We start from the raw sequence: 115343 nt of genomic DNA on the forward strand, positions 1-115343 counted from the left end.
GATACAGAGATTTGGGAAATTTCGAACGAAGGCATGGGGATGATGGGAAACAATATGGGGATGGCCCACCCATTCCACGGGCACGGAACACAATTCCTGATTCTCGACCGCGATGGCAACCCTCCGCCTGCAAACGAACGCGGGTGGAAGGATACGATTCTGGTTGAGCCAGGTGAAAAAGTCCGGGCAATCGCGACATTTGATCACAAAGGATTGTTCATGTACCACTGCCACATCCTCGAGCATGAGGATGCCGGAATGATGGGACAGTTTAATGTAGAATAGATGGCATTTAGGCTCCGGTTTTGTACCGGAGCTTTTTTTCACACAAAAAAGCATAAGCCTGGCTGGCCTATGCCTCAACTTTTCGTTAACCTGCGCCCAATTGAATTTAGCTGAACTTTTTATTGATTGGCTATTACTTCAATAGTCCAACTAACTCGTCTTTTCCTATGCGGTTGATGAATTTATGCATTTGCTCACGCTTTTTTCCTTGCTCACTATATATTTCTATAAGCCTGTCAACCTTCTGATACAGTTCACCTGGAGTAAGCTGTTCGAATAACAAAGTGCCAGCCGCAGCGTCCTGTCCCTTTGATTTGCCGCCTGCATACAGGCTGTAGCTGTCTTTCACTTTCATGATGCCAATGTCGTTTATGAGCGGTTCGCCACAGCCAACAGGGCAGCCAGTATAGGCTGGTTTCAGGGTAAACGGAACAGGTTTGCCGGCGATCCTTTTGTTGAGTTCAATTGCAACCGGCATCCCTTCCTCCTCCGCCCCTTTGCAGAAATTGCATGTGCGCAGGCTTTTCACAAAGCTACCGACCGGGTAACAACTGAGTCCCGCCTGTTCAAACTCTGCGATTGCCTCATCTTTACGGCTTTCCGGGATTTCAATATACAGCTGCTGGAACGTTGTCAGCTCCAGTTCCTGATCATCTTCAAGATATTTTGCCAGAACGAGCAGCTGCCTGGCATTCATCCTTGAGCCAAAATTTATGCCGCCATTAACGGCAAGCTTTATGGTTTTTTCTGTCGCTTCCAATTACATTCTCCCCCTTCACCTTATTTTCTGAAAATTACTTCTATCATACCGTGAAAAAGTGGAGAATGTATGGATTTTTTAAGAGACGATCAATTTCGTTAGTCCATTATCGTAATTCCATTAGGTATTTCCCCTACGTCAATCGTTTCTACTTGCTTGCTGTCAAGATCGATGATGCTGACTGTGTTCTCAAACATATTGGTTACATAGGCGAATTTCCCATCACTGCTTACTGTTACACCATGTGCCCCATTCCCTGTCTTGATTTCATCGACAACCGCCTTAGTCTCAAGATCTACTATTGACATTGAATTTGATGGTGACTCCTCGGTGCCCTGGTTAGCGACATACGCATATTTTCCGTCCGGCCCTATATAAACCTGTGCAGGACCTGTACCAACTTCTACCTTGACCACTTGCTTCGTTTCTAAATCAACTATGGCCAATGCATTTTCCGCGAAAAGTGTTGCCATTAGGGTTTTCCCGTCCTTAGTCACTCCTGTTGTTACCGGTGTATTACCTGTTTTAATTCTTTCTTCTTCAAATGTCTCCAGATTAATCGCACTTACCGTGTCCTCACCCATATTGGCGATATAGGCAAATTTGCTGTCCGCGGTAATTCTGAATCCATGAGGGCCATTGCCTGTTGGAATGATTTTGACAACTTCATATGTTGCGGCATCAATTACCGAAACCGTGTCATCTTCGTTGTTTGTAACCAGTACGTACTTCCCATTCCCTGAATACACAACATGCGCAGGGTGATTCCCTACTTCCACTTCTTTTAAAAGCTCATTTGTATAGGCATCATAGAATAATACTTTTCCAGGAGATTCGTCTCCGTGACCGCTATGACCGCCCTCCGTGTGCGGAACTAGAGTTGCACCAACAACTTTGCCGTCAGGTGATAGCTGGATATTATGCACCACACCATCAGCCGTGATCGTATCAGTCACTTTATTATCCTTTACATTGACCTTACTGATTGTACCGCCTTCATTCGCGGTAAAATAATATTTTTCTAGAACTTGTTCCTGTTTGACCGTATTTGCTGCAGGCTTTTCCTGAACTTTAGTAGTGTCATCCGAGCCACACCCCGCCAGAACTATGCCAACAGATGCAATGATACTCATCATTTTTACGTTTAAACGACTCATTTATGAGCCCTCCTTTATCAATTTCTACCATTATGATAATCCGCCTAAATCGGCTGAAAATGTTAAGTTCATCACAAAATGAAGTATTTCGATGAAAGGTTTAACAACTTTATGAAATTGATAAAATCTGCAATGTTCTGATGTAGAATTCACGTTTTATTTTTGCAGAGTTTCCCTCTTCTATGGCAAAACTAGAAGTAAAATAGTTGAATTATCTTTCAGATACGTTAAAATGATATCGGGTTTCGTTATTGGATTCCGATATCAAGGAAAGAAGGAATTTTTCATGGAGGATAAAGTTCTCAGGAAACTTTTTCTCGGATTCATCCAGATTCATATTTTGCATCACGCAAAAGAACAGCCGATTTTTGGGCTGTGGATGTTAGAAGAGCTTAAAGAGCATGGCTATAGTTTGAGCGCCGGCACTCTATATCCGATTCTGCACAGTATGGAATCAGACGGGCTGCTTTTAAAAGAAGAAAAAAATGTCGAGGGCAAAATTCGCAAATACTATCGGACAACGGACAAAGGGGATAGCGTGCTTGTAGAAGCCCAACAGAAGGCGTATGAACTTTTCAAAGAAATCAAAGATTGATTGGAGGAAAAGCATGTTTGAACTGAAGAATGTCAGAGTCAACGGTATTTTACAAATCGAGCAGCTGACGATTCCCGAAAATCAGTTTACCTGTATCCTTGGACCGAGTGGAAGCGGCAAGTCGACACTGTTGAGGCTTTTGAATGATCTGACCAGTCCTGACGAAGGGGAGATTTTATTTAAAAACAAACCCGTCAGTGAAATCGGTCCGTTACAGCTAAGAAGAACGGTTGTGATGGTGTCACAGGCACCAGTCATCTTTGAGGGCAGCATTGAAGATAATTTGCAGATTGGCCTTACTTTTTCCGAAAAAGAAGCAGCTGATGTGCCTGAAATGGAAACGATGTTAAAGCTGTTCATGCTGGATAAAAAGCTCAGAGATAAAGCGGAACACCTTTCCGGAGGCGAAAAACAGCGGCTTTCCTGGGCAAGAGCGATGCTGCTTGATCCCGAAGTGTTTTTGCTGGATGAGCCGACCTCCGCATTGGATGAGGAGACAGCCAGGACTGTGTTAACAAGGTTTTATGAATATGCAAAGAAGAATGCGAAAACGGTCATCATAATCACCCATTCGAAGGAACTGGCAGAGCTAGTAGCAGAGCTGACGATCGATATGTCGAAATACTCCATTGAAAGCGGGGTGAGCTGATGGATGATGTGATGGATCTTTCCTTTCTGCAGCTTGCTGCTGCATATATCTTCATCCTGATTTTAATCGTCATTGTCAGGGTTCGAGGGATTCCACGGGAAAAAGAAATCCTGCTGGCTACTGTGCGTATGTCCCTCCAGCTGGTCCTGGTCGGGTACCTGCTTGTCTATCTTTTTGATAATCCGAATCCCTTTTATACATTAGCGATCATTGCCATCATGCAAGTATTTGCGATTTATAATGTCTACAAACGGACGAAGCATCCGCTAGGCATCGGGATGAAAAAGCACATCGCTTATGCAATGGCGTTTGGCATCCTGACAAGCTTGTTCTTTTTCATTCTGGTTGTCCTCGATGTTACACCGTGGTATGAACCTAGATATTTTATCCCGATTGCCGGGATGATTATCGGGAATTCGATGACTGGTGTTTCGCTCGGAGTGAATAATTTAATCTCGGGATTTACATCGCGCAGGGCCGAGATCGAGGGAGCACTGATGCTTGGCGCCACTCCAAAGGTTGCCGCCAGGAAGGTCGTCAACGAGGCGTTTGATTCTGCGATGCTGCCAACGATCAATTCGATGGTCGGAATGGGAATCATCTTCTTGCCTGGAATGATGACGGGACAAATTTTATCCGGAACTTCCCCCATCGTTGCCGTAGAATACCAGATTGCCATCATGCTTGGAATTGTCGGTAGCGTTTCATTGACGGTGATTTTATATTTACAAATGGCCTATAAATCTTTTTTCAATGACCGTTTTCAATTAGTTATGAAGGAGTTAAAAAAATGACAGAGAAAAAAAGCGTTACGTTCCAGTCGCTGCTGGAGATATTAATGGTTTCCACCAGGCTCGGCCTGACATCGTTTGGCGGCCCTGTCGCCCATCTTGGCTATTTTCATGAGGAATATGTCCGCCGCAGAAAGTGGATGGATGAAGAAAGCTATGCAGATTTAGTCGCATTATGCCAGTTCCTGCCAGGACCCGCAAGCAGCCAAGTGGGTATCGGCGTAGGGTTGATGAGGGGCGGTTTGCTGGGTGGACTGTTTGCATTCCTTGGGTTTACCTTGCCTTCTGTTTTAGCACTTATCATTTTTGCAATCATCCTGCAGGGATTTGATATTGGGGACGCTGGGTGGATTCACGGGCTAAAAATTGTCGCTGTCGCGGTTGTTGCCCATGCCATTTTAGGAATGGCACAAAAGCTGACTCCTGATTTGCCAAGGAAGACGATCGCTTTGTTCGCGCTGGCAGTGACTTTACTGTGGCAGACTGCTTTCACACAAATCGGCGTCATTATCGTCGCTGGAATTTTAGGATACGTTTTATTCAAGTCCCATGCTGCTGTCGATGCTAAAAGGATGAGTTTCTCGATTTCCAAAGGTGTAGGATATGCTAGCCTCGGGCTTTTTTTTGGATTGCTCATCCTCCTGCCTATTTTACGAGAAGCGACTTCATTGAACTGGGTCGCGATGTTCGACAGCTTTTACCGCTCAGGTTCGCTCGTTTTCGGCGGCGGCCACGTTGTCCTGCCTTTGCTCGAGCGTGAATTCGTGCCTACAGGCTGGTTGAGTGAAGAAGCGTTCCTTGCGGGTTATGGTGCTGCCCAGGCGGTTCCTGGTCCATTGTTCACGTTCGCAGCTTATATCGGAGCAATCATCAACGGCTGGCAAGGCGGCTTGCTCGCGACAGCGGCCATATTTTTGCCGGCATTCCTGTTGATCCTCGGGACGCTGCCATTCTGGGATGCGTTAAGGAGAAACAGTAAGATCAGCCGTGCATTGATGGGCGTTAACGCAGCAGTTGTAGGAATCCTGATTGCAGCATTCTACCACCCTATCTGGACAAGTTCGATTCTCGAGCCGATTGATTTCGTGTTCGCGGCTGTTTTGTTCAGTATGCTTGTGTATTGGAAGCTTGCACCATGGATTGTCGTAGTTACGGGGGCTGTTGGTGGATTGATTTTGTATATGATTTTTTGAATTTCTTTAAAAGAATTAAACCGGGAGGTCATACTTCCCGGTTTTTTGTTATTTTCAGTGTGATAGACGAGAACTGCAAGGATAATCTTTCGAAGAATGGCATTATTCTCTCTAAAATCGCAAATAATCTCTTACTCAAACGTATTATTCTCTCAAAAAGTAATGATAATCTCTCAATAAAGCCTAATAATCTCTCACTTATCCATAAAAAGGGAAAACTCCCAACCCTCACAGCGGCCAGGAGTTTTACAATGTTATTCGAATGCCCCTATCACCAACGGAACTCTATTTTCAACCATCACCTTGCCCATTGCGATGACCGTATCAATTTCAAGGTTCTGATCGAGCAGGACAAGATCGGCGTCTCGTCCTGTTTCAATCCGCCCTTTTTGTGAAAGCTTTAAAATCGTCGCAGGATTCGAAGTGATGACACGGATGGCCGCTTCGAGGGGAATTCCCTCATTTAAAACAGCATCCTTTACCGCCTCAAACAAAGAGGAAACCTGTCCGATCTGCAAGCCGATTAATTCTCCATTCCCATCAAAGTCAGGCAAGCTTGCCTGTCCATCGGATGTGAAAGTGATTTGGCCGATATCCACTCCTGCTTCTAACATACGTTTTAGGGCGACGCTGCACTTTACTTCCCCTTCCTCAAGAAACTTCGGTATGGAACTGGTTGTGAAATCAATCCATCCGCCTTTCTTCGCATATTCGATACCTGCTTCGAACAAATGCGGATTGCGGTTCATATGCGTCGGGTAAAATTGCCTGATTGGGATATCGGTATTTTCAATTACCTGCTCAATCACCTTCAAGTGGTCGTGACTGTCGCCAACATGAACATTGACGATGCCGCTTTTACCAGAAAGCATCCCGCCAATCCTTGCTGCAGAAGCAATCTTCGCCAACTCCTCAAAAGTCGGCTGAGATGAGCGGTGATCGGCAATCGCGATTTCCCCTGCACCGATGACTTTATCGATTAAAATGATATCGTCCTCGATTTTCCCCGTCAGTGTTTTGACCGGGACTTGGTAGGAGCCTGTCTGCACATAGGTGGTAATCCCTTCTTCCTCAAGCGCGCGGGCTTTGGCAATCAAGCTTGGCATCGTCCGCGTCGTTCCGTCGGTGCCGAGAACACCGACCAGAGTAGTAATCCCAGCAGTTGTTGCCTGGGTTAGCTGAATCTCCGGCGTCCTCGTGCGAAACCCACCTTCCCCTCCTCCGCCAATCAAATGGACATGGGAATCAATGAATCCCGGTACGACCTTCTTGCCTGTCGCATCAATGACCTTCACTTCTACGAACTTTTCAGGAACCTCAATTTCATCTTGGATAAACCCAATTTTACGATCAACAAGCAATATATCTTTTTTACCAAGATAATCGGGGGCAAAAACCTCTCCATTTTTTATCAGCGTGAGCATTTGAATTCCTCCAATTTTTTCTGAACTATGTACCTTATTATAAATGTAAAAAGACAGAATAACTTGACACTTTATTATTATCATACTATAATTCCTACAAACATTTTAATAAGTTGAAGCGTTGAAGAGAGTCTATTAAGCCGGTCTCCCTGTTAAATAGAGAATCAGTGGTTGGTGGAAACTGATACAAAGTCCTGGTGAATTTCGTTCTTGGAGCTTTTCCTTTTAAAAAGGAACGGGTTTGGCCGTTATCCAGTAACTTGAGCGGGAAGCAGCATGCTTCCAAATAGGGTGGTACCGCGTGTTCAGCCACGTCCCTATCCAGATTGATGGATAGAGGCGTGGCTTTTTATTTTGCCGTGACATCAATCATCCAGCTGAAAATAGAGAGAAAAAGGGAGAAATCAACATGGAGAAAGAACAATGGTCATCGAAAATTGGATTCATCCTGGCCGCTGCCGGTTCGGCAATCGGGATCGGGGCAATCTGGAAGCTGCCGTATGTAACGGGAGTCAGCGGCGGCGGGGCATTTTTCCTGATGTTTATCTTATTTTCTTTATTCATCGGACTGCCGCTATTGCTCGCGGAGTTTGTCATCGGCCGCAGTACCGGCAAGGAAGCGATCCGCGCCTATTTGGAAATTGCACCAAAAAGCAAATGGTATTTGATCGGGATACTCGGGGTCGTCACCAGCTTTGTGCTGCTCAGTTTTTACAGTGTTGTCGGCGGGTGGATCAGCCTTTATTTTGTAAAAGGGCTGGCTGGCGGAGTGATTGAAGAAGGAGCTGATTATGGAGGCTTGTTCGGACAGACGATCAGCAGTGCATGGAGCGTGCTCGCTGCTCAGGCTGCCTTCTTATTGATCACGATTATGGTCGTAGCCAAAGGAGTCCAATCCGGGATTGAAAAAGCGAGCAAGATCCTGATGCCGGCATTGTTCGTGCTGTTCATCATCTTGATCATCCGCTCATTGACGCTTGAACATGCACTTGATGGTGTGAAGTTTTTCCTCGCGCCTGACTTTTCTAGCATTACTTCGGAAAGCATCTTGTTCGCGATGGGACAATCGTTTTTCTCCCTGAGCGTCGGCGTTTCAGTGATGGTGACATACAGCTCATACCTGCCGAAAAAAGGCAGCATCGTCCAGCCTGCCCTGTCTGTTGTCGGGATGAATCTTTTTATCGCACTGCTTGCCGGTCTGGCGATATTCCCAGCTGTTTTCTCACTCGGATTTGAACCGGCGGAAGGACCGGGACTGCTATTCGTCGTCCTTCCTGCTGTCTTTGAAAAAATGGTATTCGGCGAACTGTTCCTGCTCCTATTCCTAGCCTTGTTCCTGTTCGCAACACTGACTTCGGCGTTCTCGATGCTTGAGATTGTCGTCGCCACACTTGCAAAAGGCAATCAGAAAAAGCGGGCAAAATTTGCTTGGATTGCCGGCGGATTGATTTTCCTGCTTGGCATCCCTTCTGCCCTGTCATTCGGAACAATGGCAGAAGTGACGATTCTCGGGAAAAATATCTTCGACACAGCTGATTTCCTTGTAAGCAATGTCCTGATGCCGCTCGGGGTACTATTGATTTCAATCTTCGTCCCTTTAAAAATCAAAAAGGAAGTACTGCGTCAAGAGCTGCTGCAGCACTCAAAAGGCGGAAGCCTGCTCTTCAACCTTTGGTACAATGTGATGAGATTCATCATCCCTGTGGTGATTATCATTGTATTCCTTGATTCACTTGGAGTTTTTTCCTAGGAAGCTGACAAAACGTCAGCTTCTTTTTTCATGCAATCATTAAAACTATCAGCAGTATAATTTTTCCCTTTAATGCAAAACCTTTTGTGTAGGTGATTGCATCGGAGGGATTTTTTTATGTTCTTCAAGAATAAGAAAGCCATAGTCGACAACAAAGTAAATCAAGAAAACCTCGACGATAAGGAATTAATCCCTGTAGATAAAGCCGATTTCATTCAAAAAATGAAGGAACGCCTTCATGATAGTGCGGATTTAAATATCAAGGAACTTACAAATGGCTTTACACTGATATTCTTTGATACTTTGACAGATAAAAAGATGCTGAATGAAAATGTACTAGCTCGGCTCGAAGATGCGCAGGCAACTCCAAACGAAGCGCTTAAGCATATTACAGTATCAAGTACTTCTAAACATAAATATATCGAAGATGTGGTTGATTCGATTTTACATGGAGCAGTTGTAGTTCATTCGCCTGGCCACCCTGTCATTATCAGTGCAATTGTCGGAACCCAGGAAAACCGGTCATTGACCCGCCCGGAAAATGAGTCACAGGTTTTAGGGCCGCAAATCGCCTTTAATGAAAGTCTTGCTACCAATATATCTTTGATTCGCCGTTTTCTTACCAACCCAAACTTATGCAATGAGAGTTTCACCTTAGGAAAACAAACGAAATCAGGGGTTTCGCTTCTCTATTTGAAAGGGATTGCGGACGATGAGATGATCGAACGCATGCGCGAACGAATAAAATCAATTGACGTTGATAGCATCCTCGACAGTTCAATTTTGGTACAGTTTATTGAAGATAATTCATTTGCGATTTTTCCGCAGTTGCTGCTGACAGAAAGGCCGGACCGGGCCTGTGCCTGGCTGTTGAATGGAAAGATGGTTGTCCTTGTCGATGGCAGTGTACAGGTAATAGGTGCACCACAAACCTTCATCGAATTTTTCCAGAGCATGGAGGATGAAAGCGTCAGATGGCAAATCGCGAGCTTTCTTAGAGTATTGAGGGTTTTCTCTATGGTTGTATCGATTTTTTTCACGGCGATCTACGTGGCAGCATTGACCTTCCATTACGAGATCATTCCGCAAACACTATTGATTCCTCTTGGGGAGTCAAGATCACGCGTACCTTTCCCGCCTATTATCGAAGCATTATTGCTGGAAGTAATGATCGAGCTCTTGCGGGAAGCCGGAGCCCGGCTGCCAACGAAGGTTGGCCAGACGATGGGTATCGTTGGCGGTATTGTCGTCGGAACAGCTGCAGTTGAAGCGGGATTCACAAGCAATATCCTGATCATCATTATCGCCGTAAGCGCACTCGCTTCGTTCACGACGCCAAACTATATGATGGGCAATGTCATCAGGGTCCTGCGTTTTCCATTAATCATCATGGCCGGATTTTGGGGATTTTATGGACTGATGGTCGGCTTTTGCTTCCTGTTGATCCATCTCCTCCGTCAAACCAGCTTGGGAACACCGTTTTTGGCGCCATTTTATCCGCCAAGATTTGAAGACTGGCGTGACAGCATTGTTCGACTCCCTATTGGGTGGACCAACAAGCGCCCATTACAGACAAGGCCATTGGATAGATTGAAATACAAAGAACGAAAAACCAATGAATAAGTTGTGGTGTTAACTATGAAAATACACATCGAGCCTAAGCCCCATCACATGGTCAATACTTTCCTGCTCATCTTCGTAATCCATTCTATGCAGGTGGGCGTTGGGATCCAGGGATTTCAAAGGATCATCTACCTGGAAACAAGGCATGATGCCTGGATCTCCGTGATTATCAGCGGGGGTGCAACTGCCATCATAGGGTTTATTATGGTAAAAACATTAAGTATGTATGAGAATTCAGATTTATATGGAATCCAATACGATGTGCTTGGAAAGTGGCTCGGAAACCTGATTAATATCATTTTCATTCTCTACTTTCTTGGAGGCTTCCACATCATCGTCAGGAATTATATCGAAGTCATCCAGGCTTGGGTCTTCCCTGAAATCCCGAACTGGCTGCTCTCCCTGACTCTAGTTTACCTTGTTTACTATGGCTTGAATGGCGGGCTGCGGACAGTTGTCGGCGTCAGCTTCTTTAGTGTCGTTTTATCCCTGTGGCTGATCCTCATGCTCGCCTATCCCTTTCAGTTTGCTAACTGGGATTACTTATTCCCGATGTTCGAAGCGCGTATAACTGAAATACTAAGAGGAGCAAAGCAAATGACCTTCACTGTCATCGGCTTTGAAATCATCTATGTCATCTATCCCTTTTTAAAAGAAAAGGAGCGGGTTCATAAATATATGCAATTTGGGCTCGCATTCACAACCATCCTGTACCTTGCACTGATGGTTGTCTCCCTTGCCTATTTCAGCGGCGGCCAGCTTGAACGGACGGTTTGGGGTACGCTATCCCTTTTTAAAATCGTACGCTTCCCGTTCATTGAAAGATTTGAGTATGTCGCCATCACTTTTTGGGTCCTGCTGATTCTGCCAAACCTGATGCTCTATATGTGGGCAGCCACTCGGGGAATATCAAGGATTTTCAATAAAAAAGAACAGAAGGTCAGCTGGATTCTTATTGCATTTATCTTTCTGACGCTGCTTTACCCGCTCACCCGAGTTCAAATCAATATGTTCAACGACTATTTTGCAAGGGGCGCTCTTTATATTGTCTTTGTCTACCCATTGCTTCTATTCGGTGCTGTCCTGATTAAAAAGAAATTTTTCTCGAAAAAGGATGAGGCCAATGCGAAACAAAGTAAATAAGCTCTTGATTGTCTTGCTTGTGCTTTTCCTTTCTGGCTGCGCAGAAGAGAAAACTCTAGAGAAGATGGGACTAATAACAACAGTGGGTTATGATCTCACAGAGGATAACCAGATCCTGGCGACAATGGTCCTTCTCCAAATCGACCCGGAGGCTCCGCAAAGTTCCCTCATCCTGTCCGCAAAGTCGGCAACCAGTAAAGGAGCGAGAAATGAGGCCGATTTAAAAAGCCCTAAAAAGTTACAATCAGGTCAGCTGCGGGTAGCGCTATTTAGCGAAGAAGTTGTCCGTGCGGGTCTTATCAACCTGGCAGATACACTTGCCCGTGACCCCTCAATCAGTGATCTTACCTATTTGGCGGTTGTTGAAGGAAATACAAATAAGCTCCTTAACCAAAGAAATGACCAATTTTCCGATATCAGCCAGCTCATCTATAAGGAACTGGACCAAAACATAAAGGGAGAAAAGATCCCTTCTTCCACCCTGCAGGAAGTATTGCATGATTTTTACGCACCAGGAATTGACCCAATCATGCCCACTTTAAAAAATGTTAATGGCTTAGTTAAAATTACAGGTATGGCTCTGATAAAAGATGATAAGATGGTCGGTAAAATCAATCCAAAAGAAGCCTTTTATCTAAAGCTTATCAATGATCGCTATAAGACGGGAGCGATAGAATTGGAGGTCAACAAAGAAGGGTTTGATCTGCCCGAGACTACTGACGGTCCCGATAAGCTAGCAGTGGTTCTTGACACGATCCAAAGCAAAAGTGACATGAACCTGATCAGCAAGGAAAATCTCCATTTCGATCTGAAAATCACTTTAAAAACAAGATTGCTCGAAATCAACCAGGCATTGGACTTAAAAAACCCGGAAAACGTGAAGCAGCTGGAAACGAAGCTTGATGAAAAAATCACATCCGATATTGCAAATTTGATAAAGAAAGCACAGGATTTAGGGGCCGATCCATTCGGAATTGGAGAAATCTATCGAAAGAGTGTAAGACAGGCCAACTTGACCACTGAAAAGTGGCATGGCATGTACCCGGAGAGCAAAGTTGATGTGAAGATTGAGTTTGAGATTTTGAGGACTGGGGTGGTTGAGTAAAATATGAAAGCCCATTGGTCATATTGAATTTTGTTCTGGAGGCAAGGCGCCGTCGACCTAGCTGATACAAATAAAGCGGGAGCCTGGTGATGACGGCTCCCGCTTTGTTATGGTGTTCAGGAATCTTAAATAACAGCACTATCCCACTTTTTCTCATCCAGGACAAAAAGGATGCCGAGTTCGTGGTGATCGCCTTCATACAGCGCCCTTTGCACGAAGCGGATCTGCCCGTTTGTATCAAGGACTTCCAGCTTGCAATGCGCCCTGTTTCGTGACAGAGCTTCGTAGAATGTTTGTTCATCACGGACAGTTGTGCCGTTGACCTTTGTGACAAGCTCGCCCACACCGAGCGCCATTTTATCGGCCGGAGATTCAGGCAGAACGCCGAGAATCATCACGCCATGGTTCTTTTTCGAAAAATAGAACGGCATGTTCTCCTCTTGCATCCGCTGTGCCAGTGTCAAGGCTTCTCGGCCGATCATCGCAATCGCTACAGCAGCAACGGAAGCAATTGGGTACCAGTATCCGGCCGCGGCAATCAGCGTGATCAGGATTCCAAGACCAACTACTCTGTTGCCGAGCTGACTGACAGCTTCTTTTGGCAGCATTCCCTGGACTTGCTGATGCAAACCAATCGCAAATGGAACAAGAATTAGTGAATATGTATTGTCTCCAAGTGTGAACACAGGCCACCACTCGAATGGCATTGACAGAATGTTGCCCGGAATGAGCATGAATGCCGGAACAATCCAGAGGCGTTTTACCTCGTGGACACCAACCGTCTGGCCACGCTTACTCTTGATCAATTTAGGAGAAGTTCCCTTTTTTCCATTTCTTAAAATAAGGAAGCCCTCGCCAATCGTTATAAATGCTAACAAAATCGCAATCGATGGATAGATTTTTTCATCAAGACTTGAAAATAAGTCTCCGACTAACGGAAGGTCTATTTCTTTTCCCGAAAGGAAGATCAACGCGAAAAATGCAGCGCCGATTGTATATGCAGGCGTCAGCAGCCTGACTTTTGTTAATAAACTCAATAGCAGCGTTGCCGTGGCAACTAAAACAATTGCACCGAATGGAATCGCGATGCCCGCCGCAATGGTTATGACTGAGATGATTAGACCGAGAAGACCACCCAGCGGGAACACCTGTCTGAGCTCAAAATACGCATCCTTCGCCCTCACCGTAAAGTTCTTCCGCTCCCGCTTCACGCGCGAAACACCAAGGACCGCCGCCAAAAATATAGAATAATAGAACACAGGGTGAAGCAGAAGCCTGCCCATCCCTTTCAAAAGTTCAATGAACCAATCCTGTGCCACCCCTATGTCACCAGCCTTCATAGATTACATGATATTAAGCTTATTCTATCAAATCTACAGGGTAAAACCTATTAATAGTTGTGGAAACTTGATGGGATTTTTTTCTTGTGTAAGAGTAGAACATTAAATACTTAGTGAAATTCGAAAATGAAGCATCAATAGAACTCTTTATTCTTCTTTTATACTGATCAGAATCCAAATCAGTACGGAATTACCAAAAATAACCACTTTTTTTGTAAGTAATCACTACGATATCTCGAATAATCACTACGATTTTCCAACTAATCGCTACGGAATCTCAAATAATCACTACGATTTTCCAACTAATCACTACGGTTTTTGCTGTAATCACTACCTTTTTCCAAATCAATGTAAAAAATAACGCCGTACCAAGTTTTGGTACGGCGGATTAGGTATCTATTTCGCCAGCAGCCTCAACGCGGTCTGCAGCTGAAGGTCGTTTTCTTCTTGTTTCATTGCTTCTCTTGCTGCATCCTCGAGTGCGGTGGCTGTTTTTGCGTCAATCACACCTGTAACGGTCATGTCGTTTTTCCGCTGGAATGCTTTGACGGCAATTTCAGTCATTCCGCTGAAGTAGCCATCCGTACGCCCCGGCTCAAAACCGAGTCCAGCGAGGATTTCCTGGGCATTTTTCACTTGCTCGTTATTCATATCCAGCTTGAGGGGCGTTTCCGCCTGGATTGGATGGGTATCATAGAGCGCCGGCTGATTGACTTCAACGGTTGGCTCGATGCCCTTTTTATGGATCCAGTTGCCGTCAGGCGTCAGCCATTTGAACAGTGTCAGCTTGATATTGCTGCCATCTCCCATTGGCACAGCCTGCTGGACTGTCCCCTTGCCGAAGGTCTTTTCGCCAATGACCGGATAGCCTCCTGCTTCTTTCAAGGCACCGGCCAAAATTTCAGAGGCTGATGCACTGCCATCGTCTGTCATCACAGCGATCGGATAATTTTTAGCTTTTTCCAGATTGGAGAAATAACGAGTCTTATCGCCGTTGCGCTCTTCAATTTGATAGAGCGGCTTCTCTTTTGAAACCAATTCTCGCAAGATTTCTTCTACACTAGAGAGCAGCCCGCCAGGATTGCCGCGCACATCAATCAGCAGCGCATCCATTCCTTCTTTTTCAAAAGCCTTAAGCTCCTTGTTGAACTCTTTGGAGGTATCTTCTGAGAACGAGGTAATCTCCATGTAACCAACCTTTTCGCCGTTCACCTTTTTCATGTCAGCATGGACGGTAATCTGCGGAATCTCATCGCGAATCACTTTCACCTTCAGCGGATCCTTCAAGCCCTTGCGCTCGATTTCAAGAACAACGGGTGTCCCTTTTTTGCCGCGAATCTTCAAAGTCGCTTCATATAAATCCAGTCCCTCAATACTCTCGCCATCGACCTTCACAATCTGATCATTCGGCTTCAAACCCGCTTTTTCCGCAGGAGAATTTTTAAAAGGAGAAACAATCACGATTTTCCCATCAACCGTACTGACCTCGGCACCAATTCCTTCAAAAGATGACTCCAGCGTCTCATTGAACTGTTTGGCCGTCTCCTTGTCCATATAGACAGAATACGGATCCTCCAGGGTCGAGAGCATTCCCTGGATCGCCCCTTCAATCAACTCTTCTTCTTCAACCTTTTCTACGTAACTATTAAAAATCAAACTGTATGCCTGCTCGACCTTTTCGAGACTGCTCGCATCGCCAGCCTGTGCACCCGCATGATCCTTAAGGGGCACAATCTGGCGTTCCAGAACACCCGCCTTGCTTTCGTACCATTGCATGCCAGCGTATGTACTCCCCGCACCTGTAAGCAGCGAGCCCGCCATCAAAAAGGCAATCCACTTGCGTTCCATTGCCAAACTCCTCCCTGTTTACCGCATCAACTGCTCCTCTGCCGTAAAATTTTCTATGATTCCAATTATATGACGAGGAGGGACAGGGTATGAAGGATTAATTTTGGAGCCACGAATCAACTGGTTATATTTCACAAGTTTGTAATGCTATTAATCGGGAAAATGAAAAAGGAAGAGACGTGTGTCTCTTCCAGAATTATTTTACCAATATGCCGCTGGATTAACAGCGTTCGATTTAGATGCATTCCATGAACCTTTGTGAAGTTCAAAGTGCAAATGCTGTCCATATGATTGTCCAGTGTTGCCCATTGTGCCGATTCTTTGTCCTCTGGAAACAACTGCGCCGCTCCCAACCGATCGATTGCTCATATGCGCGTAAACTGTTGTCCAAGTTTGACCGTTGATTGAGTGCGCGACAAAAATTGCATTACCGTAGCTGGATGAATAATAGGAACGGATGACAACTCCGTCTGCTGCTGCATAAATCGGAACATTTCCTCCACGATTGGCAATATCCACTCCCGCATGGAAAGTACCCCAGCGCTGGCCTAAACCTGAAGTGACGCGACCGCTTGCCGGCATGATAATCATCCCACCTGAGGAAGGTGGTTCAGATACAACTGGTTCAGGAGCTGGAGTTGAACTGCCTCCGCCACTGCTCTTAGCTGCTGCCGCCGCTGCTGCCGCTTTTCTTTGTCTTTCAAGTTCAGCCTGTCTTGCTCTTTCGGCTTGACGCTTTTGCTCCAATTCAATCGCCTGTACAAATGCAGCTTCCTGTGCCGCCACGACTTCTGCAGCTTCCGCTAGATCTAGCTTTTCTGCATGCATTTGCTCTTCTTCATGCTTAAGAGTGCTCATAAGCTCATTCTTTTCTTTGATTTGTGCATTCAGCTTAACCGTTAACGCCTCAAGCTCTTTCTTCATTTCTTGAAGGTTATTAAGCTTATCTTCCACTTGCTGTTGCTTCGTCTCAAGGTCTTGTTTATCCTGTTTGTGCTGTTCAAGGATATTCTTATCTGCATTTACAATTGTTGTAACCGCACTGACTCGGTCTACGAAGTCGCTGAAGCTTTGTGCTCCAAGCAAGACATCAATATAGTTTACTGTTCCTCCGTTTTCCTGGAAAGAACGCGCCTTGTCTTTAAGCAATTCATTGCGTTTTTCAATTCGCTTCTTCAATTCTGTAATTTCTACTTCTAATACTTCAATCTCTTCAGTTGTTTGTGAAATTTCCTTGTTCTTTGCTTCGATTTTCTGTTCGGCATCACTTACTGCAAAATCAAGCTTCTTGATTTGGTCATTCAATACCTGCTGCTCGTTTTTGAGCTCACCGATCTTAGAATCCTTCTCATTTATTTCAGAATTAATGCCAGAACGTTTTTGTTCCAGCTCTTTTTTCTGTTTTTGCATTTCCGAAATGCTGGCTGCTGTTACTTGATCTAAAGTTAATGGGCTTAGCAAAGAACCCAGGCTTAAAGTACTGACTATTGCTAGTGAGAGTATCTGCTTTTTCACTAGATCTGTTCCCCTCTCTTACTCATGATAGTTTCGTAACTTTGTCTTTCTATCTATCGTCTATTGGCTATGTAGTGTTTAGGGGAATTCCAGGTGAGACCCGGAATTCTATCCTTTACACCTTCAAGAATTTACGGACGGACATGAGACTTCCCCAGATTCCAATAGCAGCTCCCATAATGATCAGGATGGCTGATAATTGGTAAACAAACGGATTGAATTCAAGCAATTTGATAAAATGATCTTTCAGCTTATCGTTTAAATAATCATAAGCATAATAATAGGCTGCGGATACGACTGCAATTGGCACAATCGCTCCCAGGATTCCTAACCAGAGACCTTCAAGGAAGAACGGCCATCTGATGAAACCGTTCGTAGCGCCTACAAGTCTCATAATTTCAATCTCTCGTTTACGTGCCATAATCGTAATTTTAATAGTGTTGGAGATTAAGAACATTGCTGTAAAAAGAAGTCCGACAATTAATATGAGTCCGACATTGCGGCTTACTTTTATAAAACTGAATAGTTTTTCGACCTTGCCTTGTCCATACTTTACAGTAGAGACATAATTGAGTTTCTCAATTTGCTTGGCAACTCTCATTGTATCAGTAGGATTTTTCGTCTTTACGACGAAGACATCATTTAAAGGATTGTCTTGCTCAAACAACTGAAAGGCTTCCCCTTCATCTCCCAGGCTTTTTATCAAGCTCTCAAGTTCTTGTTCCTTGGAAGAATAGGTCACATTTTTTATGCCGGAAACCTGGTTGATTTGCTGCTCCAAGACCTCTTTATCTTTGTCATTCGCTGCTACATCCACATGGACTCGGATTTCTACATCTTCCTCAATCGTGGTTGCGACTTTATTTAAATTCATCATAATGACGAAAAAGATACCGACCAAAAGCAAGGTAACTGTTACGGCACTTACGGATGCAAACGTCATCCAGCCGTTTCGACCTAAGCTTTTAAAGCTCTCGCGTACGTGGCGGCGGAATGTTCTAGCTTTCATATCCGTAATCACCTTTCACTTCGTCACGGGCAATCCTGCCGTTCTCGATCGCAATGACTCGATGCTTGATTGTGTTGACGATTTCTTTGTTGTGGGTTGCCATGACGATCGTGGTTCCCCTTAAGTTAATTTCCTCGAAAATGTTCATGATTTCCCATGATGTATCAGGGTCAAGGTTTCCCGTAGGCTCATCGGCAATCACTACTTTTGGTGCGTTCACAATTGAACGAGCGATGGCAACACGCTGCTGCTCCCCGCCCGAAAGCTCAGTAGGAAGCGCTCTTGCTTTATGCTTGAGTCCTACAAGTTCCAGCGTTTCCATGACGCGCTTCTTGATATATTGCGGCTGTTCCTCAATTACTTCCATCGCAAAAGCGACATTTTCATAGACTGAAAGAGTATTCAGCAATTTGAAGTCTTGGAACACGACGCCAATATTCCGGCGCAGCAATGGTACTTTGCTGTCTTTTAGCTTTGCTAGATTGACACCATTTATAATGATCGAACCTTTAGAAGGCTTAACTTCACGGTACATCATCTTTATAAAAGTAGATTTTCCAGCACCGCTGGGTCCTACTACGTATAAAAATTCACCTGCATCTATATGAACATTGATCCCGTTAGCGGCAGTTATGCCGTTTCGGTATGTTTTGTAAACATCCTGCATATCTATCATTTTTGTATCACCTTAGATAGTTAGTCTTATCACACGGCTAAACTTCGACAATTTGTAACAAACCTATTATAGCATCTCCCTCTATCAAAAAAACCCTTTTAAATATTACAGTTTCTTTTCAAATTGCGATTAAAATTCCACTAAATTCCTATAGAGGTTATTCTAACTAATATGATAATTGTCGAACTTAGCTACTTACCTAGTAAAATCCATCTGTTGTCGAGTTTCTTATTTAGTAGAATTTTTAGTTTTATTACCGTGGTGTAACAAGATTTTGTCATAACTTGTATGTACAAAGTGTGAAGCTTGCTGAATTGCTAAATAATTTGGCGATTTTACGAAAATGTATAAAGACAGCATTTCTACTACTTATAGATTGGAAAAAACGGCACAAAAAAAACGCCCTGACGATAATTCAGGACGTTTCCTAATCACCCTTACTTTTTGTTTGCCAGCCATTCAGCTACTGCAGAAGCGTCTTCACCTTCAAGTAGTTTTGGAGGCATTGAGCCCTGACCGTTTGCAATAACACTTTCAATATCTTCCTGTGATAAACGTGAACCTATATCGCTTAGTTTAGGTCCTACGCCGCCTTCCAGGTTGCCGCCATGGCAGCTAGAGCATTTTTGATTATAAAGCTTTTCTGGATCTGCACCAGCTGTGTCTCCGCCGCCAGCTTCATCGCCGCCGCCACCGCAAGCTGCCAGTGCCAAGGAGGTTCCCATTAATAGAGCCAATAATTTCTTCTTCAACTTAACTCCCCCTAAGAAAATTTTACATACACGACTATTTTATACCAATACTAAGCCCTTTTAAAACCCTCGCCCAACACCTCTGAAGCATCCATTACAATGACAAATGCAGCAGGGTCAATGGATTGAACCAATTGTTTCAATTTTGTGAACTCCGTCTGGTCCACAACACACATGATAATTGGCCGTTCCTGGTCCGTATAGCCGCCGTATGCTGATAGTTTTGTCACTCCACGGTCTATTTTATTCAAAATCGCTTCGCGAACTTCATCCTGGCGGTTTGTAATGACCATCGCCATCTTCGAGCGCCCGATGCCAACCTGCACCAAGTCAATCGTTTTACTAGTAACATAAAGCCCAATCAAAGCATAAAGACCACGTTCAATATCGAATACAATCGCTGCAGATAATACAATCAGTCCGTCGATCAGGGCCACGCAGGTACCAAGCGAGAGACCTGTGTATTTGTGGATGATCTGCGCCGCCAAGTCTGTACCGCCAGTTGACGCATTTCCTCTAAATACAATACCTAGACCCAGGCCGACACCAATACCTCCGAACAATGATCCAAGCAAAGGATCTAGAGTCCACGGCTTCACGTCATTGGTCAAGAACACTACAAATGGAAGGAAAATGGTTCCTGCAAGGGTTTTATACCCATATTGCCTTCCAAGTAAAACAACCCCTGCAATAAACAACGGTATGTTAAAAGCCCACTGCACGTATGCCGGCTCCCAGCCAAGCGTCGCGTCTATAATCGTACTGATCCCGCTTACCCCGCCAGAAGCAACACGGTTCGGCAGCAAGAAAACATTGAACGAGATGGCGACAATCCCCGATCCTACCAGTACATATAAATATTCAAAAAGCTTTTCTAAAGTTGGATTTAATGTATGATTACGCCTTTTCTTCAAAGTCCTATCCCCTTTTTCCTTTAATGCCGTCAGTGAGTATAGCACGTGTCGAATTTTCTGTAAACGCTAATAGTGCGCCGTGTTAAAGGGCAAAAGTTGCAGTCCTGTATTTTTTGATTATCCGTACTTAAAAAGAAACTTACCCAATTCAAACTCTGGATATTATAATTGGATGTTCTCGATGAGCCTATATTATAGAAACAATTAGTCCCACTTTTTTTGCAAGCAATATTTTACCCTGACACATTAAGTTTGTGAAATTATGAACACTTTTTGACGATTCATCAAATACCCTTACCCCTAGTAGTACTTTGTGATATATTTCACGTATAAGGAGGCGGTCGTATTGATTAGTCTTTCCTGTAGAAAAGAAAAATACATTTTTTAATACCTTGCATGCTCACCATTACACAATATCCGAGTCCAGCATCTGGCCAGACTGTAGATTACGGCTTGTAATGGAAAAGTAAATTAGTAATTAACTAAAATCAAATCGATACTATATAAATTTTTCAGAAAGAGGGTAATGAATATGGCTAAAAAAGTGGTAATCGTAGGTGGAGTTGCAGGCGGAGCTACAACGGCTGCGCGTTTAAGAAGATTGGATGAACAAACAGAAATCGTGATGATCGAACGCGGTGAATATATCTCCTTCGCAAACTGCGGACTTCCTTATTATATTGGCGGTGCGATCCAGGAGCGCGACGCATTGCTTGTTCAGACTGTTGAAGGCATGTCCAAGAAATTCAACATGGACATCCGCAACCTGAGCGAAGTAACACGCATCGATCGCGAGCGCAAAGTGGTTGAGATCAAGAACCTGAAAACTGGCGAAACTTATGAAGAGAACTACGATGTACTAGTATTATCACCAGGAGCAAGCCCAATCAAGCCTCCTATCCCGGGCATTAATGAAGCTGAAGCACTGTTCACGCTTCGCAACATTCCTGACACTGATAAAATCAAAGCATATGTTGATGAGCAGCAGCCGAAGAAGGCGACAGTCATCGGTGGTGGATTCATTGGTGTTGAAATGGCCGAAAACCTTTGGGAACGCAGTGTTGAAGTAACACTCGTCGAAATGGCTGATCAGATCATGGCGCCAATCGACTTTGAAATGGCTTCTATTTTACATCAGCATCTTCGTGAAAAAGGCGTGAATCTTGTTCTTGAAGATGGTGTTAAATCTTTTGAGAAGAACGGTAAGCTGATCAACCTGAACAGCGGCAAGCAAATTGATACTGACTTGATCATCCTTGCGATTGGCGTTGCTCCTGAAAATAAATTGGCTAAGGAATCTGGCCTTGAGCTTGGACTTCGCGGTGCAATCCGTGTCAACGAACGCCTGCAAACGGCTGACGAAAGCATCTACGCCATCGGTGACGCGATTGAAGTAAAAGACTACATCAACGGACAGGCTACTCATATTCCGCTTGCATGGCCGGCTAACCGCCAGGGACGGATCGTCGCTGACCATATCAACGGCATCAATTCCAAGTACCAGGGCACGCTTGGCACATCAATTGCTAAGGTATTCGACATGACCGTTGCGGCAACAGGAAATAACGAAAAGACATTGAAGCGTCTTGGCATCTCTTATGATGTTGTGCACGTACACCCAAGCTCTCACGCTGGCTACTATCCTGGCGCATTCCCAATCGCGCTAAAACTGATCTTTGACCGCGAGACAGGAAAAATCTTCGGTGCACAGGCTGTATCTTATGATGGTGCAGACAAACGCATCGACGTTTTAGCAACAGCTATCAAGGGCGGCATGACAATTTTTGACCTACCAGATCTTGAACTGGCATATGCACCGCCATACTCTTCTGCAAAAGACCCGGTCAACATGGCTGGCTATGCAGCGAAAAACCTTGCTGAAGGTCTAGTAGAAACTGTTCAATGGCATGAAATCAACGACATCCTTGCTGATGGAGGCTACCTGATCGACGTCCGCGAGCCAATCGAGCGCGACATGGGCATGATCGAAGGCTCTGTAAACATCCCGCTTGGAGACCTTCGCGAACGTCTTGGCGAAATCCCTACCAAAGAAGTGTACGTCTACTGCCAAGTCGGCCTTCGCGGTTACCTTGCTACTCGTATCCTGATGCAGGCTGGATTCAAGGTGAAGAACCTGGATGGCGGCTACAAGACTTACTCTTGCGTGTATGAGCCAGATGCAAGCGAGAACTGTGGTACACCGATCAGCGACAACGGCGTTGCACAGCATAATGCTGCGATGGAAGAAATCGCTGCTGGTGCTGCCCAGTCTAGCGTTGGATTGGCTGTCGAGGCTGCTCCTGTTACTCATGCACCTACTGCTCCAGTTGCACCACCTATTGTAAAAACGACCCTTGACGCTTGCGGCCTGTCTTGCCCAGGTCCAATCATGAAGGTGTATAAAACAATTGACGACATGCAGGACGGCGAGGTTATGGAAGTACACGCAACAGACCCAGGCTTCGCAAAAGACATCAAAGCATGGTGTGAGAAGACTGGCAACAAGCTGATCAGCAACAAGTTTGAAGATAAGAAGTTCAAGGCTCAAATCATGAAAGGCAACGTAGTGGTGCCTTTGAATACGATGGCAGCTCCTGCGGAGATTCCTACTGGCGTACCAACAGCTGCTCCTGCTAAAAATGGTGCTACGATGGTCGTGTTCAGCGGTGACCTTGATAAGGCAATTGCAACCTTCATCATCGCATCCGGTGCGGCGGCGATGGGCAAAGAAGTTACCTTGTTCTTCACCTTCTGGGGACTAAACATCCTGAAGCGCAGCGACGCACCGTCAACCGAGAAAGACATGATGGCGAAGATGTTTAGCATGATGATGCCGAAGGGTGCAAACGACCTGCCATTGTCCAAAATGAACATGGGCGGCATGGGCTCCAAGATGATCAAGACAGTCATGGCCAACAAAAACGTCGACAGTCTTGAGACTCTGATGAAAAACGCCATGGACGCCGGCGTCAAGCTAGTGGCCTGCGGCATGAGCATGGACATCATGGGCATCGCAAAAGAAGAACTCATCGACGGAGTCGAAATCGGTGGCGTAGCAGCCTACCTCGGCGATGCTGAGGATTCTGGATTGAATTTGTTTATCTAATATTGATTGGAGAGCGGCCTTCTCGTGGGAGGCCGCTTTTTTATGTAGACAGCATGTTGCTGGGCGTGTGGGGTTGCTGAAAAAAAGGTAATTGGCCCTTGGGTTTTCCTTATCCAGGTAAAATGAGAGATTAGGTCTCTTATTCGAGAGATTATTACAATTACCCGAGAAATTATTTAATGAAGTTAAGAGATTTTAGCTATTCATCGAGAGATTATCCTAATTTAGCGAGAGATTCTTTTTCCAGAACCACGTAATTGCACCTCCTCCTCTCATAAAGAAGGATTTTTATATACAGGAGTCGAATATAACCAACAAAATAATAAGGAGTGATCATATTTTGATTGTCAAAAAAAGAACAATACCTTTACGTATCTTGATTGATGAAGCTATACTACGGCGCATTTCGCTCAATAACCCAAAAAGGAACGAAATTCTACAAGATCTCTTGATACGAAGAGCAGGTTTCAAAGGTGAACAGGACATGGACTACTACTTAAGCCTTCTGAATGATTCCGATTTCTATATTCTCCAAGATCTTCGTATTCCCTTAGGCAAGAATCACTTCCAAATCGATTTCCTCATTCTATCAACATATTTCATCCTTTTAATCGAAAATAAAAATATGCCAGGCACCATTGAATTCGACCCCGATTTTAACCAAGTCATTCGAACACATAATGATAAAGTGGAAATATACGATGATCCAGTCATGCAAGTAAAAAGGCAATTAATCCAACTTGTGCATTGGCTAAAACTTAATCACTTCACTATCCCTCCCATAGAATTCCTCGTCACATACAGCAATCAAGGCTCTATTCTTAAAAATCCAACTAAAAATGAAGAAATCTTTAAAAGAGTTTGTAAGGGCGGATCAGTAGTAATGAAAGTGGAAGAGTTCAAGAGTAGGCACAAGAGCGAAATCTTTTCGCAAAAAGAAATAAAAAAGCTGATTAAACTTTTAATAAAAAGTCATGAGCCCGAAGGATCCCATATAAGTAAATTTAAACTTCTCCCCTCCGATTTTCTCCAAGGTGTCCAATGTCCATCTTGCAGCCAATTCTATATGGAGCGAATTTCAGGGAGCTGGCATTGTACAAGTTGTGGTGCCAGGTCAGATGACGCACATGTACAAGCAGTAACGGACTACTTTTTGATCGGCAACCCCTCCATTACAAACAAGCAACTTAGATTACTATTACGGCTTACTTCAGATAAAACTGCCACTAGAATACTTCTTAAAATGAATCTCCCATTTTCCGGAACTACGAAAGACAGAGTGTATTATCCAAAATGAAGAAATCCCCTGCCTTTAATTTGGCAGGGGATTTTATGTTTTCCCTTAAATTGGATAAATGAGAGAATCTTTAATATAGGAGAGAGATTTTGGTTCATAGGTGAGAGATTATCATATACAGGAGAGAGATTATGAGCATATGCAGAGAGATTGTGGCTGTTTGCCGAGAGATTCCGTCTAAAAGTACTTAAAAATCCCCCGCCAACCCAGCGGGGGATCACAAAACTCATATGAAGTTGAGTTTACTCTCCCAAACTCAACTTAGACCTCAAATAAGCATCAATAAACATATCAATATCCCCGTCCATGACTGCCTGCACGTTTCCGGATTCGGCGCTGGTGCGGTGGTCTTTTACCATGGAGTACGGGTGGAAAACGTAAGATCGGATCTGGCTGCCCCAGCCGATTTCTTTTTGCTCACCGCGGATTTCGTCCAACTCGGCTTGCTGCTGTTCGATTTCGCGCTGGTACAGCTTGGCTTTCAGCATCTTCATCGACGTTTCACGGTTCTTGATCTGTGAGCGTTCTGCCTGGGATGATACAACGACGCCAGTTGGCAAGTGCGTAATTCGGACGGCTGAGTCAGTTGTGTTGATGTGCTGACCGCCCGCGCCGCTTGCACGGTACGTATCGATTTTCAGGTCTTCCGTACGGATTTCAATTTCGATTTCATTGTTGAATTCCGGCATCACTTCGCAGGAAACGAATGAAGTATGACGGCGGCCTGAAGAGTCAAACGGTGAAATACGGACCAGACGGTGTACCCCTTTTTCCGCTTTCAAATAACCGTAGGCATTGTGCCCTTTAATCGCAAGCGTTACACTCTTGATTCCCGCTTCGTCCCCTGGCAGATAATCCAGCGTCTCCACCTTGAACCCGCGCTTTTCAGCCCAGCGCGTGTACATACGCAATAGCATGGAACCCCAGTCCTGAGATTCCGTTCCACCAGCACCCGGGTGAAGCTCAAGAATCGCATTGTTTTTATCATGCTCCTCACTCAACAACAATTGAAGTTCAAACTCGCTCATGCGCTCTTTGAATTCGATAAGCTCCTTCTCCAAGTCTTCCCGAAGGTCCGCATCGTCCTCTTCCTTTACAAGCTCATAAGTCAAATCGAGATTTTCGTATGACTCGTTCAGCTCATTAAAAACATTAACCTGTTCCTTAAGCGCATTCGCTTCGTTGATGACGACCTGTGCCTTCTGCTGGTCATCCCAGAAATCCGGCGCAAGCATGCCATCCTCTAGCTCAGCGATCCGCGCTTCTTTATTTTCGAGGTCAAAGAGACCCCCTGAAGCCCGCTAATTTCTTAGCTGTTTTCTCAAGTTCATTCCTGATATCTGCTAATTCCATATCGTTCACCTCATAGTTAAGTTACTTTCCATTATACCGTATTGTATGTTCCAAGGAAAAAGAGAGCCGAAGATCCGGCCCTCTTGATTGTAAAAAAATATTTCACTTTAACGCTGCACCGCACCAGGGGTCTGACCCCCGGTGCGGTAGTGCGTTGAAGCAATTCTTATTCCGCCTTGCCGCAGCAGTTCTTGTATTTCTTGCCGCTGCCGCAGATGCATGGGTCATTACGGCCGACATCCATCGTTTTGACGACTGGCTTCTTCTTCACTTTGCCGCCTTCGCCTTCTTTCGGATTCACCGCGTGGCCTTTCGCTACTTCCTGCCGCTCAAGGTTGCTGCGGATTTCAGCTTTCATGATATATTTCGCAACATCGTCTTCGATGGAAAGAATCATATTCTCAAACATCGCGAAGCCTTCATGCTGGTACTCGCGCAGTGGATCGATCTGCCCATATGCACGCAAGTGGATACCCTGGCGAAGCTGGTCCATCTGGTCGATATGGTCCATCCACTTTGAGTCAACCGAACGAAGCACGATAACTTTTTCAAACTCACGCATTTGCTCGTCTGTCAGCATTTCTTCTTTTTCATCATAGCGCTGTTTCACCTTCGCCATGATGGCTTCGATGATTTCATCCTGCTCTTTGCCGCGAAGGTTTTCAGCAGTGATGTCGCCTTCGTGAAGCAGGTTGCCGTTCACGTAGTCGATGATACTGTTCAGATCCCATTTTTCCATATCCTCGCCTGCTGGCGTATGGGCAGAGACATTTCGCTGCAATGCAGACCTGATCATTTTTTCAACGATATCACGGAGGTTGTCAGACTCAAGAACCTCGTCACGCTGCTTGTAGATGATTTCGCGCTGCTGGCGAAGAACATCATCGTACTGAAGCAACTGCTTACGGGCATCGAAGTTGTTGCCCTCAACGCGTTTTTGCGCAGATTCAACGGCTCTTGAGACCATCTTGCTCTGGATCGGCTGGGTATCATCCATGCCAAGGCGCTCCATCATCGTTTTCATATTATCGGAGCCGAAGCGGCGCATCAGTTCGTCTTCCATAGAGAGATAGAACTGCGTCACACCAGGGTCTCCCTGACGTCCGGAACGTCCGCGGAGCTGGTTATCGATACGACGGCTCTCGTGACGCTCTGTACCAATTACCGCAAGACCGCCAACTTCTTTAACGCCCTCGCCAAGCTTGATATCCGTACCACGGCCCGCCATGTTCGTCGCGATCGTAACCGATCCCTTATAGCCAGCTTCAGCGATAATTTCCGCTTCACGCTCATGGTTTTTCGCATTTAGGACATTATGCTTGATGCCTTTTTTCGATAAAAAGGCAGAAATGATTTCAGACGTTTCAATTGCAACCGTACCAACAAGAACTGGTTGTCCAGCCTGATGGCGTTCGGCGATATCATCAGCGACTGCCTTGAACTTCCCTTGCATTGTTGCATAAATCAAATCCGCACGGTCATCACGCGCAATCGGACGATTCGTCGGAATAACGACAACGTTCATATTGTAAATATTGCGGAATTCCTCTTCCTCAGTCTTCGCCGTACCGGTCATACCGGAAAGCTTTTCGTACATACGGAAGTAGTTCTGGAATGTGATTGTCGCAAGCGTCATGCTTTCATTCTGGATCTCAAGGCCTTCTTTTGCCTCGATTGCCTGGTGCAAGCCTTCGCTGTAACGGCGGCCCTTCATCAGACGGCCAGTGAACTGGTCAACGATGACGATTTCGCCGTCCTGGACGACGTAATCCACGTCCTTGTGCATGCTCGCCTGAGCTTTCATCGCCTGGTTGATGTGGTGAAGCAATGTCACATGCTTGATGTCAAAAAGGTTCTCGATACCAAATGCTTTTTCGGACTTCGTAATCCCATCCTCAGTCAGCTGGACACCCTTCGTTTTTTCATCATATGTGTAGTCTTCTTCGCGCTTCAATGTGCGAACAAATGCGTTTGCCTGCATGTAAAGCGCGGCAGATTTTTGCGCAGAGCCGGAAATGATCAACGGTGTACGCGCTTCATCGATCAAGATGGAGTCAACTTCATCGATAACACAGAAATGCAGCGGACGCTGAACTTTCTGTTCTGAGTAAAGCACCATGTTGTCGCGCAGATAGTCAAAGCCGAACTCGTTGTTCGTACCGTAAGTGATGTCGGCACGGTATGCTTCTTGCTTTTCTTCCTTCGTCATGCTGTTCAGATTCAAGCCAACAGAAAGGCCTAGGAATTCATACAGCTTGCCCATTTCAACGGCGTCACGGCTTGCCAGGTATTCGTTGACCGTAATAACGTGTACGCCACGGCCAGTGATAGCGTTCAGGTAAACCGGCATTGTAGCCGTCAGGGTTTTACCTTCACCAGTCTTCATTTCAGAGATATTCCCTTCATGGAGAGAAATACCACCCATCAGCTGAACTTTATAAGGATACAAACCAAGGACACGCTTCGCACCTTCACGGACAACCGCGAACGCTTCCATCAGCAGGTCATCAGTAGACGCGCCGTTCTGGTAACGGGATTTGAACTCCTCCGTTTTTTCCCTAAGCTGATCGTCTGACAGCTTTTCCATATCGCCTGCAAGCGCATCGATTTGATCCGCCATTTTCGTCAATCTTTTGATATCGCGTTTATTCTGGTCGAAAATTTTCGTTAAAATCCCCATACAGACGCTCCTTTTATCTATTGAATCTCGTTGTATTTATAAGTTGATTGTCGTAAAAATTGTCCTAAAGAAAAAAGATTCGCTGTAAACGCTCCGAATCCCTTTTAGAAAAATTCGATTTATTGCTAAATACTATCTTACCATTTACTGCAAGGGGTGACAACCAATCGAGGTATGCGAAAAGTCCCCCTGCCGGTTGACAGAGGGACGAAGGATTTATTGGTTTTTCATAAAATCCAGAACTTCTAAATCAATCTTTCCTTTCTCCTGCTCTCGTTCCTCGAAGTTTTCGGTATGAATGTAGGAAGTGAGCGCTTTGTGGAGTTCTTCTCCGTCAGAAGGATCGGCATTAAGGTAATCCAGGCGCTTAAGGTGCTCGACGACTGCGTTCTTTACCTCCCCTTCGATGGCGACCACATTCTCCGGCTTTGATTTTGCAAAATAAAGCTGCTGAAGGCCGTAGATGCGGATGAGTTCCGTGATTGGTTCCGGATGGTCATCGACACGAAGATCGATATAACGGTCATTGTAACCACCATAGCCGCCCTTATCCTTCACGACAAGGAGTGCCGCCGACTGTTGACCTCTGCTATCCCCTCCAGCTTTCTGACCAGCGTTTAGAGCCTGCAGCAAACGGTGAGCGAGCGAACCTTCTGTCAATTCAAACGTTTCAGCCATTGCTTTTACAGTATTCTCATCTACTAAAATATTACCCTGAGCCGCAAAATGCTTTCCAGTCACTCCTCCTGCCCAGTCATAGCAGTATGTACCGGTAAATGTTGCTGAGTTTCCTTCGGCGTCAATCAAGCCGACCTGGCGCATTTCCTTATCAGGGTCGTCCTTCGTGATTAATTCCATGGCTTCCTCAGCTGATTTCCCCTGAGCCATCAACTCCAGCGCCTGCGGGCCATATGCCGTATTCGCATATGATTGGGTAGCAACAGCCCCCACTCCCGCCTTGGCAAAAGGAACAACCGCACCAACTCCAAGAAATTTCGACTGAACTGCAATTCCCCATTCTTTTTCCTGAGGATCATAACCTACGATTGAAAATGTCAATATGTATCGCCTCCTATAAAAATTATTTCGGCACTCGGTATAAAATTCCCTTCCTATGAACAAATTAAAACCCACAGCCAATTTCTGACTGTGGGTAGAGTTTAAGATTATTAAACTTTATTGTGCTTCAATCAAACCATAGCGGCCGTCGTTACGCTTGTAGACAACATTTGTTTGATTTGTTTCAGCATTTGTGAACACGTAGAAGCTGTGGCCCAGCATGTTCATCTGCAGGATCGCTTCCTCGCTGTCCATCGGCTTCAGGTCAAAGCTCTTTGTACGGACAACTTCAAGGTCTTCATCTTCTTCAACCTGTTCAACTTCTGTGAAAATCGGAACGAAATCCTTCAGGCTTTCCTTATCACGGAATTTGCGGTTGACTTTTGTCTTATGCTTGCGGATTTGACGCTCCAATTTATCAGTGATCAAATCGATTGCCGCATACATATCTTCATGAAGCTCCTCAGCGCGAAGCACAAGGTCCTTCATCGGAATTGTAATTTCAACTTTTGATTTTTTATCCTGGTAAACTTTCAGGTTGACGTTCACATTGGCATTGGGTGACTCGGTAAAATACCGGTCAAGCTTCGCAACCTTCTTCTCAACATACTCTCTGATTGCTGGCGTTACCTCAATGTTTTCTCCACGAATGTTGTAGTTCATAGTGGACTCCTCCTTTGGGATATGACTATGTATTACTAATTCTATTTTACCCCAAAGAACTCCTGCAAAAACAGTCTGAAGATTTGACATTTTTATGTCTGTTTTTACTGTCGGAATAGTGAAAAATTTGCAAGTGGTTGTCCTAATAAGAAAAAACCGCCCGATTAAAGGCGGTTATACTTGTATATATGGTCTTAACTCCTGCCCTACAGAAAGCTTCCACGCAAAGTATGCAGGATATAAATGTTCCAGAATGATTTTTTGGCTGGCCGTTTGATCAGCAAATTTCCCATCAAGCATTTCCGCTTTAACGACCACCACTTCAAAAAGCGCTAGACTTTTTAATACTGCCGGTCGTTCCTTGAAATTTTCTGCTAAGACAAAATTTGTATGAACGATTTGGAAAAACGCATGGAATATATCGTTCAAAAGTCTGTCCCCCTCAGTATACGAAAGGTTTTTGAAGCTCTCCATAATATATTCAAGTGCCTCTTCGACTGTTTCGAGCAAATCAACATATTGCTTAACCAAAATGTATTGTTCTTCGCTTGTGGCATTCAACCCATTCACCTATTTTCTTTTATCGTAAAACATGCCGTCCGTTGCAAGGCTTTGGTATGGGTTGACATATTTTGTATTGGTGTCTTTCTTAATTTGCAGTTCTTTCATGTCCCTTTGAATTGAAGCTTTCTCATCTTTCAGCAATATTGCAAGCTTTGTGTTTAATTTTACGATTTCCTTGCCAAGTTCAATATCTTCAGACGTATACGGAGGAACGATTTCCTTGATAAGGTTCTCTCGCTGATTTAAAAGTTCCTCTGCATGCGTAATTTTTTCTTCCCGTTCCCCCAGAGGCTTTTCTAGAATCTGCATGAGTTCAATTGTTAACAGGTAAAATTTTTTAACAGCACTCACTATGCCATTCCATCCTGGTTATGCTGCTTCTGGCGATTCAATTGAACGACCTGTTTCCAGGTATCGCGGAAGTCTGTCACTAGTGCTTCCACTTCCTCCAGTATCATTGGGTCATTTTTAACATTTGCCTCTATTAGCCGGCGGTTTATATAGTCATATAAGGACATCATATTCTCCGAGACTTCAAGGTCCATATTTAAAGTAACCATCAGTTCATGAACTATTTTCTGGGCCTTCTGGATATTCGTGTTTTTTGTTTGAATATCATTTAGTTTTATTGCGTTTTTTGCTAGGTTGATAAATTTTAAGCATCCGTTATATAGCATCAATGTCAACTCGCCTGGTGAAGCGGTATTGACCGAGTTTTGCTGATAAGACTGGTACGGATTATTTACTGCCATTATTTAATCTCCTTTTTTAAAGGGAATATTGTTACATCCCGCCACCGAATTGCTGCATTAAGTACATCGACTGGCTGTTTGAACGCTGGATCGCTTTTTCCATTGCAGTGAATTGGCGCCAGTAGCGATCTTCTACTTGAATTAAGCGATTCTGGAAGCGATCAATTTGATTATCTAAGCTTTCTAAGTTTCTTCCTAGTGTAAAGGAGTTATTAATACTAGATACCTTACCTGCACGTTTTTCAATATTCAACATCGTTGTTTTTATCGTTTCCCTGAGCCTGCGTGCCAGACCTTGGCTATCTCCTGTTCCTTCTTTTGAAAATAACTCATACACCCCAGTTGGATTTTCAGAAATAGCTGCTTTAAGTTTATCTGTATCGATGACCAGCTTTCCGCCATCCAAGTAATTGCTGGAAGTGGTGATTCCTATTCTAGAAAGCTGATTGGCTCCTGTGAGCCCCGAAACGGATGAGTAAAGATCAATTCGCATTTTATTCAATGTCCCTGACAAAATCGAGTCACCTCTAAGGGTTCCGCTCCTCGCCTTTTCCTCCCAGCGCTCGATATCCTTTTCGTTCATTGCCTCTTTTTGCTCATTTGTCAGTGGCTGGTAGTCACGATATCGTTTTTCTCCTAGCTCACCTTTCACTTTTTCTATTAAAGAATTATATTTTTCAACAAAACCGACGATTGTTTCAAGAATAGCCTCTGTATCGGTTGCTGACGAGTAAGTAACCGGCCCCGACGTAAGGTCTTTTAATGAAATTTCAGCTCCATTAATAACAAAAGTGTTACTTGACCTTTCAATCGGCATACCGTTATAGGTTAATGATGCGTTAGACCCTGATGCTCCAAAGCCTGCAGTCTTGGCTGCTTCATTATCCGCAGCCATATTCAACGCTGACCAGAAGTTTCCATCGCTTAAAAGGGATATCTCTGGGCCGCCAGCAACATTGCCTGTGTTCTTTGCAATAATTGACATGGTTCCTTTATCTTTATCAAAATATGCGGAGACATCTGTTAGGCTGTTTATCTTCGCTACAACTGTATCCATCGTATCGACCGCTGGGTCAATTGAGACTTCCTTTATAGCACCGGGATTACCATCCTTGTCAATAGCTTGAATTTCCAAGGTCTGAGCAGTAATTCCATAACTACTTAATTTGGTAGTCGGAACTATAGTTGCTGAAGCGGTTGAATACATACTTCCAGCTTTGGCAAGGCTCCCCACTTCAATCGTCCCTGAAAAATCAGTTGTCGAATTAATATTTTTAATAGATACTGCATCCGGATTTGAGATTGCAATAGATTTTTTTATGTAAGAGCCTTGTTTCATTATGCCATCAAAGATAAGCCTGTCCATCTCCAGCAGCGACTTATTCATCTCCCTGTAATCATCACGCTGCCATTCCAAATACTGCTTCTTTTGCGCAAGCTTATCCAGCGGTATACGCTCTGCTTTCATCAAGTCACCTACGAGCTGGTCAATGTCCATCCCGCTGGCTAAACCGCCAATCCTTAAATTTGCCATATTGTCATCACCTTCAAATCTTTTTATCCACTAAAATCCCAAGAAACTCTGTCATAGCTGCATAGAAATCCAGCATTTTTTTTTGCGGTATCTCCCTTACAACTTCATGTGTAACATCATCAACAATCGTAACGTAATATTCATTCAGTTTTTCATGATATTCAAATTTAAGCGAGGTAGGTGATTCCTGGATAAAAAGATTGAGATTTTTAACCATTTCTTCTACCTTTTCTTTAGGAAAAACAAAAGTATCTGCCTTCCCTTCTTTTATCACTTGTGGTAAATATTCTTTTTCTATTCCCTTTACTAAGTCGGTTTCACCATTTTGGGCGATTCTTGGCTGTGAGGAATGTAAGTTTGATGATATCGCATCCATCATCATTTGCTCCCCCTGAATTAATAATCTTTTAATACTATTATCGTCAGGAAAACTGTTTTGTTTAATTCTATAAATCTTGTCATGAAAAAAGGAATCTTCCAAGAAGATTCCTTCTAATTATTTACTTAGGAACAGTTACTGTTGTTGCGCCGCCTTTACCTCCATAGGATCCACGAATATAAACCGTTCCCCCCGCAGAAACAGGTAAAATATTAATCAATCCATTAGCATCCACGGTTGCTAAATTAGCATTACTTGTACCGAATAAAGTAAAGTCTGTTACATCCTGGTTGCTGCCGTCCGAATAATTGGCAATCACCTGTACGTGATAAGAACTCCCCTTTAACAGAGTTATGGATGAAGGTTTAAATGTCAGGCTCTGTACTGTTGGTTTAGCAGGTATTGTGATTGTTGCAGAGCTGCCTTTTCCTTTAAAGCTTCCGCGTATATAGACTGTTCCAGGTGTTGCTGTTGACAGCACTGTTATTAGGCCGGCTGAGTCCACTGTTGCAAGGGAAGGATTGCTGCTAGTAAATGAGACTCTTGATGTAACGTCCTCTGAAGTCCCATCGGAATATTCCGCGACAACATTCAACTGTAGCATTTCACCATTCTTTAAAGTTGCGCTTGGAGGAGTAAACTTTAAATTCGTTATTGATGCTGGTGGTGCAATTGTTATTGTTGAAGCAGCTCCTTTTCCCCCAAAAGAACCCCGTATATAAAGGGAACCGCCCGTTGTTGGAGAGACAGCAGTTACTAATCCTTCTGTATCCACTGTTGCAAGATTTGCGTTGCTGGTAGAAAAAGCAGTTTGAGATGTAACATCCTGTACAGAACCATCGGAATAGATTGCAGATACCACTATTTGGATAGTTTCACCTGCTTTTAATGTTGCTTTATCGGGATTAAGGGATACACCAACAATATACGGCGTGCTTACTGTCAGTGAAGTTGAACCGCCTTTCCCTCCAAGCGATCCTTGGATATTAACAATACCATTCGGAGCATTCGGTGGTATGCTCACCAAACCTGTCGCCTTATCGACCAAAGCAAGATTAACATTTGAACTGGTCAGAGATGCTTGATCGGTAACATCTATACTCGTTCCATCTGTATAATTCGCCATGACATTAATCTGCACAGAGTCCCCTGGTTTCACAACTTTTGTGGCAGGTGAGAAGGTCAGGCTCGATACAGTAGGTGCAGCAGGTATTGTAAAAGAAGCTGCTCCTCCCTTTCCGCCATAGCTTCCGCGGATGTAAACCGTCCCTCCAGTTGCAGTATCGAGGACAGTGACCTGTCCAGTAGCAGGGTCAACATATGCTTGTCCAGGAAGACTGCTTGTCAGTCCTGCCTTGGCAGTAACATCTTCACTTGTACCATCTGAATATTTAGCGAAAACTGTTACCTGTGCGTTCTCACCTTTAAGTAAGGTCAGTTTATCAATAGCAAAGTTCAGTTCATTTACTGTTGGCGGATTTGGAACTGTTACAGTAGCAGCTGTTCCTTTGCCTCCAAACGAACCTCTAATATATAAGGATCCGCCTGAGGCATCTCCGGCTACCGTTACTAAACCTGAAGCACTTACTGCGGCAAGGCTCTCATTGGTGCTCTGGTACGCAACTTGTGAGGTTACATCAGCACTTGTACCATCTGAGTATTCAGCGATTACATGGAATTGCTGAGTCTCGTTTCTTTTTAATGTCACTGTGGCAGGGGTCATTTTTAATGTATTCAATACTGGCAGGGCCGGTACGGTTACTACAGAAGAAACTGTTTGGCCATTATAAACTCCAGTTATTGTCACTGTTCCTCCTGTAGAGGATGATGGGATTGTAACGACTCCATGATGATCGACCTCCGCTATATTGACATTTCCGCTTTTATAGGCTATAGCACTTGTAACATCTTCCGTTGTCCCATCAGAATAATTCGCAATGACTTTTAGCGCCTGACTGCTGCCCTGCTTTAATGTTATTTGTTCAGGTAAAATTTGAATGCCGGTAAATTCCCTGATTGAAGTTACATCAATAATAGTTTCAGATGATATGCCTGCATACTTGATATTGATTGATACCTGGCCATCCCGTGCCGTCTTGGGGATTGTAATGAGGCCGCTGTTGCTTACAATTGCCAGGCTTGTGCTTCCACTTATATAGGAAGCACTCTTTGTCACGTCTTTTTTTGATCCATCAGCAAATACGGCTGAAATGGTCAATTGCTGTGACTCTCCACTTTTTAACTGGATTGTCTGTGGATTGACGAGAAGTAATACAGGAGGCTCGCTGATCTTAACATTTACAACAGCTGATTTATCCTGGTTCTTGACATTAATAGGAACAATTCCTCCTGGCAATGCTGTTTCATTGACCGAGATCATGCCATTAGGGCTTACAAAAACTGATTCAGGATCACTGCTCTCATATGTGGTGCCCATTGAAGCATAAGTAACATCCTTTTTAGTACCATCAGAGTAAAGAGCACTCACTGACAATTGATGTTTCTCACCGGCCCCCAGCAGAACTTCTATTCCTGCATTCAGCTGTAATAGCTCAACTGCATTGACTGGCTTGTCCACTTTAACGTTAACTGTTGTGGTGTACGTATGGTTTGTTACTGTTATAAGAGCTGTGTCACCAGGCTGTGCTACGGGTTGCAATGAAATAACCCCGTCCTGATTTACCAGGACATTATCTGAATTGCTGCTATAAATCGTACCTGAAGAAGAACTTGATACATCGGATATTGATATACCATCATCCAAAGTAATCTTAAGAGGGAGACTTTGTCCCTGAGCTATGGAAACAGTACTAGGAGTTGCCGTTAATTTTGAGGGTACACTTATATCCAATCCACCTATAACCGCAGGATTCCCTGAAGGAGATGTAGCTAAAACAGATAAAAAATCCGGATATGAATTATATTCATCATGCCAGCAGCATATATCCAAATCGTCTGTTATACCGATAGCCTGCCCATCTGCATTAGGAGTAACATTCGAATAGCTCAGATTAATATTGGCTGAAATATTCCCTACGGCACCAAGATAGGCATAAGGATTAATAAAATCCGATGCAAAACCAATCAATCCCCCGCCATTATTAATGAATGAGGCAATATCGTTCTGACGGACGACAAGCTTATTATGCTGTGCCTGTGTAAGTCCACCATAGGTATTGTGCTCATCACTGGAAACCGCTAGCATTGCATAACCGTTGAAACTTTGGGTGTCAATCGATGCTTCATCAACAAATTGGACTGTTTGGCCAGTTCCATTTCCTATTGCATTCCAAAAATCTGTAACATATTGTGAATTCGCACCAAAAACGAGAATACCAAATCCTCCATTGGTTACTTTCGCAAGAATAGAGTTAATAATATTTTGATAGACTGAGATAGGTCCGTGCCCGCCTGGACCGCCATCTTCTGCATCAATCCCCATTAGGATAATCGGTCCACCTGAGGACTGAACCCCTGCTTGAGCCTTGGCTGGGATATTAGTAATACTGATCGAAAGCAATAAGAGAATGCTTAGCAAAACCGATAAGTTTTTTCTTAATTTGCCATTCATGCTGTTTTCCCCCTTTATATCAATAAAATAATTATATCAAATTACCTATATTTTAGTAGTATTTTCCATAAAAATCGTTAAAAAAGACCTACCTTTGCCCGTTAAGGCAATGATAGGTCACCCACAAACTTTTATTTTACTAGAACTTTTACATACGTACTTCCTTTAACAAGCTTTCCATCTACCAAGGCCCTAAATTCAACAAACACATAGTCTTGATTCCAATCAAAATCTGGACGATCAAATTTAAATTGGCCCTGCTTAGCTTGTTGGAACAGTCCCTTTTGATCACTAAGAGCAGGGACTCCATTTAAAGTTGCAGTCAAAAGATCAAAGTGACCCTTCATTCCGTGAGGGAATGATGCTTTAACAGTAAAGGTTCCCTTGTTGCCTAGCATGACTCTAGGTAAAACTTCGAGATTGACCGGAATATAAACCTCTACAGTTTTTTTCACGGTTGTAGACCATCCTGCGTTATCAGTTACGATAATCTGGATTTCGTGTTTTCCGGCTTGGTCAAAAGTCAGAGTATCTCCCTTACTGAATGGCATACCGTTAACAATAACCTCTTCTGAAGCAATACCAGACAGGTTATCCAGAGCCTGATAATCAAAGATGATAGAATCACCTAGCTTGTATTCATCACTAGATTCAAAATTTACAGTTGGAGCTGTTTTATCAATCGAAACTTCTTCAGCTATGACCGCTTCCTTATTTCCAGCCTTATCCACACTATAGTAAGATACTTCATGGATTCCTTCTTCAGTAAGTTCAAACAATGTTCCTTCCTGATACTCAGATCCATTGACAGAGTAGAAGGTATTTTCAACACCGCTCAGGTTGTCAGTTACAGAAAGACTTACCTCAACTTCGCCCTTATGCCATTTATCCTCAATGTCGGATTTTGTTTTAGGTGCTTCCGTATCAATCCTGACAGTTCCGGTTTTCACCTCTTCAACATTTCCTGCATTGTCTACGCTATAGTGCGAAACTTCATAAACGCCTTGATCAGATAACTCGAAGCTGGTCCCCTCAGTAAATGTCGAGCCATCAACAGAGTAATAAGTCTTTGAAACACCAGACAAATTATCCGTTGCACTTAAGGTAACAGTTACTTGGTCCTGATACCAGCTATCCGTAATATCAGATATTGTTACAGGTGCAGTTTTGTCAACCAGAACAGTTTTGATTTTTGCTTCTTCAATGTTCCCGGCATTATCTACACTATAGTAACGGATTAAATGTAAACCTTCGTTTTTCAGCTGGAAGTCATTGCCCTCGAAATAGCTGCTTCCATTGACAGAGTAAAAGGTTTTGCCAACACCGCTAAGATTGTCATCAGCGTTTAACTCTACTGTAAAATCAGCCTCATTAACTGCTGCCTCAGTTTCTGGAGCAGTAGTATCCAACTTTACTAATGCCGTTTTAATTTCCTCTTCATTCCCAGCTTTATCAATGCTGTAGAAAGAGATCTCATGGATTCCTTCTGCTGATAGAGAAACACTTTCTCCCTCTATAAAATCTGATCCATTAATGGAATAGAAGGTTTTTTCAACTCCGCAAAGATCGTCACTGGAAGTTAGGTTTATAACCGTTTCTTTATTTGTCCATTTACCAGTTGAGTTTGACACTGTTTCAGGAGCTGTTTTATCGATATGAACTTCCTGGGTGACTGCTTCTTCAATATTTCCGGCTTTATCTGTACTGTAAAAAGAAACAAGATGGTTCCCTTCTTCAGTCAAGACAATGATTGACCCCTCAATATAATCAGATCCATTGATTGAATAATAGGTTTTATCCACTCCAGAATCAGCGTCAGCAGCAGTCAGTGTCAGGGTAACTGCTTCTCTCGAACATGTCTCTGCAAAATTAGAAACTGTAACAGGTGCAGTAGTATCTGTCTCCTCAACGACAACCTTAACCGAAGTGTATGCATCTCCTTCGGTGCCTGATTCTGATACTGGGACGATCCAATATTCATGTTCTCCTGGTTGAGGGTTGTTTATCGTAACAGTGTTGTCCGAGGTATTGCCTATAAATACGGGCTCCCCATTTACGATTTCATAGAGATTGTAGGAATCACCATTTGAAACAGGATCCCAGCTGATTGTTACATTATCCTTTGTTTGTGCCGGATTGTTCACAACTGGCGCAGTCAATTCAGGCTCAATGTAAAGAGAAACCTGGTTTGAATATCCTGATTCGCCAAAACGGGAATTATACGATGTTACCTCATACACATGCTGGCCTGGGTTAGCGTTAAATTTAAACTGCAGGCTTGTTGTAGTTCCTATGAATTTTCTAACACCATCAACTAATTCGTAAACTCTGTAACCGGAAACATACTCTTGCTTTGTCCAATCGAGAATGACAACATTTCGATTTTCAACTGTTCCAGTCAGAGTTGGCGCTTTTAACTCTGGAAAACCCAATATATATTCAAGTCTGTCTGCATCCTGTGACTCGCCGAATCGGTCACTATAAGATGTAACTTCATAAATATACTCACCCTCTGGCATATTATAGAAAGTTGCTGCATTGCCAGTCTTAGTGCTTACGAGCTTCCGTTCTCCGTCCTTAATTTGATAAATCTTGTATGCAGTTGCATGCTCAACTGCGTCCCACCGAAGCACAAAATCACTGCCGTTCTGCACAGTTAGATTCAGATTCTCCGGTGCTTTCATCAGCGGGTGCACAAGATCAAACTCTATTCTGGACACTGAAGCGGATTCTCCAAACCGGTCAGATACAGTTGACAATTCATAGATATAATGGCCCTCTGGCATGTTTCTGTATGTCGTATTCAAGGCAGAGGTTGACAGAATTAATTTTTTCTCGCCGTCAATAATCTGGTAAAGCTTATATGAGTTCGCAAACTCTGCTTGCGACCACCTCAAATTAATGTCATTTACATTTGTAAAAGAGTAGGTGAAGTTTGCTGGGGACTTCATTTCTGGATGAACCATATTTAGTTCTATACGGAATGGAACTTCTGATTCACCAAAACGGTCGCTTTGGGCTGTAACTTCATATACATGTCTGCCTTGTGACACATTTGAAATTAATTGGGTGGCAAGTTTAGTAGTTGCTAGCAACTCACGCTGTCCATTGATAACTTCATAGACTTTATAGTTCGTTGCATAAGGAACTTTTACCCAGGAAAACACCAGGTCGTTTCCGTTTTGTACTGAATAATTGACAATAGGCGACTGCATCTTAGGGTGTACAACATTGAAATCCAGTCTTGTTCCCTCGACAGATTCCCCGAACCTTGCAACATAGGAAGTGATCTCATAGGTGTAACTACCTTCAGGGTGGTTCACTAGTGTGTAAGTCAGGTTCTTGGTTGTCCCAACTAGTTCTCTATTCCCTTCACTTACACGATAAATATTATAGTCTGTTGCATAAACTGCCTTGTCCCAAGTTAATACATAGTCGTTACCATTGGTAATAGAGTATTTTTGATTTAAAGGCTTCTGCATTTCAGGATAAATGACTTCTACAGTAACCGTATTTGACAGTGACGTTTCCTGGGTCTGCCTGAATGCTGTCACCGCATAGGTAAATTTACCTTCTGGCACATTAAAAACAGTCGTTTCTGTATCCGTATAACTTACCTGTTTCACGAAGGTCTGCTGGCCGTTGCTTACTTCATAGATCTTATAACCGCTCGCACCAGTTACCTTATCCCATGCAAGGATGATGTTTCCTGGATATGCCTGGTTTTCCCTTAGGTTTGTTGGAGTCAATATATCATATGCAAATATATTAGCTAAGGGGGAAAGTAGATTAAAAGTCATAATAAATATCATGACCACTGATAGTTTTTTTATCATATTTTTCTCCTTTTTCTAATGAAAAAGGCCATCCGAAAATTCAAGTTGAAAATTCAAGTGGTATCCGGCTGCCATCCAATTTTTCATTGGTTCAGGCCCATGGCTTTGCGTCTCATAGTTTCCTATGATTTGCCTTTTTCACAATTCAATAGTTATTTAATACGGCATCGAAAGTCCTATATAGAGATAGTAAAGAGAGAGACCTTATAAATAAGATCTCTCTTTATGTCATGCTGATTAACGAAGAAGCTGAAGTACGCCTTGTGGCTGCTGGTTTGCTTGAGCAAGCATTGCTTGTGCAGCTTGAGAAAGGATAGAGTTCTTAGTCTGTTCCATCATTTCCTTAGCCATGTCAACGTCACGGATACGAGACTCAGCAGCTGTCAGGTTTTCTTGAGATGTTCCAAGGTTATTGATTGTGTGCTCTAAGCGGTTTTGGAATGCACCAAGCTTAGAACGCTGAGCAGATACATCTTCGATCGCTTTGTTGATTGCAGAGATAGAAGATTCAGCAGTTGCTGCTGAAGAAACATCAATGTTGTCAACGTGAAGGGCAGAAGCTCTCATGTCGTTGATATCAACGTTCATAGTTTGTGAAGAGTTAGCTCCGATTTGGAAGCTCAAAGTGTTGTTCTTGTATTCTTCAACAGATGCACGGGATGTAAAAGTAGATTCCTTACCGATATCTTCAACGCCTACTGCTCCTAGAGTTACTACATATGAACCACCAGAAGTTGCGATAGTCTGGTCTCCACCAGCAGCTGCAACACCAGTAATAGTGTTTGTCTGTCCATCTTGTGCAGTCCACTCTAAAGAATAAGTGTCAGCCGCAGCATCGTAATCAGTGATCTTAACATTGATTGTTTCATCTGCTTCTGTACCTGGAGTTCCAGCTACTGCAGCAGTAGTAGCTTTAACAGCTGTGAATAATGCAGTTTCACCTTGGTTGTCAAAATTTACATTTCCAAGCTGTTCTGTAACACCGCTCTTGGAACCGTCGATAAGCTTCTTCGTGTTAAACTCAGTATTGTTACCGATACGGTCGACTTCTTCGATTAGCTGATCCATTTCTTTTTGAAGCTCAGTACGGTCAGCATCTGTGTTTGAATCGTTAGAAGATTGAACAGCTAGTTCACGCATACGCTGAAGGATAGAGTGAGTTTCGTTTAGTGCGCCTTCAGCAGTCTGGATTAGAGAAATGCCGTCTTGAGCATTCTTTGCTCCCATTTCAAGACCACGAATTTGGCCGCGCATTTTTTCAGAGATTGCTAGACCTGCTGCATCATCACCAGCACGGTTGATACGAAGACCTGAAGATAATTTTTCCATTGATTTGCTCTGTGCATTAGCAGCACCAGAGAATTGACGGTAAGTGTTCAAAGCAGCGATATTGTGATTAATTCTCATTTTGAATTTCCTCCTTGAAATTAGAGTCCACATCCATGTGAACATTAGTTTGAAAGAATAGGTCGGCCGCACCATTCTTCTTACACTTAATTTATCGTCTGTAAAAAAACTCTTTTAATAGTTTTTATGAAAAAATATAATATTTTTTAGTCTTTTTTCAAAAAATTAATCATGCTGCCAATATCCTTAGTTGCTTTCTCATTTTCTACCTCGATTTGGTCAAGGACTTCTTTTCTGAAAATATCAATATTCTCTGGGGCCTTTATTCCGATTTTAACTTTATCGTTTTTCGCAGAAATAATGGTAATCTCAATATCATCACCGATTTTAATTGATTCCCCATCTTTTCGAGTCAGTACAAGCATGATATCACCCCTTTTCACTTAACATTTTCAGGAAAAATTCGATGTTTTGTATGATATTTTGAGTCATTCAAAATAACCTGTTTCCCTTTGTTATTTTCTCTGTTAATGATCAACGGGGCCTGCAGGTTGGCAGTTGTTTTATTAAAGGGCTCCTCTACTGTAAGGATGACGTAAACAGAAACATCTTCGGCTGTAACCAGTCCAAGTCCTTTTTGGACAGAATCCTCCAGCATGAAATCATAATCCTTGAAAAAATTGAATGGATTAGCAACTACAAAAGCAATTGAAGATGAAATAGCTGATTGTAAAATTAAAAAAACACTGTCCTCAGACAAGGGCAAAACATAGAATCTTTTCTCTTCCGGAAATCCAGGAATACCTCTTTCGAAGTAAAGAGCTTCTGATTCTTGGACGTCTACTTCTCCGTGGTACTTAGTTTGTATTATCATTTTTATTCATTCCCTTAAATAGTTTGTTCGTAATTGATTCCGACAAAACGGAGATTATCAAAATCTATTTTTAATGAAGGCGGCTGTTGCATAAAGATTCTTGTTTTATCTGGCGTATAATTGATCATCGGTTTATTGATTTTAACGTCTATATTGGGTTTATGGGTTTGCCATTGGATATTTACTTCACTTGGATCATAGGAGATTTCCACACTTCCAGGTGATGGTATCCAGCCAATATTAAAGTCATAGATTGGCGGTTCACTGTTTCTCTTGGCTAAATCCGGAATAGCATTAAAGCCATTTTCTATTTTCATCAATTCATCACCATCCTGGGACATCCTCCCAAGTCCGTCGAGCCAATCCTGATAGCCTTGTTCTGCAAATTCTTCTATACGCTTAGAAATATTCTTTAGATCCATGTCTTCTCTCGCCTTTGTCTGATCAATGGTCAACCTGGCTGACTTTCTCTCAATAACCATTTCTGCTTTTGGCTGCTGAATGCTAAGTTCCGCCGGTTCCTGCTTAATTTCAAGCTTTCCCCTTTCAGTTTCCATCCCTATCTTAGCCATCCTGGATTCGATGCGTATTTGCGGAAGCTCCATTGTTACCACACTCCCAAAGTATTTTTATCTATAAAAAAAGCTATTCTTTAACAGAATAGCTTTATCTTAAAAAGTCTAATAGAGTAGGCTGAATAATTCTAGCACCAACTCCAAGCGCAGCCCGATGAACACTTTCCTGCGTCTTCAAATCAGTTATAACTCTTTCAATATCAGCATCTTCATTATCAGACAGAACCCTTGTTGCCAAAACTTCCTGCTGTCCAATCCGTGAATCGAGCATTTCAAGACGGTTGTAACGGGCACCCAGATCCGAGCGTTCTCCAGATACTGTTTCCATTACAGAATCCAACTGCAGCAACAGGTCATCCAGGCTGGCGTTTGATGTACCCTCCAGGCTTTCTTGTATCGAATTAACGACATTAAAGAGGTCCTGGCTGAATACATTTGCAGGATTAACATTCGCCTTCATCGAAACTCCTCTGGAAACCTCTACTCTGTAATTATCTATAGACGGGTCTGTCATATTGCCTGCAACTACAGGCGGATTTCCATCGGAGACAGGCGGGTTTGTTACATCAGTTCCATGGAAAATATACCTTCCAGCAACCTTAGTGTTAGCAGTTTCAACAAGGCCTTCTTTTAATTGTGCAACTTCACGGGCAATAGCCCTTTTATCTTCATCACTGTTCGTTCCATTTTTTCCTTGAAGAGTGAGTTCTCTTAACCTCTGCATGGCATTGTTCGCCTGCTCAATGCCCGCCTCCGAGTTTTCCAGCCAAACATAAAGTTCGGATAGATTCCGCTTATATTGCTCAACCTCTGTCAGGTTAGAACGATAAAACATCCCTTTCATGGCCACTACGGGATCATCTGATGGCTTTGTTATCTTTTTCCCTGTTGAAAGCATATCCTGGGACTTTCCCATCTTCCGATAGCTTTCACTTAAGTTTCTCAAAGAATTAGCTGAGATCATCGATTGTGTTACACGCATTTACATTCACCTACCTGCCAACGACGCCCATGCCGTTTATTATTTTATCTAATATCTCATCAGTAACAGTGATCATCCTGGCTGAAGCATTATAGGCATGCTGAAACTGAATCATATTGCTCATTTCTTCATCCAGTGATACGGAATGAACAGACTGTCTCTTATTTTCCACAGCCTGCCTTAACGTCGAGCTGTTCTGCACAAAGCGTACTGCTTCCTGTGACAATACAGCCATTCCGCCTATAACACCTTCATAATAGTTACGGAAATCAGACTGTTCATTTTTAAGTCCAAAATCAAATTTCTGATTAATGACATTCGCAAGCTTCAACGCATTGGTCGAATCACCAACCGTTGCTTTCGAAGGGTCCAATCCATCAGCAGTCGCGATGTTATCAAAGCTTTCACGGATTTCCGCTGAGATATCAATTCTCCCGGCAAATCCTTTCCGACTGGATATCGTAGTCAATTCCGCGTCACTAAAAAATGAAATTTGCAAATCGGTTCCATTTTTTATTTCATTCGGGCTCATTCCTGCTTCGTGAACCTTATTGAATTCCACAGCAAAAGTGTATGCAAGATTATCTAGTTCAGCTAACATATTAGGGTATATACCCTTAACAGTGCCGCCCTCTTCATAACCATATGAATCAATAAGGCTTCTAATTTTCCCGTTTGATTTAAACTCTGAGACATCAATCGCTGTCTTCCCGACCGAGAGGGCCTTAACAGACTGATTTGCACCATCAAATTTAATCGAAACTTCACTGTATCCGCCTAAGCTCAGCAAATGAGCCATTTCCTTGCCTGAATCATTAATAAGCTTTACTGTTACCTTTCCCTCTGAAATAGGGAGAGCATTTCCTCCAGAAGGGACATAATCAGTTTTGATGTTAGCTAAAGTTGACAATTCATCAAGCAGTCTGTCTCTTTCGTCATATAAATCATTAGGCAGATATCCGTTCGGTTCAACCCTGCCTATTTGATTGTTTACTTCATTCAACTGACTTAACAAGGAGTTAATTTGTTTCTCGCCAACAGAGACTTCATTTTGCAAATCCTTCTGGACGGATGACAGGGAATTATGGAGGTAGTTAAATGTCTCGGCAACCGCAATTCCCCTCTGTCGAACTACCGCTCGTGCCCCAGCATTCATTGGGTTAACTGCAAGGTCTTGCATGGACTGCCAGAATTGATCCATGGTATTAGCCAGGCCTTCCTCGGAAGGCTCGTTTAATATTTCTTCCATCTTCCTGAGAGCTTCCGCACGATTTTCCCAATAACCCAGTTTGTTGTTTTCATTTCGATATTGTGTATCCAGGAAACCCTCTCTTACCCTTTGAACGGACTCTGCTTTCACACCTGTTCCAACTTGACCAGGGATGAGCGGCCGATTTAAAGAAGCAGAAGGATATGGCTCAGTTTGAGCGAAATTAATACGCTGGCGTGAAAAGCCTGGAGTATTGGCATTGGCAATATTATGTCCTGTTGTATGTAAAGCGCTCTGCTGCGTAAACATTCCGCGGCGCGCTGTTTCTAATCCCATAAAGGTTGAACGCATTTTTCGTTCCTCCAAATATTATGCTTTTGAGTTGAACATTCCCGGCGATTGACCAGGCTTTGCTTTCTTGCCGGCAGGAGGTCCGTAATTGAACTCCTTCTCCTGCGGCATCACAAGGCTCTTTGAAAAATTGATGAATTGCAGTGATTGATGGATTAATTGCTGATTCAGTTCATTTAGGGCCTTTATTTCTGAAATGACTTCTACCAGTGCTTCTTTGATTGTCAAAAGCTGATCTTTCTCTGCTGGATTTGCCTCTGCTATTTCCTGCAATGATGCAGCAGGGATTATTGCACTTGAAATTGCCAGCCGCTCTTGCTCCAGCTTATTGATTGCAACTACATGCGCCTGTTCATCCTTCAAAAGCTGGTCGAGGGCAGCCGTGTCTCCTTTTTTCACGATATCCGTTTTCTTCACGGTCAGTTCGTAAAGGCTTTTATGCAATTTGAACATTTTATTCATGATACCAACAAGTGATTCAGCAGACATGAACTGCCCTCCTTCTAGGCATAAAGAAACACTCGCCAGAAAGACGAGTATTCACCCTATTTATTATGATAAAAATTAATGATGCTTTTAGCTGTTTCTTTAGGATTCAATTTATAAGTACCGTTTTCAACCTGAAGCTTCAGCTCTTCTACCTTTTGCTGGCGCTGAACGGATACTTGTGAAAGCTGCTGCATTTCCTTTGCAGTTGAAGAAATCTCCACTTTATCAGCTTTCTTGTTTTGCATACTTGCTGCTGCATCTAGTTTGTTCATCTGGCGTTTATATGGATTGATCCCTGATGGGCCTATATTGTTTATTTTCATGTCTAACCCTCGCTTTCAGAACGATTCTATTAGTAATATCGGCAAGCCAAAAGAGATATTTAATAAATCTTTCTGCCTAATCTCTATGGGTGAAAAAAGTCGCAGGTCGGTTGGCAATTTCTTTTTTACGCTGCTCTTCATGTTCATGGATCTGCAAGTCAGACTTTATTGCCTCGGCACAAGATCCACACAGTCTGCCAGTACGTATAATCGACCCGCATTTATCACAAGGATATCCAAAGTTCGGGAATTGAGCGATCTGCAGCTTGCCATTTTTAATGAACTTTAAGATTAATTTTTCCGAAACTCCAGTTGCATCTACAACCTGAAGCATGGTCGCAGTACGGTTTTCCCTTTTTTTCATGAACTTCGAAACAGTATCATATGCGTTCTGCTCTGCTTTCCAGCATTTTTCACAGGTATCTCTAAATTTATTTTTAACGAAGATTTCTCCGCAATCAGGACAATTCACGAGTTCCAATGTCCTTCCTCCTCTATTCTTATCATATCTGCTCAACGTGCCAAAGTTAGCGAGTACACCTTGTCTGCTCCATTTTCCTTCAACAGCCTGGCCGCATGTCGGAGTGTTGAGCCTGTAGTATATATATCGTCAACAATCAAGATTTTTTTACCCCTTAAATCATGAACCAAATCCACTCTGAAAACCTGATCAAGATGAATCCTCTCTACTCTTGATTTCTTCGATTGTTTTTCAGTATGAACCCTCGACAATAAGTGTGTTGGTTCTAGACCTGCCGCCCTAATAATTGCCTCGGATTGGTTGAAGCCACGTTCATAAAGTCGTTCTTCACTTAAAGGTATTGGAACGATGTAATCATATTGGAAAGCTTGCATTGCTTTTAAGAAATCCTCAGCAAAAATCTCTGCTAGAACATAGTCCCCTCGGAATTTAAATCTAGCAATGACTTCTTTGTTAAAACTAGAGTAGCTATACAACGATCGGTTCTGATCCAAACTCCCGTTCCAGAACTCGTCTTCCTCCCAGCGTCTGCAATCCAGGCATAATTCCTCGCTCCGATACTCCGCATCCAATAAAACAAAGGGTCTTCCACAAATATCGCATGTCTCACCACTAATGCGCTCAAACCTTTCAGCGCATTGCTGACAGAGCCTATCATGCACGTCGTGAGTAAATAAACTTTTCCAAGTAAACTCTGATTCTATTTTTCCATCACACAATAGACAATGATTGCCACTCAAAAGTTTCATACATCAATCAACCCTTTCCTTATCCCTTCCTTATTCATCTTGATGATTTGGTTTCTCGCTTTTACCATAGCTTCTGTTTTTCCATAGTGAAAAAAAGTGACATCACCTGTAGGAAACCCAGAGCTTCTTCCAGCACGTCCGGCAATTTGAACGAGGGCACTCTCAGTAAACACTCTATCCTCTGAACCAATCACGGCTACATCGATATTCGGAATGGTTACACCACGTTCGAGTATGGTTGTTGTAAGCAGAACCGGGATTTCTCTTTGGCGCATTTTCATTACTTTTTCTTTTCGCTCAGGATCTTCAGCATGGACTGATTCGATGAGGGGGTGTAGCATTCGAAGTAGAGGAAGAATTTTTTCCATAGAGGATATTTTTGGAACAAATACCAATGCTGGTTTACCACTCACAAGGCGAGCTTCAACCCATTTAATGAAATTCACCGACAGTTTTCCTTTAGAAAGCTTTTTCTCCCAGTTCCCAATCCATTCAAACTTAGGGACTGATAATGGATGACGGTGAAATCGGGCTGGTATAGTAACATACTCTCTTTTTCCAAAACGGCATTCTCGCTGCCATTTCTGGCTTGGTGTTGCTGTAAGGTAGATGAGTGTGGATTGTAGTTTTCTCGATTGTTCAACTGCGTATTGAAGGGTTTCATCAACGGAGTAAGGAAAGGCATCCACTTCATCAATAATGATTACATCGAATGCCTTGTAAAAGCGGAGTAACTGGTGGGTGGTTGTGATCGTTAGTTGAGCATATTCATGACGGTCGTCACTTCCACCGTACAATGCGGCAATTTTCACCTTCGGAAAGACCTTTCCCAAACGTGGGGCGAGTTCCAAAACAACATCAGTCCGAGGAGTAGCCAGGCACACTCGCTTTCCTGTGGATAAAGCCCTCTCTATTCCAGCGAATAATACTTCAGTCTTGCCGGCACCTGCCACCGCCCAAACAAGCAGCTCTGAAAAGTTTTCAACAGCGTCAACCACTCGACCGGAGGCTATCTTTTGTCCTTCTGATAACTGGCCATCCCAGTCCAGCAAAGATGCTAGGACAGTAAACTCAGGAGCAGGCCCTACCCCACTAATCAGTGGTGTACAGCCACTCACCCTGCCCATCATTACACACTTCCTGCAGTACACATCTATTTCGCCACAACGTGAACAAGGATATTCAGCAAAAGAAGCTTGGTCTGTAATTCCGCACCTTTCACACTTCAGCTTTTTATCATTTATCTCCAGCCCTTTACGGTAAACTAAATACCCATGCTCATAATGTTGATGAATTTCCTTCAAAGAAAACGGCAGCTCATCGACCAGAAGCTGCTTCCCTGCCAGCATCTTTTGCAAATCAGGATTAGCAATAAACGATAGATTCCTCGGGACTGATGGAATGTCAGGAAGCTTGGATATAACATATGACTTGCCATTGAACTTCATCGTGGGGATAATTTTGCCGTCTTCCAATAAAAATTTCATGATTAATCACAGCCTTTGTGGATTATTATGTGGATAATGTGGAATTATTGTTGATAATGTGGGTTAGCTTGTTGATAAGTATTTATAAATTGAGGAAAAGGAAATTGATACCGCTTTTATCTGTGGGTAAGTTAGTGATGAGGTTATTTCCGCTGTTAGTAACTTGGGAGTTTTGTTGATAAGTGGATGATTTTGTGGATAATATAAAAACGCCATTCCAAATATGCCTCGGAATGACGTCAACCTCTGATGTAATAACTCTCCGCAATTACTTCTTGTACCAGCCCATACCTAGAGCACCTTCACCTAAATGGGTGCCAATAACAGGTCCGAAGTAGCTAAACATAAATTCAACATTAGGAAACTGAGCCTCAAGCTCACTTTTCCATTCAAGCGCTTCACTCTCGCGATTAGCATGAATGATGACCGCACGATATTCGCCGCCCTTGCCCGCATCTTCTGCAAGTAAATCGACGACTCGATTCAAAGCTTTTTTCTTCGTGCGAACCTTTTCAAACGGAACAATCATCTTATCCACAAAGTGCAGCAACGGTTTAACCTGCAATAGACTGCCTATCAATGCTTGGGCACTGGACAATCGACCCCCACGCTGCAAGTGGCTTAAATCGTCAACCATGAAATAAGCTCGAGCTGACTTCTTTACTTCCTTTAGTCGCTCAATAATTTTTTCAGGCGTCTTACCTTGTTCAGCCATTTCAGCAGCTTCCAGGGCATAAAAACCCTGAACCATCGCACTGACTTCCGAATCAAAGGAAAACACCTTTATACCCTCCACCATTTCACCAGCAGAAACCGCTCCCTGATAAGTACCGCTTATCCCACTGGATAAATGAATGGTGATAACAGAGTCGTAATCGCTAGCCAAACCTTCAAAAAGCTTTACGAACTCACCGATCGGCGGCATGGAAGTAGTCGGAAGCTCGCGATGCTTTACTTCCTCGTAAAACTCTTCTGCCGTAATATCTATTTCTTCCCTATATGTTTCAGTATCAAAAATCACGCTTAACGGAATCATGTGGATATTCCATTTCTCCCGCAATTCCTTCGGGATGTACGCAGTACTATCCGTTACAACTGCCGTTTTCATTGTTAGATTACCATCCTTATGTTTTTCTCTACATTTGTACAATCCCCATTTTATATGAACTTCATCTAAAATGCATTCTTTCAGGAAAACTATTTTGATAAAGAGTTTTGGAAATGCGTAAACTGGTTCGATAGGGTGGTTTCTAAGTCTCATTTCGCTTCTATGTGACCTTTTTTGGATTTACACCGTGTTTCGGGCTTATAGGACTTTTCTTTATGACCTTTTTTAGTTCTGCACCTCATTTCGGGCTTATAGAACTTTTCTATACGACCTTTTTCGGTTCTACACCTCAATTTGGGCTTATAGAATTTTCCTATATGACCTTTTATAGATCTACACCACATTTTGGGCTTTTAGAACTTTTCTATGGGACCTTTTTGGAATCCACACCTCATTTCGGGCCTATGGAACCTTCCTATGTGAACTTTTACCGATCAAGCACCATATATCGGCCCCGGGGAAAATAAAAAAACGCTGGCAATCGATTGCGCAGCGTGTCAAATTTAAGAAACATAAGAATGGATTTTACTCTCAAGCCCTCTGGTATCTATTTCTTCTATTAGCATTTCAATAAAGTTTGCATCTAAATTCAACAGAGTAGCCTGTTGGTATGCTTCGATTAATTTTTCATCTGAGAGTTCCCAAAGTAAAGAAATTGTGACCACCCTTTCTTTATTCGTTTCCCTAATTATATCGGATATTATTAAGTTTTTGTAAAAGTCTAGGGGATTTTCTGTCGTATTATTCCAACAGATTCATACAGTAATCGACAAAAAACCACATCTGTCGATTCGACAAATGTGGTTTCCATAAGATTATCTCACTTCAACCCAGCCGTTCTTGATCGCTACGACTACTGCCTGGGTACGGTCGTTTACATTCATTTTTTGCAGGATGTTGCTTACATGGTTCTTAACCGTCTTCTCACTGATGAATAGCGCTTCTCCAATGCCTCTGTTGCTCTTGCCATCTGCAAGAAGCTGAAGGACTTCACATTCACGGCGTGTCAGCAAGTGAAGCGGCCTGCGAATTTCAACCGGGGATATGTACTTATCTGATCCGTCTGCATCAGCAGATAATCGACGGTATTCTTTTACCAGATTGTGCGTAACTCGTGGATGCAGGTAAGATCCGCCATCTGCAACGACTTTAACCGCTTCAACCAGTGCATCGGCATCCATTTCTTTCAATAGATAACCTGTTGCTCCTGTTTTAAGTGCGTGTGTTACATAGTTTTCATCATCGTGAATGGATAGGATAATGACCTTCGATTCAGGATACTGTTCTATCAATTGAGAAGTTGCTTCCACACCGTTTGTGTTAGGCATATTGATGTCCATGATGACTACGTCTGGTTGGTGCTGTTCTACTAGCGAGACAGCTTCACTGCCATCATCACCTTCTGCCACTACTTCGAATGATGGTTCAAAATCAAGGATCCGTTTTACCCCTTCTCTGAAAAGTTGATGGTCGTCTATAATGACAATCTTTGTTGTCATAGCATTCGCCTCCCTTACGGCTTCTATCTCTTTTTATCTATCTATTTTTTATATTTCTATAAATTCATCGGTATTTGGATGATGACCAGCGTTCCAGTGCCCATTTTTGAATGGATCGTCAGTTCACCTTCCAGCAGTTCGACTCTTTCCCTAATTCCAAGAAGACCGAAAGATTCTGGTTTGCTTTCATTAATATCAAAGCCTTTGCCATCATCCTTAATTACAGCCATAATATGGTCCCTCTTAATTTCAAGCTTCACCTGTACCGTCATGGCGTCCGCATGCTTCAGCGCATTCTGTACCGACTCCTGGATGATCCGGAACAAGGCAACTTCATAGTTGGATGGCAGCCTTTTATCCTCTCCGATATTAGTAAACTGAATTCTAGTAGTCCTATGATACTCTTCGATTGTCTGCAAATACTTTTTGAGGGTAGGAACCAAACCGAGATCGTCAAGAGCCATTGGCCTCAAATCATATATGATTCTTCTTACCTCATAGAGAGCTGATCGGACCATCTTTTTCATACTCTTAATTTCACTGATTGCTTCGGCAGCTCCTCGTTCCTTATAAACCCTTTCAATTAAATCAGAGCGCATCATGACGTTCGCCATCATCTGGGCCGGGCCATCATGAATTTCACGGGACAGCCTTTTTCGCTCATCTTCCTGGGCTTCGATGATTTTCAGCCCGAAATCCTGCTTTTGCTTGGCTGTCTCAAGCGCTTCACCCATTTGGCGGATATCGCTCATCATATAGTTCATCACTACTGAAATTTGCGATACAAGATGTTCGGCGCGTTCAATTGTTTCATTTAGCCCTACAAGCCTTCGCTCAAGGTCATCACGCTTTTCACGCAGCTGCTTTTCTGTTTGCCTATTCATCGTAAGATCCATTTGGAGCTTGTGAGCCACTTCATACGCCTCGCGAACCTGGGCTTCTGAATAATCCTTGAAGTGCTTGCTTACTTCGGAAAGCCGTACCCTGGCTGCCCTTACCTGGGCATCCAACTTGTCGCCATCATTAATGATTTGCGCAACCTTCCTCTTAATATCCTCTAATTCGTCGGTGATAGACTCATAGTCCGTTCGGCATTGCTCACCTATTCGGAAGATTTCGTCTTTACTGTTTCCAACGGTTTCGATCATTTTTTCTAAAATTAGATCGAGGGCTTTTGTGTCGAATTTTTTTATCGCCATGTAAAATTCCCCCACGGGCGGCACTAGAAATATTTTAACTTGAAAACTATCTCGTTACTAATTTCAACAAGAAAATCATGCCAATTTTGCTAAAAATCGATATAAAGACTCAGAAGGCATTTCCTATTCTAAGGCTAATATCCTATAATTTTAGGAGATAAACTCTTTTTTAAAAATAAAAACATTTTTCCAAAATATTTTTATACCTGTCAGACCACTAATTATTATAACATCCAAAGCTATTTACAGTATTAAAGTTATATTACAATCATGAGACATCATTGTTCCCCGATTGCCGTCAACTTATAATGAATTGTAGCACTAAGTACCAATGTCGAACATAAAAACCATGTCGAAGAATCAATATATAAGGTTGGGAAATTTTTCGTCCGAGAGGAGAGACAGAATTGTTACCGAGTTACTATACAGTCAAAGGGTACGGCGAACATGAAATCGAGATACAAAAATCACGTTTCATCGCATATGTGCAGAGAGCGGAATCTGAGGAAGAAGCTCAGGATTTCATTCAAACAATAAAAAAGAAACACTGGAATGCAAATCATAATTGTTCAGCATACATCATAGGAGAGCACGACCAAATCCAAAAAGCAAATGATGATGGTGAACCGAGCGGTACAGCAGGAGTTCCGATCCTGGAGGTTTTAAAAAAGAAACAACTAAAAGATACTGTAGTTGTCATAACTCGTTACTTCGGAGGAATTAAACTGGGTGCCGGCGGACTCATTAGGGCATACGGTAAGGCAACCACAGAGGGCCTGGCAGCAACGGGCATAGTTGAACGTAAACTAATGAGAATAATCCATACGACCATAGATTACACCTGGCTGGGAAAAATCGAAAGTGAATTAAGATCTTCAGAATATCAGATTAAAGACATTCACTATCTTGATAATGTAAAAATTGAAACGTATGTGGATGAAGCTAAGACAGACGACTTTACGCAGTGGATGGTGGACTTAACGAATGGACAGGCTTCCTTCCATTCCGGCAAGAATTTATATCTTGAATCTGAATATACATCCTAAAGTTACTTAAAATGGAATTGCTCTATTTTCAGTAAGGCGATATAATTGCTTATTGAGCATTTACTTAAAATCTGGGAGGAAACAAGAGTATGGATCGCTCTACCCTAAAAAAGAGAAAAAAGAAACGAAGTATATTAAAGAAAATCGTCCTAATGTTTATTAGCATGTTAATCATAATTGGATCATATTTCGGATTTGTAGCTTACAAAGCATATGATGCAGCCTCTTCATCCTTTAACCAGCTGGAGCGTGGCAGCAAATCAAAACTCAGGGCCAAAGAAATCACTGTAATGGAAGATCCCTTTTCCGTCCTTTTAATGGGAATTGAAACTTATTCCAGCGGAGGAAAAGGCGGTCGTGCTGATTCATTAATTGTAGCAACTATTAATCCCGGAAATAAATCTATTAAACTATTGAGCATCCCACGGGATTCATTGGTAATGGTTCCAAACAAGGGTTCACAGGATAAGATCAATCACTCCTATAACTATGGTGGAAAAGAATCTACAATTGATACGGTTGAAACGCTGTTGGATATACCTATTGACTATTATGCGACGGTTAATTTCAAAGGTTTTAAACAAATTATTGACGAAATTGGCGGAGTAGATGTCAATGTTCCGTTTGATTTTTGGGAAAAAAGTGACGTAGGCGGTAAAAAGCTTTATTTCTATGAAGGCCCAATGCACCTTAACGGTGATGAAGCTCTTGCGTATGCAAGAATGAGAAAACAGGATCCAAGAGGCGACTTTGGAAGAAATGACAGGCAGAAGGAAATCATTGAAGCATCTGTAAAGGAAATGGTATCTGTGAAGAACCTTCTAAGTTTGGATGATATTGCTGAACATGTTGGCAATAACATTGAAACGAACTTGAAGATTTCTGAAGCATTAGGTGTACAAAAAGCCTTTATTGGGTTCGATACATCAAACATTGAAAAAATGGCCCTTAAAGGAACCGACGCCTACTATGATAACGTTTATTATTTCGAACTAGATGAAATCGAGTTGGAAAATATTAAGGAGCAACTTCAAGCTCATCTTAACCATACTAATTAGTACAACCTAGAGGGGGTCAAAATTTTGAAGGACCCAAATAATATTATTATTTATCGTGATTCGTTATTGCCAAGATCTGAAACATTTGTCATAAATCAAGCTTTGTCTCTGCAAAGTTTCAACCCCTATTTTTTAGGATATAAAAAAGTAGAAGGAGGCATTGATCTCCCTGAAGAGAAAACATGTCTCTACAGTCAAAAAATATCTTCCAGAAACAATCCTGACGAAATACTATGGAAAAAGCTTGGAACAAATCCAAAATTCAACCGTTTTATCAGGGATGTCAATCCGGATTTGATTCACGCGCATTTCGGACCAGATGGCTTAATTGCCCAGCCATATGCAAAGCGCCATAACAAACCGCTATTGGTTACCTTCCATGGTTATGACGTAACAGTTAAAGACGAATACCTTTTAAAACAGTCTTACAATATAAGGCAGTATGCAAAGAATCAGCAGTTGCTAAAAAATGACCCAAATGCATCCTTTGTAGCTGTATCATCTTTTATAAGAAAAAAACTTATAGATAAAGGTTTTCCCGAAGAGAGGATTTTTACGCATTATATCGGAGTGGATTTGCAAAAACTCCAAATTTCTCAAAGCGTTAAACGAGAAAATGCTGTATTATTTGTAGGCAGGCTAATTGAAAATAAAGGATGCGAATTTTTATTAGAGGCATTCAAAGAGATTTCAGCCCATTCCCCTGAAACAGAGTTGTGGATTGTAGGCGATGGCCCTGAAAAAAAGGCACTTGAAGAAAAGGCAAGAGCCATTTCCAGCAAAATAACTTTTTTTGGTGTGAAACCTTATGAAGAAGTAATACGTCTAATGAATCGTGCAAAGATTTTTTCAGTGCCTAGTGTGGAAATTGATACTGGCGCTTCAGAAGGTTTAGGGATGGTTTTTGTAGAGGCACATGCAATGGGACTCCCGGTTGTTAGCTTTAAAACCGGCGGGATTCCTGAAGCAGTGATCAATAACGAAACAGGCCTTTTAGTTAACCAAAGAGACGTTAAAGAACTTGCTGATTCTTTATTAAGTTTATTACAGAACCCGGCTCTCATTGAAAAAATGTCACATAAGGCTATAGACCATGCAAGAAAAAACTTTGATATTGAAAGGCAGACACACAAATTAGAGGATATCTACAGATCAGTAATTAAACAAGATACGACAAAAAATTGATTGCTTTTTTCTATTGATTTGATATCCTAACAACAGATGCATGTCTTGAGGTGAATTTATGTATACAATAATTGATTATATTATAGCATTTGTCCTTTCTCTTGTTGTTTCAATTGCAATAACACCATTTACAATTAAATTTGCCAAGAAATTTGGCTTTGTAGATAAACCTGATCACAGGAAAGTGCATAAAGAACTGATGCCCCGGATTGGCGGCTTATCAATTCTAATTGGCGCTACAGCAGGACTGCTCTATCTTAATAAATTGATTCCACTGCTTTGGCCCGTTCTCCTCGGAGGGGCAGTGATAATAATTATTGGTATTTTTGACGATAAATATACATTATCTGCAAAAGTAAAGTTTTTAGGCCAGATTGTTGCTGCGTCAATTGTAGTCGCATTTGACTTTAATATCGATTTCATTACGCTTCCATTCATGGATGAAAGGATTTACCTGGGGCCATTCAGCTATATCATTGGTGTCTTCTGGATCGTGGCGATTACAAATGCAATCAACTTGATTGATGGCCTTGATGGACTCGCATCTGGCGTTTCAGTTATTGCCATGACATCAATCATGTCACTGGCAGCATTAAATGGACACTTTATAGTTGTTTCTCTTACTGTCATCCTGATCGGAAGTACCATTGGTTTCATGTTCTTCAACTTCCATCCAGCAAAAATTTTCATGGGTGACACAGGAGCATTGTTCCTGGGTTATTGTATCTCGATTATTTCATTGATGGGGCTATATAAAAGTGTTACGATCTTTAGCTTGATCGTTCCAATCATCATCCTTGCAGTCCCAATTTTCGATACACTGTTCGCGATAATCAGACGATTACTCAACAAACAAAAGATTTCAGCACCGGATAAATCCCACCTTCACCACTGTCTGATTTCAATGGGATTTTCACATCGGGAAACTGTATTAACAATATATGCAATTAGCGCCTTTTTCGGACTTGCGGCGATTATTTTCACAAGATCAACATTATGGGGATCGATTGCGGTCATTACAGTAGTATTGCTCCTGATTCAGGTGATAGCAGAACTGGTTGGCCTGATCGGAAGCCATAAACCATTGTTAAATGCTTATAAGAAGATGCGAGCTAATATGAACCAAAGCTATAAATAGAAAGAACCCTGTATCCTTAATCAGATACAGGGTTCTTTTTTTTGTTTATGCGTTTTTAGCTTTACGTTTTAATACCGTACTCAACACTTTATTGAAAAGATTTTTATCAAATTGTGCTGCCAGGATTACGTAAGCAAGGACCCCTATCAGGACTAAAACAATCAGCAGTATCCAACTAGGCTGCAGTCCAATTTGAACTGATAACAGCACAAGCAGGTAAACAATTACGGCCATCAAAATGGAGATAATGGACGGGACCTTCAATGAGCGGAAATAATCCCCTGCTTTTAGCTTCGTTACATAATGGAGGAGTTTTCTGCCCAATATAAAATTAATGAAACTTACCGCTACATAAGCGATTGCTACCGCTAAAACGCCCTGGTTGACGACCATGTAGATGGCAAGGCCATTAATGATCGCTACACCCAAGTCCCACATAAAACCAAGGTCAGCTCTTCCCTTTGCCAACAATACCGACCCATTAGGATTCATTAGAACCCTTAGTAAGCCTAATACAGCTAAAATTTGAATGACTGGAACAGCATCAACCCACTTAGCTCCAAACACTACTGGGACAAGAATATCAGAAACGGCAATCAATCCGATTAATATTGGGAACGTCACAAATGACAGCATTTTGGTCATTTGAATGAAACCTTGATTTATGACCTCGTCATTTTTCTGGTTTAATGAGAAGACCGGGAAAGCTACTTTCGTAATAACAGGATTAATTTTGGTCACTGGTATGACAATAAGCTGGTAGGCCAAGCTGTATATACCAAGTGCTTCTGTCCCTAAAAATCTCCCGATAAGGATGTAATCGATATTAGAGGCAAAATAGTTAACCGAGCGTGACCCCATTTGATACGCACCAAAGCTGATATATCCCTTTAAATCCTCTGTTTTAAACCTGAGAGCTGGTCTCCATGTCCTCCAACCATAGATCATTAACAGCAATGACTTTACCGAATTAGTAATGATTTGCCCCCATACCAATGACCAAACTCCATAGTCAAGAACCGCCAGGAGAACGGCAGAAGTACTGCCAAGTAAAACCGATACAATTTCAATTTTGGCTAGACTGTTGAACTTAAGTTCTTTTTGCATCAAAAATTGAAATTGCTGTCCTAATGGCGTGATCAAAAAGATAAAAGCTATATAAAATAAAAGTTCTTTTAGTTTGGGCTCATTATAAAAATCTGCAATATAAGGGATTATGAGCAGTAATATTGCAAAGACTGCTATTCCCGCCAATATATTCAGCCAGTAAAGACTGGACAGGTGTTTTTTATTCAAATCCTGGCGATGGACTATGGCGCTGCTGATCCCCATATCTGTAAAAACCTGCGAAAAAACAATAACGACCATGATCATACCCATCAAACCAAAGTCTTCTTTAGATAATAGTCTCGCAAGCAAGGCAAATTGCAGTAATTGGACGACTGTAACCACGATCGTAGATAGACCAGTCCATTTCATGCCACCCAAAAAGAGTTTTGTTACATTATTCATTGTCATTTACACCGTCCAATATGAAATTAACGACAGTTGTCTCCCATTCATCCCAATAAAAAACAACAGAAAAGCCCCCTAAAACGGCATCCATTGTTTTAGAGGGGCAGTACCTATCGTGAAGTAGGTTTCCATGTTGCTTGCCTCTTGCCGGTCATAGCTCTCATTGTACCCAACAAGGCAGCATAGTTAACTAAACAGAAATAGTACGGAATATAGGTGATCTTGTGTTTCACCCAAATTCCTAGTACGGCCAATCCATAGAAAAGAAGCTGAGCAGCAAAGACCCATTTGTATAATTCATGTTCAAGTAAAAAAAGATTCATAATAAATACGGCAATCATGTAATAAGGCACTAACCATCTCAAGAATTTATGAGACATATACTTATAAAAGAAATCAAAGTTTTTAAATGGATTAAGCACTTTTTTATAGGCCATTATTCCAGTAAAACTTCTAGTGACAATCCTTACTTTACGTCCGAATTCTTCTTTTTCTTTAGTCGATGTTTCTTCTTTTGTAATAGCATTGGGCTCATAGACGAATCTTTTTCCCTGGCTAATGATGATTAATGGATTTTGCATGTCATCCCCAACATTAGGGTTCATCTCTTTAAATAACTCTCTCCTGATCGCATAGATTGAACCATTAGCGACAATGCTTGTCCCGGTTTGGGTTTCTAACGTTTTAAGGAGTTTTTCATACTTCCAATAAGCACCTTCAGATTCACCTATAGATGAATTTGTAGAATTAAGAAGTTTTAGTTCACCACATACACCGCCAATAGATGGCTCGCTAAAATGCTTTACCAGATACAACAGCGCATCCTTTTCATACATTGAATTCGCATCCGAGAAGACTAATACATCCCCTTTTGCTAAAGGAACAGACTTATTAAGCGCCTCCGTCTTTCCTTTACGCCCCTTGACAACATTCAAGGTGATAAAAGGATACTTCGCTGAGTATTCCTCGACAATTTCATTTGTCCTGTCTGATGAGTCATCAGATACGACAATTATTTCTAATAATTCCTTGGGATAGTTTAAATCCGCTGCGTTTTGGAGTTTCTCCCCAATTACTTTCTCTTCATTATATGCAGCGATAAAGAATGTAACTTTTGGCTTGTAGGCCTGGTCTTCGTTTAAAGGAACTTTTTTGAACGAAGAAATAATTTTGAGCAAAACCGGATACCCAAAATAAATATATACTATTAAAAAAATCAAAAACCAAAAAGCGACTTGCAATACCATCATTATCTTCTTCCTTTCAGTAAAAAAGGATGAAAACCTTGCCTGTCAGACAAGGTTTATCATTACTAATATTATTTATTATCCATTTACCAACGGAATTTTATTATTCCCTGCCGTCAACTAGCGGGCGACCAATAGAGGAGTAATAGTAACCTAATTCCTTCATTGTTTCAGGTTCAAACATATTCCGCCCGTCAATGATGATTGGCTGGTTAATTGTTTCTTTTAGCTGGACCAAATCCATCTCTTTGAATTCCGGCCAATCCGTTAAAATGACTACCGCATCAGCATGATTAACTGCTTTTTGCAGGTCTTCCACCGCATTCAAACCTGGAATTACCTTTTGAGCATTTTCAGAAGCTACAGGATCAAATGCGAAAACGTCTGCTCCCTTTTCCTGCAGCAGTGGAATCAAATCAATGGATGGAGCATCTCTCATGTCATCTGTATTTGGTTTAAAGGCCAATCCGAGGACAGCAATTTTACGGCCAGAGAGATCATTGTTAAATACAGTCTCTAGCTTATCGATGATCTTGAATCTCTGGTTCTGGTTGACTTCCTCGACATTTCGTACAATCTTGAAATCATAGCCTGCTTTGCCAGCAATCTGAACAAGAGCACTTGTATCTTTAGGGAAGCAAGAACCGCCATAACCGATTCCGGCTTGCAAGAATGCTTTACCGATCCGATTATCAAATCCCATACCTTCCGCTACCTTGGTGACATCAGCACCAACTAGTTCACAAACATTCGCTACTTCATTTATGAAGCTGATTTTAGTAGCCAAAAATGCGTTAGAAGCATACTTGATCATTTCTGCAGTCTCAACGTCTGTTAAGACAATATTGGTATTAAATGGCTTATGAAGCTCCGTTAGTACCTCGCCTGCCTTCTCGCTTTCAACACCGATGACCGCTCTTTCCATGTTCATCGTATCATGGATCGCAGAACCTTCACGCAAGAATTCAGGATTCGAAGCAATATCGAAATTTGTGTGGCCCGAAACAGCAGCGATAATTTCTTTAACTCGCTTCCCGGTTCCAACTGGGACCGTACTCTTGGTAACAATTACTTTATAGCTATCCAGATGCTCACCGATAGACTTTGCAACAGCTTCTACATATTGCAAGTCTGCCTCGCCATTCTCTTTTGGCGGAGTACCGACAGCAATAAATACAACATCAGCATCTTTCAATCCTTCCGCCAAATCTGTCGAAAAGGAAAGTCGGTTTTCATTTATATTCTTTAAGACAAGATCTGATAGACCTGGTTCATAAATGGGAATAATCCCTTGTTTTAGCTTATCAATTTTAGCATGATCTAAATCGATACATGTAACTTTGTTACCAATATCACTAAAACAAACTCCCGATACCAATCCCACATAGCCTGTACCTACAACACATACATTCATGATGTTTCTCCTTTATTGTTACTTAATAATTTCTTTTAACCAATTCTTTAAAGGATCCTTCAAATCGTCCCTCATCAGGGCGAATTCTACTGTAGCTTGTACAAATCCATATTTATCGCCGATATCATATCTTCTGCCGCTAAATAAGTACCCATACATATCTTGCTTTTCTGTTAACGCTTGAAGCGCATCAGTAAGCTGTATTTCATTTCCTCTGCCTGGTTCTGTATTTTCTAAGATATCCAATATTTCTGGTGTTAACACATATCGGCCCATAATCGCCAAGTTAGACGGAGCTTCTTCCTTTGCAGGCTTTTCAACCAGGTTCCTGATTTTATATAAATCACCATCAGTTTCATTGGAGATAGGGTCAATAACACCATACTTAGAAATGTCATTCTCCTCGACCTCTTGTACACCAATGATGGAAGCATTTTTCTCTTCAAATTGATCGATAAGCTGTTTGAGGCATGGTGTCTCAGACACCACAATGTCATCACCCAACATAACAGCAAACGGGTCATTGCCGATGAACTTCCTTGCACACCAAATAGCATGCCCTAGTCCCATTGGTTCTTTTTGGCGGATATAATGGATATCTGCCAAGTTCGAGATTTGTTTAATCTTCTCGAGCTCTTCATACTTGCCTTTGGCTGCAAGTGATTCTTCAAGTTCCATTGCTTTATCAAAATGATCTTCTATCGCTCTTTTTCCTCGACCTGTTACAATCAGAATATCTTCGATTCCAGAAGAAACGGCTTCTTCAATAATATATTGAATAGTAGGTGTGTCAACGATAGGAAGCATCTCTTTAGGCTGAGCTTTTGTGGCAGGTAAGAATCTTGTTCCCAGGCCAGCCGCAGGGATGATTGCTTTTTTAACTTTTACCATTTTTACACTCCTCAATTAACTTTTTTAACATGTGTATTATATCATAAGCACATAAAAAAAAGCTTTTGGTATAACTATACACTAGAATACCATAAATGTTATTCCTTAAAAGCTGGTGACCTAAACATTTAACACAATTGAAAAAAATGAAAGAGACGAGGGAATACCCCGTCTCTCTCATCTTGTTATTTGGTAATCACTGAACCCGGATAATAATGGCCTAGTATTTCCTGGTATGGTTTTCCTAGTTCCGCCATTTTCTTGGCTCCATACTGGCTCATGCCGACTCCATGACCGAATCCTTTACCGTTTATAGCAAACTGTGTTGATGTTTCATTAACATTGTCAATATGGTAGCTCTTAAATAAAGTACCACCCATCATCGCCCTAAGGACTCCAATGCCTACATTGTCTTTTTTCAAGACATGGACCTTGATATCCCCAATTAGAGCATTTTTAATTTCTTGTCTTGCTGTTTCAGAAATAGCCGCTTCACTGCCTAAATAAACAACACTCGGTCTAATACCCAGGCTCTTGATCCACTTCTCCGCATCATATGACAACGAATCCTTTTCGGTCAAGATGACTGGTGCATTGGATTTTGATGCTAATACAGCACCAGGAAGAGCATCGATGAAGGTCTGACCTTGTGCAAAATAAAGGGTATTTGTATCAAATGAAAGTTTTTTGGCAATTTCAATACTTGTATGGTAGCGTGATGGTCCTTCTATTCGGCTGACATCACCAATTCCCGATGACTTCAATTGATTTACAATCCCTGTTGAAACCGCGCTCTCACCGCCAATAATGGTGACTTTGTTTACTTGATGCTTTTTCAATGTATCTAACGTGCTTTGGAGGAGCTTGTCCTGTGCAGTAAGGATAATAGGAATTTGCTTGCTTGCTGCATAGGATGCAATAGACAAAGCATCCGGTGAATTTTGGTCACCACTTGTAATGAATACTTCTGAGAATGTTCCAATTTGATCTGCGATTTTCAAAGCAGTATGGTATCGAGAAGCTCCATTAATTCGCTGCACGTTGTAACCCATTGTCTTTAGCTGATCTTCTGAAGAACGATCGATTGCTGATTCTCCACCAAGCAGGTAAACCGTACTTGGCTGCAGCTCCTTAATTCGTTCTAGAACTACAGATGGGATTTCATCAGATTTTGTCAAAAGTAAAGGAGAATTTAGCTTTTTGGCAAGCACCGTTCCTGTAATGGCATCCACATGGATGTCACCTCTTCCCAGAACCACTGCAGAAGCAGTACTTGGCCATCCCTTTTCAGAAATATCAACACTAGTATGATACCTTGAAGGCCCTCCAAGTGTTGTAGAATAATTATCAGGAAGGTTGCCTGCAAGATCTCTTACATAATCTCCATTAGAATCTTTCACAATATACTCTACATGTAAAGTTCCCGTTGTTCTTTTTCCAGTTGTACTGCCGCTGTCGGATAAAGTATATCCATTCCCGACACCCACCTTTGGAATGCCAACAACTTTAATTTCCGAATTGCGGTGATAGTTATTGCGAATATAGCTTTTAATATAATTTAAACTTTGCAATTCTTTATCTTTGGCTTTTTCTGTTACCTGTCCCCACCACAATTGAGGCTGACTCAAATCCAGGCTCGATAAACTGATTTGCTCTTTATTCAATGTAATGTTCCATTCAATTTTAGGATCATATGGGTCCGGCTTGGCTGGGAGATAAGCTAACTTTGGAGAACCCCAATAATTTGAATTGGATTCTGTATGTCCTCCATTGCTTGATGAATAAACAGCTGAAATCAATCCGCCATTATGAGTGAGAACTTGTCCCTTAGTGTCTTCAACTGCTTGATTTGTCTTAGCATATAAAGAGCTGTTCCACATATAGCCAGAATATGCTTGATACGAAACCGTATCATCAATTACTTTAGAAATTCTTGCCTTTATATAAGTTCTTGCTGCGATAGTCTGTGCCTTTAATGCTTCCAGCGACCATGATGCAGGCATTTCAGCTGGTACAACACCTTTTAAATAATCCTCCATCGGAAGTTCGTTTACAGGACGAACATAACTCCCATCCTTAGTAAACCTCATAGTACCAAGATAGTTTTTTCCATTTATATTGGCATAATTGGTTTGCCCATACTCTTTTGGAGTAATCGTCAATGGCAGGTCCGAGCTTTTCAATAACTTGGAACCATGATAGATTGCTATCTTTCCATTTTCATTTTTTACATAATATTGATTGCCAGAGGTTAGAGATGTTCCATCAAGCAAGTATTCCCCAGTTATTTTTAATGGAATACTAGTTTTGTTCCCTAAATAGTTTACTAGTTTAACTTTCACAATTGGTTCTGAATTGGCTAAAGCGCTTTTACCCGAAAACGTACTTGCAAGCAAAAAGACAGCTATAAGCAAAATCAATTGCTTGTATATTTGTTTCATTTAGATATTCCCCCGTAAATGTTTTTCACATGACCAGATCAACAGTCGACTTATAGCCACCTTCTCCAGTAACCTCAACTTCTTCCCTTACCATTCCATGTTCAGGTGCGTAATAACGTGTTTTAATCGTTTCTGACCCAACTACTTCTTCCGTCACTAGCTTAATGGCATAGACATCTTGAAGAACTTGATTCCCAATCTTGACCGTAGTTTCTCTTGCTATCAATTCCCAGTCACTATCGCTACCCAGCAATACCTCTGGGCCCACTTCCGACTGAAATGTGTCAAGGATACTAGCATTATGATCATCCAGACTAGTATTCTGGTAGACTAAAGCGACCTGATCCTTGGTCCAGAGATAAACCTCTGTAGTAACAGATGAGCCGAGAGTAACTTTCATTTGCAGGTACTGGTCATTTTGATCAACCACTTCTTCTGTAAAAAGCACGGCACCTTTTTCCACAAACTCCCTTACTTCTCCAGTACTAGGCCTATACTTCACATAACCACTATCTTCGGATATATCATCACCGTTTTCTTCTTTATTACTATCGGCATTTTGGCCTTCATCTTTAGACGCTTCATCATTTTGTTCAGACAATCCTTGATCATGTTCTTCTGTTTTTTCATCATCTTGTTTAGGCTTGCTTTCTTCATTCGAACAAGCGAAAAGTAATGAGAGTATTAAAAAGAAAGGAATTAGTAATCTCTTAAACATAAACTTCCTCCATAAAATGAAAGACTCGGCAGAACCGAGTCTTATTTAACTTTATTAGTCACTTCCGTAACGGCATCCTTACTTAAAGTTCCACCGATGATCAATACTTCTTTAATAGATTGGTTTTCACCATGCTCAAGCAAGAAAGATTCGAGATTAACCTTTACTGATCCATTGATAAGTATCAGTGGAGCTGGATTGTTTACAGCAAGAGGTGCAGCTGCAAGAGCATCTGGAAAATTCTCACCTGTCGTTAGTAAAACAGTTTGAGACTCAAGCTTGTCGCCAAATGCCCACAATACTTTAGCTAATGTATCGTATCGATTAGAACCAGCAAGACGGACTAAATTGCTAGTCTTCTCTTTAATCTTAGCTTCAACTGCAGAACTAACAACTTTGTCTCCTCCAACAATTCTTACTGGTTTTCCTGCCATTACATTAAGTGACACATCTGACACCTTATCCAAATCAGTCAGAACAATGCCCCAATTTTGTGATGCTGCAATCGGCGCAACTGCTAATGCATCTGCATATTGCTTGCCTGATGCAACAAAATAGCCATTTACATTGCCAAGTTTGGACAGGATCTTCCTGTTGGTATCATAACGGTTGCTTCCATTGATTCTATCAACCTGAATACCAAGGCTTTTAATTTGATTTTCAACAACAGTATCTATCGCGGCTGGACCACCAATGATGACAACCTTGGAGGCTTTTAATCGTTTTAACTCTGTCTTTACACTTTCAACAAGAACATCAGCTTCTGACAGTATGATTGGTGCTTTTCCATACAAACCGGATAGCGGACCAGCAGATAATGCATCTGCAGGATCAGCACCTGTTGTAAGAAGGACAGTCTTTTCTGCCTTATCCGCAGCAAATCCATTAGGGTACATTTTCTTGGAAATTTCAATTGATGTTTGAATTCTTCCAGATCCGGCTATATATGTAGGAGATGCAGATCGCTCTACTTTAACAGCATCAGATTTTGACCAGATAACCTCTCCAGTGTCATTGCGGACAATATAGCTATTTTCCAGTTTGCTTGCTTTTTCGACTGCTTGGGAGTAGTCAAACAACACTTCCTTTACAGTTTCACTTTGTTTGACAGCATACTTTTTCGTTAGGTAGTTGGACCAAACAGTCCATCTGTTGTACTTATCATAAATTCTTGTTTCTCCATTATTGCTGGCAAATTTAATTGCTTCATCAATAGAGTAGAATTCTTTTAGATAGCCATTTTCTTTGTGAACGACGATAAATTTACCATTTTCAAAAACAAACTTTTGTTGAGTTTTGTCAAAAACTTTCGCCAACTTTGTTTGCTTTGATACATAGGTTTTAGCTTCTTCTAATGTTGTAAAAGTTGCAAGTCGCTTATTATTTTCATCGAACACTTCAAAGACCTTATAATAGTTTTCTACACCCTCAGCTACAGCTTTTGCTGCCGCCCACTGATAGCTGCTAGTCTTAATCCGGCCTTCTTCTTCTCTATTCGTCATAAACCCAAGTTCAAGTAATACAGCCGGCATCTTCGCATTTCTGATGACATAAAAGCTTTGATTGTTACGAACTCCTCTATCAAGGGTCCCTAGACTAGGTATTAGTTTAGAATGTATTTTCTCAGCTAGGCGTTTGTTGTCTGCCAGGTATTTAATCTGAAGTGGGTCATGTGGGTATTCAGACTGGTAATGATTCACTCCATCATAATAATATGTTTCGATTCCTTTTACGTAAGGATCTCGTGGGTGTGCATTATGATGAATGGAAATAAAAACAGTGTTATCATTATTATTCGTTGCAAAGCCATTGGCTACCTGAGTTCTTTTATCCAGGTCTCCGCCTTCCCCACTTAAATATGTCGAAAAGTGTCTGTCATCGGAGCGCGTCATTTTCACTGTGATTCCACGGCTCTCCAATAAAGACTTCAACTTCAATGCCACGTTAAGATTATTAGTTTCTTCACAGATCCCTGTACTACTTCCAGTAAGTCCACAAGTACCTGAAAATCTCCCTCCGTGTCCCGGGTCAATTACCACTACCTTCTCCGCACCAGCGAAAGACGGTGCTGCAAATAGAAAAATACCTATTAACGCAGCCATAAATCCATACAGTTTGATCCTCATTGTTGCCCTCCCTAGAATATTGTCAAATTTTCTGTATCTGTGTAGTATTATAGCAATCTATTTAGCTATAAAAAATAAAAAATTGGAAAATAGTCCAAATTAGGTGTTGGTACTTTTATCCAATAGGTAAAATTGGATGCAAATTATTTGACATAGTTGATTCCATTTTTCCACAAAAAAAGGTTAAAGCTAGATTAGCTTTAACCTTTAAACTATTAAAACACTCTTTTTGCACCGAGGTATCTAGGTTTGAAGTAAACATTGTCCAAACTTGTGATCGTTACACCGTAGGATGAACTCGCATGAATGAAAGAATTATTCCCGATATAAATCCCAGCATGCGAAGGTCCAGGCTGATAGGTTTCGAAAAAGACAATATCTCCCACTTCCGGTTTGTCCACTTTTATACCGTTATTCCAAATATCGGCAGTAGTCCGAGGAAGATTGATACCATGTGCGTCATAAACATAATTCAGATATCCACTGCAATCAAACCCCTGAGTCGTTGTTCCACCCCAGACATATTTGATGCCTTGTAGGGATTTTGCTGTTTCTATTATTTCATCAACATTTAAATTCAATTTACTAAGTGCGGCATCAGATACCACACCTGCTCCTCCAATTACCGTAAGCCTTTGAACATTTTTCTTTTGTATCAGGTCATACGCTGAAGAAGATAAATTAGATGAACGCGTCAGAATCATTGGCCGATTATATTTAGCGGCCAACACAGATCCTGTCAAAGCATCAGCAAAGCTTTCGCCTGTTGCCATGAATGATTTCTCTAAAGTCGGTTCAAATAAAGATTCAACAATTTTCGCAGCAGTATCATATCGGTCTGCGCCGGAAATTCTTTCAGGGTTCGGCAAATCTCCAAGGACTTTGTCCTGCACTACCGCACTTCCGCCAATAACCAGCGTATCCTTAAAGTTTCCTATTACTTCTTTTGTTTCTTCTGGCAAATTATCTTTATTCGTTAACAAAATCGGGATTTGATTATTTGCTGCATAGGAAGCAATCGCAAGGCTATCAGGAAAAGAATATCCATTTGCTATTACAGCCTTTCCATTGCCTACTTCCTTAGCTATTTGAGCAGCTGTTTCGAAGCGATTTTTCCCCGCATAACGAATGACTGAAAGTCCAAGAGCATCAAGTTCTGCCTCAACCTTGGAAGAAATGACCTGGGATCCACCAAGTAAAATTGCCTTCTTAGCGTTTAATCGCCCAATTTCTTTTTTTACACTGACAGGCAAGTAATCTTTATCCGTCAGCAACATCGGAGCGTTTAACTTATGTGCAAGCGGAACTCCTGCAAGAGCATCCGGAAAGTTATTTCCTACAGCAAAAATGACTGTCTCTGCTCCTTCAGGCCAGCCTTTCTGTGATATATGTATAGAAGTTTCATATCTGTTTTGTCCATAAATCCTATCTATTTCGACAGCATGTCCACGGTCAGTATCCAAAAACACAAATCCTAGTGTAACAAGAAAGGTCAAAAACCCTAATTGTAAGCCCTTACGCATAAATTTTAAAGTCATTAGTGGGACTCCCTTCGATGTTTCTTTCGTCCATTCTATCATTTATACCCTTCCTACAATTTTACAAAAATATTACATTTACGACATTAAACCTCTTTTTATTTGTTAATTATTAGCAAAATATTATAAATCATTTCATTAAATGTTAAATAGTAGTATACTTGCCAAGGAAATTCAGTCGAAAGGTGAAACATAAGCTATGAAAAAATTTTCGCTAATTCTGTTACTTTTGCCATTAGTATTCGCTACATATTCAGATAATGATAGATTTGCTTTAGCCGAGGAATTCCTAATTCCCGACCCAAATTTAAGATTGACTCTTGCTGAAATAAATGGACGCAACGCTGATATTACAGCCGATTGGATTGGTAAGCTGACAGACCTCGATGCCAGCTGGATGGGGGTTTCCAATATCGCCGGGCTTGAAAATCTGTTAACGGCCACTGAACTATATCTCTCAGATAATTTCATAACGGACCTTGCCCCTATTAGCAATCTCAATCAGATAGAAATTCTAGATCTATCCCGTAATTCCATACAGGATTTAAGATCACTGGGCAACTTGAAGAATATCCAAGATTTAAGACTTAACCAAAATCAAATTAATGATATTTCACCTCTTCAAAGCATGAGGTTTAATTGTCAATCGTGCAATCTTAACTTGAGCAACAACAAAATACAAAGCATTCTTTCCCTTTCAAATGTGGAAATTACAGAAATAAACAACAGCTTTTCTGTGGATATTAGCAATAATCTAGTAAACTCCCTAAAGGGTCTCGAATCTATTAGTAAATTGTCGACACTCGAGGCCGAAAATAACACAATCGGAAGTCTTGCACCTTTATCAGGACTAACGAACTTAAGAAAGTTGAACATTAACAATAATAAGGTTTCAAGCCTTTCATCACTTGCACAGTTAAACCAGTTAACCGATATAGAAGCGAGCAATAATTTAATTTCATCTTTGAATGGATTAAATTTGAACCCAGAGGATGTTCATTATTTAAATTTGATGAACAATAGAATTATCGATATTAACGCACTATCTAATGTAACCGGAGGATACATAGACTTAAGCAATAATAAGATTACAGATATAAGAGCATTAAGGAACATACAGCACGGATCAGTAAATCTGAAGGGAAATCCACTGTTCCCTGATGCCCTCGATACTATTAATCTTCTGGAATCTCGAGGAGTTGAAGTTCAGTACGATGAGATTTCATACCTTACTTTTGACGAAAATAGAATAGCAGGAAATAGCAGATATCATACAGCAGTCGAAATATCCCGTTCAGGATGGTCCCAGGCTAATACGGTGTTTATCGCTAAAGGCGATTCATTTCCGGATGCATTAGCAGGAGTACCACTTGCATACAAGATGGGGTCGCCTATTCTTTTAACCGAGAAAGAAAAGTTAACTCCAATTACAAAAGAAGAGATTGTGAGGCTGGGGGCAAAAAAAGTAGTAATCCTTGGAGGATCTGGGGCAATCTCTCCTCAGGTAGAGCAATCGCTCAAAGAAGTGGTTGAAAGTGTTGAACGTATAGCCGGTAACAGCCGTTTTGAAACGGCATATAAAATCTCTGAAAAAATTACAGGCAATCCCGAAAAAGCGATCATAGCATTTGCACATAACTTTCCAGATGCGCTATCAATCGCATCCTATGCCGCTCAAAAAGGCTACCCTATTCTGCTGACAGAAAAGGAAAGTCTGCCCTTCTATACTAAAAAAGGATTAGAGGGGAAGACAGAGACTTTGGTGATTGGCGGAGAATCCGTTATCGGGAAGGATGTGTTTTCGGAGCTCAACAGGTACAGTCCTGTCAGAATTGGCGGGAATAACCGTTTCGATACCGCAGCAAAAATCGTCTCCACGCTAAAGTTAAATACGGAAAATGTATATGTTGCAAACGGATTTGGGTTTGCTGATGCTTTAACAGGATCAGTGCTCGCGGCCAAGCAAGGTTCGCCTCTGCTGTTAGTAGGACCGGATAAAGTTCCGTCCGAAACCGGGAGGGCTTTTGAAAACTATCCAATCAACAACTTCACAGTGTTCGGCGGAAGTGCAGTAGTGAATGATTCTGTTATTTATAATCTAAATGAGTATTTAAAATAATGAGGTAGTTAAAATGTTAATAAAAAACAAGCTAATGATTGTTAGTATGTTGCTGCTCTGTTTTTTACCAAACCAAGCAGCACTCTCTGAAGAAATAAATGAGAGTAAAACTGTTATTTTCTATGTCTCTCACCAGGATGATGAGCTTCTGACAATGGGGAGCTCCATCGTTCACTATGTACAGAGAGGGTATGATGTCCACCTTGTTCTCTTAACAGACGGGGCGTCATCAAAAGCTATTAACACTGTTAATAACCGGTTGAATGAAGAAGCATATTCACCATTAACGGTAAAAGATTTTTCCAGGGCTCGTTTCCGTGAATTTGTAGAGTCCGCTAAAGCCCTGGGCATTAAACGAAGAAATATGCATTTTGAATATATGCTTGATGGAGCCACCAATGCAGAAGATATTGAAAAAGTCATTCGCCGCTTTAAGGCCGAATTCCCATCCGCTGAACATACAGCCTTTAGCTATCATGACGACCACATTGACCACCGGAATTCTGGTCTTGCGCTACTTAACTTGTATAACCTCGGTATGCTGAGCGAGACAAAGTTCTATATACAAAATGTTGAACGTCATTTGTGGCCAGGTGAATATGAGGATTATCACTCTAGTTACGATACTTTTATCGAACGAGCTATATTGGCATATTCTTTATGGGATCCCGAATATAAAAGGTATGCTATCGGCAATACATCAGTAAGCTATGATTTCAAAAAACTGCTAGAAGATCCAAGAGGTAAATACCACTATCCCAACCAGTAAAATATTAAATCACCCGGTCAATTAACAGATCTTTTATGTTGATTGGCCGGGTGTTTTTATGGGAATTTATGATATAGCAAGACAGGGATTTTTATAAAGAATTGTAGTTAGGTTAATTTCTCTTTACAAATTACTTAAAAACGAATCATAAACAATAAGTATGTTATAATACTTTTTGTTTCAAATTAAGATATCTAGGTATTTAATTAAAATAAAAAACAGGGTGATTTTTAATGATAAGTGTAATTGTTCCCACTTTAGGGACACGCCAAATGGAACTCATACGCCTTTTCGATAGTCTGGAAAATCAATCAAATAGTGATTTCGAGGTTATTCTTGTGTCTCAGGACAACGAAGAGAAAATAAAGAATCTCCTTTCTAACTATAACTTTTCACATAAGCATATTCACATTAATAAAAAGGGCTTATCACATGCACGAAACGTTGGCTTGAACTATATTTCCGGCGATATCGTCACTTTTTCAGATGATGATTGTTGGTATTTGAATGACAGTTTTGAAAAAGTGCATTCTTATTTTAAAAGAACCACTGCAGGAGTTACTTGTTTTCAAATGTTTGATCCTGATAAAAATGAATATCTAAAGAATTACCCTGCTGAAGTCCAGCCAACAGTTTCCAAAAGAGGACTGTGGTCCAAGTCATCAATTGAAATTTTCATTGACTTAAAAAAAGTGAAGAAAGAACATCTACGTTTTGATGAGGAGTTTGGTCTAGGCGCGAAGTATCCGTCAGGAGAGGAAAACATTCTCTTGTTTGATTTATATTCTTTAGGGTATCAAATTGCTTATGAACCAGAGTTGATTGTATACCACGAGAAGAAAGATATCGTTACAAGATTGAATACAAAAACGGTTCTGGGTAAGGGACCTATGTTTAAACGGATGTACAATACACCGGTATCCCTGGCACTAATTACATTGTTCTTCTTCAAAAAGTACAACTTAATCCAAGGGGAAAATAAGGCCAAGCTTTTAATATCCTCATTAAATGAAACGATTCGTTATAATAAAAGTTAATTTTATCTGCGCTTTAATAAGATTACAAAACCGAAACAGTATGAACTGTAACAAATAAAAATTAATTTAATAGGGAGAATAACATGCAGACTAATGAGTTAACAAAAAAACACAAATTGATTTTCCTTGTTTTGATTGCTTTACTGATGTTTAAACCGGCACCAGGCATATTATTCGGTTCTTTCTCAGTTAAGATCATTCCAATCGTTATCTTACTAATCAGCTTCTTCGTTTTGCTCATCATGACAAAAGACTGGTTCTTGAAAAATCCAAAAAACCTCTATTATTTAGATGAAAAACCAGATTATGTAACAATCTTTCTATCACTAGGAGCCCTTTCACTCATTATTTCCACTGTGTATGGAATTATAGCATTACCGAAGGCGGGGCTGGGTGACTTTATTGAACTATATCGATATACCTTTTATATTTCATTTTATTTAATCGCAAGAGAAGTCAGAGTTCCATCAATTAAACAACTTATCTTTCCGATTTTCCTTTTTATCTTAGCGATTGAGATATTCGGTATACTGCAATTCTTTAATATCTTTAATATTAATAATCATATCGGTTTATTATATACACAAAGTGAAAGCTTATATAAGATGATTGACCATCAGCATAGGGTGACAAGTACATTCCAGAATCCGAATATGTATGGATCTTTCCTGATCATTGTTGTCGCATTAGTTCTATCATATATGACAATTTACAAAACGAATCCGATTATTGGATATGGCTTTATTACTTTAAGCTTGCTAAGTGTATTCTTCACTACTTCTAGAACAGCTGTCATTATTACAGCCGGTGTTATTATCTACTGGCTACTGTTGAGACTCGTTTTAAGAAAAGGTACTTTTATCAAGTCCCTATCTCAAGGTCTAATCGTACTTGGCATTTTTGCAATGCTTGCACTCGTAGTCATCCCTAAAGTTCCATACCTTGACTATGCTGCAGATCAAATCATGTCCGGACTTTCCGCAAATGCTCCAAGTGAAGGTGGAGAAGATTCAGAAGGCGAAGATGGTGACAACGCTAATTCCGAAGACGATGAGCGACTTAAGAGAAGTGTTGAATCGGTGAGTTCTTTTAAAAACAGATATTACTATTGGAATTTAAACCTTGAGAAGTTCAAGGAGTCCCCTTTCATTGGCTCAGGTCCAATGAAAGAAGGATTTGTCCGTTTTGCAGATAATTCATATCTTTATACTCTAGCGAGATATGGTATTTTAGGCCTTTTAGTTTTAGCCGGCTTGTACCTATACATTTATGCAAGGACTTTTTACTCCATCATTAAAGGGAATAAGTCAAAACAATTTCTTGGGTTGGCTATAAACCTTACAATCGTCGGTTATGCAGTAATGGGCATGGTTGCTGAGGTTTGGTACAATCTACAATCAATCACCATTTTGTTTATCATTATCGGGCTAATGTTCAATAAATTTATTAGCGATGAGGAAGAAAGTATATGAAAATAATCTATCTTTCCTGGTTTTCATCAGGAGAAGGTTCACAAGTACACGCAAGTGAATTTATAGAAGCAATGGAACAGCTGGGACATGAAGTCATCCCTGTTGAATTGTCATTGCGCAAGCAAAATCAAGCCTCCAATATCCAGCGGACAAAGGAGCTTCAACAAAAGAGCAATAAGCTCAAACTAATCTTAAGGGAAGCAAGGTCAGTTGCAATGAATATCCCCAGGGTATTGCGACTGATCAAGCTTATTAAGGAACACAAACCCGATTGTGTTATTAACCGGTATTCCCCTTATGATCTATCAGCCATTATAGCTGGCAAACTAATGAATGTTCCTGTGATTTATGAAGTGAATGCTTCTGTTGTATTTGAAAGAGATCTTGAGAAGCGTTTCTATATTAAAGGTTTGTTGAATTGGTTTGAAAAGAAAGTGTTCAAAAGTTCTGATGCTGTGACTGTCGTATCTAATGAACTGAAAAGATACTTTGCGGAAAATAGTTATGATGTATCGAAAACTATTGTTGTCCCAAATGGTGTTGATATTGATAAATTCAGTCTGGATGCTCCTGCTCCTGATTTTCTAGTCCCGCTAAAGCAAAAATGGGACAAAGACGTGGTCATTGGCTTCCTAGGAAGTTTGAAATCATGGCACGGAGTTGAAAGAGGAATCGATATCCTTCCAGATTTGCTGAAGGTAATGCCGAATCTCCGCTTCTTGATAATAGGAGACGGCAATGAACGAGAGCGACTAGAGAAAAAGATAAATGAGCTATCACTTTCTGAATATGTTGAAATAACGGGATTTCTTGACCATAAAGAGATTCCAGGTGCTCTTAACCTTATGGATATTGCAATTGCACCATATAAGGATATTGAGTTCTTTCACTTCTCTCCACTTAAAATCTTTGAATATATGGCAATGGGTAAGCCGGTAGTAGCTCCTGCCCTCGGTCAATGCAAGAAGTTAATTGAAACAGGCTACAACGGAATACTCCTAGAAGAGAACACGAACGAGCACCTATCTGAAGCAATTAAAAAGATTGCTGATAATGATGAGCTTCGTGCCCAGATGGCCTTCAACGCAAGGGATTTTATTGAAAAGCACTACACCTGGAAGGCAAATGCCAAAAAGTATGAAACAGCTATCCTTGAAATAAAAAGTGAAAAAAGGAAATAGAAGAAACCCTTGCGAAATGCAAGGGTTTCTTCTATTTATTTTGCTATTTTCAATCCCAGATGAGTTAATTGCCCACCAGGCAAAGCCTTTTCTCCTCCAAGAGCATACATGGGATATGATCGACTCAATACATATGATTTCGTAACATTTTCTACTTTTAATGGATTCACCAGAACAATTGCGCCATTCCTTCGATGTGCAAGCCCTGAGGCCGCAACGGCATCTGGATAATCCTCGTAATCTGTTTTCACGGAGGTGCCTCTCACAAGGATTAATGTATCTGGATTTGTAAGCTTCTTTATCGCATTAATATTTGTATCATAGCGGCTATGTCCAGCTATTCTGACAACCTCAATTCCCTTTCGCTTCAAGTCCATTTCCACCTGATTACTGATTGCAGCTAGCCCTCCAAGAACATATACTTTCTTAATAGCCTCTGGCAGCTGCATTGGCATTCTTTCCTTTTGGGATAGGTAAATCGGAATACGTTTACTCACCGAAATACTGGAAGCCGACAGAGCATCAGCAACTGTGACCCCATTGGCGATGATCGCTTCATTTTGATTGGTTAACCCTGCAGTCTTGCCAATATTAATGGACGTTTCAAATCTATCTTTTCCATCTACACGTTGAACAGTATAACCTTTGTTCTTAAGCAATTTTTCTACAGAACCATCAATGGCATTCTTACCGCCTAATAGATAGATTTTTTTCGGTTTAAGTCTCGATATTTCACCAAGTGTATCGGAATCAATCCGTTCAGGGAAAGTGAGTAAAATTGGGCTATCCTTCATGGCTGCAATCCCTGCAGCAGACAGTGCATCTGCCGGGTGATCTGCTCTTGCCAGAATGATCGCTCTATCTTGATGTGTTAATCCACTTGGCCAGCCTTTTTTGGAAATATTAACAGCTGTTTGAGTCCGGCTGCTCCCTTCAATCCGATAATAACTGTTCGAAGATACTTTAAGCTTGTACCTGTTCTTTGACCATCTGTAATTAAAATCGCTGATTCCAATATAATAAGTACCCGGATTAACCCTCAATGATAATTTTTCTGTTCCACCGATACCCAGGTTATCCACTATTTCTTCCCATTCTGTATGCCCATTGGATACTTTTTTTATTGTGACTGTAAGGTCGTGGGCAAGTGGACTAGTGATTTGAAAAGATAAATCACTGACTTCATTATTTATAAACTTGTAGTAGTCCACATCATCTGGAACTTGGATGCTTTCCTCGTATGTATGTCCTACCTTTATCAATCTGGCCTGACTCACTGAATTTCCTGCATCGTCATGTAATGAGGGGTTAGGCATTAGAAGTGCTTTAACAGCATCAATTTGTCCGAAGCCCTTGGTTTCAGTCCAACTACGCTCCGTTGAATTCTCTAATTTCCACTCTATTTCCGATGGAGATAATTTTGGGTCTTGGCTCAGCAACATGGAAGCAATACCAGATACGATTGGCGCTGAAAAAGACGTACCATTCACAAACTCATACTCTTCACGGAGACCAGTCGATACAATTTCTTCTCCTGGAGCTACAAGATCCAATGAATCACCGTAGTTAGAAAAGGCTGAGAGTTTTCCCTCTTGGTCTACACTTCCCACACCGATAACAAATGGATATGCTGCTGGAAAGGATACTGGTGCACCATAATCATTACCAGTAGCAGCTATCAAAGTAATCCCCTTTGTATAAGCTTCCTTGAGAGCATCGTATTCCATATGGTTCCCCTCTTCAGAACCATAGCTCATATTAATGATCTGAGCTCCGTTATCAATCGCATAGTAAATGCCTTCTATAACATCAGTCAACTGAATCGTTGTTTGATCAGTAATTTTTACAGGAAGGATTTCTACATTTTCATTAATCCCAGCTATACCAATTCCATTATTTTTTATTCCGGCAATGATTCCTGCAATGTTTGTACCATGGCCGATTAGATCAGTCTGAAAGGGAGTATTCGCTGGAATGTCATAACCAGGAAGCACCTTTCCGGCAAGGTCAGAATGTGGATCTACTCCAGAATCGAGCACTGCGACCCTAACCGTGTGAGGGTTTTGTATATATCCCCAAGCATTTTGAATATTTAAAGCCGGTATATGCCATTGATATGTATAAAAAGGATCATCTGGTACATTCAAATGCTCATATAGATAGTTGGGTTCTACATATTCAATTCCAGGGTTTTGTGCTAACTTCTCCAACATTTTTTGATAACTAAAGTGAACTGGAACTTCTACAATGACTATGCCTCTGCTATCAAGAGCCCTCGGTGATTCCTTCTCTATTAAACCAAGACTCTCAAGATTAACATTCCTATTTTTTAACTTTATTAAAATCTGTCGATCATGAATATTATTTGTGATTTCCTTCGTAGAATTTAACTTTTTAAATGATTGCTTCGAAAATTTCTCCTCAGCAAAAACTTCATGATTGGAATAAAATGAAAAAGCCAGGATAAATAAAGTAACGATGAATACAGCATATTTCCTGTTCCACTTCATAGGACAATCCCCTTTATTAGAAAGTAATAGTTTAAAGTTTATCATTCTACTTTAATTCTATATATGCACATCTCATATAAAATAGTATTTCCAGTTAATTCTATCACACTTTTAAAGTTTACTCTTATACCCTCCTAAAGGAAATGGAAAAAGAGGAGACCAATAAAAGGTCTCCTCTTTCAAAGTTATTCCATTAGCAACCTGACTACTTGACGGTCAATAACACGTTCTCCACCTAAAACATTGAAGTGCTGTAATCCATTTTCTTTTAACACCGCATCCACTTCCGATGGAACTTTGTTATCTTGCACGAGAAGTAAATTATTGTTTTGTTTAGCGGCTAGCACTGCCCCTGATAGTGCATCGGGGAAACTTGTTCCATTAGCCACCATTGCCTCTGTTGAGGAAAGATTGAATGTATTGAACAGCTTGACGGCTGTTTCATATCTATTCGCTCCGGCAATTCTCTCCGAATCCGGAATCACTGATAATATTCTTTCATCGATGACCGCCTTCCCACCAACTACATAGGCTCCAGTACTCTTATCTAAAACTTGGGCTGTATGAAAAGGGATCCGCTCTTTTTCAACTAGAAGGACGGGATATCCTTTTTGGGCTGCTATAGCTCCAGCAGCAAGTGCATCTGGAAAGTCATGTCCATTAACGACAAAAGCTTTACCCGAAGGATTATCTATTAACCTCGAGATTTTCGCGGCTGTTTCAAACCTGTTCCCCCCGGCTATTCGTTCCACCTTTAGTCCTAATGAAATCAATTTATCTTGAACTGCTTTTTCAATTGCCGAATTCCCACCCAAAATCACTGCCTTTTCGGCATTTAGTCGAGAAATCTCGGCAATCGTAGCACTCGGCAAGGAATCTTTTTCTGACAGTAGCAAAGGAGCATTCAGCTGATAAGCTAACGGAGTACCCGACAGCGCATCCGGAAAGTTGTCTCCTCTGGCAATAAGAACTGTATCTGCGTGTGCCCAGCCTGTAGAAGAGATTTCAGCTGCGGTTTCGTATCTTCCAGCGCCTGCTACCCGGGTATAGGTAGGTCCGAATGATGCATTCGTCTGGTCGAATTGCCCACTATGGCCGACCCATTTGGCAATCCATGCCCAGGCAGCATGATGGGCGACCCATTCTTCTCTTCCTCGATAAGTATCTTCCTCATGAGCGGCATAAGTTCGGCTATCATGATGGCGGTTTTGCATATCAAGGACTTTCTGGGCATGGAGCGGCTCCCAGTAATCGCCTTTCCTGCTCGCCAGCCCATCGAAACCAAACTCGTTCGCAAAGATATCCAGTGTTGCAAATTGCATTCTCCGATCATTACCCCAATCATTTCCCTCAGGGTAATAAATGTCGGAAGAACCCTCTTTATATATAGTCCCGCCTGGCGGTAGATAATCTTGTGAATCGAATGGTAGATCTACCAGGCTTTTATAAACGATATCCGAATTAAAGAATGCCGCTTCGGGTGTTGGCATACCAGCCAGTGTATAATGCAAAGCAGAAGTATTATTGAACGCAATAAATTCCATATAATCGGGATGAATAAATCCATGGTTTATGACGGTTCCATCTTGATTGATGTTGGTCCCACTAATCCAATTCTTTATTGGCTTTCCATTCACTACAGTTTCATTCTTTAAGTCAGATGGCATAGCAGCAGATGATATCATCAATTCTAGATTTTTTGACATCCATAGTTTCCAATTGATATGATTAGGCATCATGGCTGTAGCCAACTGTAGAATCTGGGAGTTCCAAGCATTTTCTTCTGCTTTTGTATCACCATTATAAATGGTGTCTCCTTCTGGGTTCTTCCAGTAAGGAACCTTGTAAAGAATCAAGCGGTTAGCTTCATACTCAACCATCTTCCTGACATATTCCCTCTCTGCGGCAGAAAGTTTGTCCCATAACAGCCATCCCGCAAAACCTGAAAAATTCGCCCAATGTGCTGATTGCCAGTGGCTTCCCCAGCCACCAGGAGAATTTGCTTTATGTCTATAAGAAAGAGAACTTACTAGCTTGACAGTTTTCTTTACGGCTTCTTCTTTTGCTACACCTGTAACCTCCGGGTCATAAAGCCCAAACGCAAGTGATGCGGCTAGTCCCAATGACATAGCAGAAGGATGCCGAATTTCATGTTCTAGAACACCGCCAAACTGTAAGTAGCTGCTGCTTTGGCTATCAAAATTCCGGACTTCATTCCACCATGTAGATAGTCCATATTTATTAGTATTAAGGAGAATTTCTTTTATTCTAAGAGCTTCTGAATCATTTGGATTCCCATTGTTGAATGAGGACCATTGTATCGGACTCACAGCATTTGTTTCAGCTCCAACAACATTTTGCGGAAATACTGGCATGAGCATGATCAAAACAATCAAATATACTATTGCTTTCCACCTATTCATCTAGTTCACTCCGATCGTGGTAGTCTAGTATTCATTCTAGAGAATTCAATCTGAGTGAACAATCGGACCAAGCAACCATGTCATTTGACCTATAATATAAAAAGCCAGGATCCGCAATGACGATATCGGTTCCTGGCTTCCAGTCTCATTATGATTTGATTTTTAGTAGTAGCTTATTGCCTGCTTTCCATACTGCTCCCAACCCTGGATAAAGCTCTTTAACGGTTTTCTTTTATTGATATACGTATCAAGCGGATCATTGAAATATACATAGTGACTATCGTATCCTGTTATAAGGACGGAATGTTCTTTCATTGTAATCCGCATAGGACCATTAGGTGTATACCACGTTTCCCAATAGCGGTCGGGAACATAGCTGAACCAGCTAGTAGTGATCACCCAGACTGGATGTCCAGCTGCTACATAATCCAGTACTTGATCGAAAGAACCTCCCGATAAATTCACGACCCTGCCAGGGAGATATTTATTCGCCAGCTCTTCGATCGGTTTATTGAAAACACCAAACCCCGGCTTACTGAAGGAATACATATCACCTACAAATCCCTCATTCGGGTCGCCAAAATGCTTTTTCCCATTAATCCACCTTAAAGGGGTCGGCGACTTCCTTACTTCTCTTGCTAGCTTCATCTTATCTGCCTTAACTCCTGTATATTGAAGCAGCATTGACAAACTAGTAACCTCGCAGCCTCTTGGAAGCTCAGGCATTTGTTTTACCAGTGGCGCATACAGCATCTTTTTAGAAGGATTACTTTGAGCTTTAACTTGTACATTTACAGTTTCACTCTTATTCCCTTCACCATCCAATATGAAGAAACTGAACATCGTACCGCTTTTTTGAAGAGGAATCGATATAGAAAACTTCCCGTTAGCTGGGACATTAACAACTTTGAAATCTTTATTATTCCTTCTGATGGTTAGTTTGGTGTTAGCTGTTGCACTTCCACTAATTTTAAACATATTATCAGTTATTGTGTTGACCTTAGGATTATCAAGGATAAGTGGTTCTCCATCAATCATTCTTCTCACATTTTCATGGACTGCTCCTTGTCCACCTAAGATCTTAATCTCCTTGAATTCTGGTAACAAGGCACGCGTAGGAGTTGGGATCACACTAGTCTTGGTCAATAATATTGGGGCATTAGTCCGAGCTGCCAGAACGGATCCGGCCAAAGCATCTGCAAAATTTTCTCCCGTTGCCAAATACGCCGTCTCATTTGAAAGCCGAAGCTCGTTCATGATTTTTCTCCCGGTATCAAATCGATCAGAGCCACCAATACGAACAGGATTATGTTTGGCAAGCTGTGAAACAACTGCCTTTTCCACCACTTTCTCTCCACCGATGACCAAAGTGTTTATCTTATCCTGTAACGCTTTCTCAGTATGTATAGGCAAACGATCCTTCTCGGTTAAAAGAATCGGTATATTGTTCCTGGCAGCATATGAGCCTATAGATAAAACATCCGGATAGTTGCGACCATTTGAAATAATAGCCTGATTTGAAGGGATTAATTGTGAAATTAACGCTGCTGTCTCAAACCTGTCTCTTCCTCCGACTCTCTGAACCGTTAATCCCAAATCTATCAATCTATTAGAAATTTCACTTGATACTGCGCTCTCGCTGCCTATAATAATAATAGTTTTTGTATGTAATCTTTTAATTTCCTTTTCCGTGACATAAGGCAGCCTGTACGAATCCGTTAATAAGATGGGAGCATCATTATAAAACGCAAGCGGTCCACCGGCCAGTGCATCTGGAAAATCCGTCCCCTTTGCAAGAACAACAATATCGGATCCCTCCCAGCCTGCCTTCGAAATTTCCACTGCTGTTTGATATCGATCATTTCCTTGAATTCGTTCTGTTGCTGCATAAGCACTTGTTGTGAACATTAATAATAAAATAAACAAAGCAAAGCTAGTCTTTTTAATCATCATACTTCCTTCCCGTCCTATAACCTTTAAATAATATTAAATTGCCTAGTGGTTCTAATTCCAAATACCCAATTATACCCCCCTAACTAATTTACCATTTCTACCTATTTGTTTCCATATTTTTATTTTAAAATAATTGCGTATTTCTATATCATTTAGCATTATTGATGTTCAAGGAATTTCCACTTAGTCATTTACTTATTTCACAAAAATAAAAACCGGCAGTTAGCCGGTTTTCAGAGTTATTCTTATTCATAACCATTCAAATTATTGGACTGCCATTTCCAGGAATCTTTACACATTTCCTCAATTCCCTTTTCTGCTTTCCAACCTAGTTCTCCAGCTGCCTTGTCAGGATTTGCATAACACTCTGCAATATCACCAGGACGTCGCTCCACTACTTTATAGGGAATCTTCTTTCCTGACGCTTTTTCAAAAGCATTCACTACTTCAAGAACACTATAACCTGTTCCTGTTCCTAAGTTATAGGCTTCTGCCCCTGAGGCTGACAATACTTTCTCCACGGCTTTTAAGTGGCCTTTGGCAAGATCGACAACATGAATGTAGTCACGGACACCAGTACCATCGACGGTTGGATAATCGCTTCCGAACACCTTCAGCTTATCCAGCTTACCAACTGCGACCTGCGTAATGAAAGGCATCAGATTATTCGGGATTCCATTTGGGTCTTCCCCGATCCTACCACTCTCATGTGCGCCTATCGGATTAAAGTAACGAAGCAGGGCTATACTCCAGCTATCGTCGGAAACATAAAGATCCCTTAAAATCTCCTCGATCATAAGCTTAGTGCGTCCGTATGGGTTTGTGGCACTTAAAGGGAAGCTTTCGGAAATCGGAACTTCCTCAGGCATTCCATAAACAGTTGCCGATGAGCTGAATACCAGCTTCTTTACATTGAACTCTTGCATGACCTCGCATAAAACAAGCGTTCCTGTAATGTTATTGTGATAGTACCTTAGTGGAATAGAAACGGATTCTCCCACTGCCTTTAATCCAGCAAAATGAATAACCGCATCGATGTCATTCTCTGCAAAAACTTTTCGCAAGCCTTCACGATCCAATAAATCAACTTCATAAAATTTAAAATCCTGTCCCGTTATCTCTTTAACTCTTTTTAAAGCTTCAGGTTTACTATTATCAAAATTGTCAACCACGATAATTTCATGATTCTCATTAAGCAGCTCTACACAAGTATGGGTACCAATGTAGCCTGCTCCGCCAGTTACTAGGATTGCCAATGTCGTTCCTCCTAATGATTAAATATTATATAGTATTATACCATCATATATGGAAAATTGAATCCACCTCAATTCAAAGGAGCTGTATAAATAGTAAAAAATTAGAAAGAACCGTTGAATGAATCAACGGTTCCCTCTTTTTACGTATTACTTAAGAAGATTCTTAAGCTTAGCAACAATCGAGTCACTTACGACTCCACTTCCACCAAGAACTGTGACTTTATCAAGGTTTTTGCCATTGATAAACTTCTCAGTTTCAGCAGAAAGGTTTTCGTCAGTAAGCAATACTCCAGTACCATCCTTAGCAGCTAATGCAGCTCCAGATAGAGCATCAGCAAATCCTTTGCCAGTAGCTAGATAATAATGGTTTGAATCTTTGTGGAAGTATTCTGCAACCTTAGCGGCTGTGTCATAACGGTTTTGTCCTCCAAGACGGTAACCATATGGAAGCTCACCCTTTACACCATTTGATACAACACTTGTACCACCGACGACCAATGACTTGGAAGCTTTAAGGTCACGGATTGTCTTAGCTGTTACACCTGGAAGTGAGTCAGCTTGTGTCAACAGGATTGGCATTCCCTTAGCTGCTGCAAATGATGCAACAGACAATGCATCAGGGAAGTCATTTCCGTTCACAACTACTACTTCTTCTACTCCTTCTGGAGCAACATGCTTCGCGATTTTAGCAGCTGTATCATAACGGTCAGAACCGGAGACACGAACAACTTTGATTCCCTTAGCCTCAAGAGCTTCTTCAGTAGCTTCATTTACCGCTCCTGTTCCGCCAAGGATGTATACAGTTTTAGCTCCTAAGCGGTTAATTTCATCACTTGCTTGCTTCGTGAACTTATTTGGTTCAGTAAGCAATAATGGTGCATTGAACTTTTTAGCCAATGGAACACCAGCTAGTGCATCTGCATAGTTATCTCCACGAGCAAGGACAACAGTCTCAGCCCCAGACTCCCAGCCCTTCTTGCTGACTTCAACAGCTGTCTTATAGCGGCCGTCACCTGCAAGGCGATTAACGCGTGAAGCATCTGTGTTACGGTGAATCTTCACTTGTTCTACTACTTCATTTCCAGCAATATCGGTAACCTTCACTGTGAAGACATTGTCGCCTTCTTTCAGAGAAAGAGGAACAGCCACTGTTCTGGTTCCCTCATTTACAACGGAAACTGGATTTTCGATAGATTGATCATATAAATGATTGTCATCCACGTATAGTGAGAAGTAATCAAAGTTATCCTTCATTTCAACGTTGACTTTCACTTCTCCAACAGAATTGTCAACAAATGCTGGTGCGTCTGTTGTTACAGTTGGCTTCGTTGTATCCACGAAGACCTTTCTGGAGATAGAATATTCATTTCCAGATACATCTGTTGCGGTGATGATTACATCGTACTTACCGTCTTTATCAAACTTTGCTACTCCATTGAAGTAGTAGGCTTCCTCTTCTTCATCATAAGAAACATTAGCTGGCTCACCGTTAATTGTTACCTTGGCCACCTTAACATTCTCAAGGACATATCCTTCTACCGGAACTTCCTTAGTGTTATATGCACCATAAGGTTCTGGTGAATCAACTAAAAGAAGCGGACTTTCAGTATCGCCATTCGCAACTTCGTCATAACCAACATTGTATGCATGGTCAACAGCGTGAACCTGTAACAAAGTTCCTTCTGGAAGATTGTCAAATGTATGAGAAGTAACATCTGCGCCAAGTTCTTGTACTACTTCGCCATTTGCAACAACTACATAACCTGCAATTCCTACACCTTCATCTTTAGCTTCCCACTTAAGCTCTCCTGTCTTTTCGTCGAAAGTTACAGCAACGGCAGGAGCTGTTGTATCTACGTATACTGGAATCTTCTTGGATTGCCAATCTGCTCCAGTATAATCAACAACGGATTTAACTTCATAATAGTAAAGTCCATCTTCTACCTTTTCCGACTTTACTGTTCCATCCCAAATAGCGTTTGAATCGTAAGTATATCCTGGGTTTTGACCGCCATTGATATAAGTCTTACGGACGTTATTTTGCATGAACACTCTTCTTAACAAGCTGTCTTTCTCATCGAGAATGTTGTACTGAACTTCTTTGGCATTACGTAACACACCAAGGAATGGATTCATGTTATCCAAAACGCCGTCCCCATTAGGAGATAGTGCATAGTAGCCTTTTTCAGGAACTGGTGAATTAAAGTATTCTTCGTTATCAACCAGGACATCATCTACACCATAGTCGAAATACTTTACTTCATCATTAACTCTGAATCCATCCAAGATATCCGGACGATCCCATTCTCCATAGAAACCAAGGAAAGGAACGTTAAGTTTGGCTTCTGCAAGGGTAGGATCTGTGAACTGTACGAAGCCTTCAACGAAGATGTCTTCAACCAAGTCCTTACTAGTTGCTTTTCCATCTTTGTCGATTCCAGGAATCTTAGCACCTGTTAAGTCAAAAGATACTGTAAAGTCAACAGATTCACCTGCAGGAACTGTTACTGTTTTAGGAGCAACCACTTTTGCACCCTGAATGTCACCAGCAATCAATGCGTTTTGGTCAGGAGCACCTTCAACCTCTTGATACGTATCTGTTAGCAGACGCGTATTCACATTGTAAGTAACTTCCTTATCAGAAACGTTCGTAGCAGTAAGTGTGAAGCTTTGAGACTTAGCTTTGAAATCCTTCAATTCGACTTTTGCTTCTCCAGTATTCTTGTTAACGACAAATACAGGAGTATCAACTGCAGCAAATGTCTGCATCATTCCAGCACCCTGTCTTCTAGGAGAGAAAGGCTGGCCATTCAGATCTTCAATCACTTTTGCTGAGTTCATCAGCAAGATTTTTGCCAGTCTAGTATACTCAGAAGCTTCTAAATCCTCAAAGCGCTCATCAGTCTTCAAGTATTGCTGGATAAGAGCTGATCCGCCGGCAACATGAGGAGCCGCCATGGATGTACCACTCATAAGACCATAAGAATCATTTTGGAATGTTGATAAAATGTTTCCTCCAGGAGCAGTGATTTCAGGCTTCAGTTCAAGACTTGGAGTTGTTCCCCAAGATGTAAAATCTGTCATTCTACCCATTTCTGGATCTTCATTCTTATTCAATTGTTCTGTTCCAAGAGTCTTAAGGTTTTGTTCTTCAACTACTTTACGAAGAGCTTCTCCATCCGCATTAGTAATCTTTGTGAATGGAATGTCCCAGCCACCCTGGTCTTTATAGAACATTCCTCCAGCAGCACTGTTATAAACAATAATTCCGGCAGCGCCTGCTGCAGCAGCATTTTGAGTTTTATCATAGAAAGTCAGGGCTCCACGCTGGACTAAAACAACCTTGCCCTCTACATCAAGGCCTGCATAGTCTCCTGGGTGTCCAAGCTTACCTTCAAGGCTGACGATTTCCTTGTCAGCAAGATCCGCCCAACTGTCGCGCCCATAACCAACTGCACTGAAACCGGACTCATCAACAGTTAATTTAGTCTCATAAAGATATCCTTCGTTTCCGGAAGCTGCTACTTGCAATGTATCCGGGTTAAGTCCTGGAGCTCCTACTACACCGATATCCGGGTTTTCGTAGTTAGGGTTGTCCCAGCCGTAACCAACATGACCGGAGTTACCAGCAGAAACAGCAGCTAAAACACCATTGTCTACTGCTCTAGTAATCGCCAAGTCTTCAACACTCTCAGGCTCGTAGAAAGAAGCTGTGCTTCCCAAGCTCATGTTCAGCACATCGGCGCCCAATTTAATCGCATCATCAATTGCAGCCAAATATACATCCGACCATGTTGATGGGTAAAGTGGATCGTTTGAGAAAACCTTCATCGCCAATACTTGTGATTCAGGTGCAACCCCCTGGATGCCGCCATTTTCCACATCACCGTTCGCTGCCACTGTACCTGCAACGTGCATACCGTGCATGGAAGCACCCGGTCCAAGGTCAAGGATTGTATCGTTCATATCATAGTAGTTGAAGCCATAAGGAACTTTTTCAGTAAAGTACTTACCTTTAAGGCCTGCTTCTTCTACTAATTCTTTAACTTCACTTTCCTCTAAATCACCTTTTACTCCTTCACTAAGAACAAAGTCCTTGTGAGATGGGTCTACGCCTGTATCAATTACGGCTACAACCTGACCTTCCCCTTTGAACTTTGCATCTCCCCAGGTTTGGTAGGACTGGATGAACTGATGGCTTTTATCCATGTTTGGCTGGACTTCAGGACGATTATATTCATTGCTCAAGTATACATTTTTAACTCCAGCTGTGTTTTCAATCTTAGCGATATCACCATATGTAACCTCTCCGCTAAAGCCATTGAAGACAGTAGAGAAATTGCCTTTGTACTTAACTTTGATACCTTTTGTTGCCAAGGCTTTTTTCACATTTTGTTGCTGCTTTTCAACTTTAGCAGCAAGATCTTGTTTTGTTTTTTCAGGCAGCTCCTTGAACAGCTTTTTATTTTTGGTTGCATATTCAATCGGAGTTTCCCCATCAACTTCAACAATCACACGAACCTTGTCCGAGACCTTGAAGTCAGCTTTTGATTGTAGCTTTGACTTATCAAATGCCTTTCTGCCATCTAATTGTTTCGTAATTACAGACTTTGATGGCTTCGAATTATTCATTGTTTCCGCTAATGCGAAGTTCACATTAGAGAACAACAATGAACCAGCCAACAGATACGTAAACGGCTTTCTAAGTTTCAATCCTTTTTCCTCCCTAGTAATATATTGAAAAAATGAAATGACTGTGAAAAAAGACCCCCATTTCTTATAATATTTAGAAAATACAGTTTAATTCTACGAGATATTTCCAATTGAGTCAATTTAAACTAGGCAAATTCTATTATATTTTTATATTATTTTAAACATTTACTATATATTGAATATACCAACATATATAAATACTACCTTATCTATAATGCGTCAAAAAAAGAAGAGTGCTGAATTCAGCACTCTTCTCTATCAATCTTCTTACTTTTTAATATTCAATACACGGCCTTCGATCTTAGGATCTACAGTGCCTTTTGCCTTGATGTAATTTACCAATGCATCGAGATCAACTACATCGATTGTCTTATCAGTAATAGTAGCTAGAATCGCATAACCGTCTCCACCGCCAGCCATATAGTTATTGACAGTAATGGAATATGTTTGATCCATCGCCACATCGGTTCCGTCATTCTTCTTGATTGATACAATGCGGTCTCCTGCAGCTCTAGAATCATCATATTCAACCTTCAAACCAGAGATTGGCATGATACGGACTTTACTTCCCCATTGCTGCTCAAGCAATGTTTTAATCTGCTCGCCAGTTACATTCATTTTTACAAGATCATTACCAAAAGGCTGGACCGTGAATGCTTCCTTCCAGGTAATAGGGCCTGCATCAATATCCCCACGGACTCCACCTGAGTTCATGAAAGCAAAATCAGTCTTTGTCTGCTCGCGCATTGAATCGGCAATTAGGTTGCCCATTGCAGACTCACCAAAAGCGTTTGCCTCACGGCTAATATAGTTTGGAGTTTCTCCAATCACTTCGTTCAAAATTGGAGCTACGTCCTCTAAATACTCATCAAGGATCGCTTTGATTTTAGCATCTGGTGTGATTTTATCACGGTAAGTCGTTACAATCTCAGCTTTGCCTGAAACAATATCCTTTGTTTTAGGGTCGATCAAAAGATCTACATCTGAGAACGCGGTTCCTGAAGAATACGATTGTACAACGATTTTGCCATCAACAGTTGTGTTTGTGAAAGCGTGATTGTGTCCTCCGAAAAGAACGTCAACTTCATCATCAACATTTTTAGCAATATCTACAAGTTCTTCGCCTGCTCCAGATCCATCAAAATTTGAGTAAGATGGATTATGTGCTAAAACTACAATTGCTTCAACGCCTTTTGCTTTTAGTTCAGCAGCGTATTTGTTGATTGCAGCAGTTTCATCTGTGAACTCAATGTCCGCTACTGCACTTGGGATTACAATGTTAGGTGTATCTGATAGAGCAACACCAATGAAGCCGATAGGTACTCCGTTTACTTCTTCAATATGATAAGGTTCAAGAATCAATTCTTTTGAAGTTTTATCTACAATATTAGCTGCTACATAAGGGAAGTCAGCTCCACCAAAAACTCCATATTTTTCTTTTGTCTTATCATGTTCTCCACCATCGATGAGACGCATCATTTCTTCAACGCCTTCATCAAATTCGTGGTTTCCAACAGTTCCTACATCAAAACCAATCTCATTTAAAATATTGATCGTTGGCTCATCCTGAAGTAAAGCTGACACTGGTGAACTTGCACCAACAGCATCACCTGCATGGACCATTAGGGTATAAGGGTTTTCTGCTTCGCGTTCTTTCAGGTATGCAGCCAGGTATTCCACTCCACCAGCGTTAATCTTTGAATTGTAAGTATCTAGCTGGCCGTGGAAGTCATTTATTCCAAGTAGTTGAACCTCAAAAGGTTTCATCATATCCAGCTGGTATTTTGCGAAACCATTTGCACCATTACCAACATACTTGATGTTTTCAGAGCTATCCGCAAAAGCTTTAGCTGCTGGTGAAGATTCAAATGTAACATTTACATTCGTGTTGATTGGCGCCAGGCTCCAGTTCTGGTCTGCAGATGGGTTGATTGTCTTATTCTTGATGATGTAGTTCATGACTACTTGTCTGTTTTCATCTGGTGATGCATAAATGACTCGCTGTCCGTCTGGATTTGCAAGCTTAGTGAATGAAGCACGGTAGTTGTTTGTAGCGATGACAAACTGCTGGTCATCTGCAACAGGCTTTCCTTCATAAGAAAGGTTCTTAATTCTGCTTGCACCTTCGTTAACTACTTTTCCATCTTTATCATACTTAGCTGGCTGAGTTACATCGATTTCATACGTAACTCCATCAAGAGTATCGAAGTTATATACAGGGAAGTCACTGTTAATCAACGATTGTTCAGTTGTTACATTAGGATCGATTTGATTAAAGTTTGCTGCTGTCCACTCTAGATATTCTTTGACTTGAGCTCCAGAAAGTTTAAGTGCAGACACAGTATTATTATACTTATATAAATCTGAAACGTTCTTAACAGAAATATCACCCGATGGGAAATAAGTATATTCATCTGCTCCGTTTCTTCCTGCCTTGAATGGTGCTGCAGAAGAAAGAACCGGTAGATCTTCATACTCTGTACCCTTTAGTACATCTTCAATGTATTCTTTTTGAGCATTGCTCACGATTTGTACAGATGGGTCATCTTGTACTCGTGCAAAGTAGCTATAAATTGGTGCAGTAGTTTTACCAATCGGCTGGTTGATATAGTCAACTGTTGCCTCATGGGATGGTTTCATGACATCAACAATCTTTTTATCAACTGCTGCGTCTTTCGCAGAAAGAACCTCTGACTTGGATCCCTTTACGCCCCATTTGCCATCTACTTTTTCCAAAGTAAGATCGATGACACCAAGGTGGCTTCCATCAACGACTGACTGAACAGCTGCAACGCCATTAATTGTTCCATTAACACTATCGACACCAGCAATACCATCGTAGTCCTTAGATGGGAACGCTTTGTGTGTATGTCCAAACAGGATTGCATCGATTCCTTCGACTTCACTTAAAGCAAAAACTGTATTTTCTTTATTGCTCTTATCCTCATCGAATCCAGTATGTGCTAAAGTTACAACAATTTCAGCGCCATCCTTCTTCATTTGTGGAACCCACTTCTTAGCAGAAGCGACTACATCTTCAGTTACCACCTTGCCTTCAAGGTTCGCTTTGTCCCACTGCATGATTTGCGGTGCAACGAAACCGATAACCCCAACCTTAACAATATGCTTCTTGCCTGCTTCGTCTACCACTTCTTTGTCAATGATCTGATAAGGCTTTACAAAGTTCTTATCGTTAGTAGGATCATTATCATGGTCATCTTCGTATACGTTAGCAGAAACAAATGGGAATTCTGCAGTTCTCATACTGCCTTCAAGGAAATCAAGACCATAGTTGAATTCATGGTTTCCAAGTGTTGCAGCGTCATAATTCAGTTCATTCATAGCTTCATAGATTGGATGATCTTCATTCTTGATCAAAGAACCGGAAACTACAGCATCGCCACCAAGTATCGTAACAGACTTGCCATCAACAAGCTCTGCTACTTTCTTCAGCATAGAGTCCTTATCTACAAGAACGACTGGAGCATCTTCTTTTGCTGCTAGAACAGAACCTGCCAATGCATCAGCAAACCCACGTCCTGTTGCAACGAATACTCTTGTTTTAACAGTATCGAGTTCAGTTGCTACCTTATAGGAAGTATCGAAACGGCTATTTCCACCGAAACGGCTCGCGCCTTTAACAGACTCTTCAACTTTGTCGCTGATAACGCTCGTGCCACCGACTAAAATAGTCTCAGTTACCCCATTTAAAGCTGCCTTCGTTTCAGCTGGAAGTGCTGTTGCGTCTGTCAATAAAATCGGAAGGCCATTCTTAGCTGCATATGGAGCTACAGAAATCGCATCCGGATAGTTGTGGCCATTTACCAATATCGCTTTCTTGCTGTTGCCTAGTTCTTCTGCTACAAGAGCAGCTGTGTCAAAACGGTTTTCTCCGCCAAGACGCTTAACCCAAAGCTTCATTTTGTGTGACAGTGTAGATTGGATATCTGCGGATACAGCTCCTGTACCACCTACAATTACTACACGTTTTGCGCCAAGGCGTTTGATCTCGGCTTTAGTATCTGCATTTAATTGATCAGGTTGTGTCAATAGAATCGGTGCGTTGTATTTATAAGCTAGTGGTGCTGCTGCCAAAGCATCAGCAAATTGATCAGACCTTACAAGAACGACTGTCTCTGCTGAATCCCAGCCTTCTTTTGAGATATCAATAGCAGTTTCAAAACGGCCAAAGCCAGCCAGACGGTCGACAAAAGTCAAAGGATTAACTTTTGCAACATAGTCAGTGAATGGGTTACCCTGAAGCATGTCCCCATTATCCAATAATAGGTTGTTAGCGTTTTCACTTCTTTCCGCCTTAATTAAGGTAGAAACCTTCGCTAACCCTTTTGTGGCTTCTGTATCAGTAAAATAGTCATGATTCATGATGCTGCCATGAACGTCAGTTGTCTCCATGATTTTCAGCTTCACAAGTGCCTCGCTTGACATAACCTTTGTCGGCGTGCCCTCAGCAAACACTGATGAACCATACATTGGAGAAGCCAGTAAACCAACAGTTAAAGCAGATACAGCTAGTCCATTTAATTTCTTTTTGAACTCTTTCTTCACCCTATTCCCACCTCTCTAGTAAGTAACAGCAAATCTATTATATATGCAAAACTAGTAAGAATATATCATTTTTTGTAAAAAAAGTGTGAAATTTTTATTAATTTGGTTTATTGTTTTTTTTTACAAATATATTCTTTTAAAAAACCTCGACTCAAATTGAAAATCAAGAAACAAATAAATGTTGTTGAAAAAATTTTGCGTTATTAAATCCTTTATCGCTCATTTGATATACCCCCTTCCATACGGAATAAATTTTAACTATCCGGAATATCGAGAGGAAGAGCAGCCAAAATAATACAAGACAATTTTCCATTTTCAAAAATAAGGATATTCAAGGACGTTATTTTTTGGTATTCTATTTGTCAGAAGAAAAGATTTTTTGTCAGACTATGGGGGTCAATTAATGAGAGCCGAAAAACATACAGGAAAGAAGAAACGAACATGGCTCCGTGTCATTGGAGTCATTTTTCTTTTATTGATTTTAGGTGTCGGAGCTTATGTATATAGTGTCTATTCCTCACTAACAAAAGCAGTAGACACTATGCATCAGCCGATTAAGCGAGATAAGTCAGAAAAAAGGCTTGAAGATATTACGCTTGATAAGAAGGAACCTTTTTCAGTATTGATGCTTGGCGTCGATGAGCGTGAGGGTGACCGTGGAAGATCTGATACGATGATCGTCTTGACGGTAAATCCCGAAGAGAAATCTACCAAAATGCTGAGCATACCTCGTGATACAAGAACCGAAATCATCGGAAAAGGCTATGACGACAAAATCAATCACGCGTACGCATTTGGCGGCGTTGAGATGTCTATGGATACAGTCGAAAACTTCCTGGATATCCCGATCGATTATTACATGCAAATCAATATGGAAAGCTTCCAAGACATTGTCGATGCAGTCGGAGGAGTTACCGTTAATAACACGCTAGATTTCAAAGAAGGAGGAGTTCATTTTCCAAAAGGTGAACTTGTCCTCGATGGTGAAAAAGCCTTGTTATATTCAAGGATGCGTTACCAGGATCCAAGGGGCGACTTCGGACGGCAGACAAGACAAAGACAAATTATCCAGGGTGTAATCAACAAAGGCGCAAGCTTCTCATCATTAACTAAATTCGATGATATCTTTGCAGCTCTAGGTAAAAACGTAAAGACAAACATGACCTTCGATGAGATGGTTGATATTCAAAAGAACTATAAAGCAGCCGGCAAGGACATTGAACAAATGGAAATTAAGGGGTCTGGAACAAAAATAGACAAAATCTATTATTTAATGGTTCCGGAAAGTGAAAAACAAAGAGTCCAAGATGAACTAAAAAGCCATTTGAAGCTTAAATAGGAAAAAGGAGGGTGACGGATTCGTCAGCCTCCTTTTTGTTTCATCTTATGTGTTGCTATATCCTTTTACCAATTAAAACAAATCAAACAGTAAAAAAGTTTGCTTCCATTCTTTACAGACCTCCATAACCCTTACGCCAATCTATCATTATCTTTAACATATATTGGACTACTTCAACCCTTACTTTAAAGTTTACTCATTTCAGAAAAAAACCAAATATCGATATCATATGTGTTGTGATGGTTCTTTACTCCACCTCAGGTTATATATTCTCCAATTCTGCTAATTGTTCTTGGATAACCTCCACAAATTGACCAATTCCTTTTACTAGATTTACTTCACTTAAATACTTTACTTCCGCATCTTTGCCATAATCTTCATAGCTCCAGTAGGAAAGAGCTTGGATGGAAGTTGAAATGTTATAACCTATTTCTTGCGTAGGGAATGGAATTTGCCTTAATTCAGGATATTTATTGATTACTTCATTTCCAACCTCTGCCCGAGCGGTAAAAAACTCTTCAGTTGATCCTGAATTTGCAGCGCTGTTTAATTTTTCATACCAGGCTTGTATATCTTCAAGATACGCCCTTGATATTTGAAGACCAGCCTCTTCGTTTGCATCTATTTGCTCAGGAACAATTTGATTTACCATAATTGAACCATAAATAAAATTCGAGTTTAGGAGACTTGTATGGACTAATTCCTTTGCTCTAGAGTAATTAATCGCTTCTTCAAGTGGAAGGTAGTCATCACCATCTTCATTTATCTGGTAATGCTCTAAATAGGGATCCTCCATATTAGCAGTGTACATATACTTAGGGTTGTTCTCTCCACCTTCATAATTCACAAGTGTAAGAACTCCTTCATCTATAGAGCGTTTTATCGAGTCGGAAGATCCTAAATCAATTGTTCCGATAATGATTTTATCGTTTAGCAAGGTCTGGTCCATATAATATATATACGTTCTCATATCAGAGGATTCTGGATCCTTTTCAAGCACAATCTGTCCCTCTAAGCGATCATCAAGCTGGATAGTATATGTATTATCAGAAGGCTGAGAAGCTTCTTCTTCCTCTGTTGGAACCTCTTCGCTTTCTGGTTGATTAGGATCTGCGTCACTAGTATCTTGTTTTTCTACAACGACTTCTTTTTCTTCCACCTGACTCTTATCTTTTTGCTTTTCTTGACTGCATCCTGATAACACGAACAGGATGGCAAGCAAGGATACAATGATTTTTTTCATTCTATTTTTCCTTTCTCAGTTAATTGGTTTTCATGACACCCAACGAGTAAGACATCTCGAATATAGAAAATATAGAGATGTTCCTATGGAACAGTTAAGGGAAGTACTTTGTTGTACTTCCCTTCGCATTTCAATATTCGTAGGGACATGGTGATAGGAACTTACTTCCAATTGTATAATAGGATGTAGTTCGTCTCACTTCCACTTTTCTTAACAGTACTTTTCTGTAATAATATTTTTTATTCCCGACCTTAAACAGTTGGGTGATGAATCGCTTGGCTTCCGTGCTTAGCCATAAATTCTTCATTCAATCTATTCGCTGTTTTATTCGCGTCAATCATACCCCAGATCCACACTGCTGGATATGTAATGAACCCAATGATAACAAACATTAGCAGAACATTTAGGACTTGAAGAGCAATCATTCCTAACCCTTTTCCGATTTGACCATTATAAATCTGTCCAACCCCAGTCCAAAAGAATGATAACACCGTCGCTAAACCTGAACTTTTCATATGAATCCCCCTAAAACTAGTATATTTTACCTATGGACTTTCTATCGGCAATATCCCGTAGAAGTTTAGGTTTTTTCCCAACACTATTTCCATATTCCTTTTTATACTATTATCTTCAGTAACTGTTATTCGTTAAAGGGACTAGATTAGATAATAGAAAAGTCAAAATTATCCTTAAAGTTACTACCAGGGGTATGCTATAGTTAAATAGTACTACTCTAAAACAGAAAGGAGAAAGGCATGAAATTAAAAGCAGTAATTATTGGGTTTTTATTTTTCATTTTAACAACGATATTTCCCTCTCATGGTGAGGCTGCGGAAAGAATCAATGGGGCAGATCGTTTCAAAACGGCTGTAGAGATTTCCAAGAAAGGCTGGCACAGTGCTGAAAACATTGTTTTGGCAAATGGCTTGAATTTTCCGGACGCATTGTCAGGAGCACCTTTAGCCTATGCACTTGATGCACCAATCCTACTAGTCACTAAAGATACTATTCCACAAGCAACTTTAGATGAGATTATCAAATTGAAACCCAAAAATATTTACCTGTTAGGCGGTACAAGTGTAATCAGCCAAAATATAGCAAACCGTCTAGGAAAGGATTACAATGTTATCCGAGTGTCGGGCAGCAGCCGATATTCAACTGCGGCGGAAATAGGAAAGGAACTTAGGAAGAAAAGCACCCAGGATACTGCAGTGGTGGTATATGGACAGAATTATCCTGACGCTTTGGGCATAGGCGGGATTGCCTCTGAAAATGGATGGCCGATTCTTTTCACTGATTCAAATACTTTACATAATGATACAAAAAAGAGCCTTGCTGATTGGGGAATAAAAAAGGTCTTAGTTATTGGCGGAACAGGAGTTATAAAAAATACCGTCGCTGAAGAAATAGACAATATGGATATTTCAGTTGAGAGAATAGCAGGGTCAAACAGGATAGAAACTTCTATTAAAGTAGCAAAGAAGTTTTATCCTGCAACAAAAGGAGTAATCATATCTACAGGGTTTAATTTTCCTGATGCACTTTCAGGAGGACCTCTTGCGGGGAAACTTTGGCGCCCTATTATCCTTGTTAACCCTACTACTGCCTCAAAAGATGTACTGGGTTATCTAGAATCAAGCGGAGCAGAAGATGTAGCGATCCTCGGAGGGACCAATGCCGTTAAGGATAGTGTCAGGGACGAAATCTCATCTGTTATTAATCAAGAACCACAGCAGGATTCTACAAAGACGGGTTGAACACCTATGATCTATTTCAAATGCACACAGCTAGTGACTTAACCGCGGAACAACGTTTAAAAGCACATGAGGACTCAATGGCGCTTTATGAAAACAAGTATTATATTTTGCAATTAAACAGAGAGTTCGATAAGTATATCCAGGGAACATTTAGCTGGGATTACAGGAACAAAGATAACAGAAGTAACTTCCTGGCTTTCAGAAAGTCAAAATATTGGTACGATAATGCTTCTTTAACTAATGATAAGATTTATGACGTAATGCACCAAAAGGTTAAAGAACATCAATTAATCATTACCCCTTCCTTCAACTATAATATTGAGGATATTTTCATCCACCCAACACGTGGAGGATACGTCGTAAGCCAAATATTAAGTTTAAAGTATACTAGCGCCAATGGTTCCAGAATTGCTGGTTGGGAACCTGACACTTGGTATAGCGTCCGATATGAAGTGGAGTTTGATTATCCCGGCACCAGACCTAGTTGGCCGCTTTGGAATTACGGGGATTATGGGTGGTTAGCAGCTGGAAAGGGATATAGAATAGGAACTTTTAAATAATGTGTTTAACATTAAAAAAGTGCATCTGAAGTTAGATGCACTTTTTTAAAATTAAACAGCAGGAAGATTTGTAATATCACGCTTATTTGCTTGCTTCTTTATTTTAAATAGCGAATTCTAGCTTTATTCAAATAGTAAAGTTGATTGTTCTATGAATTGGACTATTTTTAGAAACTCATCAGGATTAGTATCAAACCATTCCTTACCTATTGCTGAATGTACCTTTTTATTTCTATAGATAAGTATATTATGGACAGCTTGCTCTAGAGCATGTGGGTTATGGGTTCTAATTATTACTGCAACTTTCGGTTTCTCTGGCAAGGCAGTGGATGCTTGTGAAATAATCCTTTGTAAAGGATCACTATTTGACTTTCCAATTTTACACGGCCAAGTAGCTTTTTCACGATTTTTTTGGTAACTTGGTAGGAAATATAAATAAACAGAACCATTTCCTTGTCCTAAGACAACTTCTGCATCATATTCTTCTTTATTCTCTTCTACCAAATCTACTTTATCATCTATCTCTTCAGGAACGATTGACGTGTCAATTACAATTGGCTGTCGTTCATCCTCAATTTGCCAATATCCCCTGATTGGATTATTTGCTAACCCATCTTTTTGTAGTTTCTCTAACGCCTTTTTTACCATTCTTGGTTTATCTAAAGCATTGGGTTCTCTCCCTCCTCTTTCAAGATGAACCTTTGTTATCTCATCTACTATCGTCTGCCTTGTTTCTAATTTCCCATTAAATAATTCTATTATAAGTTCCGTGCAAATATTCGGTGTAAGGGGCAACTTTTTATATTTATAATTTGTAGATTTCAAAATTATCCTCCAAAAATGTTTAATAGTGAATTTTAATATATAATTATATCCTTTTCTCTTCACAATTTTCTATTGTTATTATATGTCTTAATATATTCCAAGAATATAAATAGAGAAAAGGAACCTACACGCAGCTTAAAGTATGGAGTAATGAATTATTTTATAAGGGCACCGAAAAAACTGAGTGGTACAAAGAAAGGCTAGTCAGGTTAATATCATACCCTTGTAGATTATCAAATGAGGTTTATGTGACGCAATAACAATGTTAAATATTGTTAATATGACCATTTTGTTATAATATTTTGATATGTGCCTACTCCAAAATCTACAGGGGTTTGAAATTGAATGGTGACAGCAAAGGAGGCGGTTGTCTGGAATGATTAAAATAAATATAGACAGAGTTAGGAATGCCAGTTCGAGTCTTCATACAATTTCCTCGAAATTAGATCTACTTGAATCACAGCTGCTTTCTTTGAATAATGCTGTGGATCCTAGGATTAAAGCTCGTAAGGGTATTAGCTCTTCTATGTCGTTATCCAAACGAAGGGTGCTGGAATTGGAAACGCATGTGAGAGCACTTAAATCCTTTATTAACCTTTCGACGCAACAATACGAAAATGCAGAGAAAAATGTTGAGAAGCGAGCTCAACACATATTAAAAATCGACAGCGAAAGAGCTCGATCATCAGAATTTCACAAGATACCTGGTAATAAAAAAACTCCTGATAAGGTCAAATCCACCAATGCTGCTCGATGGGATCAAGGGTTAGCTGACTTTTTGACTCATAATGAAATTAACTTAATCCGAGATATGTTGGTCGAGTTGCCGTTATCTGGACTTCCTGCATATTATCATCTGCCAAAGTTCGTAGTTGACGGTAGATACTTAAAAGTTTTAAATAGTGAAACTTACCACGGTGGACACGGTTTAGCAAGAAGATATACAATTGAGAACATCAAAAATAACAAGTACCCTCATGCAACAAGACTTTACAAAGTCTCTAAGTGGGTCAAAGGGATCAATGTAGTATCGAAAGTCGCTCCTTGGCTTTCGGGTGGTGCGGAAGCATATAAAGAATTGACTACTGAAAAGAAAATATCCGTAGAAAGAAAGGTTAGCAATGCAGTGATTGCCGGCGGTGCCTCCGTTGGTGTTGGTGTTGCTGGTGCAAAAATCGGAGCAGCAGTCGGCACCTTTATCGCACCGGGAGTCGGAACGGTTGCTGGCGCAGTCATTGGTGCTGGTGTAGGTATCCTATCAGCTTATGTAGGGGATAAACTTCTCAAGGCTGAACTATGGGGCAGCGGAAAGAATAAGAAGTCGACATTGGGCGTTGTTCAGGATGTCGTAGGCGATGGAGTTGAAACTGTCGGAAATGCTGTAAAAGGCGCGGCCGAATGGGCAGGCGGTCTATTTAAGACTAAACCCAAGACAGGTGCGGTGGCTCCTGGATAGATGAGTAAAGGAGACCATAGGATGACATTTGATTTATCAACAACTGACATTGGCTTTTTATGCGTGATCATTGAGCAGCCATTTCCTCTTTTCATCGAAGACCCATTCGCAGACTATTCCCCTGAAAAAATGGAGAGAGAATGGATGAGTTTTTGCAAAAAATCCTTTTCAACAGGGTTATTGAAATTGAATGAAGAAGGAAATCCATATATAACAGACGATTTAATGAATCACCTGAAAAGAATTTTTACAGCAGAACAAGTCATTTCAGTTATAGAAGATGAAAAAATCCGAACTATTATATATACCGGTGAAAAAACCGAAAAGAATACTATGGTAAAGGCATATCCCAACTACTATTCATTATCCTTAGTCAATTCTCAAGGCTTCAACAGTGAATTGCAAGCTGCAACCACTGACTCGAATTATGAGATGAACCAATTGAATGAATTCCAATTGGAGATATCTCTTGCTGATTTTGAAAAATTATTAGAGATTTTCTCTGAACCAGGTACAGATGCTCTTTTCACATACTGCGAAAATCTGAATCTGCCTACAAAATCAATATCAACGGTTTTATCTGCGATTCACTCACAAAATACCACAGTTTATTTAACAGAGAACCTTCGTTATAGGGAAACGAAAATGACAGTAGTAGCAAATGATTCTGGTAAAATCAAAACAGCGACCACTGTCTATTCAGCTACAGGTGACAAGGTCATATTAAGAGAGACCCAGTTAGGCAACTTGCCTCGGTTGTTAACTAGTTAGAGAGGGGAATACAATGAAAACGGTTAAGACTCAGCCTGTCTATACAAACCCTAAAGAGATGCAAAAAAATATAAAGTTGGTGAATATAGCCTTCTTTATCATGACTATGTTTATATCACTAATAAATTTGCAGTATTTCTCTACCCTGCCAAATTGGTTGAATGTAAGTTTTATTATTTTACTAATCTCTTCGGTTACGCTCTTTGGCTATGGATTATCACTTTCCAAAAAATATAAAACCTGGATTAAGGCAGGTCGCTATTTATTCTTTTACCTCCTGGTCCTAAGCATCCAACTCTTCCTGACATCAAGTGCGATGTATACGATTGGAGTCAGGGACGGACTGATCATTGAGGAGGTAAACTACTCCCAGTTAACCCTTATCCTATATCTTGCAGGTGCTGTCATTCTGCTAATATTGTCTCTATTCATCTCTTCCCCAAAGTTAAGGAAATTGAATAGCAGCAAGGCCTATGTGATTGGATCTATTGTGGCTGTAGGGATTATTGCTCTAATGTTTGTAGCTTTAACACTAATAAGAGAAGCAACCTTTGCACATCCAGAAACCGTAAAGACATCTTATCAGTTCTTTATGGGATCAGTACTCGCACTTTTTCCAGCCACAGTATTAGGAATGAGTATGATACGCATTAAAAAGGAGAATTGGAATGATGAATAAATACTTGCCAATTGGCTCGGTAGTATTGCTTAATGGCGGAAAAAAGAGAATCATGATCTACGGAAGGCAGCAAAAGGAATTAAATTCCGACAAGGTATGGGATTATATCGCCTGCCTTTATCCAGAAGGCAATTTGAACGAAGAGTATATGTATCTCTTCAATCATGACCAAATCGAAAAAATCTTCTTCATCGGCTTCCAGGATGAAGAGGAGATAGAGTTTGTGAATGAAGCTTTAAAATTAAAAGAAGCATAAAGAAGCATAGGGACGTACCTTTTGCTTCTCCCTCTTATGCTTCAATTATTCATCCATTCGCTCACTCTCAGCTTCCCCGCTCCTCCATGGCTTCGTCTGTTATATGTTTGTCACCTTCAGATTGGCGATTGTCCAAGCGAGGCGGATTATTTTTATTTGCACTCTGTTGTTGAGGCAATGCTTTCTGAATAGATTTTGCAAATGCCCCTGCTGGTCACTTGTCAGGAGGGGTCTGGAAATTAGTTGCTCGAAAGGTACGCTGCCATTGTATATCTCTTTTCCATATCGTTCATTGGCGTTCTGTTTTTCCGAACATGTACAATAATGGCTGTCTGGACCGAGGTATCCGCCAGGACAGGGGTTCATGGCTGCGGTGGCGGAACGAATCCTAAACCAGGGGAAGTCTCCCTTGCCCATCACGGCGTACTATTTCTTGATGAATTTTCGAAGGTGACTTTAGATTTGCTTAGGCAGCCATTGGAAAACGAAAAAGGAAGCATCAGCCGGATCCATTCAACTGTAACCTATCCTGCAACATGACACGATAACCCTCAAGGCCCTTCAATCCGATACTTGTCACTTTCGCGGACAATAGCCTTTCCTCCATATCATTTCATATTTTTTTCTAACAAGTTCATTAGGGATTTTGATAAATTGAGAAGTTAATAGAATGAGGAATTAAACAGAAGTTATATCTTACATAGTGAAACTAAACTTTAAATACCAAACTGGGCGGGATTCCTAAGATCCTTGCAGCCTGGCGCTGGGTCAAACCATCAATGCCCTTGATTTCCCTCAGGACAATGTCACGCTCAAATTTAGGAAGGCTCTTCACGTGAGCAATTTCCCTCGTACCGAGAATTCTCTTAATCTCCAACCTGGCCTCCTCATCCGGCAGCCTCCTGTGTCTGTACGGTCGTTCATCAAGACACTCATCCCGGTTCGTCCTCTCATTGAATTCCCTGAACCTCTCCCTCGCAATGGAGAAGTCATCCGAAAACATTCTGAAAACCTTACTGCGCTCAAGTAAATCTCCCGGGAAACAGTATTCGCCATAATAAGCGGCACAACTGCTCCATCGCCATTCATCCACCTTTGCCACCATCCCTGCTTTTACAGGATTCTGGTGGATGTATCTGACAACAGTGAGGAAGTACGTATCATTTTCAACAATTTCACTATTGAACCTGTTCTGGAAAACATGGCCCGAGGTCCGATATTTCCAGTTATAATATACCGCATAGCTCACACCGATCCGTTTCATCGTAGAGCTGATGCTCTCCTCCCCCTCTTTTAATAAAACATGGATATGGTTGGACATTAAACACCAAGCATACACCTTCAACTCAACCTTTTTCTTATATTTCTTTAAAACTTCAAGAAACCGCCTACGGTCCTCATCATCATGAAAAATATCCTGACGGTTCACTCCCCGAAACATGACATGATAAATACCACTAGCACTTTTCATCCTAGCCTTACGAGACATCCGATCACCACACGATATGAATTTTTTTAGAAAGGTTATGAAATATAGTTGTTTATAGAGGTTAATTACTAAAATAAGAGGAATGGAGTAGAATCGACTGGAGTTACAATTTCATCATATAACATTCAGAAAAATCTTTCATTATATATAATAGAGATTGAAAAGATTTCACCTTCCTGTCAAAATTCGAAGCAAAGGATCCAGTAGCATGGATTTTTCGCCACACGAAAGAAGCAAAAGGTACGTCCCTTTGCTTCTAGGTACGTCCCTTTGCTTCATCTTTGCTTCGTCACTCAGCCACATAATACTCCACCGTTCCATCGAACGACGGGATTTGTTTATTAGTTATAAGCGTGCACTCTTTCAATTCAAATGCCTTACATAATGTACTTTTATTGAATTTTGAGCTATCAGCCAGAACGTAGCATCTATTCGAATTAGAGTTTACAATGGTTTTCTTGCTGGCTTCACGGAAGTCAGGTGTGTTGATGCCTACTTCCTGGCCGAATCCGCTGGTTCCTAAAAAGGATCTGTCGAAATTCATGCTTCTTAAAGAGGCATCGGTCATTGGACCAGATATTGAGTCAAGACTCTTGTTCACTTCGCCGCCGACGATGATGCAGCTTTCGATTCCGTTTCCGTTTATTTCATTCAATACCTGAATATTCGAGGTAACAACCCGTACTCCTTTGGCCTTAATATACTTAACCATGGCAGAACAAGTGGTACCCGAGTCGATATAGATGACTTCCTCATCCTCTACGAGTGAAGCAGCATATTTAGCGATTTTTTCTTTGTCCTCTTTGAAAAGGAGTTTCTTTGTCCCCACCGGGATCTCATATGCATCGAGCTTCAGTTTGACCGCTCCGCCCCTAAGCAGGACGATATAATTTTCGTCCTCCAGGGTTTTGAGATCCCTGCGGATTGTGGATTCTGACACTCCATCAAAGATTTTCAAGAAATCTTCTATATACATGATTTTTTTGTTTTCGAGCTCATCCATGATTTTTTCGCGTCTAACATATGGAATCATAATTCAAACCCTCTATAACTAATTATTTATACTTTCAAGTACTTCACTCAAAGTAGGCATCGCATTTTGTGCTCCGATTTTCATGACGGTTCTTGAGCTTACTAGCGACGAAAATGCACCTATTTCTTCAGGTGACTTGTTTTGGATTAGAGAATAGGCCAGTGCACCTACGTATGAATCACCAGCACCAGTAGTCTCGACAGCAACCACCTTTTCAGATGGAATCCTGTATAGTTTACTTCCTGAATATAAAATACTGCCTTTTTCCCCGAGAGTAATGACTAACAAATCATTTGCATATGGCGCCAATTTTTCACAGACAGCTTCCGCATCCTCCACAGTAGCAACCTTGGTTCCGGCATAAAAGCTAGCCTCTGTTTCATTGACAACCAGGCAATCAACCATTTTCAAATATTCTACCTCAAGTTCACTTGCCGGGGCCGCATTCAAGATTACATAACAGTCATGCTTCTTGGCAAGCTTTATTGTATATTCTACAACCTCTTTCGGTACTTCCATTTGCAAGACGACAATCTTGCTTCTCCGCAGGACTTCTTCAGATCGATCGATGTCCTCTCGAGTAAGATGATAATTCGCCCCTTTGGAGATAGTGGCGATAACGCTTCCATTTTCAAGCGCATTGACTACGCCAAGTCCTGTGTTGGAATTCACTGCTGCAACATGGTCAAGATTTACTCCATAGCTAGACAGATTACGCAGCATTTCCTTTCCAAACGCATCATTGCCCACTTTGCCAACCATATAAGTCTCCAAGCCTAGTTTAGCGCACTGGACTGCCTGATTGGCGCCCTTTCCCCCTCCGCAAAAAGAAACACTATCGGCTGAGTATGTTTCTCCTATTTCCGGAAGCCGCTTCTGTTTGAAGATAATGTCGTAGTTGATACTTCCTACTACGGCAACTGTGTCATTTTTCATAATCAATTACCAACTCCTCACGCTATTTTCTTTTTGGTAAAATTGATTTTTTTGACTTGATCCTGGATAACTTCGAAATAAGCAGCTATCACTATTATCGCACCTGTTGCAATATATTGCCAAAAAGTATCGACACCAACAACAACCAGACCAACCTTCAAGGTAGATAATAAAATAGCGCCAAGCAGCGTTCCGATCATTGTTCCTCTTCCACCCGCAAGACTTGCTCCACCAATCGCCGCTGCGGCAATCGCATTCAATTCATACGTTTGGCCGGCAGCCGGTTCCCCGGAACCTAACCGAGCCAATAAAACCATTCCTGCAAGTGCTGCGCCAGTTCCTGAAATAGCATAAGCAAGCATCTTACTTCTATTGACATTCACACCTGATAAAATAGTAGCTTCTTCATTACCGCCGATCGCATAAATATAAGTTCCAAGTTTAGTATATTTAAGAATGACATGACCTACAACAGCAAAGGCTAATAAGACAAAAATTGAAATCGGAATCGAGCCAAATAATTTCGAGTTGAAAATGCTGCGGAAATTAGAAGGAATATCTAATACCGGCCATCCTCCAGTAATGATGTAGGCGATTCCTCTATACGCACTCATTGTACCAAGAGTAGCGATAAATGGCTGAAGTTTTAACTTAGAGATTAATAGACCATTGAACAAACCTAGTAAAAATCCCAGCACGATGCCGCACACGATTGCTACAATAGGATCGACACCCCTTACCAGCAAATCACCGACAACGACAATGACAATCGCGAAAATTGAACCTACAGAAAGGTCAATCCCGCCTGTAATAATGGCATATGTAATACCAAGGGCGAGAAGGCCATTGATAACGCTCTGGTCCATGATGTCTAACAGGTTTCCGGTACTTAAATAGACCGGCTGGATGATTGAAAACACAATAACCATTATAAAAATAGCAACTATTAAGCTGAATTCTCGATTGAAACCTGCTGATTTTAGTTTCATTGTTTTACCCCCATAGCATACTGAAGAATATCCTCTTCTGTCAGGTTTTCGTTGATATATTCTTTTACTTTTCTGCCTTCGCGCATCACAATGATTCTGTCGCTTAAGCCAAGTACCTCAGGCAATTCAGAGGAAACGACGATAATCGATTTACCCAGTTCGAGCAGTTCCTCGAGAACACGGTAGATCTCAGCCTTCGCCCCGACATCGACCCCTTTGGTTGGTTCATCAAGGATCAGTATCTCCGCATCTGATGATAGCCATTTAGCGATTACCACCTTTTGCTGATTGCCGCCGCTCAGGTTTACAGTCATATAATGCGGATCTCTTGGCCGAAAATTAATTTCTTCGGCGTACTGGTTGCAGTTATCAGTTTTCTTTTTATGATTTAACAGGCCATACTGAGTGAACTTCTCCATCTTGGTAAGACCAACATTATTTGCATTGTCAAAATACTTTATAAAACCTTCTGTTTTACGGTTTTCCGGTATGAGCCCTATTCCCAGCTTCACTGCATGTTCCGGTGAATTAATTTCGACTGGCTGGCCATTTATTTTGATCATTCCTCCAGATTTTCGCATTGCTCCAAAAATCGTTTTTACTACGTCCGTCCTCTTGGCTCCGACTAAGCCCGTAAATCCCAGTATTTCACCCTTTTTAAGATGAAAGCTTACATCTTCGAAGACACCATTCACAGATAATTTCTCTACTTCTAAAACTTTTTCATCCGTTAATTCAAGCTTTTTGTTCCTGACCGCGTAAGCAGATACGTCACGGCCAACCATCTTCTTTATTAACTCTTCTCTGTTAATATCACTTATATTGAAAGTGTCAATATGCTTGCCATCCCTCAGGACCGTTGCCCGGTCGCATATTTCAAAAACTTCATCCAGACGATGACTTACGTATAAAATGGTGATTCCGTTCTTCTTCAATTCCCTGATAATAGAAAACAGTGTACCCACTTCCTGATTCGTGAGTGAAGCAGATGGCTCATCGAATGAAATCACCTGGGCGTTATGGTATAAACCTTTTGCGATGGCGATCATCTGCATTTCCCCGGTGCTCAGTGTTCCCGCAAGATCTTCACTCCTAAAGTTGCAATTCATTTTTTCGAGGATAGCATTCGCTTTCTTATGGAGTGTTTTATAATCGATGAACATCCCTTTACGAGGCTCATTTCCAAGGGTGATATTCTGGCCAACAGTCAATTCTGGTATTAAACTGACTTCCTGATGGACTTTTGAGATTCCATCCTTGATTGCCTCATTAGCATTCTTATACGAAACAGCTGTCCCTCGGATTTCCACAGTCCCTTCATACTCTGAGTTAACGCCATGGAGGATATTCAGCAGTGTTGATTTCCCCGCTCCATTCTCACCTAACAGTGCATGGACCTCTCCTTTTTCGATGCTAAAGCTAACATTGTCCAAAGCTTTAACTCCAGGGAAAACCTTTGAAATACTTTTAAAGTTAATGATATTGTCTTTTTGATTTCCCATGATTGATTCCCCTTTTTTAAAAACTATAGCCGAATCATTTGATCCGACTATAGTTCTAAACAAATTAAGGTTGTAGCTTATCCATTACTTGGCGATTTCCGGATCTGTCCATTTGATGATATCTTCAGCTGAAGTTTCAACATTCGTGCTGTCAATCAAGGCTTGCGGCGTCCAAATTACCCTTGGCAGCTTCTGTCCGCCCAATTGGCGAATCGCCATTTCGACCGCAATCTGTCCTTTATATAGTGGGAAAGAGTCGATTGTAGCATCCATTTCGCCTTTACGGATCGAATCATAGGCTTCACCAATACCATCTACACCTACAACCAGGATATCCCTGCCAGATTCATTCACAGCCTCCTGTGCCCCTAATGCCATTGTGTCGTTATTCGCAAAGATTGCATCCAGGTCAGAGTGCTTCTTAATCCATGTTGCGGCAATATCCTTTGCCTTAGAGCGATCCCAGTCAGCGTTTTGCTTTTCTGCAATTTCGATATCAGGAGCATTTTCCTTCATCCAATTTTCAAAGCCCAGCGTTCTCTGTCTTGCTGCAAATGCCTTAGGCATCCCTACGATAATGGCAACCTTCCCTTTACCGTCTATCTTTTCGGAAATCCACTCAGCCAGCAATTCTCCGTTTTGGTCTGCTTTCGGTCCAACGAAATTAGGTGCTTCCTTGATGATTCCATCATTGACATTGATGACCGGAATATCCGCTTCCAATGCACTCTCTACACCTGGTACTAGGTTGCTGTCTGAAATTGGGGATAGAAGCAAAGCAGTATATTTTTTATTGATCATGTCTTTTACAATTGATAATTGGCCTTCTTCGTCTGATTCACCTTGTGGCGATTTCATATCGACGGTCAGGTTATATCCTTTATCGCTGAATTTTTCGGCACCTGTTTCCATACCTTCTTTCAGCGTTCTCCAGTATTCATTTTCAAAAGCCTTCGCCACCCCGCCAAGCTTGAGTTCATCTGAAACCATTGGTACAGCACCAAGGCTGTCTCTTACCTCTTCGTATGTCTTGCCGTCTGCATTATCAGGGTTGAATGATTTATCGCTGCTGCTCTCACCACCACCAGTGCTACTGCTGCTGCATCCAGTAATCAGCAAAGACATCGCAAGAGCACTTGTTACCAACAATTTTTTACTGCTTTTCTTCATCTCAATTCCTCCCATTTTTAAGCTTAGATATTTTAATAGATACTACCCACTTCTTTATCTCAAGCATTGGTAAAATAGTTCGTTAACGGCTACAGCGTCATTTTTAGCGATGGTTTCTTGAATGGATTCAAGACCGATGTCATCAATCAAATCACTTAGCTTTTTAATCACCTTTACATTCTGGCGAATTTCAGCAATCGGTTCCTCCCTTACCGGGAATGTATCGAAATAGATGACGCCCTGGTAGTTGTACTTCTTCAGATAGTAGATGAACTCCAGTGTTTGCATGAATGAAACAGTTCCAACCATGAGGCCATCATCGTGTGTACCATAGCCATCATTGATGTGGACACCGAACAGTTTGCCTCGATCAGCAGCCAAGCTTAAACCGTATGCCGGGTTTTCCCGCTTCATCAACATATGGCAATAATCCACTGTGACACCTGCATTTTCACGATTGACTTCATTGACCATTAATAGTGTAGTCCCGATGCTGTCTATTAAAGCGTAAGATCTTTCCTGATACGGTTTGTACTCGATGCTGATTTTCAGGTCCGGAGCGTAATCCGCCAGATCGGAAACGTATTCTTTCACCTGTTTCCACGCCTTCTGGTAATCACTTTGGAATGGGTAATCAAATCCATCAAATCCTAACCAAAGTGTTATAACCTCTCCGCCCAGCTCCCGGCAGGCATCAGCAGCTTCCTTGCATAATACATAAGCATCTTCTGCGATCGACTGGTTGCTGTTGCCCAATTCCCCGTTAATAAAGTGCTTCCTGAATCTTAATGCCAGCCCGTTTACTTCCAGGTTTGTTTGTTTAAGAGTTTCTAAGATTTCACTTACTGAGTACTGAGAAAAATGCTCTGGATAATTTAAATCCACGTGTGTAATGCCTGAAATTTCAGATATTTCTTTCAATGCTTCTTTTATGTCTCCGTTGACTGTGGGCAGGATTGAATTGATCCTAGTTGCGAGTTTCATTATGAACCCCCTATGTAATTTCGACTTCGTAATGTAAATTTAACACCTCAAGAAACCGTTTACAATAGTTTTTTTCATTATTTTTCAATTTTTTTTATTATTTTTCATATATTTTCATTTTTGTTCATAAATTAATTTCCTAAGATTATACTTATAAAACCCTACTAAAAAAGGCATTTCCCCTGAAGGAAATACCTTTAATAGAATGTAAACTTTTGCGCTAGCTCTACAGCCTGTCAAAATTCCAGCAAAGCATCCAGAAGGATGATTTTTCGCAACACGAAAGAAGCAAAAGGTACGTCCCTACGCTTCCGAAAGAAGCAAAAGGTACGTCCCTACGCTTCATCCACTTTACCTCTTCGGAGCAAGTTCAACCGCCTGTTTCATAGCCTCAATCAAGCTCTTTTCGTCGGCAATGCCTTTACCAGCGATATCAAATGCTGTACCGTGATCGACGCTTGTTCGGATGATTGGCAATCCAACCGTGATGTTGACGCCAGCATCCAAGCCTAAAACCTTAACCGGCCCGTGACCCTGGTCGTGGTACATCGCGACGACAATGTCAAAGTCTCCGCGGACGGCACGGAAGAATAGTGTATCAGCCGGGAGAGGGCCAACCGCATCAATTCCTTCTCCTTGAGCTTTTTCAACACCCGGAACAACCTTCTCATCTTCTTCACCATAACCGAATAATCCATTTTCACCAGCGTGCGGATTGATACCGCAAACGGCAATTTTCGGAGCTTCAATTCCTGCTTTGCGCAATGTATCATGTGCAAGCTTGATGACATGGTAGACACGTTCTGGATTAATCATTTTAACTGCATCGATGATTCCTACATGCGTCGTAACATGGATTACACGCAGGTTAGGAGCAGAAAGCATCATTGAATAATCCTGTGTTCCGGTAAGGTCCGCAAGAATTTCAGTATGGCCAGGATATTTGTGACCACCCTTCTGCAGCGCTTCTTTATTCAAAGGAGCAGTACAGATCGCATCAATCTTCTGTTCATTGGCAAGCTCGATTGCTGTACGTAAGTATTCAAAAGCTGCATGTCCAGCATCGGGAGAAACTTCCCCGACTGGAAGGTCAGCAGGCAGAAGATTCAAGTCCAGGCAATGTACTGTCCCAAGCTTATATTCAATCTCTCCTAGCCCTTCGGCAGTAACGGCCTGGATTTCCAATTCACTTCCGACAAAGCTTTTGGCACGTTCAAGAATCTTGCTGTCACCGATGACAAAAGGATTGCTGATGTTATAGATTTCTTCATTTGCAAGCGTCTTTAAAATGATTTCCGGGCCGACACCTGCTGCGTCACCCATAGTTATACCGACCACTGGTTTAGTTTGTTTCATATTGTCCAACCTTTCCTGTCATGTATTCCACTGCTTTTACAAGCGAGCCTTCGTTTCCGAAGCCACCAGCCTTTGTAATTGCCCAGAAGTCCTTTTCCCCGCTCCTGATCCTGCCAAACGGCAGTCCGGATTCAACCTCAGAGTGGAGTTCCATTTCATTCACACCTAATTCACCACAAACGGCTTTCGCAGTGTCACCACCTGTTAAAACAAGCCCGCCGATATTCTGGACCTGTTGCAGGAAAGCTTTAGCAGCCTTCGCCAGTCCGGAGGCAATTGCTTCACTCACCTGGTTGCTGTTATAGCCCAATCTGTCGCCAGCTTCACGCGCAGCCACTCGGTTTGCTTCGGAAGAATCAACATAAAGGACATAATGACTGGCTTTTTCGTTTACTGCTAAGCTACTCGCCTGAAGTGTATCTTCAACCAATTGAACTGGATTTATTTCTATAAACTCAACTTCCTTTAAACCCTTCAAGCTCTCAAGCTGTTTTTTCGTCACCTGAGAAAGGCTCCCGGATACGGTAAGAGTCCGATCGATCGAGGTTTTTTTCATATTTTGTCCTGACTGAGGGAAAATCGCCAATTCAGCAGGAAGATACTCAATTAAACCGCCAGACCCTGCCCAAACAATCCTTTTGCCCAACTTCGCGAAAAATGCCACGATTGCCTTTAGGTCGTCTTCTGTCTCGCTGTCACAAACGAACCACGATTGTCCGCCCTCTATTGATTTTTCAACAAATGCCGCTAACTGTTTCTCTGTTCCACGAATCAAATCAAGGTCAATCAATGATATATCTTCAGCCACATTTTTCATCAGCAAATCTGGGATAAATCCTTCTGTAACTGGAGTCTTCGGATCGCGCCCAAACTCCGTTTCCGTAATCAGTGTGCCATTCACATAATGAAGTCCTTTGACTGTGGTCCTGTTCACCTTCGGAAAGGCTGGCACAATCACAACTGCCTCAGGCTTATAAACGCTGACGGCTGCAGCAATTTCAACCGCTACATTTCCCCGTAACGTAGAATCGATTTTCTTGTAAACATGTGAGTACCCATGCTGAAAAAGAAGAGAAGCAGCTTTAACAACTGCTTCATGTGCTTTTTCCCCAGGAACTGCCCGGCTGTCAGTATCGACAACCAGAACATCAGGGGTTGAGCCTGCTTCTTTAATACCTTCTAGATTGAACACTACGGTTGAAGAAAATCCTTTTTTCGCCAATTGAACACCTGAGTCATTGGCACCTGTTAAATCGTCTGCGATGATTCCGATTTTTTCACCCATATGAACACACCCTTAACTATCCACTTTTATGACATTTCCTTGCCTGAACGCGTACCCCTTTTTCTCAAGTCGTTTAACAAGGAAAGCGATGAACAACGGAAGTAGAATTGCTGTAGTAACTGTCGATGCAGCAACCTGGACAGTCGCCAGTTCAGCATATTGAGAGAAGCTTGCGTTTGCCGCAGCAATCGCGGCAGGAGTCGCTACCGCGTTCCCAGCCGTCGAGCCTTCAGCAGCACCGACAATTGGATTCCACTTGAAAGCTTTGAATACAAAGTAACCTGCAGTACCTGTGAATAGAACAGTCATTACCCCTAATAGAATTCCTGTTAATCCACCTGCAACGATCGCTCCGAAATCAATTCCCATACCGAGTGCGAAAGCGAAGAATGGAATCAGCATTGAGCTTCCATTATCAAGGAATTCACGCATTTCTTCATCCAGGTTACCTAACACCATACCAACAAGGATTGGCAGCAATACAGCAATGAATGACTGGATAGAGAACATTCCGTCAACAAAGCCCATTGCACCGAAGATTGATAGTGCAACCATCGTTAGGAATGGTCCATCATTCAAAGCAAGCAATGAGTATGAGGCACGGTCTTCTTTATTTCCGTATTGACCAACAAGAGCAACGAATAATCCGCCATTGCTGTTTGTCATCGCGGCAATGATCGCGATAGGCGCAAGTCCTAGCCACAATCCGTTGTCTCCAGCAAATAAGTATGCAATAAGTCCAACTGCGGCACCGACAATCCACTTGATTCCAAGCAATGTCGCACCTTTACCAACCGAAACACCGAAAGATCTAACATTTATTTGTGCACCAGTCGCCAATAGGAAAAGTGCAATTAAAGTACCTGCGCCATTTACAAATAGCGCCTCTGTAAAGTTACCAATGCGAAGCAAGTTTGGTGCAAATGTGTTCAGTGTTGCTGCAATAAGCAACGGCACAACCATCATTCCACCAGGAATTCTTTCTAAACCTGCCTTTATTCTCATATTCTAGCATCCCCTTTTGTATTGTTTCAAATTTAAACGATTAAGTAATCGCTTACATGTTTCATTTTAATGAAAACGTTTTATTTTTGCAATATTTTTATCGAAAAATGTTCATAGTAAAATTTTTACACTTTTAAAGTGTTGCATTTTTAAACAATAATAAAAAGCTGAAGAATCAATTCTTCAGCTTTCTCCATAATGTGGAACGATTGATATTCAGCCTATTCGCGACTCTTGTCTGATTGCCATCCTCTTGCTCCATAACTTTAAGGATAATTTTCTTCTCGATTTCTTCTAATGTTCCCTGTAAAAAATCTTCTGGCATGGATATTTCACTTGAAATTTTTGATTCTAGCATAGTACCAATCACTTCAGTACTTAAAACATAACCCTTT

The 115343-nt window shown here is 41.4% G+C and carries 92 protein-coding genes, 2 pseudogenes, 1 riboswitch and 1 other annotated feature (2 of these 96 only partly in view); of the genes and pseudogenes, 28 read left to right on the plus strand and 66 right to left on the minus strand.

The features are described 5' to 3' along the window. Nucleotides 1-285 carry the end of a multicopper oxidase family protein gene (locus AC0VX7_RS21440; protein ID WP_475425817.1) on the plus strand. The gene continues 1242 nt to the left of window position 1, outside the view, so only the last 285 of its 1527 coding nucleotides appear in the window; the start codon falls outside the window, past its left edge; its stop codon occupies nucleotides 283-285. A gap of 133 nt (nucleotides 286-418) precedes the next feature. Here the strand turns inward: AC0VX7_RS21440 and AC0VX7_RS21445 are convergent, their stop codons facing one another. Further along, a complete protein-coding gene (locus AC0VX7_RS21445; protein ID WP_475425818.1) occupies nucleotides 419-1045 on the minus strand; it encodes a nitrite reductase in 627 nt (208 codons plus the stop codon). Nucleotides 1046-1143: 98 nt separating this feature from the next. Continuing rightward, nucleotides 1144-2202 carry a YncE family protein gene (locus AC0VX7_RS21450; protein ID WP_475425819.1) on the minus strand — a complete coding sequence of 353 codons (1059 nt, stop codon included), beginning with the start codon at nucleotides 2200-2202 and terminating at the stop codon, nucleotides 1144-1146. 286 nt (nucleotides 2203-2488) lie between these two features. Between AC0VX7_RS21450 and AC0VX7_RS21455 the strand changes: the two genes are divergently transcribed. From AC0VX7_RS21455 to chrA, 4 genes are read left to right on the plus strand one after another with little or no spacing between them, the layout of a single operon-like run. After that, entirely contained in the window at nucleotides 2489-2797 is a 309-nt protein-coding gene (locus AC0VX7_RS21455; RefSeq protein WP_475425820.1) for a PadR family transcriptional regulator, read from the plus strand. A gap of 13 nt (nucleotides 2798-2810) precedes the next feature. After that, nucleotides 2811-3446 (plus strand): ABC transporter ATP-binding protein, encoded by a 636-nt coding sequence (locus AC0VX7_RS21460; RefSeq protein WP_475425821.1) that lies wholly within the window; start codon nucleotides 2811-2813, stop codon nucleotides 3444-3446. Then, nucleotides 3446-4240 carry an ABC transporter permease gene (locus AC0VX7_RS21465; protein WP_475425822.1) on the plus strand — a complete coding sequence of 265 codons (795 nt, stop codon included), beginning with the start codon at nucleotides 3446-3448 and terminating at the stop codon, nucleotides 4238-4240. The genes AC0VX7_RS21460 and AC0VX7_RS21465 overlap by 1 nt, the downstream gene beginning before the upstream one ends. After that, nucleotides 4237-5430: a chromate efflux transporter gene (chrA, locus tag AC0VX7_RS21470; RefSeq protein ID WP_475425823.1), complete on the plus strand. Its 1194-nt coding sequence runs from the start codon at nucleotides 4237-4239 to the stop codon at nucleotides 5428-5430. The genes AC0VX7_RS21465 and chrA overlap by 4 nt, the downstream gene beginning before the upstream one ends. A 254-nt stretch (nucleotides 5431-5684) precedes the next feature. Here the strand turns inward: chrA and iadA are convergent, their stop codons facing one another. Next, entirely contained in the window at nucleotides 5685-6854 is a 1170-nt protein-coding gene (iadA, locus tag AC0VX7_RS21475; protein WP_475425824.1) for a beta-aspartyl-peptidase, read from the minus strand. A gap of 112 nt (nucleotides 6855-6966) precedes the next feature. Further along, nucleotides 6967-7176 (plus strand) — a binding site (T-box leader). Nucleotides 7177-7263: 87 nt separating this feature from the next. Here iadA and AC0VX7_RS21480 point away from each other — a divergent pair. The 4 genes from AC0VX7_RS21480 to AC0VX7_RS21495 all read left to right on the plus strand — a co-directional run bounded on the left by AC0VX7_RS21480 (nucleotide 7264) and on the right by AC0VX7_RS21495 (nucleotide 12475). Next, nucleotides 7264-8604: a sodium-dependent transporter gene (locus AC0VX7_RS21480; protein ID WP_475425825.1), complete on the plus strand. Its 1341-nt coding sequence runs from the start codon at nucleotides 7264-7266 to the stop codon at nucleotides 8602-8604. 117 nt (nucleotides 8605-8721) lie between these two features. Beyond that, nucleotides 8722-10227, plus strand: a complete 1506-nt coding sequence (locus AC0VX7_RS21485; RefSeq protein ID WP_475425826.1) for a spore germination protein — start codon at nucleotides 8722-8724, stop codon at nucleotides 10225-10227. 15 nt (nucleotides 10228-10242) lie between these two features. Further along, nucleotides 10243-11370, plus strand: coding sequence for a GerAB/ArcD/ProY family transporter (locus tag AC0VX7_RS21490; protein WP_475425827.1), 1128 nt, complete (start codon nucleotides 10243-10245; stop codon nucleotides 11368-11370). Beyond that, a complete protein-coding gene (locus AC0VX7_RS21495) occupies nucleotides 11351-12475 on the plus strand; it encodes a Ger(x)C family spore germination protein (protein ID WP_475425828.1) in 1125 nt (374 codons plus the stop codon). Before AC0VX7_RS21490 ends, AC0VX7_RS21495 begins: the two co-directional genes overlap by 20 nt. 125 nt (nucleotides 12476-12600) lie before the next feature. Here AC0VX7_RS21495 and AC0VX7_RS21500 read toward each other — a convergent pair whose 3' ends face one another. The 7 genes from AC0VX7_RS21500 to AC0VX7_RS21530 form a co-directional block, all read right to left on the minus strand. Next, nucleotides 12601-13794: a PDZ domain-containing protein gene (locus AC0VX7_RS21500; RefSeq protein WP_475425829.1), complete on the minus strand. Its 1194-nt coding sequence runs from the start codon at nucleotides 13792-13794 to the stop codon at nucleotides 12601-12603. A gap of 417 nt (nucleotides 13795-14211) precedes the next feature. Next, nucleotides 14212-15663: a S41 family peptidase gene (locus AC0VX7_RS21505; RefSeq protein WP_475425830.1), complete on the minus strand. Its 1452-nt coding sequence runs from the start codon at nucleotides 15661-15663 to the stop codon at nucleotides 14212-14214. A 201-nt stretch (nucleotides 15664-15864) separates the two neighbouring features. Then, nucleotides 15865-17178, minus strand: a complete 1314-nt coding sequence (locus AC0VX7_RS21510; RefSeq protein WP_475425831.1) for a murein hydrolase activator EnvC family protein — start codon at nucleotides 17176-17178, stop codon at nucleotides 15865-15867. 115 nt (nucleotides 17179-17293) lie between these two features. Further along, on the minus strand, nucleotides 17294-18187 hold the full coding sequence (gene ftsX / locus AC0VX7_RS21515; protein WP_475425832.1) for a permease-like cell division protein FtsX: 894 nt from the start codon (nucleotides 18185-18187) through the stop codon (nucleotides 17294-17296). Beyond that, nucleotides 18177-18863, minus strand: a complete 687-nt coding sequence (ftsE, locus tag AC0VX7_RS21520) for a cell division ATP-binding protein FtsE (protein ID WP_475425833.1) — start codon at nucleotides 18861-18863, stop codon at nucleotides 18177-18179. Before ftsE ends, ftsX begins: the two co-directional genes overlap by 11 nt. A gap of 437 nt (nucleotides 18864-19300) precedes the next feature. Then, the gene (gene cccB / locus AC0VX7_RS21525) at nucleotides 19301-19615 is read right to left on the minus strand and encodes a cytochrome c551 (RefSeq protein ID WP_475425834.1); all 315 of its coding nucleotides are present in this window, start codon (nucleotides 19613-19615) and stop codon (nucleotides 19301-19303) included. A gap of 50 nt (nucleotides 19616-19665) precedes the next feature. Further along, nucleotides 19666-20529, minus strand: a complete 864-nt coding sequence (locus tag AC0VX7_RS21530) for a YitT family protein (protein ID WP_475425835.1) — start codon at nucleotides 20527-20529, stop codon at nucleotides 19666-19668. Between the two features lie 532 nt (nucleotides 20530-21061). Here AC0VX7_RS21530 and AC0VX7_RS21535 point away from each other — a divergent pair. Continuing rightward, nucleotides 21062-23635 (plus strand): CoA-disulfide reductase, encoded by a 2574-nt coding sequence (locus AC0VX7_RS21535; protein WP_475425836.1) that lies wholly within the window; start codon nucleotides 21062-21064, stop codon nucleotides 23633-23635. A 340-nt stretch (nucleotides 23636-23975) separates the two neighbouring features. Continuing rightward, a complete protein-coding gene (locus AC0VX7_RS21540) occupies nucleotides 23976-24932 on the plus strand; it encodes a nuclease-related domain-containing protein (protein WP_475425837.1) in 957 nt (318 codons plus the stop codon). Between the two features lie 242 nt (nucleotides 24933-25174). Here AC0VX7_RS21540 and prfB read toward each other — a convergent pair. The 27 genes and pseudogenes from prfB to AC0VX7_RS21675 all read right to left on the minus strand — a co-directional run bounded on the left by prfB (nucleotide 25175) and on the right by AC0VX7_RS21675 (nucleotide 53997). Next, a protein-coding gene (gene prfB / locus AC0VX7_RS21545; protein ID WP_475425838.1) for a peptide chain release factor 2 occupies nucleotides 25175-26285 on the minus strand; the annotation gives its coding sequence in 2 pieces (ribosomal slippage) (nucleotides 25175-26212 and nucleotides 26214-26285; 1110 coding nt in all). A 166-nt stretch (nucleotides 26286-26451) separates the two neighbouring features. Then, nucleotides 26452-28965, minus strand: coding sequence for a preprotein translocase subunit SecA (secA, locus tag AC0VX7_RS21550; protein ID WP_475425839.1), 2514 nt, complete (start codon nucleotides 28963-28965; stop codon nucleotides 26452-26454). Between the two features lie 216 nt (nucleotides 28966-29181). After that, nucleotides 29182-30024 (minus strand): DUF1028 domain-containing protein, encoded by an 843-nt coding sequence (locus AC0VX7_RS21555; protein ID WP_475425840.1) that lies wholly within the window; start codon nucleotides 30022-30024, stop codon nucleotides 29182-29184. Nucleotides 30025-30141: 117 nt separating this feature from the next. Further along, the gene (hpf, locus tag AC0VX7_RS21560; protein WP_475425841.1) at nucleotides 30142-30687 is read right to left on the minus strand and encodes a ribosome hibernation-promoting factor, HPF/YfiA family; all 546 of its coding nucleotides are present in this window, start codon (nucleotides 30685-30687) and stop codon (nucleotides 30142-30144) included. A gap of 174 nt (nucleotides 30688-30861) precedes the next feature. After that, the gene (locus AC0VX7_RS21565; RefSeq protein ID WP_475425842.1) at nucleotides 30862-31248 is read right to left on the minus strand and encodes a DUF8042 domain-containing protein; all 387 of its coding nucleotides are present in this window, start codon (nucleotides 31246-31248) and stop codon (nucleotides 30862-30864) included. Nucleotides 31249-31257: 9 nt separating this feature from the next. Next, nucleotides 31258-31602, minus strand: coding sequence for a flagellar protein FliT (gene fliT / locus AC0VX7_RS21570; protein ID WP_475425843.1), 345 nt, complete (start codon nucleotides 31600-31602; stop codon nucleotides 31258-31260). After that, complete coding sequence (gene fliS / locus AC0VX7_RS21575; protein ID WP_475425844.1) at nucleotides 31602-32003, minus strand: flagellar export chaperone FliS; 402 nt, start codon at nucleotides 32001-32003, stop codon at nucleotides 31602-31604. Before fliS ends, fliT begins: the two co-directional genes overlap by 1 nt. Nucleotides 32004-32034: 31 nt before the next feature. Next, nucleotides 32035-33537, minus strand: coding sequence for a flagellar hook-associated protein 2 (locus AC0VX7_RS21580; RefSeq protein WP_475425845.1), 1503 nt, complete (start codon nucleotides 33535-33537; stop codon nucleotides 32035-32037). A 13-nt stretch (nucleotides 33538-33550) separates the two neighbouring features. Then, complete coding sequence (gene flaG / locus AC0VX7_RS21585; protein ID WP_475425846.1) at nucleotides 33551-34018, minus strand: flagellar protein FlaG; 468 nt, start codon at nucleotides 34016-34018, stop codon at nucleotides 33551-33553. Nucleotides 34019-34037: 19 nt separating this feature from the next. Continuing rightward, nucleotides 34038-37487 carry an Ig-like domain-containing protein gene (locus tag AC0VX7_RS21590; RefSeq protein ID WP_475425847.1) on the minus strand — a complete coding sequence of 1150 codons (3450 nt, stop codon included), beginning with the start codon at nucleotides 37485-37487 and terminating at the stop codon, nucleotides 34038-34040. Between the two features lie 131 nt (nucleotides 37488-37618). Further along, nucleotides 37619-41323, minus strand: coding sequence for an OmpL47-type beta-barrel domain-containing protein (locus tag AC0VX7_RS21595; protein ID WP_475425848.1), 3705 nt, complete (start codon nucleotides 41321-41323; stop codon nucleotides 37619-37621). A gap of 56 nt (nucleotides 41324-41379) precedes the next feature. Further along, nucleotides 41380-41467: riboswitch (cyclic di-GMP riboswitch) on the minus strand. A 93-nt stretch (nucleotides 41468-41560) separates the two neighbouring features. Beyond that, nucleotides 41561-42730: a flagellin N-terminal helical domain-containing protein gene (locus AC0VX7_RS21600; protein WP_475425849.1), complete on the minus strand. Its 1170-nt coding sequence runs from the start codon at nucleotides 42728-42730 to the stop codon at nucleotides 41561-41563. Between the two features lie 146 nt (nucleotides 42731-42876). Next, nucleotides 42877-43095 carry a carbon storage regulator CsrA gene (gene csrA, locus AC0VX7_RS21605; protein ID WP_475425850.1) on the minus strand — a complete coding sequence of 73 codons (219 nt, stop codon included), beginning with the start codon at nucleotides 43093-43095 and terminating at the stop codon, nucleotides 42877-42879. Between the two features lie 14 nt (nucleotides 43096-43109). Next, the gene (fliW, locus tag AC0VX7_RS21610; RefSeq protein ID WP_475425851.1) at nucleotides 43110-43544 is read right to left on the minus strand and encodes a flagellar assembly protein FliW; all 435 of its coding nucleotides are present in this window, start codon (nucleotides 43542-43544) and stop codon (nucleotides 43110-43112) included. A 14-nt stretch (nucleotides 43545-43558) separates the two neighbouring features. Beyond that, nucleotides 43559-44149, minus strand: coding sequence for a DUF6470 family protein (locus AC0VX7_RS21615; RefSeq protein WP_475425852.1), 591 nt, complete (start codon nucleotides 44147-44149; stop codon nucleotides 43559-43561). A 61-nt stretch (nucleotides 44150-44210) separates the two neighbouring features. After that, nucleotides 44211-45101, minus strand: coding sequence for a flagellar hook-associated protein FlgL (gene flgL / locus AC0VX7_RS21620; protein ID WP_475425853.1), 891 nt, complete (start codon nucleotides 45099-45101; stop codon nucleotides 44211-44213). Nucleotides 45102-45111: 10 nt separating this feature from the next. Beyond that, a complete protein-coding gene (gene flgK / locus AC0VX7_RS21625) occupies nucleotides 45112-46662 on the minus strand; it encodes a flagellar hook-associated protein FlgK (RefSeq protein WP_475425854.1) in 1551 nt (516 codons plus the stop codon). Nucleotides 46663-46680: 18 nt separating this feature from the next. Continuing rightward, entirely contained in the window at nucleotides 46681-47151 is a 471-nt protein-coding gene (locus AC0VX7_RS21630; protein WP_475425855.1) for a flagellar protein FlgN, read from the minus strand. A gap of 56 nt (nucleotides 47152-47207) precedes the next feature. Next, entirely contained in the window at nucleotides 47208-47474 is a 267-nt protein-coding gene (gene flgM, locus AC0VX7_RS21635) for a flagellar biosynthesis anti-sigma factor FlgM (RefSeq protein ID WP_475425856.1), read from the minus strand. Between the two features lie 76 nt (nucleotides 47475-47550). After that, nucleotides 47551-47946 carry a TIGR03826 family flagellar region protein gene (locus AC0VX7_RS21640; RefSeq protein WP_475428217.1) on the minus strand — a complete coding sequence of 132 codons (396 nt, stop codon included), beginning with the start codon at nucleotides 47944-47946 and terminating at the stop codon, nucleotides 47551-47553. Nucleotides 47947-47987: 41 nt separating this feature from the next. Beyond that, nucleotides 47988-48449: a ComF family protein gene (locus AC0VX7_RS21645; RefSeq protein WP_475428218.1), complete on the minus strand. Its 462-nt coding sequence runs from the start codon at nucleotides 48447-48449 to the stop codon at nucleotides 47988-47990. Nucleotides 48450-48494: 45 nt separating this feature from the next. Then, nucleotides 48495-48704, minus strand: a pseudogene (locus AC0VX7_RS21650) (double zinc ribbon domain-containing protein); the annotation flags it as partial. Beyond that, nucleotides 48701-50191 carry an ATP-dependent helicase ComFA gene (locus tag AC0VX7_RS21655; RefSeq protein ID WP_475425857.1) on the minus strand — a complete coding sequence of 497 codons (1491 nt, stop codon included), beginning with the start codon at nucleotides 50189-50191 and terminating at the stop codon, nucleotides 48701-48703. The pseudogene AC0VX7_RS21650 and the gene AC0VX7_RS21655, both read right to left, overlap by 4 nt. 268 nt (nucleotides 50192-50459) lie before the next feature. Continuing rightward, a complete protein-coding gene (locus AC0VX7_RS21660; protein WP_475425858.1) occupies nucleotides 50460-51299 on the minus strand; it encodes a DegV family protein in 840 nt (279 codons plus the stop codon). Between the two features lie 503 nt (nucleotides 51300-51802). Continuing rightward, nucleotides 51803-51964, minus strand: a complete 162-nt coding sequence (gene sda, locus AC0VX7_RS21665) for a sporulation histidine kinase inhibitor Sda (protein WP_475425859.1) — start codon at nucleotides 51962-51964, stop codon at nucleotides 51803-51805. Between the two features lie 150 nt (nucleotides 51965-52114). After that, the gene (locus tag AC0VX7_RS21670) at nucleotides 52115-52798 is read right to left on the minus strand and encodes a response regulator (protein WP_475425860.1); all 684 of its coding nucleotides are present in this window, start codon (nucleotides 52796-52798) and stop codon (nucleotides 52115-52117) included. Between the two features lie 56 nt (nucleotides 52799-52854). Next, the gene (locus tag AC0VX7_RS21675) at nucleotides 52855-53997 is read right to left on the minus strand and encodes a sensor histidine kinase (protein WP_475425861.1); all 1143 of its coding nucleotides are present in this window, start codon (nucleotides 53995-53997) and stop codon (nucleotides 52855-52857) included. Between the two features lie 407 nt (nucleotides 53998-54404). Between AC0VX7_RS21675 and AC0VX7_RS21680 the strand changes: the two genes are divergently transcribed. The 4 genes from AC0VX7_RS21680 to AC0VX7_RS21695 all read left to right on the plus strand — a co-directional run bounded on the left by AC0VX7_RS21680 (nucleotide 54405) and on the right by AC0VX7_RS21695 (nucleotide 58424). Then, nucleotides 54405-55043, plus strand: a complete 639-nt coding sequence (locus tag AC0VX7_RS21680; protein ID WP_475425862.1) for a YigZ family protein — start codon at nucleotides 54405-54407, stop codon at nucleotides 55041-55043. A gap of 89 nt (nucleotides 55044-55132) precedes the next feature. Then, a complete protein-coding gene (locus AC0VX7_RS21685; protein ID WP_475425863.1) occupies nucleotides 55133-56101 on the plus strand; it encodes an LCP family protein in 969 nt (322 codons plus the stop codon). A 24-nt stretch (nucleotides 56102-56125) separates the two neighbouring features. Beyond that, nucleotides 56126-57286 (plus strand): glycosyltransferase, encoded by a 1161-nt coding sequence (locus AC0VX7_RS21690; RefSeq protein ID WP_475425864.1) that lies wholly within the window; start codon nucleotides 56126-56128, stop codon nucleotides 57284-57286. A 58-nt stretch (nucleotides 57287-57344) separates the two neighbouring features. Then, complete coding sequence (locus AC0VX7_RS21695; RefSeq protein ID WP_475425865.1) at nucleotides 57345-58424, plus strand: glycosyltransferase family 4 protein; 1080 nt, start codon at nucleotides 57345-57347, stop codon at nucleotides 58422-58424. A 45-nt stretch (nucleotides 58425-58469) separates the two neighbouring features. On the opposite strand, the gene tuaB is transcribed toward AC0VX7_RS21695, so the two are convergent. The 8 genes from tuaB to AC0VX7_RS21735 form a co-directional block, all read right to left on the minus strand. Continuing rightward, entirely contained in the window at nucleotides 58470-59936 is a 1467-nt protein-coding gene (tuaB, locus tag AC0VX7_RS21700) for a teichuronic acid biosynthesis protein TuaB (protein ID WP_475425866.1), read from the minus strand. A 113-nt stretch (nucleotides 59937-60049) separates the two neighbouring features. After that, nucleotides 60050-61189 carry a glycosyltransferase family 2 protein gene (locus tag AC0VX7_RS21705; RefSeq protein WP_475425867.1) on the minus strand — a complete coding sequence of 380 codons (1140 nt, stop codon included), beginning with the start codon at nucleotides 61187-61189 and terminating at the stop codon, nucleotides 60050-60052. A 100-nt stretch (nucleotides 61190-61289) separates the two neighbouring features. Further along, on the minus strand, nucleotides 61290-62603 hold the full coding sequence (locus AC0VX7_RS21710; RefSeq protein WP_475428219.1) for a UDP-glucose dehydrogenase family protein: 1314 nt from the start codon (nucleotides 62601-62603) through the stop codon (nucleotides 61290-61292). Between the two features lie 15 nt (nucleotides 62604-62618). Further along, complete coding sequence (gene galU / locus AC0VX7_RS21715; RefSeq protein WP_475425868.1) at nucleotides 62619-63491, minus strand: UTP--glucose-1-phosphate uridylyltransferase GalU; 873 nt, start codon at nucleotides 63489-63491, stop codon at nucleotides 62619-62621. Nucleotides 63492-63676: 185 nt separating this feature from the next. Next, nucleotides 63677-65932 carry a SpoIID/LytB domain-containing protein gene (locus AC0VX7_RS21720; RefSeq protein ID WP_475425869.1) on the minus strand — a complete coding sequence of 752 codons (2256 nt, stop codon included), beginning with the start codon at nucleotides 65930-65932 and terminating at the stop codon, nucleotides 63677-63679. A gap of 25 nt (nucleotides 65933-65957) precedes the next feature. Further along, nucleotides 65958-66650: a hypothetical protein gene (locus tag AC0VX7_RS21725; RefSeq protein WP_475425870.1), complete on the minus strand. Its 693-nt coding sequence runs from the start codon at nucleotides 66648-66650 to the stop codon at nucleotides 65958-65960. Nucleotides 66651-66691: 41 nt separating this feature from the next. Then, a complete protein-coding gene (locus AC0VX7_RS21730) occupies nucleotides 66692-68776 on the minus strand; it encodes an N-acetylmuramoyl-L-alanine amidase (RefSeq protein WP_475425871.1) in 2085 nt (694 codons plus the stop codon). A gap of 215 nt (nucleotides 68777-68991) precedes the next feature. Beyond that, a complete protein-coding gene (locus AC0VX7_RS21735) occupies nucleotides 68992-70314 on the minus strand; it encodes a cell wall-binding repeat-containing protein (RefSeq protein ID WP_475425872.1) in 1323 nt (440 codons plus the stop codon). A gap of 199 nt (nucleotides 70315-70513) precedes the next feature. On the opposite strand from AC0VX7_RS21735, the gene AC0VX7_RS21740 reads away from it, so the two are divergent. The 5 genes from AC0VX7_RS21740 to AC0VX7_RS21760 all read left to right on the plus strand — a co-directional run bounded on the left by AC0VX7_RS21740 (nucleotide 70514) and on the right by AC0VX7_RS21760 (nucleotide 76892). Next, a complete protein-coding gene (locus tag AC0VX7_RS21740) occupies nucleotides 70514-72433 on the plus strand; it encodes a cell wall-binding repeat-containing protein (RefSeq protein WP_475425873.1) in 1920 nt (639 codons plus the stop codon). 13 nt (nucleotides 72434-72446) lie between these two features. Continuing rightward, nucleotides 72447-73202 carry a PIG-L family deacetylase gene (locus tag AC0VX7_RS21745; RefSeq protein ID WP_475425874.1) on the plus strand — a complete coding sequence of 252 codons (756 nt, stop codon included), beginning with the start codon at nucleotides 72447-72449 and terminating at the stop codon, nucleotides 73200-73202. 233 nt (nucleotides 73203-73435) lie between these two features. Further along, entirely contained in the window at nucleotides 73436-74239 is an 804-nt protein-coding gene (locus AC0VX7_RS21750; protein ID WP_475425875.1) for a glycosyltransferase family 2 protein, read from the plus strand. An 83-nt stretch (nucleotides 74240-74322) separates the two neighbouring features. Then, complete coding sequence (locus AC0VX7_RS21755; RefSeq protein ID WP_475425876.1) at nucleotides 74323-75711, plus strand: O-antigen ligase family protein; 1389 nt, start codon at nucleotides 74323-74325, stop codon at nucleotides 75709-75711. Next, complete coding sequence (locus AC0VX7_RS21760; protein WP_475425877.1) at nucleotides 75708-76892, plus strand: glycosyltransferase family 4 protein; 1185 nt, start codon at nucleotides 75708-75710, stop codon at nucleotides 76890-76892. Before AC0VX7_RS21755 ends, AC0VX7_RS21760 begins: the two co-directional genes overlap by 4 nt. A 35-nt stretch (nucleotides 76893-76927) precedes the next feature. Here the strand turns inward: AC0VX7_RS21760 and AC0VX7_RS21765 are convergent, their stop codons facing one another. The 6 genes from AC0VX7_RS21765 to AC0VX7_RS21790 form a co-directional block, all read right to left on the minus strand. Further along, on the minus strand, nucleotides 76928-79402 hold the full coding sequence (locus AC0VX7_RS21765; RefSeq protein WP_475425878.1) for a S8 family serine peptidase: 2475 nt from the start codon (nucleotides 79400-79402) through the stop codon (nucleotides 76928-76930). 185 nt (nucleotides 79403-79587) lie between these two features. Then, nucleotides 79588-81825 (minus strand): cell wall-binding repeat-containing protein, encoded by a 2238-nt coding sequence (locus AC0VX7_RS21770; protein WP_475425879.1) that lies wholly within the window; start codon nucleotides 81823-81825, stop codon nucleotides 79588-79590. 162 nt (nucleotides 81826-81987) lie between these two features. Then, nucleotides 81988-83778, minus strand: coding sequence for a cell wall-binding repeat-containing protein (locus tag AC0VX7_RS21775; RefSeq protein ID WP_475425880.1), 1791 nt, complete (start codon nucleotides 83776-83778; stop codon nucleotides 81988-81990). Between the two features lie 245 nt (nucleotides 83779-84023). Then, entirely contained in the window at nucleotides 84024-85034 is a 1011-nt protein-coding gene (gene galE, locus AC0VX7_RS21780; RefSeq protein ID WP_475425881.1) for a UDP-glucose 4-epimerase GalE, read from the minus strand. Between the two features lie 147 nt (nucleotides 85035-85181). Then, complete coding sequence (locus AC0VX7_RS21785) at nucleotides 85182-89747, minus strand: cell wall-binding repeat-containing protein (RefSeq protein WP_475425882.1); 4566 nt, start codon at nucleotides 89745-89747, stop codon at nucleotides 85182-85184. Between the two features lie 267 nt (nucleotides 89748-90014). Then, entirely contained in the window at nucleotides 90015-94313 is a 4299-nt protein-coding gene (locus AC0VX7_RS21790) for a bifunctional 2',3'-cyclic-nucleotide 2'-phosphodiesterase/3'-nucleotidase (protein WP_475425883.1), read from the minus strand. 403 nt (nucleotides 94314-94716) lie between these two features. On the opposite strand from AC0VX7_RS21790, the gene tagU reads away from it, so the two are divergent. Continuing rightward, nucleotides 94717-95652: a polyisoprenyl-teichoic acid--peptidoglycan teichoic acid transferase TagU gene (tagU, locus tag AC0VX7_RS21795; RefSeq protein ID WP_475425884.1), complete on the plus strand. Its 936-nt coding sequence runs from the start codon at nucleotides 94717-94719 to the stop codon at nucleotides 95650-95652. A 262-nt stretch (nucleotides 95653-95914) separates the two neighbouring features. Here tagU and AC0VX7_RS21800 read toward each other — a convergent pair whose 3' ends face one another. After that, nucleotides 95915-96895 (minus strand): hypothetical protein, encoded by a 981-nt coding sequence (locus AC0VX7_RS21800; protein ID WP_475425885.1) that lies wholly within the window; start codon nucleotides 96893-96895, stop codon nucleotides 95915-95917. Between the two features lie 251 nt (nucleotides 96896-97146). Next, nucleotides 97147-97410: a hypothetical protein gene (locus AC0VX7_RS21805; RefSeq protein ID WP_475425886.1), complete on the minus strand. Its 264-nt coding sequence runs from the start codon at nucleotides 97408-97410 to the stop codon at nucleotides 97147-97149. Between the two features lie 240 nt (nucleotides 97411-97650). On the opposite strand from AC0VX7_RS21805, the gene AC0VX7_RS21810 reads away from it, so the two are divergent. Together AC0VX7_RS21810 and AC0VX7_RS21815 are read left to right on the plus strand one after the other, a co-directional pair. Next, nucleotides 97651-98652, plus strand: coding sequence for a cell wall-binding repeat-containing protein (locus AC0VX7_RS21810; RefSeq protein ID WP_475425887.1), 1002 nt, complete (start codon nucleotides 97651-97653; stop codon nucleotides 98650-98652). 77 nt (nucleotides 98653-98729) lie between these two features. Further along, the gene (locus tag AC0VX7_RS21815) at nucleotides 98730-99212 is read left to right on the plus strand and encodes a hypothetical protein (protein ID WP_475425888.1); all 483 of its coding nucleotides are present in this window, start codon (nucleotides 98730-98732) and stop codon (nucleotides 99210-99212) included. 123 nt (nucleotides 99213-99335) lie between these two features. Here AC0VX7_RS21815 and AC0VX7_RS21820 read toward each other — a convergent pair whose 3' ends face one another. Then, nucleotides 99336-100037 (minus strand): GIY-YIG nuclease family protein, encoded by a 702-nt coding sequence (locus AC0VX7_RS21820; protein ID WP_475425889.1) that lies wholly within the window; start codon nucleotides 100035-100037, stop codon nucleotides 99336-99338. Between the two features lie 556 nt (nucleotides 100038-100593). On the opposite strand from AC0VX7_RS21820, the gene AC0VX7_RS21825 reads away from it, so the two are divergent. From AC0VX7_RS21825 to AC0VX7_RS21840, 4 genes are read left to right on the plus strand one after another with little or no spacing between them, the layout of a single operon-like run. Further along, entirely contained in the window at nucleotides 100594-101493 is a 900-nt protein-coding gene (locus tag AC0VX7_RS21825; protein WP_475425890.1) for a bacteriocin class II family protein, read from the plus strand. Nucleotides 101494-101514: 21 nt separating this feature from the next. Further along, entirely contained in the window at nucleotides 101515-102264 is a 750-nt protein-coding gene (locus tag AC0VX7_RS21830) for a hypothetical protein (protein ID WP_475425891.1), read from the plus strand. Between the two features lie 13 nt (nucleotides 102265-102277). Beyond that, nucleotides 102278-102943: a hypothetical protein gene (locus tag AC0VX7_RS21835; protein WP_475425892.1), complete on the plus strand. Its 666-nt coding sequence runs from the start codon at nucleotides 102278-102280 to the stop codon at nucleotides 102941-102943. After that, nucleotides 102933-103199, plus strand: coding sequence for a DUF4176 domain-containing protein (locus tag AC0VX7_RS21840; RefSeq protein ID WP_475425893.1), 267 nt, complete (start codon nucleotides 102933-102935; stop codon nucleotides 103197-103199). The genes AC0VX7_RS21835 and AC0VX7_RS21840 overlap by 11 nt, the downstream gene beginning before the upstream one ends. Nucleotides 103200-103298: 99 nt before the next feature. Here AC0VX7_RS21840 and AC0VX7_RS21845 read toward each other — a convergent pair whose 3' ends face one another. Continuing rightward, nucleotides 103299-103616 (minus strand): magnesium chelatase subunit ChlI family protein, encoded by a 318-nt coding sequence (locus AC0VX7_RS21845; protein WP_475425894.1) that lies wholly within the window; start codon nucleotides 103614-103616, stop codon nucleotides 103299-103301. On the opposite strand from AC0VX7_RS21845, the pseudogene AC0VX7_RS21850 reads away from it, so the two are divergent. Continuing rightward, nucleotides 103572-103733 (plus strand): annotated as a pseudogene (locus tag AC0VX7_RS21850) (ATP-binding protein); the annotation flags it as partial. The gene AC0VX7_RS21845 and the pseudogene AC0VX7_RS21850 sit on opposite strands and share 45 nt — an antisense overlap. A 175-nt stretch (nucleotides 103734-103908) precedes the next feature. Here the strand turns inward: AC0VX7_RS21850 and AC0VX7_RS21855 are convergent. The 11 genes from AC0VX7_RS21855 to AC0VX7_RS21905 form a co-directional block, all read right to left on the minus strand. Next, the gene (locus AC0VX7_RS21855) at nucleotides 103909-104688 is read right to left on the minus strand and encodes an REP-associated tyrosine transposase (RefSeq protein ID WP_475425895.1); all 780 of its coding nucleotides are present in this window, start codon (nucleotides 104686-104688) and stop codon (nucleotides 103909-103911) included. Between the two features lie 289 nt (nucleotides 104689-104977). After that, a complete protein-coding gene (locus tag AC0VX7_RS21860; protein WP_475425896.1) occupies nucleotides 104978-105721 on the minus strand; it encodes a DeoR/GlpR family DNA-binding transcription regulator in 744 nt (247 codons plus the stop codon). A gap of 18 nt (nucleotides 105722-105739) precedes the next feature. Further along, nucleotides 105740-106657 (minus strand): ribokinase, encoded by a 918-nt coding sequence (locus AC0VX7_RS21865; protein ID WP_475428220.1) that lies wholly within the window; start codon nucleotides 106655-106657, stop codon nucleotides 105740-105742. Between the two features lie 17 nt (nucleotides 106658-106674). Continuing rightward, the gene (locus tag AC0VX7_RS21870; protein ID WP_475425897.1) at nucleotides 106675-107646 is read right to left on the minus strand and encodes an ABC transporter permease; all 972 of its coding nucleotides are present in this window, start codon (nucleotides 107644-107646) and stop codon (nucleotides 106675-106677) included. Continuing rightward, nucleotides 107643-109148: a sugar ABC transporter ATP-binding protein gene (locus AC0VX7_RS21875; protein ID WP_475425898.1), complete on the minus strand. Its 1506-nt coding sequence runs from the start codon at nucleotides 109146-109148 to the stop codon at nucleotides 107643-107645. The genes AC0VX7_RS21870 and AC0VX7_RS21875 overlap by 4 nt, the downstream gene beginning before the upstream one ends. Before the next feature lie 84 nt (nucleotides 109149-109232). Further along, nucleotides 109233-110318 (minus strand): sugar ABC transporter substrate-binding protein, encoded by a 1086-nt coding sequence (locus AC0VX7_RS21880; protein WP_475425899.1) that lies wholly within the window; start codon nucleotides 110316-110318, stop codon nucleotides 109233-109235. A gap of 54 nt (nucleotides 110319-110372) precedes the next feature. Further along, nucleotides 110373-111302, minus strand: a complete 930-nt coding sequence (locus AC0VX7_RS21885; protein ID WP_475425900.1) for a sugar phosphate isomerase/epimerase family protein — start codon at nucleotides 111300-111302, stop codon at nucleotides 110373-110375. A gap of 351 nt (nucleotides 111303-111653) precedes the next feature. Continuing rightward, entirely contained in the window at nucleotides 111654-112658 is a 1005-nt protein-coding gene (gene pdxA, locus AC0VX7_RS21890; protein ID WP_475425901.1) for a 4-hydroxythreonine-4-phosphate dehydrogenase PdxA, read from the minus strand. Then, complete coding sequence (locus AC0VX7_RS21895) at nucleotides 112645-113943, minus strand: four-carbon acid sugar kinase family protein (RefSeq protein ID WP_475425902.1); 1299 nt, start codon at nucleotides 113941-113943, stop codon at nucleotides 112645-112647. The genes pdxA and AC0VX7_RS21895 overlap by 14 nt, the downstream gene beginning before the upstream one ends. A 12-nt stretch (nucleotides 113944-113955) precedes the next feature. Continuing rightward, the gene (locus AC0VX7_RS21900) at nucleotides 113956-114948 is read right to left on the minus strand and encodes a 2-keto-3-deoxygluconate permease (RefSeq protein WP_475425903.1); all 993 of its coding nucleotides are present in this window, start codon (nucleotides 114946-114948) and stop codon (nucleotides 113956-113958) included. Nucleotides 114949-115123: 175 nt separating this feature from the next. Then, nucleotides 115124-115343, minus strand: partial view of a PrpR N-terminal domain-containing protein gene (locus tag AC0VX7_RS21905; RefSeq protein WP_475428221.1) — the 3' portion only. 1445 nt of this gene lie beyond the right edge of the window; only the last 220 of its 1665 coding nucleotides appear in the window; its start codon lies off the right edge, out of view — the gene reads right to left on this strand; its stop codon occupies nucleotides 115124-115126.

The sequence above is a fragment of the Mesobacillus sp. QJM3NY_10 genome (assembly GCF_056173465.1).

Excerpts from the sequence above, each read along its gene's own strand:
- AC0VX7_RS21775 (WP_475425880.1), bottom strand. The coding sequence starts at position 83,778 with ATGATGATTAAAAAGACTAGCTTTGCTTTGTTTATTTTATTATTAATG.
- AC0VX7_RS21860 (WP_475425896.1), bottom strand. The coding sequence starts at position 105,721 with ATGATTCCATATGTTAGACGCGAAAAAATCATGGATGAGCTCGAAAAC.
- AC0VX7_RS21745 (WP_475425874.1), top strand. The coding sequence starts at position 72,447 with ATGTTAATAAAAAACAAGCTAATGATTGTTAGTATGTTGCTGCTCTGT.
- flgM (WP_475425856.1), bottom strand. The coding sequence starts at position 47,474 with ATGAAAATAAACAATATAGGCCCATCAGGGATCAATCCATATAAACGC.
- AC0VX7_RS21505 (WP_475425830.1), bottom strand. The coding sequence starts at position 15,663 with ATGGAACGCAAGTGGATTGCCTTTTTGATGGCGGGCTCGCTGCTTACA.
- fliW (WP_475425851.1), bottom strand. The coding sequence starts at position 43,544 with ATGATAATACAAACTAAGTACCACGGAGAAGTAGACGTCCAAGAATCA.
- AC0VX7_RS21875 (WP_475425898.1), bottom strand. The coding sequence starts at position 109,148 with ATGGGAAATCAAAAAGACAATATCATTAACTTTAAAAGTATTTCAAAG.
- AC0VX7_RS21670 (WP_475425860.1), bottom strand. The coding sequence starts at position 52,798 with ATGACAACAAAGATTGTCATTATAGACGACCATCAACTTTTCAGAGAA.
- AC0VX7_RS21900 (WP_475425903.1), bottom strand. The coding sequence starts at position 114,948 with ATGAGAATAAAGGCAGGTTTAGAAAGAATTCCTGGTGGAATGATGGTT.
- AC0VX7_RS21815 (WP_475425888.1), top strand. The coding sequence starts at position 98,730 with ATGGCGCTTTATGAAAACAAGTATTATATTTTGCAATTAAACAGAGAG.
- AC0VX7_RS21600 (WP_475425849.1), bottom strand. The coding sequence starts at position 42,730 with ATGAGAATTAATCACAATATCGCTGCTTTGAACACTTACCGTCAATTC.
- AC0VX7_RS21630 (WP_475425855.1), bottom strand. The coding sequence starts at position 47,151 with ATGTCTGCTGAATCACTTGTTGGTATCATGAATAAAATGTTCAAATTG.
- AC0VX7_RS21830 (WP_475425891.1), top strand. The coding sequence starts at position 101,515 with ATGACATTTGATTTATCAACAACTGACATTGGCTTTTTATGCGTGATC.
- AC0VX7_RS21835 (WP_475425892.1), top strand. The coding sequence starts at position 102,278 with ATGAAAACGGTTAAGACTCAGCCTGTCTATACAAACCCTAAAGAGATG.
- ftsE (WP_475425833.1), bottom strand. The coding sequence starts at position 18,863 with ATGATAGATATGCAGGATGTTTACAAAACATACCGAAACGGCATAACT.
- ftsX (WP_475425832.1), bottom strand. The coding sequence starts at position 18,187 with ATGAAAGCTAGAACATTCCGCCGCCACGTACGCGAGAGCTTTAAAAGC.
- AC0VX7_RS21895 (WP_475425902.1), bottom strand. The coding sequence starts at position 113,943 with ATGGGTGAAAAAATCGGAATCATCGCAGACGATTTAACAGGTGCCAAT.
- AC0VX7_RS21870 (WP_475425897.1), bottom strand. The coding sequence starts at position 107,646 with ATGAAACTAAAATCAGCAGGTTTCAATCGAGAATTCAGCTTAATAGTT.
- fliS (WP_475425844.1), bottom strand. The coding sequence starts at position 32,003 with ATGGCAGTAAATAATCCGTACCAGTCTTATCAGCAAAACTCGGTCAAT.
- AC0VX7_RS21750 (WP_475425875.1), top strand. The coding sequence starts at position 73,436 with ATGATAAGTGTAATTGTTCCCACTTTAGGGACACGCCAAATGGAACTC.
- AC0VX7_RS21730 (WP_475425871.1), bottom strand. The coding sequence starts at position 68,776 with ATGAGGATCAAACTGTATGGATTTATGGCTGCGTTAATAGGTATTTTT.
- AC0VX7_RS21685 (WP_475425863.1), top strand. The coding sequence starts at position 55,133 with ATGGATCGCTCTACCCTAAAAAAGAGAAAAAAGAAACGAAGTATATTA.
- flgK (WP_475425854.1), bottom strand. The coding sequence starts at position 46,662 with ATGCGTTCAACCTTTATGGGATTAGAAACAGCGCGCCGCGGAATGTTT.
- AC0VX7_RS21880 (WP_475425899.1), bottom strand. The coding sequence starts at position 110,318 with ATGAAGAAAAGCAGTAAAAAATTGTTGGTAACAAGTGCTCTTGCGATG.
- AC0VX7_RS21810 (WP_475425887.1), top strand. The coding sequence starts at position 97,651 with ATGAAATTAAAAGCAGTAATTATTGGGTTTTTATTTTTCATTTTAACA.
- AC0VX7_RS21595 (WP_475425848.1), bottom strand. The coding sequence starts at position 41,323 with ATGATAAAAAAACTATCAGTGGTCATGATATTTATTATGACTTTTAAT.
- tuaB (WP_475425866.1), bottom strand. The coding sequence starts at position 59,936 with ATGAATAATGTAACAAAACTCTTTTTGGGTGGCATGAAATGGACTGGT.
- AC0VX7_RS21770 (WP_475425879.1), bottom strand. The coding sequence starts at position 81,825 with ATGAATAGGTGGAAAGCAATAGTATATTTGATTGTTTTGATCATGCTC.
- tagU (WP_475425884.1), top strand. The coding sequence starts at position 94,717 with ATGAGAGCCGAAAAACATACAGGAAAGAAGAAACGAACATGGCTCCGT.
- hpf (WP_475425841.1), bottom strand. The coding sequence starts at position 30,687 with ATGAACTACAACATTCGTGGAGAAAACATTGAGGTAACGCCAGCAATC.
- AC0VX7_RS21805 (WP_475425886.1), bottom strand. The coding sequence starts at position 97,410 with ATGAAAAGTTCAGGTTTAGCGACGGTGTTATCATTCTTTTGGACTGGG.
- AC0VX7_RS21735 (WP_475425872.1), bottom strand. The coding sequence starts at position 70,314 with ATGACTTTAAAATTTATGCGTAAGGGCTTACAATTAGGGTTTTTGACC.
- AC0VX7_RS21705 (WP_475425867.1), bottom strand. The coding sequence starts at position 61,189 with ATGATGGTATTGCAAGTCGCTTTTTGGTTTTTGATTTTTTTAATAGTA.
- AC0VX7_RS21460 (WP_475425821.1), top strand. The coding sequence starts at position 2,811 with ATGTTTGAACTGAAGAATGTCAGAGTCAACGGTATTTTACAAATCGAG.
- AC0VX7_RS21885 (WP_475425900.1), bottom strand. The coding sequence starts at position 111,302 with ATGAAACTCGCAACTAGGATCAATTCAATCCTGCCCACAGTCAACGGA.
- AC0VX7_RS21695 (WP_475425865.1), top strand. The coding sequence starts at position 57,345 with ATGTATACAATAATTGATTATATTATAGCATTTGTCCTTTCTCTTGTT.
- AC0VX7_RS21655 (WP_475425857.1), bottom strand. The coding sequence starts at position 50,191 with ATGAAATTTTTATTGGAAGACGGCAAAATTATCCCCACGATGAAGTTC.
- AC0VX7_RS21755 (WP_475425876.1), top strand. The coding sequence starts at position 74,323 with ATGCAGACTAATGAGTTAACAAAAAAACACAAATTGATTTTCCTTGTT.
- AC0VX7_RS21465 (WP_475425822.1), top strand. The coding sequence starts at position 3,446 with ATGGATGATGTGATGGATCTTTCCTTTCTGCAGCTTGCTGCTGCATAT.
- AC0VX7_RS21740 (WP_475425873.1), top strand. The coding sequence starts at position 70,514 with ATGAAAAAATTTTCGCTAATTCTGTTACTTTTGCCATTAGTATTCGCT.
- AC0VX7_RS21485 (WP_475425826.1), top strand. The coding sequence starts at position 8,722 with ATGTTCTTCAAGAATAAGAAAGCCATAGTCGACAACAAAGTAAATCAA.
- AC0VX7_RS21580 (WP_475425845.1), bottom strand. The coding sequence starts at position 33,537 with ATGGCAAATTTAAGGATTGGCGGTTTAGCCAGCGGGATGGACATTGAC.
- AC0VX7_RS21675 (WP_475425861.1), bottom strand. The coding sequence starts at position 53,997 with ATGGCGATAAAAAAATTCGACACAAAAGCCCTCGATCTAATTTTAGAA.
- AC0VX7_RS21615 (WP_475425852.1), bottom strand. The coding sequence starts at position 44,149 with ATGGAGCTTCCGCAAATACGCATCGAATCCAGGATGGCTAAGATAGGG.
- AC0VX7_RS21725 (WP_475425870.1), bottom strand. The coding sequence starts at position 66,650 with ATGTTTAAGAGATTACTAATTCCTTTCTTTTTAATACTCTCATTACTT.
- AC0VX7_RS21495 (WP_475425828.1), top strand. The coding sequence starts at position 11,351 with ATGCGAAACAAAGTAAATAAGCTCTTGATTGTCTTGCTTGTGCTTTTC.
- AC0VX7_RS21760 (WP_475425877.1), top strand. The coding sequence starts at position 75,708 with ATGAAAATAATCTATCTTTCCTGGTTTTCATCAGGAGAAGGTTCACAA.
- iadA (WP_475425824.1), bottom strand. The coding sequence starts at position 6,854 with ATGCTCACGCTGATAAAAAATGGAGAGGTTTTTGCCCCCGATTATCTT.
- AC0VX7_RS21800 (WP_475425885.1), bottom strand. The coding sequence starts at position 96,895 with ATGAAAAAAATCATTGTATCCTTGCTTGCCATCCTGTTCGTGTTATCA.
- AC0VX7_RS21535 (WP_475425836.1), top strand. The coding sequence starts at position 21,062 with ATGGCTAAAAAAGTGGTAATCGTAGGTGGAGTTGCAGGCGGAGCTACA.
- AC0VX7_RS21855 (WP_475425895.1), bottom strand. The coding sequence starts at position 104,688 with ATGTCTCGTAAGGCTAGGATGAAAAGTGCTAGTGGTATTTATCATGTC.
- galU (WP_475425868.1), bottom strand. The coding sequence starts at position 63,491 with ATGGTAAAAGTTAAAAAAGCAATCATCCCTGCGGCTGGCCTGGGAACA.
- AC0VX7_RS21455 (WP_475425820.1), top strand. The coding sequence starts at position 2,489 with ATGGAGGATAAAGTTCTCAGGAAACTTTTTCTCGGATTCATCCAGATT.
- AC0VX7_RS21450 (WP_475425819.1), bottom strand. The coding sequence starts at position 2,202 with ATGAGTCGTTTAAACGTAAAAATGATGAGTATCATTGCATCTGTTGGC.
- AC0VX7_RS21590 (WP_475425847.1), bottom strand. The coding sequence starts at position 37,487 with ATGAATGGCAAATTAAGAAAAAACTTATCGGTTTTGCTAAGCATTCTC.
- AC0VX7_RS21720 (WP_475425869.1), bottom strand. The coding sequence starts at position 65,932 with ATGAAACAAATATACAAGCAATTGATTTTGCTTATAGCTGTCTTTTTG.
- csrA (WP_475425850.1), bottom strand. The coding sequence starts at position 43,095 with ATGCTTGTACTGACTCGAAAAGATGGGGAATCAATTAAAATCGGTGAT.
- pdxA (WP_475425901.1), bottom strand. The coding sequence starts at position 112,658 with ATGAAACAAACTAAACCAGTGGTCGGTATAACTATGGGTGACGCAGCA.
- secA (WP_475425839.1), bottom strand. The coding sequence starts at position 28,965 with ATGGGGATTTTAACGAAAATTTTCGACCAGAATAAACGCGATATCAAA.
- chrA (WP_475425823.1), top strand. The coding sequence starts at position 4,237 with ATGACAGAGAAAAAAAGCGTTACGTTCCAGTCGCTGCTGGAGATATTA.
- AC0VX7_RS21845 (WP_475425894.1), bottom strand. The coding sequence starts at position 103,616 with ATGGGCAAGGGAGACTTCCCCTGGTTTAGGATTCGTTCCGCCACCGCA.
- AC0VX7_RS21490 (WP_475425827.1), top strand. The coding sequence starts at position 10,243 with ATGAAAATACACATCGAGCCTAAGCCCCATCACATGGTCAATACTTTC.
- AC0VX7_RS21660 (WP_475425858.1), bottom strand. The coding sequence starts at position 51,299 with ATGAAAACGGCAGTTGTAACGGATAGTACTGCGTACATCCCGAAGGAA.
- AC0VX7_RS21765 (WP_475425878.1), bottom strand. The coding sequence starts at position 79,402 with ATGAAGTGGAACAGGAAATATGCTGTATTCATCGTTACTTTATTTATC.
- AC0VX7_RS21840 (WP_475425893.1), top strand. The coding sequence starts at position 102,933 with ATGATGAATAAATACTTGCCAATTGGCTCGGTAGTATTGCTTAATGGC.
- AC0VX7_RS21865 (WP_475428220.1), bottom strand. The coding sequence starts at position 106,657 with ATGAAAAATGACACAGTTGCCGTAGTAGGAAGTATCAACTACGACATT.
- flgL (WP_475425853.1), bottom strand. The coding sequence starts at position 45,101 with ATGCGTGTAACACAATCGATGATCTCAGCTAATTCTTTGAGAAACTTA.
- AC0VX7_RS21480 (WP_475425825.1), top strand. The coding sequence starts at position 7,264 with ATGGAGAAAGAACAATGGTCATCGAAAATTGGATTCATCCTGGCCGCT.